The following is a 109,955-nucleotide window of genomic DNA, read 5'->3' on the forward strand; positions in this document are numbered from 1 at the left end:
GTCATCACGCCGCTCTACAACCGGTCCTACTGGTCGCTCCTCGACCAGGCCCTCCAGGGAGCGATGAAGGGCGACGGCACCATGCTGATGACGCTCGCCGACGCCTACGCGTCGCGGGGATCGAGCGGCTACACCGACAACTCCATGGAGGCCAACTGGGCGATCAACTGCCTGGACGACCCGTGGTCCGCGACACCCGCCGAGGTGGAGAAGGACCTGCCGGAGTTCGAGAAGGCGTCGCCCACGTTCGGCGACGCGATGGCGTGGATGATGATCGGATGCTCGGGGGAGACCCAGCGTGCGACCGAGCCGTCCCAGAAGGCGCCGGCCGTCGGCGCCAAGGGCGCCGACCCGATCGTCGTCGTCGGCACGACGCGGGACCCGGCGACGCCGTACGCCTGGGCCAAGTCCCTCGCCTCCGAGCTCGACTCCAGCGTCCTCGTCAGCCGGGACGGCGACGGCCACACCGGCTACAACTCCGGCAACTCCTGCGTCGACGACGCGGTCGAGGGCTACCTCGTCGACGGGAAGGTGCCGAAGGACGGGCTCAGCTGCTGACCCGTCCCCCGCGGGCCGACCGGCTCGACGACGGCGCGGATCCGCGCGGTCGCGAGGTCGATCATCAGCCGCGCCGCGGGCGACAGGGTGGCGTCGGCCCGGTGGACGATGGCGTAGGTGTCGTACGTCCGCGGCCGCAGTGACACCCAGCCTGCCTTCGGGGCGAGCCGCGGCAGCAGCTGCTCGGCGGCACCCTTGGGGATCACCGAGTCGGCGTACCCCATCCCCACCAGCTCCACCGCGGTCTCGATGTCCTCGACCTCGATCCGGGTCGGTGGGTTGCGGCCGGTCTCGTGGAGCAGCGCGCGCAAGGTGACCCGGGTGGAGTCGTCGGCGCGCCACGTCGTGTCGGGCATGACGAGGGAGGCCAGGGAGAGCCGGTGTGGGGTCACCGGCGTCGCGAGGTGGGCGGGGTCCGCGCTGATGTAGACCAGCTCGTCACGGGCGACCGGCGTGATCGTCATCCCCTCGCCGGTCAGGTTGGCGACGGAGAGGATCGCAGCCTCGAGCCGCCCGCGGCGCAGGTCCTCCTGGACCTCGGTGGAGTTCTGGCCGATGAGCTCGACGCGTACGCCGGGGTAGCGGTCGAGCACGTCGGCGACCAGCCCGGCCCCGCCGTACAGCCTCGCGATGCCGAAGAGCCCGAACCGGATCGTCCCGGTCTCGAACTGCTTGACCGCCTGGACCGCCTTGCGGGCCTCCTCGGCCGCGGCGATGGTCCGCTCGGCGTGGGGGCGGAGCTCGTCTGCGACGGAGGTCGGTACGACGCCGCGGCCGACCCGCTGGAAGAGCTGGACGCCCAGCGTCCGCTCGAGTCCTCGGACCTGCTCGGAGATGGAGGGCTGGGCATACCCGAGCGCCTCGGCCGCCGCGGTGAGCGACCGGTGCTCGTAGACCGCGAGGAAGACCCTCAGCTGGTGCAGCGAGAGCATAGGGACATCCTATGCCGACTACAGGAAAGATCGCCTACCTCTATGGGCATAGCCGCTCGACGATTGTCCTTGAGCAGAGTGAAGTCCCATCAACCGAGGAAAGTCGAGGAAGGTCAGCGTGTTCCAGCACCACTGCACCGTCTGCGGCCGCACCGAGCCGATCTTCCCGTCCATGGTCCACTCGCTGACCAGCACCGAGCGCGGTATCGAGGTCCGCTTCGAGTGCTGGTGCGGGGCGGAGCAGGCGATGCTCAGCGGCCGCCGGGCCCAGCGCGGGTCCAGCCAGAGGAAGACCGGCCAGAGGAAGTCCAGCCCCTCTGTCACGGCGGTGGCGGCATGAGCGCCGGGGTCCGTCGGCTGCGCAAGCTGCTGAGCCTGGACCGGCCGGCAGCCGGGCGGGTCGGGCACGACATGCACCCGGTGCACGTCGTGGACGACTCGGAGGCGCGGTTTCGCCTCATGACGGCCGCGTCGGTACACTCTCCCGGGCTGTCCAGCACGGGGTCGAAGACCAGGTACTGACAGCAGCGCCGCCTTAGCTCAGTCGGTAGAGCGGCTCACTCGTAATGAGCAGGTCGTCGGTTCGATTCCGACAGGCGGCTCCGGCAGGAGCAGCGAAAAGGGTCTCTGACCTGGGGAAACTCAGGTCAGAGACCCTTTCTGATTCGCGGGCGAGCACGGCCGTGGTACCGAATGCGTACCGAATGGCGCAGCCGAACCGCACCGAGCGAGCCGAGTGACCGGTGATTTGCGGTTACGCTCGCCATCTAAGCGCTGACGATGACGCTGCCGACGAGGTGGAGACGTCTCCGAACGCCGAGGCGCAGTCTGATGCGTCGGAGACGGGCTCCTCGGGGTCGCCTTAGCGATCCGGCAGATTCGCAGGCGACCCGGCACGCCCGCGGAGCGAGTCGGGTCAGTGCTGCCGGATCAAAGTGCTCCGGAGCCCGACGAACGCGTTCGCGAGGACGCCTCCGACCGCTGCGCCGAAACCGAGGGCCGGGATCCAAACGATGCCGAACTGAGCGGTGAGGCCCAGGATCGCGCAGATCCAGGTGGTGATCGCGAGGAGGCCGAGAAGGAGGCGGGTCATGGCTGGCTTCTTTCTGGGAGGGGAGCGGGTTGCTCACCACTGCCGGTCGTTCGTTGTCCCTGTCCAGCCTCTGCCCGGCCGGGCCTTGGTGAGGGGTCAGGCGGCGTTGCCGTCGTCGTAGTAGCGGCTGGCCGCCTCCGCCATGTCGCGCCAGGTGACGCCGGTGACCGGGGCGGGGCGCGAGATGAACTGGGCGTGTGGCAGCCAGCAGGTCTTGCTGGCGATCTCGACCGCGGCCTTGTGAGCGACGACGAGGAGCCTGTCGCCCTCGTCAAGCGACGCGGCGTAGGCACGACGCCGGAGCGTCGCCCAGCGGAGCGAGTCGATGATGATGTCGGCGAGGCCCTTCTGGTGCCCGCGGGTGTAGACACCGCGCTCGCGGCGGATGTGCTGCATGGCGGCGACCGGGCTCGCCTTCGACGACGAGACGGCAGCGAGCAAGAAGGCGGCACGGGGGTCGAGATTGTCCTCGAACGCCGCGAGCGGGTTGTCGCGGGACGGGTCGGCGTGCACGGCCGGGAGCAGGTCGGCGGCATCGAGCAGCGTGCCGAACCGGCGCCCGTCCGGGTGCGTGGCGCCCTCGGGATGGGCGGCGATCTCGGAGCGCGAGTTCAGTCGTACGCTCATCGGCCCGTCCGGGGTGGAAAGCCGGGCGCGCAGGTGCCTCCATGGGTCGTCCTGAGGCAGGCCGCGCACGAGCATCAGCAGGACCGCCGCGGCCCACACCTTGGGCCAGTCGTCGTCGTCCACCAGGAGGGTCGCGAAGTTTTCCTCAATGCTGGCTGCCGTCCTGGTCGGCAGGAACGGCGTCGTTAGCCGGAGGACGAGCCGGTCGGTGACTGCCCGCCGCTCGCCCGGTGTGACGATCCGCTCCAGGTACGCGGTCATGCCGCCACCCTCTTCGCCCGCGCCGCCTTCGAAAGGCAGGCCGCGTAGAAGGGGCTGCGGTGACAGCGCCACGCCTCCACCGGGTCGGCCAGGGCCTCGGGGGTCAGGGCGACGCCCTCCTGGACGAGCAGGATGAGCCCGACGAGCGCCTGGCGCTGGCCCTCCTGGGGCGCGTGCTCGACGACGGTCTCGATGGTCTCCTCGTCGACGCCGCGCTGGGTGAGGTTCCAGCGGAGCGCGTTGATGATCGTGGGGTCGGGGTTGATGGGAGTGCTCATGGTGTGCTCCTCGGTCGGGATCGGGTGTGCTGCTACGGGTGGGGTCAGCGGTCGCGCCAGGACGAATCGGGGCGGGCGACGAGCGGGTTCAAATGGTCGGTGAGCCAGCCCGCCCATGCGCCCTCTGGGTCGGCGACCGCGCGGGCTACAGCCCGGGTCTCTGACGGCTCGATCCGGGCGTATTCGATCAGGCGGCGTACTCCTCGCGCAGTGGGCCCGACACGATATCGGCGAGGACGGTCGAGATGACCTCGGCGGACTCGGTCAGCGAGGCAGGGGCGGCCGGGTCGTCGTCGCCCCAGTAGGTCGCGAGATCGGCCATCCTCTGGAAGCCGAGCGTCCGGGTGACCTCGGCGGGCGTCCAGTCGGCGCTGATTCGGGCGAGGCGGCTGATCTCGGCCTCCGCGTTGCGGATTAGCCACCGACGGGCGGCGAGGTGGGTAGTGCGGGGATGGGTGCTCAGGATCGTCACTGGGGTCTCCATGGCTCAGGGTGTGCAGGGGGTGCTCAAACGGGGTGTGTCCTACAATCGTAGGACACAATGCAGGCCGCCTTCAAGGGCAGCGAAGGTCACCGCGACGGCAGACCAGTCCAGCCGGGGTGCCACTTGACGAAGTCGTGGTGCCACTCGGGGTACTCCGTTAGCCGGTACTCGACCTGGTGCCTGTTGAACTGCCGCTCTGCGTACGCCTTCGCGGCGTCGACCGCGGCCGCGCCGCCATCGCTCAGGTCGAACTCGGTTGTCGTCGCGAAGTCGTCGGGGTCGAAGTCCTCCGCGACCGCGCACCGGACGGCCCGCTTAGTCCCCCGCTCGCGGGTGAGCAGCAGCCATATGCCAGTGACCCGGTCGCCCTCGTCATTGGTGAAGAGCGGCAGGCGCTTTGTCTCGACGGCCATCGCGGGCTCGGGGGTGTCGTCTCGGTACATGTCACTGCTCTCTCTGGTCGCGCTGCCCGCAGTCGCAGACAGCGAGTTCGGGGCGGGGTCGGGGCTCACACACGCGGCCGCAGACCGTGCACCGCCATGCCCACTCCCACCGTTCGGGGTCGGGGCAGAGGCAGCCGCCCGGGAAGGTCTCGCAGGCCTCGGGGCCGCAGTGCGCCCACGCGACGTTTGCGCGTCGCGCTCGGGGCGTGCACTGGGGGCAGCGGTGCCGAAAGCCGGTGCAGGTGGTAGTGGCGGTCATGTCTTCTCCTATGCCGGGCGTGGCGCTGTCGGCCGCACGTCTCAGGCGACGATGCGCACGCGGTCGATGCCCTCGGGCATCCGACCCGACGCGAGCGCCTTGGCGAGCGCGTAGACCTCGCCGTAGGACAGGTGACCGTCGCGGTCGCCCTCGTGGGTGACCTCGCCGAACCAGGTCAGGACCGTGATCTCGGTCCAGTCCTCGCCGGTGGCGAGGTCGTGGCGGTGGACGCCCTCTACGACGCTGTCAACGCCGCTGATGACGACGTCATCGACGGTGTGGGTCCGCATGGTCATGGCTCTGGCTCTTTCTCGGGATGGGGTGCTGCTGGAGTCCGGAGCGGCTGCTCCTGCCCAGCGCACGGCCCGTTGTCCCTGTCCAGCCTCTGCCGCGAGAGAGCGACGAGACGGACCCTCAAAGCACGCAAGAGCACCTAGCCGCCGCCATCACGACGCGCGGCCAGGGGCTAGGTGAGGTGTCTGGGTGACCGGTCGGGTCAGTCCGCGGTGGCACGCTCCGCGGCACGGTCCTCGGCGAGCGTCCGGACGTGTCCGGCGTAGGCGAGCAGCGCCTCGTCGGCGTCCAGGAAGTACAGCCCGGCGTAGGTCGGCTTGCCCCCGAGCCCGCCTGCGATGACGCGGTACAGGTCGCCGCGCGGGGTCGCGTTGCGCCACAGGGTGAGCCAGATGCCGCCGACGATCTGGTGGTTCATGATGATCTCGCGGTCGCGGATCAGGGCCGGGCTGTCGAGCGCAGCCATGAGGAGATCTCCGCCCTCCTGGGCGCTGATCTGGGACGGCGAGACGCGGGGGCGGCCGTCGACCTTGGCGATGGCGCGGTGCTCGTCCGGGGTCAGGACGATGGTGCTGGGGGTGGCGGTGTTCTCAGGCATAGGTCACTTCTCCAAGGGTGTAGTTGCTCCAGAAGTTGATCTCCTCTTGGGTCGGGGTCTGGCCCGCGTTGATGGCAGCGGTAATCGCGTCGAAGGCGGCCTGTCCCTGTCCAGGGTCGCTCAGGGCCTCGCTCGCCGGGATGCCGCCCAGCAGGTGCGAGCCGCCCCGCGAGACCGTCTCGGAGTCGCGGACCTTGCCGTGCGTACCGGTGGTGCCGGTGCCGCCGTAGCCGGTGTTCGAGCCGCTGACCTCGCCGGGGTCATACCCGGCCACCGTCGGGGCCTCCCGGACAGCGCGCTCCTCGTCGGCGATCCGCAGGTGGGTGTCGAGCCGGTCTGCGACGGTCTGGTCGGCCGCCTCCAGCGCTTCGATCCGGTCCATGATGTCGGTCGCCGCGTCGGCGTTCTCGTGGGTGCCGCCGTACAGCGTCGGTGCAGCCAGCGCGGCGGGCGGGTTCTTCCTACCGGGACCGAGGCCGCCCCGGTAGGAGCCGTGCTCGGGTCCGCCCGGGAACGTCGCCACGACGAGACGCTTGTTCGGCTTGCCGTGGATCGTCACCTCGGTCTCCGCCATCTTGACGAAGCCGAGGTCCTTCACGACGCCGCGGGAGGTGATCGTGCTGCTCGGCTTCCCGCCGAAGGCCGCGGCATAGTGCTGCTCGGCGCTGTACGGGTCGGAGGGTCGGGGAAGCACCCGCCGGTACTTGGCCACGAAAGCCTCGGTGGACAGGCCCGCGGCGGCCGCGGACCGTTCGATCGTCTGTGCTGCCTGAATCCCGGCGAGCGTCTTGGCGCTGGGCAGCGACCCGGCGAGCGGGTTGCGCTCGGCCCACAAGGCGTCCTTCGCCGCCTGGTCGAGCCGCTGCCCCGGGGCGACACCCTCGCGGGTGCGCATCGAATCGGCGGACTCGAACAACTTGCCGTACCGCTGGCGGCTCTTCCGGGACGCGTCCACGGTCGTGCTCAGGAAGCCCTCGGGGCGGACTGCCCGCCGCTCGTAGTCCGGGTCGTCGATGTGGCGGGGGTGGCCGTCCTCGTTCACGAACCACGCTTCGACCTCGCGCACCGGGCCGCCGATCGAGTTCGACGCGGTGAGCCTCTCCAGGATTGGCTCCCCGTGCTCATCGAGCACCTTCTGGCCGTTGGCGTCGCGCTTGAAGCCGAGCCAGTGCATCTCGATGATCTTGCCGGACGCGTCGCGGACCTCTTCAAGGGCCTCCCGCTCCGCCCGCGCCACACAGGCCGGGCAGCGGCGGCCGCTGGCGTCCTTCAGGGTCGTGGTGCCTCCGCGGCTTCCTGCGCCGTGCTTGCTCGCATCGCACATATCGTTCTCCCTCTCTCGTCCCCGTCCAGCCGACGGGTACAAGGAAGGTGTGCGGGGATTCGGGCAGTGCGACGCCTGAGGCTCAATTCGTGCCGAGAATCTCGTCGATCTCCGCGATACGAGCGGCGAGACGCTCCCGCTCGGCCCGCAGCGCGTCCATGTCGACCCGCTCCTCGACGATCTCGATGTCCCAGCCCCCGTAGGTGACGCCCTCGACGGCAGACCGGGGCACATCCCGCACCTCCAGGACCACGCCGCCGACCTCGCCGATGCGCGGGTAGGCCACCGACCCGGTGCCAGCGTCACGTCCGCCGCGCAGGAAAGCGCCCGCGATGCGGATGACGCCCTCGCCGAGGCGCACCGATTGGTCGCGACCCGGGCGCCGCATGATCTCGCGGCCGAAAAGCCACATGTCGTCGGCCTCGTCGCACCCCTGCTCGGCGGTGAGCCGGACGCTCACGAGGTCGGATTCGGTGCCGTCGGTGCCGTAGATCTCGCGGGCGAGGTCGCGGACCCGCTCTTCGTCGCGGGCGTCGAAACGCCACGTCTTCTTCTCGCCGTCGAAGCGGCCGCCGAGACGCTTGGCCTCTGCGGGCAGTGCCGGGTGGTACGGGCTGGCGAGGACGACGCGGCCGCCCTCGGCGTAGACGCGGATGTCAGTCATGGCGGATGCCTCCGTCGACGAAGCGCGGGACGCGCACGCTCCCGGCGCCCGGGTGGACGCGCCGCGTGCCAGCGACCAGGAGCGCGACTGGCAGTGGTCGCGGCCAGCCCAAGCCGATCTCGATCCGGCGGAGCGCGTGCAGATCCGCCCCGGAGGCGGCGATGACCTCGCCGATCGCCTGGCTGACGACGGCGGCGTTGGTGGCCGAGAAGCCCATCCGATCGAGCCAGAGGGCGGCGGCGAGGATGCCCGCGCGCACGAGGTCGCGGTGCTCGCCGGTGAGGGTCTCGACGGCGCGCCGGTCGGCGACATCGAATGCGAAATGGCCCTCGGCGGCGTCGAAATGCTCAGCGCTCATGCGGGGCAGGAGCGCGACATCGACCTCGCGCCGCTCATAGAGGCGGGCGAGGGTGGGCAGAGTGGTACTGGTCATTGGGACCTCCTGGGTAGGGCGTACGGGGACGCAAGACACGCCCGGCGGACCGGGTCGTGTGCGTCCCCGCCATTGCGGGGGTAGGTCGAGCGGCTAGCGCTCGGTGTTGGCTCGACGAAAGCGAGCCGAGCCCCGCTTTCGCGGGGAGATCCATCGGCGGCAAGCGTAGTGGCGGCCACCGACAGTTTGTCGTCAGGCGGGGTCGGAGTCCGCGCCGTGACGCCGAATCGGGGTGCCGTCGGCGAGGTGCGTGATGCCCGCATCCCGGAGGGCCTGCGCGGCCCACGCGTCGGTGTCGCCGTTGTCCTTGATGGCACGCAGGTAGGCGTCAGCGATCTCAATTTCGCGGCCATACTGGCGCTCGAAGGCTGCTCGCCGCTTCTGCTCTGTGGCGTCACGGCGGACCTTCCGCTTCTCGCGGAGCCGCGCGGTCGCCTTCCGGTCGCGGACCAGCCACGCGGGCGGGCTCGCCTCTAGCGACTGGATGAACGCCTTGTCCTTCTTCTTCGGCAGGTCGCCCCGCTCGATCGCTGCTCGGAGCATCGTGCGGCGGATCCCGAGAATCTCCCAGTACGGCCTATTGCAACGGCGGCTCATCGTGCTTCTCGCTATCTCTTCGTGGTCGAGACCCGGCTGGACGTAGGCGGTTGGCCCGCGGCCAGCCGGGCGGGAGTCAGGTCAGGCAGTCATCCGGGCGGTGGCGTACGCGCCGATCTCCCACGGCCTGACACCGTTCGAGCGGAATGCGAGGGCAAGTTCGGCATTGGCCACGACCTGCTCGATGGCGTCGTCCATCTCCCAGATGTCGGGGTCGAACTGGAAGGCCGCGAGGGCGAGCCAGTGGATGTCGTCGAGGCTCTCCTCGAACGCGACCCGGGACGCCTCGGACTGCTGGTGGGGCAAGGTGCGCAGGTTGTCGAGCACGGCCTGGGTGATGGTGTTGAACGTGATCTCCATGGGTGGTCTTTCTCTCGCGGGCGGTTTGTGAAGGTGGTCCGGGGCGTCTTGCCCTCGCCCCTCTCGGCAGAGCCTTGTCCCTGTCCAGGATCCCTATGCCGTGCACGGACGGCCCGGCGGCGCGGCACAGGCGAGGTGGCTCCGGTCGGGGGCTGCCGCAGAGGCCAAGGTCATCGACAGTCAATGGTCAGAGTCCGCGCGAGGGATCCCACACGTCGCGCTCCACGGAGTCGCGGAACGCGCTCTCCGCCTCGCTGCGGGACGCGAAGAACATCTGCCCCATCACGTAGTGGTCGAGCACCCACACGTCCTCGTCGAGCGAGCGGCCTTTGGCATCGGTGGCACCCGCGGGAATGCGCGCCAGCCGGATGTAGTCGTCCTCGCCGTCGTCCCGGAGGTGCTCGTCGAGGTATTCGGGGAGGCCGGGGGCAAGGCCTTCGAGCATGTCGAACCAGAGGCCCCAGACGAAGTCGTACTGCTCGTTACTCATCGCGTCTCGCAATCTGCTCGTGGTGGAAGAGGAGGTCAGGCGACGCGACGGACGTGCAGGACCCTTCCGTCCCGGGCCGAGACCGCCGCGAACCACTGGCCGACGGCCAGCCCGTCCCCATGGACCTGGCCGACGGCCAGGTCCATGGGGACGGGATTGAGGCCTTCGGCGAAGCGCACGGCGCTCAGGCTGCACGCGACCTCGCGCTTCGCGATCGTCCGCCACTCCCCGCCCATCACCTTCGCCTCGAAGCGGGTCCCTTCGGCGAGGATGGCTCGCCGAAGGGCCGCAATCCGGCGACGCCGATCCGCGGCCCGCCCCTTGTCGCGCCGTCGTCGGTCGGCTGCGTCGGCCCTCTCCTCCGCGCGGACGCCGCGGAGGTACGTGGCGCGCTCGCGCAGCGTTCGGACCGTGAGCGGATCACTGTGCAGCGATCGGCGCACGGTCCGTCCGCCGTCGAAGTGCACCTCGGCGCCCTTGTCGGAGGTGATGAGCACCCAGGCGGTGCCGCGCAAGCGGATGCGCTCCGACCGCGGCAGGCCGCGCGAGTTCCACCTCGTCTCCGTCACCCATGTCACGACGTGAACGTGCGGCAGGAGAATCCACCTGGATGCGGGCACGTCAGCGGGCTCCTGGTCGAGCCGCTTCCGCGCGGACTCGAAAGCCTCCTCGGAGGTGCGGCCCACGGCGAGAGCGTCACGGTCCCGGGCGCCCTTGCGCCGCCAGGCCGGATGCTTCATCGCGGCTTGGAGAAGGTCGCGGTCCTTGACGCGGAGGGCCCATTCGGCCAGCGGCCGGGGCGACCGCACTGCATCGAGGCGCTCGCGCGCGACGGCGGTGAGCAGCGCGGTGCCCTCGTCGTCGGAGAGGGTGACGATGCCCGGTTGCGGCTTCTCGGCCGCGCAGGCGAGGGTCACGTGGGCCGGTACGCCTTCGGGCCATGCCTGCGGGGCGACAGCGATGATGAGGTCTGCCAGTGTCTGGCGGCTGGCGCGCGTTGCGGCGACGAGAGTCTGAACGGCGCGAGTGGTGTCCGCGGCGCGCGAGCGGCGCGGCCTGGGTGAGCCCGGCTCGACGCCGATGGCTGCGAGAGAGATCGTCATCTCTGGTGCCCTCCTGGGGCTCGGTGCCCCGCGGTCCGGGGCGATTCGGAATGGTGTCGGGGGCGTCTGCCCTCGCTCCTCGGCAGGGGCCTTGTCCCTGTCCAGCCCTCCCTATGCCGCATGCAGCCAGCATGGCGGCACACGGCGCAGGGAGGGGGTGAGTCAGAGGCCGCGGTCACCGACGGTGAGGCGGCGGCACGCGGTTCGGGAGGCGTGGAAGATGCCGTCCTCGCCGTACTCCGGCTCGTAAATCTCGGCGACGTACTCGGCGAGGGTCTCGATCTCGGCCTGCGTGGCGGGGCCGCCGAGAATGGCCAGGGCGTGCCACGGCCGCGTCACCCAGCCGTCACCGTCATTGAGATCGAGGCGGACCGGCCAGATCCCGCCGTAGGCCTCCGCGTCCACGGCAGTCAGGCGAACGGCGTAGCCGGGCAGGTGGAAGGTGGTCGAGGCAGGGGTTGCAGTGCTCATGATGGGGCCCTCCTAGGGCGGGGTTTCACGGTGTGGGTGTGCGGGGTGTGGCCTGCGTGCCCGGCTCGGGCGTGAGGCCGTCGGCGCCTACGCGCGGCCGGGCGGGGTGCTCAGTCGACGGTCGGGAACGCGGGCTGGTGGCGGTTCTGCTCGACCACCTTCACGCCGGGCCACTCGTCCGGGGCGGTCACCGGGGCGTGGACGCGGCCGTCGGCGGGCGCGTGCGTCAGGGTGCGGGTCTCGGCGTCCCAGACGTGGGAGCCGCGGACGACACCAGACGGCGTGGTCGCACCGGCGCGCTCCATCCGGACCAGGTACACGTCGCCCTGGCGAACGTGCTCGCGGCGGGTGACCTCGGCCGGGGTGAGGGCGCGCAGCGCGTCCGCGACGGTGCGCGTCGTGCCCGGCACGGCGGCGGCGAAGAGGCCGTTGTCGTCCCACCCGCAGAGGTAGGCGATCTCCACGAAGCGGCCGGGCGCCTTCCGCCAGGTCTGGTGCCACTGGCCCGCGCCCAGGAGGACGAGGCCGCCGTCGCGGTCACGGATCGAGAGCGGGGTCTCGGTCCAGCCGGATCCGGCCCAGCGGATCGTGTGGAGGACGGGGGCGCCGCCGCGGCGCTCGATCTCGGCGGAGAAGTCGCGCAGGACGCGGGCGGTGCTCCAGGCGGCGATGCGGGGCTTGGCGATCGTGGAGGTGGTCATTTTCGGCTCCTGATGGGAGTGAGTCGGAGGTGGTCGGGGGCGTGTGCCCTCGCCAGTGGTGGCCGGCTGTTGTCCCTGTCCAGCCTCTGCGAGGGGTTAGAGGCAGCCCGCGTCGGCGCCGACCCGCTCCAGCCCGGCGAGGTCGCCCGCGCCGTAGTTGGACCCGATCGCGCTGGTCGCGACGGCGCTCATGATCTGGGTGCCGAACGTCGACGGGTGGTCCAGGCCGACGGCGTGACCCGTCTCATGCATGAGGGTCTGGAGGAGACGACCGTGGTAATTCCACGCAGTGTCGATGAGGACCGTGGCGGAGAGGATCTGGTGACCGACGACTGCGCGTGGACCGCCCAGACCGATCGCGCGACGGTCACCGGGTCGGCCGGAGTTCATGTGCAGGGCCGGGTAGCGGGCGCCGGACGCGAACGCGATCAGGAGGCCGTGCGCCGGGATCTTGCCGCGCAGGTGCGGGATCGCCGCGGTGCGCCCCTTGATGACGAAGCGGAGCCCGGAGGCGCGCGCAATGCGGCCGAGCGTCTCCTTGACGAGCCCAAGCCGCTGCGGCACGCCACCGAGATTCACCCACACGGGGATGGCCCCGGCGCACGGGTTCCAGCGGTAGCCGAGCAACTTGAACGCCTTGCTGGAGCCCTGCGGGCGGTAGTACGGCGCGACTCGGACACGGCCGACCGGCTTCGACGAGGAGGCGAACCGGCTGCTCGTCGGAGCGACCACGCGCAGGGCGCGGACACCGAAATACCCGGTCAGGTGCTTCGGCAGGGGGGTCGAGATCCGGCCGGTGCGGGCCGAGTGGATACGGCCGACCGTGCGCCAGCGGCCGTTGAGGGTGTGCTGCTGGATGAGGAGGACCCGCGAGCCGCCGGACACGTGTCCCCGGAGGGCGACCCGCTTGCCGATCTTGACGGCGTGCGTCGAGACCGACACCCGCAGGCTGGTCTTGACCTTCCGCGGCGCGGGCTTGGTGACCGTCAACGTGAACGGTGCGCTCGTCTCCTGGCCGTCGTAGACGACGCGGAAGGTCTCAGCGCCGAGGGTGTCGGTCGGCAGGGCGACGGTGCCGGAGGTCGCGAACGTCGCCTTCACCGTGGCGACCGTGTCCCACCCGTCGTCCGACTCCCGCTCCAGCACGTAGTCCTCGTCGCCCTGGTACTGCTCCGCCGGGATGATGACCGCGGAGGTCCGCGTGCCGACGACGACTGAACTCGACGGCCAGTTGACGTCGAACCAGGTGGTGGCGGCGTGCGCGGGCGCGGGCAGCGCGAGGACGCTCGCGACGACGGCGAACAGCAGGCCGAGCGCCACCGTGACGCGGCGCGCGGTGGGGGCGGTGATGGTCATGAGGTGGTCCTCCTGGGACGAGGGTCTGGGCACGCCCAGTACGTGGCTGGCTCGTCCCCGTTCCCCTCAGCGCCCGACCACGCCGTCACGGCAGCCCGGGGCAGTCCCCGCCCAGCATCATCAGCACGATGGCGCCGTCCTGGTTGCCGTCGGAGTCAGGGTCCGTCCACACGGCGACCGCGATCCGGGTCGCCGCGACCTCGTCGTCGAAGAGGGCGCCCCGGGCCGTGGCGTTGCCCTCGAACGCAGCAAGGGCGCGCTTCGCGCCCATCTGCGCGTTCGCGGTCCTGTTGCCGCTCTGCGGCGTCGTCCACCCGTCCAGCACGGTCGTGCCTACGCCGATCATGCTGCACTGCCCGGCGCTCGGCAGGTCGCTCGGACCGGGGTGCGGGAACACGCCGTCGAGGACGAATGTGCGGGCGGCCGGGTCGGCGAGCCCGTCGATCTCCGTGGACCAGGTGACCGGTGCGAGACCGGCGGCCTTGCGCTGGGCGTTGAGCGACGAGACGAAACCGCGCTCGACGAGCGACTCCTCCGAGACGACGAAGGAGTTCAGGGCCCGTGCTCTCGCCGTCAGCGAGGACCTCTTGGCGGTGACGAGCCGGAGCGCCTTCGCGTGGACGGGCGTGCGAGCGGCCTTGCGGGCCTTCCTGACCGCCTGTGCCTTGGCGATCCGGATCGAGTTGGCCCAGTGCGGCCGCGCGATGGTGACCTTGGTGTGCCTGGTGACCGACGCCCGGACGGTGCCGGGGTAGCGGGTCGGGTGCGGCACGCCGTGGTCGTCGCAGGACGTGACCGTGATGGCCTGGTGGCCGGTGGAGGTCCCGCGGGCGGTCACCCAGACGGTCGCCTTGTAGCGGTAGGCCCGCGGCAGGTGGACGATGCGCTTCGCGGACCTGACGACGTGCACATTGGCGGCCGTGGCGGTCATCTTGCCGTACGACACACTCGGCTCGCAGGACGATGCCGTACTGGCTTGCGCGGCGGCTGGCGCGGTCAGAGTGAGCCCCGCCAGGAGGGCGGCTGCCGCGGTGGCAGTGAGGGTGGCTCGGATCATCGGATTCTCGGTTTCTCGGTCTGTATCTCGGTTTCTCGGTTTCGCCGTCTCCCCCTATAGGTGTGCGGCACGGCCTCGCTTTCTCCCCGGTCAGGCCATCTCGGCCTGACCGGCCCCGCGCAGCGCGGCTGCGTGGTTGGCCCAGGCGGACGCCACGACCGCGGCGTCCGATTCCTCCCAGCGCGCGGCAGAGGAGACTCTGCGCGGGCTCCCGTGGGCCTTGTGGACCCACGGGAGCCACTAGCTGCCAAGCGAGTCGGCGTCGGGTGGCCGCGCAGCGCGTCGGCGAGAGCCGCGGTCGCCTGGTCGAATGACATGGCTGGCTCGTAGAGCAGGCCGCTGAGATGCTTGACCTCATCGGCCAGGATCCGCCGACAGCGCAGGCAGTGCTCGGCGAGCCGGAGCACCTGGTGGCAGCCGCACGGCCGGGTCAGCCGCGCCTGGGTCATCAAGCACTCCCAAAGGGCGGCCATCTCGCCGACCTCGGCAAGTCTCACGGTCTCAGTCGTCTCTTCGATGGGACTCCTCATCTCGTGGTGCTCTATGCCGCCGCCGCGCGCGTCGGCCGTCGTACGGGTGTGCGGGGTTGCCATCGCATGCTGACGACGCCTGCCACTCGGTCTCGTCAGACGGGGACCAGGTCGCCGAAGAACGCCTCGAAGAAGCCGCCGTCCGTCTTCACCCGGTAGCGGCCCGGGGAGGCATTCGCGTCGACGAGCCCGCTGCGCCCGGTCCGGGTCCGGACCGCCTGCCCGCTGGTCACGCCACCGGCTCGAAGCCAGGCCCGGCGGTGAGCGGTCGCCGACTTCGGGAACGTCTTCCTGGCGGCGCTCCTCCGCCGCCGGGTCGCGGGCGGCTTACGGCTCGCCGTCCCGGCTGGGAAGAGCGTGCCCCAGATCAGCGACAGCCCGGACAGGTCGGAGGCGACGCCAGCGGCGAAGCGCGCGCCGCTCACACCGAGATCCCGGAACGACTCCCTGAACGTCTCCTTGGCGATGGAGACGACGCTCGGCTTTTTGCCCATCACGGCCGTCGAGTTTTGACGGGTCCCCACTTGACCTCGTCCTTTCGTACCGGTCGGGCAGCCGCAAAGCGCGCCTCGATCTCCGCCCACCTGGCTTCCTCCTGCTCGGCGAGCACCCGGGCCCGGTCCTTCGCGACGTTGGCCCGGCGGGTCCGCTCCCGGTCCCACGCCTCGTCCACCTGTGCGTCGAACTCCCGTCGCCGGGCGAACTCCATCTCCATCGCTTCCTCCCGCTGCTCGGGATCCTCGATGGCGTCGATCACCGCATCCATCTCGCGGGCGCGACCCACCTCGTCCTCCTGAGCGAGCCGGATCATCTCCTCGAACTCGAACTGTCTGCGCCCCTCCCGCAGGTCGCGGCGGAACCGGTCGGCGAGTAGCGGATGCGTCTTCGCGAACTCCTCGTCGATCTCGGCCTTCCGGAGCGCCTCGGCCTCGATGCGCAGCGCCGTCGCGTCCAACTGGGCCGCAACGAGCGCCTCGCGGGCGTCGTAGGCGGCGTCCGCGGAATGCTCTGCAACCTTCGCCAGGTGGTCGTCTTCCGGGTCGGGATTGGCGGCCGCGACCTGGGCGGCCCCGTCGGCCTTCTCCTGGACCTTGGCCGCACGCTTCTCGACCTTCGCGACGTGCGCCTCCGCAACGGCCAGCGTCTCCTTGTCAGGCCAGATATCGCTGCATGACCGGTAGAAGCCGTGCAGGTCTGCGGCGTACGCGACACAAGTCGCGGCGCCCTCGATGGCGGCGCGGGCAAGCGGGGTGTGGATGGGGCAGCGGCGGCCGCCCTCGCTGAGCGCTCGGCACACGGGGATCACCTCGGATCGGCTGGTGGGCCCCGCGAGATTGCGGGTCCCCTTGAGACTCAGGTGTGCGGCACCCCCGGTTCCGCCACGCTTGGGCGGCACGATTTCGAGACGAGCGCAGAGGCCCGCCAACCGAGGCGGAGTGACGGGCCCGTGCGCCGGTTGGTCAAGGGCGCTTCTCAGCCGCCCGCATTAGCGGGAGCCCGACGACCAAGACGAGGACGGCGGAGCCGGGGAGGGCTTGGACGGCGTTCATCCAGTAAGAGCCGGTGGCGTCGTCTAGGGGCAGGAGGAGCGCGAGGGCGAGAGTGAGGGCACCGAGGATGGCGAAGTAGGCGCCGTAGGTGAGGCGAGAAATGAGGGTGATCATGAGTTGCGCCCCTCCTGGAGGCGGTGCCCGTGCGGGCGGTTGGCGTGTTGCTGACACCTATGCGCGCAGGGCGTTGTCCCTGTCCCCGAACGCTCGTTGGGGTACCTGTTTCCTGAAAGCGCCACGCGCCGCCAGCGCGGTACCTATCCTGTTTCTGGACCACCTCTCGGAGGCATCATGAACCGGATCGCAGCAGCCGCGATCACTCTCACTCTCAGCGTCGGCGCTGTCGGCGCGGTTGACCTCTCACTCGCTGGCCCCTCCGGCGCCGTCCAGGCGAAGAAGAAGGTCCCGTGCGTCACGCACAAGGAGTTCAAGCGGATCAAGAAGGGCATGAGGCGCAAGCGCGTCGAGCGGATCTTTGGCGACCACAAGTCGTGGCAGATCTGGGGCGGCGGTGGCGGCTATGACCTGTCGTACCAGTCCTGCGACATGGGTCATGCAGCGATCATCGAGTACGCCGTGATCTGGAAGGGCAAGAAGGTCGTCGGCGCGAAGTTCGACGGCTTCAAACGCTGGACCCTCGCGGGGTAGACGTCACCCTCAGGCGAACGCCCGCTCAGCCGCCCGAGCCTCCGCCTCACGTTTGTCGCGGCTGGCGGTCGAGTGTGGCGCACCGGTGTTCTCAATGAGCATCTTCTCGGTGAGCGCCCCGTGCTCCGCAAGCAGCGCATCTGCGATAGCGGCACGCTCACTCTTGGACATGCGCTTCCGCTGACCCGTGGCGTGGAGTGAGCGCTCACCACTGAGCGCGCTCGTGGGATCCCTGATCTGCTCACGCACCTGAGCGACGTGCTCGGGCTTGCTCACGCCAACTTGGGCGGACCGCTGCCTACGCTCGCTGCCCACGCGCTCAGTCACCTGGGTGGACGGCTGCTCACTGTCAGTGGGCGACTCAGTGCTCACGCCCAGAGGCGCTGCGCTCACCTTCTCAGTGGGCGTGGGAAGGCCCTGCTCACCCACCCGGCAGGTGTGTGGTGAGTGGGCGTAGGAAGGCCCTGCTCACCCACCCGGCAGGTGTGTGGTCCCAGTTCTGCTCACGCTCAGGCTGGACGCTCACAGCGTGCGCGTCACGCCTGCGGGCAGGCAGCACCTCTTCGATCAGCCCGAGCAAGATTATGGGCGGGCAAGCAGCCAAGAAGATGGCGAACGGGTCCCCCGTATGCCACGCGTGGCGGGCGTTCACCACCAGCGAGAGGATCAAGAGCCCGGCGAGCATTGAGAGTGCGAGCGGGGCACTGTGCCCGTCTCTGCGACGGGTCCAGCCCACGACAGCCGAGACAACGGCACCGCCCTCGATGATCACTGGCAAGAGCCACGCCTCCGATGAGTTAGCGACCGCGCCGGACGTGATGGCGACGGAGTGGGTCGTGATGGCAGACATCGCGCCCGCGCAGGCAACGACCGCGAGGGTGAAGCCACCGGCGAGACGGGCAGGCCAACACGAGGGCCGGTTTGTGGGGTCCCTATGGGTGCTCATGCTGCCTCCCTGGCGCTCATCGCCTTCTCGACGATCTTCCGCGACACGGTCCTTGCCTGAGGCCTGGCGTACCCTGAGTCGACCATGCGGGCGGCCAGCCAGCGCACTACGTCCGCGTCCTTGCCCGCGGGGATGACGTCAGGCCCAAGCCCCTCACTGATGCGCAGCCCCCATGCCGTGCGCACGGAGCGCTCAGTGTCCGGCGACGGCACGGGGTGCCTGGCCAGGAGGGGCGCGAGAGCGGCGGCAGACCAGCGCGGCTTAGTGGCCTGCCTGTGCTGCACCTCAGCCCGACGGCGGTCACGAGACGCCAAGCGCTCAGCGACATCCGCGTCACGAAGGGCACGCGCCTGAGCCATCTCCACGTCAGCCCCCGTTGACGCGGCGAAGTCATCCAGAGCGGCAGTCATGGGGTCCTCGTTTGAGCCCGCGATGATGCTCAGCCACCTACGCATCAGCGACCTCGCGGAGTTCGGCGACACGCCCATCATGTGGAGCACAGCACCCACCTCTGCGAGCCACAACTGCACGACGGCGGGCATGCTCCTCCCACGCCCGACTTCAGCCAGGACTTCCGGGGAGACACCCACGGGATGCGGAGCGACCTCCGCCGCGATAGCGGTAAGCCACATACGGTGGCCAAGCGAGGCGTCCACGGGCTTGCTTTCCTTGACGAGGTGACCGTAGCCGAAGGCGGCGTGGTCAGCCGAGAAGAAGACCTCCACGAAGCCATTGCTGGGATCCCCTTGCGCGAGGGCGTCCACGAACGACGAGTAGTTGAGCGCCCACAGCAGTGCCTTCTGGTCATCACTCAGATGACGCAGACGCCAGCGACTCGGAGCGCCACGACGCGAGGGAGGCGAGGTCACCCAGCCCGCCCTCTTGCACGTGGCGAGAAGGCCCCGGGCGCCGCCCTTTGACGTGCCAAGCGAGTAGGCCATCTCCGGCTCAGAGAAGGCGATTGAGTCGAACCCGTCCTGCCAAGCACGTGAGAGGAACTCCCCACCGAGAACCGCGAGACAGCGACGCGCGTTCGCCTCCGACACAGGAGTGACGCGACGGTGCCCGGGGACCGGGAGAAGCAGATGACCGACGAGCATCTCGGCAGCATCCCGCCGCATGTCCGCGCGCCCCGCTGGGGAGGAAGACCGGGCGTGGTGTGCGTCGGCGTCGGCGATCACGTCGCCGAGGGTGCTGGGACGCGAGGCGAGGGCTGCGACGTTCGGCAGACCGGAGTGAAGCAAGAGCCATGTGCGCAGTTCGGCGGATTGGATGCCGACGGAACGGGCTCGGTACGTGATCGCACGGAGCGCGACGTAGGGCGGGGCGGAGCGGTTCGTCTTCGCGATGGGTCGAAGCGTCGCGTTGAGGTGAGCCATTCGGGAGGCGGCGAGCGGTCGAAGAGCCATCATTTTGTACTCCTATAGGGCTCCGACCTTAAGGAGGAGCCCTAGTAGTAGGTGCATAGAGAGCCGGATGCTCTGCGAGACCAGGTGTGCGGGGCCGATCCGAAACGTCTTCGACACCGCAAACAGGCAAGCGTCAGACGAGTTCGGAGCGACGACGGGCAGCGTGACGACACGCTGCGGCAGCAGAGCGACGACGCTGCGAGAGACGGCACGACCGTGACGGTGACTGGCCACGGCCGCTACGCGCTAAGCGCTTCGCGGATCGTGGCGAAGACGCAGGGTCGTGATGCAGCGGAGCGTGCACCGAGCCGAGCGAGGGCCAGTAGACCGACGGACGCTGAGAAGTCAGACCGCAGGACCGTGCGACACAGACCGTGTCTGAACGACTGCTCCTTGATCACTCTTAGATCCCTCTTCGACATCAACTCGGTCTCTCCTCGTCAGAGACCCTCACTACGTTCGGATCTCATCCCCTTGACCTTCGGCCCACTTGTCTTCCCGGCCGGAGGCCGGTTCCGGCTCGCCCATCGGGCTCTCCGGCCGCCGCGAAAGTCACCCGGTTCCACTGACCTAGACCGGGGTGATCTGTCGGCCGATTCGCCTGCGGTCGATGCGGCTCCGATGCGATCCTCCTGGCTCGTGACCCAAGCCAATCTCGGATCTCCAACCGCTACTCAGCCCTCCGATACGACGGCCATGCCGTTCGCCGTTCGGCCCGCTCCCACGATTTCGGTTCTGCCGACTTCGTACCAGCAGCACGAGGCCCTCAGATCCGGTTGGCGGGATGCCGACTACCGGTCCGTTGCCGTGAACGCCGCCTCGGCGGAGATCGCCGCCGATGAGGCGAAGAGTGACTGGTCGCTCGTGGCGGGGCTCATTGGACTCGTCAGCGGGATTGGCGCCGTGCTTGCGAAACTGCTCGACGGAGGTTGGCCCGTACTTCTTCTTGCGGGCGTCGGCGTGCTGTGCGCTGCACTCGTCATCTACCGACTCAGGACCGTCATGAGGACGCAGCAATGGCACCGCGAGGCCAAAGCGTGGCTCGTCGCGCGTACCGCCAGCGAGCCGCACCCTCAGCCCTGATGGCACAACGGGTCTACGTGGTAGCCGGAGGGGGCGAGGACCGGGTCGAGCGGAAGACCGCAGCGTCGGCAGAAAGACTCGGGCTCGTCGAGCACGAGGTAGGTGCGCTCTCGCTGCGGCGCTTGCTTCTCGGCCCGCTTCCTCGCGATGTGAGCGAGGCGCTTGGCGCGGGTCGCTTCGGTCTTCACGGCCGTCGGACGATGCTGTGCGCGACGCCCATCCGCCTCGGCTCTTCTTGCGTGGAGCCGCGCCGCCTGTTCGGCTTTCTCCTTCTGGATCTCCGCCGATCGGGCACGGGAGCGCTCCGCCTCGGCGATGGCTAGATCACGGGCTGCGAGGAAGCCAGGCGGGTAGAGGCCGGTTTGGCGCAGATCGAGGTCGTCGAGGGTCCCGAGCGTGTAGTGCGGCATGCCCGGATCGCGAACTGGCTGATCGAGAGCGCCCATGTCGAAGGCCCATGCGACCCGGTCCTCGGTGGGGTTGATCCAGAGCACAGGAGCGGGCACTCGGGCGAGTTCCAGGCCGATGGCGCGCCACCTGAGTTCAAGGGGTGAGTGGGCGCCTGTGTGACCCCAGAGCCAGACCACCTCGACACCGAGGGAGTGGTAGGACTCGGTGCGCTCGCGCCACGCTTCAATGCTCAGCGACGCGTACTGCACCTCGATGACGAGACGGTTCCCAGTGTGCGAAGTCAGCAGCACATCGGCGACTCGCTCACCGGCCCCGAGGAGGACTTCCTCCTGGACTTGAGCGACCGCCGGGTGCGCGAACGCCCATCTTGCGACCATGGCCTTGGCCTGCCGGTGAAACAGACCCTCGGGCGCATGCTGGGTCTCCGGACGTACGAGGTGGCGGTATCCGTCGCGGGCACCGGTGGCCGATCGGGAGACCGTCGTGATGTCCGGCGAGGTGCAGTTCGGCTCAGGACATCTGAGGTGCTGGCGGGCGTACGCCCGCTGCTGGTTGGCCGTGCCTTGTTCGAGGTAGACGAGCCCTGCGCCGTCACGCCGGGAGGCGAAAAGGAACCGGTCCGATCTCTCGCGGAAACGATCGAGTGCGAGGCCTTCGACGTCGTCGGCGACGCCCTGGGCGCGCATGACGTCACTTGCTCTTCGACTTGGTTGCTCGGACGTCCAGCCGGCCGCGAGCGTCCTCCGGAAGGTCCGTGTACATCAAGGGCTGGGTGAAACTAGGGACCTCGAAGCGGTACCCCTCCTCCTCGGTGACGGGCGGATTGAGGAACCGGTCGAGCCGTTTGAGGTCGACGGGATGGATCTGGATCCCGTCCGCCCCGGCATAGCGCATCCGGGCAACGCCCCAGAGGTTCCGCAACTGGTCGGCGATGAGGTAGACCAATCCGAAGTCCCGGTCGGCCTTGATCCACGAAGTCGTTTCCACCCACCGCCACCGATCGGTCTTACGAGTCTCTAGGTATGTGAGTGACGGCCCCTTGATGTCGAAGAGTGGCTTTCCCGGATCGCCGAACGCGATACCGGCTTGGCCTGTCACGGCACTTAGGCCGTGTTTCGCCGAGTTGTACAGCGCGGCTTCGTCCTGGACCCGTATCGCGCAGGTGATCACGAGCCTCCGAAGGCCGATGATTCCCTGGCGCCAGACCTCTTCGTCGCAGGCCAGAGGACGACGGTTCCAGGCGGACGCTCCATAGAAGATCGACGCTAGGCGATCCAGCAGCGCCTCGTCCTTCGAGTGGTTCCGAAGTTCGGTGACCCTCTTGGCAAACTCACCTGGCGCACGAAGCCCGGCCACGACGAGCCAAGGGCACGGCGGTTGCTCTTCGAGCGCAAAGAACAGCCGGAGGAGCGTCTCGGCGGCGTGATGGAACAGAACGATCGCTTCGAGAGCGGTGAACTCCTTCATCTCCTCCTCGTCCACCTCGAATGGCTCTTCGGAACAGATCCGCGTCGTCCCGATCACGACACCGTCCTCAATTGCCTGAGCGAGTTCCGGTGCAGTGGACGCAGCCAGGAAAGCGGCACGTAGTCGGTGCTGGAGAAAGACGTGTGGACCGCCCGTCTCACTGAAGAACCGACGGTTGAGTTCGGGGATCTCGTTGGCCGCTAGGTTTAGGTCTGGCGACGGCGGCTTCTTCTGCTTCGAGCGGTTCCTCGCTCTACTCCTGCTCCCCATGCACGAAGCATCGCAAGCGCCGCCGACAGTTCCTGGCGCTTCGCTCTGTCCGGCCTAGACCCCCGTCGTCGGTTCCTCACTCGGCCACGGCCGCGCTTCGGACCACGCATCCATCGCCGCTTCGACGTCCTCGACCGGTGTACCGAGCGGCGCCCAGACCCCACGCCCCTGCATCACGATCGGAACCTCGACCACAACGTCCGCGGTGTGCGCGTCTTGGCCCAGGAGGACCAGACCCCTCTTCTCGGCGAGACGGACGATGTTGAGCGTCGCGACGGCCAGCATCGCGATCCGGATGAAGATCGGGACCGCAGCGATGTACCGGTGAGCGATCGACGAAAGGTCGTCATCCTGCGGAGGGTCCGCATGCACGAGGTCGCCGTATAGCCACGAGTGGGCGGAGTCCACGTCGAGGACGGCCTCTCCAAGGTCCTCCCCTACCTTCCCAATGCGGGTGTAGAAGCCGAGCAGTTCCTTACGCTGCGTGACGCGGCTCCAGTCCGCTCGACAGGATTTGATGATGCCTGCGATCTCCTCGTCGGCACGAGCGAAGGCGTTCAGAGCGTTAAGAACCTTGCTGTAGTGCACCGGGTCGCCGTTGAGGATGAAGGGGCGGCACCTCGTGGCGAGCGACTCAAAGAGTTCCTCGGGCGGCAGGTCCCACGTGAAGGTCGCCAGCGGCTCTCCCGCAGTTGCCGCAACGTCGATGGATGCTCCGGCCCACTTCATCACTTTCGCTGGCTCTCGCATCAATGAGTGCGCCTCAACGCGGCGCGCTCGGTAGACGTACGCCTCCAACGTCGCCCGCGCGCGCCGAATGTGCGCCGGTTCCGTCTCGTCAGTGCTTGCCACGAGCGACGACCTTGCCACGAGTCGCGCTCTCCAACGGGCCGTTTCAGGGGGATGGCCACCTTCTGCCTCGGCGGTCTCTGCATTCCCGCAAGCGTCGGCGGGCCGCCCCGTCCACCCAGGGAGGTGGAACGGGGACGACGAAGACGTCGCCCGTCCAAGAAGCCCCACCACCCCATGGAGACACCCGATGAGCACGATGACCCTCTGCGCGCACTCGCGCAGCCGCCGCGAAGCCCGCCTCCGCTGGCTGGTCCTCGCGATCCTCCTGCCTACTCTCGCCCTTCTAGCGCTGCATATCGGCCAGGTGCGCGAGAAGGTCGATGCGGTCCGGGCCTCTGCTGGCGCCGCGCTCGACTCGGTCTCCCGGGACGGTCGCATCGGTCAGGACGCAGCGAGCATCGCCGTCGACCTGGGCCGGGCGCTGAAGAGCGCCATCGACCACGACTTCAGCGGCCAGGCGCCGACTTCACTGACGCTCACCGAGGTGTCCGGCTGCCGCGTCGAGGTCGTTGAGGCTGCCTTCACCGCGCCGTGCGACGCAACCGTGTTCTACGTCGCGAGCGGCGAGTCGTTCGCGCTCCGCGTCGTGGACCGCCACGGCACGTCCTCGACCTTCAACCCGGCGGGACTGCCCGACGACGCCCTCGTCGAGCAGTACGTCCGCTGACGAGCGCGTCGTCGGTTCCCCGCACACCCGAAGGGCGAGAAGGACCCTGCGAGCGGGGAGAGATCTCCGCCCTGCCGCACACCCTTCTCCTGAACTTCCCTCCCGAAAGGACCCCGAGATGAGCCGAATCGAAACCTCCGTGCTGGCGCTCCTGGAGCGCCTCCTGACGCTGACGATCGTCCCCCCGGTCGCGAAGGCCGCCATCTTCGCCGTCCCGTGCTCGATCGTCGCTCGGGTGAAGGGCATCGGCTGGGCCGGTGCCCTTCTGGTCCCGGCGCTCGTCGTCCTCGGCATCCTCGCGATCCTCCTCATCCTCCTGGGATGGCTCGCGCGTCGCGAAGAGGCTCGTGGTGACGAGGCTGCCCCCGAAACACCCGGGCCGAGTACCCAGCCCGCGACCCTGCTCCAGGAGGACGACGGCGTGGCCGACCCCCTCGCGCACCTGCGGCAGGCACGCCGCCCTGGCTGACGTCGCCGCGGAGACGCCCCGCACACCCACACCCCGACCGCACCCCGCACGAATCGAGAACCGCCATGGCTTCCTCCTCCCTCACCAAGGCCGAGATCGACGCGATCCGCGACATGCGCCCCGCCTGGAGCATCCCCGTCGCGGCCCTCCTGCTGGCCGTGTTCGCGCTCCTGGCGGCCGCCGACAGCGGCCTCCGCTTCACCGCTCCGGTGTCGCTCCTCTTGGCCGTCTGGCTCACATGGGCGGTCAACGAGCGGGCGGCCGCGAACGCCTACCTCGCGACCACGGCACGGCGCCTCCACCCGAAGGCAGTCGGCTGGGCGTCGGCACTCTCCGCTCTCGGTCGGGCGAAGGTCGTCTTCTGGATCGCGGTCGTCATCCCTCTTCTCGCCGCGATCTTCCCCGGCGGCTTCCTCGGTACCGCGACCTTCGTCGCCGACCTGGCAGTGGTCGTCGTGGGCCTCCTCGGCGGCCACTTCTTCCGCAAGGCGGAAGTCGACCAGCACCTCTTCTCGCTCCGCCTGCGCGCCAAGTTCGCGACCTTGCCCGGCGGGACCACCTCGAACCTCGACGAGGCCTGGTTCTCGCGCCTCTCCGACGGCGGCTACATGCTTCACAGCGCCCCCGCCGCCATGAGCGCCGCGATCGAGAAGGACCGCGCCGGGTTCTCCGCCGCCGTCCGCTACGCGTTCCCCGGCATGACGCTCGGGGATGACTCCATGGGCGAGGTCGTCTGCGTCGTCCCGGAGACGCTGGAGGCCCGCGAGGCCCGCGAGTTCGCGGAGCGGTTCGGCGTGCAGGCGCCGACGGCGCATACCGCCGCTGCGCCCACGGCGCCGAGTCCCGAGCCCGCCCAGTCCCACTTCGACTGGTCTGACGAGGAGGTCTGACATGGCTGTTCTCTCCTGGCGCCGCGACGCCGACGACCCTGACACTGTCACGACCGCCGAGATCACCCGGCTCTACACCGCCGATGAACGGGCGGCCGCGCGCCGGGCGCACGCCGCATGGAAGGCGGGAGACGAGGTCCGCAAGGACCACCTCCTCGCCGAGGCCCGCCTCGGCTGGCGCGACGTCGCACTAATCTGCGAGCGGGTCCGGCCGGTCTGGACCACCGAGCAGCGTGACGTGGCGCGAGCAATCTGGTCGGTCCTCGGCGATCCCTCGCGCTCCGGCGAGATCCTCGACCGGCTGGAGGCCGCGGGCCTCGACGCCGACGACATCGCGCTGATGGACCGGCTCGGGATGGCCCGCGTGTGGACGACTCCGCCCTCCGTGGCCCAGACCCAACCGGTCACCGCGGCGCGCATCACTGCCCCAGCAATCGGCCAGGAGGAGCAGTGGTACGCCGCCCACGGTGGCGGACATGCGGGTCCGTCCGCCACGCTGTCGAGCCAGGCCCGCCCCGCCCCGAAGCGCCCCGCCCCGAAGCGTCCCGCGTCCCCCGCGTCCGCGGAGGACCTGCCGCCGCACATCCGCGCGATCACGTTGCCGGACGGCACCGACACGACCGACGCCGCGACGCAGATCAAATGGCAGGCCAGGATCCACGATCGTCTCGGCCCGACGTGGTGGGCGATGTGGCAGCGCTTCCCGGACGTGGAAGATGGCGTCCCGCCGGTCATCCACGTCGTCAATGCGCGCCCCAACGAGGTTGTGCTGCCCTTCAAGGACGGCAAGGCGCCAGACCCCGGTGTGCTCGCTCGTCAAGCAGAAGCCGACGGCCTCGGCGTTCTCATCGAGTTCGACAGGGATGGCCAGCGGGCGTTGTTCGCCGACATCTCCGCCGAGACCAAGGCCCTGCGCAACCGTCTCGCCACCTCACCGAAGGTCGCCAAGGCGCCGTGGGACCTGGAGATCGTGTGCCGCCACGTGATCGACGAGAAGACGCAGATGCGCCGCCTCGACCAGGTGATCGTTCTTCGCGCACTTGTGACCGAGATGGAGACCGATAAGCGCCTGGCGCTGTTCCGAAGCCTCATCAACCTGCTGCCCGGCGGCTCGACCGGCTGGGAAGTGCTCGACGACCCCGTGACTGGCATGGTCCGGTTCCGCTATGGCCAGCCGCGCACGCTGCCGAAGCGAGTCTCTGCACGCGACCTGCTCCCAACGGGCCTGATCCCCTCGGACTGGCGGAACATTCCACTCGGCCTGGACGATCGCGGAAACCCGGTGGGGATCGACCTGAAGTTGGGCCCGCACACCGCCGTCGTCGGCCCAACCAACACGGGCAAGTCTGTGCTGATGCGCCAGCACGCTCTCTCCGCGCTCGCTCGCGGACACCAGATCATCATCTGCGACGCGTCCTCGAAGAAGGGGGTGGACTTCGCGAAGTTCCGGCCGTACGCACTGACGACAGCACGGACCCTGGCCGAACTCGCGGCGACTCTCGAAGCCGTCTACCGCGAGGGCATGCGCCGCGCCGACATCCTCGAACGCGCCGAGACCACCGGGTGGCAGGACCTCCCGGCCGATGTCCGGGCACGCGAGCGCATTGGTCCGATCACGGTCTTGTGGGACGAGATCATGGCTGCCATCACCGAAGAACCGGTCCCGTCTGGTCTCGACCCGAAGCATCCCGCGGTCGTAGAGGCGAAGCAGAACAACGGCTACCGGGCGCTGATCACGTCATACCTCGCGAAGATCACCTTCCAGTTGCGGTGGACTGGCATCTTCCTTGTGCTCGGCTTCCAGGCTTTCGACGCGAACCTCTTCAAGGGGTTCTCGGGCGTCCGGAACAACTTGACCTCAACGGTGCTGCTCACGAAGCCCGGCAGCGTGCCGAAGCCCGAGCGGCTCACTATGGTCTTCCCCGGAGATCAGACGTCAGTCGCCCTCGAAACCATCTCGGAACTCGATGATGGCCAGTCGATGGGTCTTGCGGTCACCGCCGCCGAAGGTGGCACCGTGGCTGGGTTCCGCGTGGCCTTCTGCGAGGTCGATGAGATCCCCGAGATGCTCACCAACCTGGGCGTCAGGAAGCCCGAGCCGTGGGTCATCGACGTTCCGGAGCCCGAACCCGTTGAGGGCACGCCCATCAGCGGGAGTGGTCCAGTCTCGTTCACGAAGCCCACCGCACCCGCTCCGTCGCCGTTCCCTGCCGACGAACCGGAGAAGCCCACAGTCACGGAACTCGGCGAGTTGGAGTTCTCCCTCGACGATCTTGTCGAGACGGCCGACGAGGAGCCGCAGCCTGAACCCGGGACCGAGCCGGATCTCGTGTGGCCGAACGAGACGCCCGCGGAGCCTGAGGCTCCGGCCCAGGAGGACGACGCGTTCGACGGCTTCACCGACGACGATTTCGCGCCGCGTCCCGTGGTCGCTCCGGTGGTCTCCGACGACGACGAGTTCGGGCCATCGCCCACTCCGAGGTTGCCCGCTCACGACGATCCATTCGGCTTCGGGGACTGACCGACGTGCTGCGCACGATGACGACCGTCTCGACGCTGTACGTCGGCACGCCAAGAGACGCGGAGACCCTCCTGGAACGCCGCGTCCGGGAGGCCGAGCGTGCGGGTGCCGGGGTGATCCGCATCGACGCCGATGAGCCCCCCGTCGCGACGACGGTGCGCCTCGTCGGTCTGACGACGACGCTGCCTCACCGCTCCTCCTGGAGGACCCACCTCCTCGTGGCCGTAGTTGGTGCGGACCAACTGAGCGGGTCGCAGCAGCGTGCCCTCGCCCGGATCGCCGAGGTCGGCGAGGAGCGCGGCGTCACCGTCGTGGCGACCGCTGAGGCACCTGTCCTGGCGTTGGCGACCCTCCTGGAGGTGCCCGCAAGGCCGCGCCACCTGCGCCTCGTCAAGCCGGAGGGCTGACCTCGCAGCGCTGCGTGTGGACCCCGCGCACCCTCCTGGCGACCAAAACCACACCACCCCGCCCGCCTCGGGCGCCGACCTTCGGAGGTCACCGTGAACGACCAGAACCTCACTTCTCACCGTCGCCCGACCGTCTCGGGAGTCCTCTTCGTCATCGCCGGGCTGCTCGCCCTCGCCGCGCTCATTGTCACGCTCGGCGACCGCCCGGCAGACGCCGACTCCGGCATCTCCGCATCCCAGGCCCGCCACATGGCCAAGGCGATCGAGACCAATCCCGCCCAGTTGGAGGCCTACAGCCGCTCGTGGGCCCGCGAGATCGCCCGCGAGATCAGCGACCAACACGCCAAGACCGGCGTCTGGCCTGCCATCACCACCGGCCAGTGGGACGCCGACATCCCGGGCACCACTTACGGACTGGAGCCTTACCTCCGACTCGCCGATCTCGTGCGGACCCGCGACGGCTTCTGCTTCGTCGTCGAGGAGCGCGGCTCCGACGACGAGGTGGGCGCATGGGCCGCATACGACTCGACCGCGAAGGAGCCCGTCGTCGCGTCGGGGACCTACACCAACGGGCTGCCGTCCGCCGGTTGGTGCCCTAACCGCCTCGCCAGCAAGTAGACGCGGTTTCGCTCCTCCAGAAACCAAGCCCCGCCGGACCACCGCCCCGGCGGGGCTTGGTGCATCTCCGACATGCTTGCTGGAGGCTCTGATCAGTTAGTCCACGAGGAGGTCCGCGATGTATCGCAGAGAGGTCTTTGCGGCCCTCGATGCACTCACCGGTCGCATCGACACCGGCGAGCGCATCGTCATCGTGACGACGTGGCGGGCTGGGGTCTGGATTGCCCGGGTCTGGGACCTGAACGATGGCGTTGACGTGTTCTTGTCCGCGGAGAGCGACGGCGACCGATGCCGAGTCCTCGTCGATGTGGTCGACCCCACGATCGAGCCGCGTACGGTCCGGGACCATCTGGACTACCTGCGCCAGGCGGCTGATGACCTGGGTGTGGGCGAGGATCCGACGCGCAGCGCCTGACGCATTGACGCCCGGTGTGTCCTACGCGTGTGGTACAATAACACCCCGCCACCGCCGACCTGAGAGCCGCCGCCATGACCGACGAGACGCCCCGCACCGAGCCCGACGCCAAGCCCGAGCGGTCCCGCGCCACGCGTTACTCAGACGCCTACCGGGAGGCGCACCCGGGCGAGGTCGTGAAGCGGTTCCGGCTGTCCCGGGAGGACCGGGAGACGCTGCGCGACGAGGCGCACCGCCGCGACCCGCGGGCGCGTGTTGGCGATGTCGTCACCGAGGTGCTGCGCGCATTCGTGGACGGCGAGTTCGAGATCCCGCCGCCGTACCGCGCCGAGGACCCCTACTCGGTGAGGCAGATCGACGCAGAGGTCGCCGAGGTCGCCGAGGAGGCAGTCAAGAAGCAGGGCGGCACGCTCACCGATGTAATCCGGATCGGCCTGGCTCGGATCCGCGCCCAGCGCGAGGGACAGGGCGACCGCTGAGCCGCCGTCTACGGGCGACATCTACTCGCGGCACGCGGCCTTGTCGTGCGGATCGTCGAAGGTCTTCAGGACCAGCGCCTGCTTCGCCGAGATGTGGTGGGTCCGGCCGAGGACCTTGAAGACGACGATCGGCCAGCCTGGGAACGTGGTCCTGCCCGCGCCGTTACAGCCGGACTGTCGCCAGGCGATAGCCAGGTCGACATGTCGCGACGAGTGTGCCGGGACCGTCATCTCGACCGCCCAGGTCGCGTCGACCTCTCCACCGGGGAAGTTCGTGCCGCCCACGACGCCGTCGTGGATCTTCGCAGCCTGGGTCGAGAGGCCCTTGATCTCGGCGCCGCCGATCGTGCCCATGAAGCCGCCCACGACGCCGAGCGTGTGGATGTCGTGACCGCTGCGGTTCCGTACGGTCACGACCAGGCCGCAGCGCCAGCCCGGCCTGGACCGGATGACGGGGTGTCCGAAGTAACTGTTGTCGAGGGCGTCCTTGGTGCAGTTCACCAGCCGCCACCGGGTCGAGACCTGCTCGGCCGCATGCCGGGCCATGAGGATCCACGAGGTCACCCCGGCGGCTGCGAGCACAGCCACGACGACGAAAGCGGCGACGGTGATAACCCAGGGACGCCGCCAGCGCGCCCGCTGGGTCGATGGCTCGGTCACCTGCGGGGTCGTCTGTGGGGTCCCGCCCTGGCTCCCCGGCTGGCTCACGCCATGAATGATGTCAGAGCGTGGGCCAGCGGTTCGTGCATTCGGTCCTCCGAGGTTCTCCGGCGGCATTGCCGTTCAGGTTGAGGCCCGGCGGTGACGGATCGTCCTCTACCACGGCCGTGCTGGCGGTGATGCGACAGCGCAGCGAATCGAGATGTGACGCAAATACGTCGCAGCAAAGCGCAGCGTCCCGCGGATCGCCCGCCCACCTTCCCGTCGAAGTCGGTCGAAGCCGGTCGAACCCCGGTTCACGGCCCACGGCATAGAGCCGACAGCGACAACCCCCGATCAGGAGATACCGATGCCCAGAATCTGCACCCTGCCCGACCTCGAAGTGTGGCTTGACGGCCGCGACGAGGTTCCGCTCCGCGAAGCCGCCGGACCCATCCTCGGCATCACGCCGAGCGCCGCCCTCAAGCGCTTGGAGCGCGGACGGCTCGCCCTGTCTGTGCTCCCGCGGATCGGCGAGCGGGACGGCGTCCTGCCCGGCTCGCCGCTCATGGTCAGCGGCAACGAGATCCGGCGATACCTCATCGCCCGAGCAAGCGCGAGCGACTGGATCGGACCGGACGTCCGGATCCAGCCCGGCGGGTCTATCACCGTCACCATCCACGCCGACGAGCACGGCCTGCTGACCCTGACCGCCGCCTGACACAGAAAGGGCGAACGCCGTCTCACTCCGGCAAGAGCGCGAGACGACGTTCGATGGAAATCACCATGAATGCTAACCGTAGCCGCCAGTACGTCGCCACCGTCCACGACCTTGCGTCGATGTTCCCCAAGCACCTGGCTGCCAGTGTGGTCTGCTCGACGCTCCGGACCGCAACGCTGCCGCCGCCAGGGCACCCCCTCAGCCTCGACCAGATGCGTCGGCTCGGGGCCGCCCATCTGCGCGCCACGGTGCTCTTCGAGCACACCTCGGGACTCCGCGAGCACGAGATCGCGCGTCTTGCCGTCGCGCCGGGGATCCTCGACCTCAACTACGACGGCGCCGAGATCCTGGGCCTCGTCACGGACGGGCTCTGGATGGTGGCCGATACGCCCGATCTGGAGATCGACGAGGAGTACGGCGAGGTCCGAGTGCCCGACGAGGGGCGGTGGCAGTTGATGGCTTACCGGATCTGCATCCGTCCGACTGTGGTCGCCTACCTCTGCGTGCAGGAGGGCTGACCAATGACCGAGGAAATGATGGTTTTCGACGAGGACATCTTCGCCGTCCTGCGGCCCGAGGAAGGTGAGGAGCCGCGGCCCGCTCTCACCCTTGTGACCGACGACCCTGACGATGAGCCCCCGGTGGACGACCTGGAGGACTTCGAGGACCTCGACGGGCCGCACGCGTTCATCAAGGAGGCGCGTCGCACGGCCGACGATCCGATCGCGGATCTTGCGAGCGTCACGCAGCGGGCCGTCGATGTCTCTCCCGCCGCCTACAAGAGCACCTTCGAGGCCGCCGGACTGAAGCCGCTCGCCGAGTGGGCTGTCTCCTATCTCGCGAAGCGACTGGTCGCTCCCGAGGTCGCAGTCCGTCGTGGTTACGCAAGCGGGACCGGGCTGCTGCCAGCGCTCCCACCTCACCTAGGGCACTGGACTGAGCCCCAGCAGAGGTGGGCCACCACCGGCACGCTGAAGGGAAGGGAGTGGCTTCTCATCCCGTGGCGCGACGCCAGCGGCAATCAGGTTGGCGCCCAGATCCGCTGGAAGGAGGAACGCGAGGAGGTCAAGGAGGTGGACAAGAACGGCAACCCCACCGCGTGGAACCACCACAAGTTTGACTTCCCGTCGGACCGCGACAAGTCCGTGCTCGACCGGTTGGTCGACTCGCTCCACGCGCAGGACCACTCAAAGGTCCCGGCAATCATCGAGAGCCCGGTTCGGGCCGACTCGCTCGCGAGCCTGACGGACGCGCTCGACTTGGCCGCTGTCGGCGGAATCACCATGGCGTACGAGGGCAAGTCCAATGCCAATAACCCGAGCGACTTCCTGCCCCGCCTGAGCCCCGACGTGGACGACGCACTCGGTGGCATTGCTGACAGGCACCTCCTCTGGATCCCGGACAGCGACCACGAGGACAACCCGCCCAGTAACGACGCGACGCAGAAGACCATCGAGTCTGGCCTCGAATACGGCGCGCTCTCGGTACGGGTCGTGCACGTGCCCCGCACGATCAAGCACCCGCGCAGCGGCCGGGTCGAGGACCTGGGAGCAGGCGCCGGTCTCGATGACTATGCCGCCACGGCTGCCGCGTTCTTCCCGGGCAAGCAGTGGCTGGGTGAATTGCTCGCATCGGCCATGGATGGGATCGCGTACATCGAGCGCTGGACGTCGCACCCGAACGACGACGCAGGACGCGGTGCACGAGTCGCGATCGAGGCGGCCCGTCAGGGACTGGTCTTTCTCGACGTCGGCAAGAGCGGCCAGTGGTGGCGACACAATGGGCGCCACTTCCAGATGGACCCCGGCGAGAATGTCGGTCTCTCCATCGCGGAGACCTGCGCTGGCCGCATCCTGGGCACGAACAAGTCCGACACCAAGCAGTTGCGGACCACCGCCCGCGGCGCCGCGGCGCTCCGCAACGCAGTGTCCCTCGCCAAGCGCGACGCGCGCCTGCACCGCGTTCCCGACCAGTGGGAGCCTCGCGTTTGGAAGCACTTCTTTCCGTGCGCGGACGGGCTCATCGACCTAGAGACCGGTGACGTTGCCCCGCACACGCCTGAGGCAATGAACCTCCACTGCTCGGATGTTCACTACCTGCCCGGTGCGACCCATCCGGACTGGACGGCGTTCCTGCGTGACTTCTACACGGTCGAGCGGCGCCTGCCCAACGGCGAGCGCGTCTGGGCATACGACGCGGCTTTCGAGCGGATGGCTCAGGAGGCATGGGGCACGATCTTGATGTCGTGCAACCACGACACGGCGATCCTCGCCTATGGCGCCGGTGGCGTCGGCATCTCGACCGCCGCCGACCTCATCACGAGCGTCCTGCCCGACGGGTACAAGGGCGCACTCAACAAGCGCGCCATCCTCGACGGCAAGGACGGCGGGAACCAGTTCTCCTTCGCTTCGATCCGCTACCGCCGGGTGAACATCATCGGCGAGACGAACGAGGGAGAGCGCCTCGACGAGGGCAAATTCAAGATCCTCGCTCAGGACGGCGAGCCCATCGAGATCGAGCGCAAGGGCGTCGACCCGGAGACGATCCGCGTTACCGGCACTCCGTACCTCGGCACCAACTACCTGCCCCTCGTTGGGGCTCTGGCGGCCGAGAACGACGCGCTACGGCGGCGCGTCGTCTTCTGCCGCCATACGCGCAAGGTCGACCGCACGGCCGAGGGGCCACGTCTGGAGCGCCTCCAGAGCGATCCCCGAGCCAAGGAGGCGATCCTCGCCTGGCTCGTCGAGGGTGCGATGCGCCTCATCGCCAACGGCGGCGAGGTCACGCGTACCGAGAAGTCCATGAAGGACCTGGAGGCGTGGCTCAACTCTGGCGATCGCGTTGGGCAGTTCCTCCGCGACACGACCATTCGGGTTTTGCCTGGGATGGAGGGCTACGGCGACCCGGACACCATCATCACGCGCGAGGAGATGTGGGGCCTCTACGAGGAGTGGTGCAATGACCAGCACATCCCCGAGGGTCGCCGTATCCAGTCCAAGATCGCCCTCAACGCCAAGATCGACGTCCGAAGCGAGTTCGGCGACAGCGACAACCAGCGCGATCGCGCTGGCAGACGAGGCTGGCGGAACTGGCGTCGTAATCCGAAGGTCCAGCCAGACTTCTGAGATCTGCCCAAACGGGGCCCCAGACACGGTGTCTGGGGCCCCGTTCTGCCTTGAGGTCCGGTCGATCTGACAGTGAGGCTGTCGGATCTGCCAGGGCTTCTGACAGTCTTCGCCCCTCGTCTTCGCAGGTCAGGGCAGGTTTCTGACAGTTCTGACAGGGATTCGGGGTCGTATACTTGTTCAGAATTGGGGTCCACGGAGGACGGTGGCGAAACGTTCTGAGCGGACTTGGTGCCTAAATGCCTGGCAGATCTGTCAGACGGGCACCTCCCTCAGATCTCTGGGTCCCGGCTCGCCGTGTCCGCAAGGTAGTGGAGACCGCGCGCAAAGCCTTCGACCTCCGACTCGTTGACCACATAGACGCGCTTGGCTCGACCCTCCATCCAGCCCCATACGCCAAGCGACTTCACCTCTTCGAGGTGGATCTCCCCGTCTCGCCCGAGTTCGCAGGAGACCAGCGGCGCAGCAGTGACGATCAGTGGCACCAGCACGAGCCCTGTCGGGTCCGAATGATGCTGCTTGACGTGTTCCTTCTTTCGTGCGAGCACTGCGCTCATCACCTGGCGGACCGCGTCGTTGGCGGGGTTCCGCGAGTCTTTCGCGTGCGCCGCCGCGATGTGCGTGGCAACCCGGTAGTCGTTGAACGGGGGCTCGCTAATCCACAAGGCGGCGAGCCGCTTCGGGAAGTTGCTCAGTCCGGAGAACGCGTACGCGACCCAGGAGTCGATTACCAGGTTCCGCTCTGCCCGACGGTCAAAGAAGCCCACCCACGGGTGGTCGGTGCTGCTCTTGCACTCGACGATGCACGCCAACTCTGCCCGCCGGTGGGTACCTTCCCACTGGTATCGAGCCAGAACGTCGCCCTCACGGTCCAGTCCTGTCACGGGGTCCGCGTATGTGAATGACGTGACCACCGCCGATGCGCCTTCGTGACGGAACGTCCGAGCGACACGGAGTTCAAGCGCCCGCCCGCTCGACTCGATCCACTTATGAACGCCATCGAGAAGTCCGTCGGTCATGACGGCATGCTGCTAGGAGGTGATTGTGCGACGAAGCCGCCACGCGGACGGCTTCTTCAGAACTCCTCGTCAATGCCCGGCCACCCGATCAACGGGCCTCGTTCTTCGGCTGGTTCGGCCGCTGCGGCAACGGCGGGTCGCGACGTGATCCTGATCGATGTCGACCACCAACCGGGGACGCCAGGACGCCGTGCCGACTCCCGCCCCGGTCGCCGTCATAGGCGCTGTCTCGGGTGCGCATTCTCACGCGCAGCGATGTACGAGCCGGGACCAGTAGGGCCTCCCGTCGAGCACGATCATCCCCTGCGACCAGATGCAGGCCCCCTTGGGCGCGGCGACCGCTCCCGCGTACTCCGAGTAAACCCCGTCGTCGTACGCGGTGTAGTAGTTCCCGGCCTCCTTGGTCATGGCGGCCTCCAACCGGTGCTTGCCCTTCATCCCGTCGACCGTGTAGGCGCAGATCCGGCCGTCGGTCCGGTACACAAGGACGTGCGGGCCCTTCGGCTTCTTAAAGAACTGGTAGTTCCAAACCCGCTTGCCGGACTGGCAATGCGCTCTGGTCCACAGCGCGTACTTCTTCGGGATCTTCTTCTCCGCGGCCTGAGCGCTGTCCGGCGTGACGACCATGACCGCCAACGCTGCACAAACAGCAATCATCGCGATCAGCACCTTGCGCATTGTGTCCCCCGGGAGTGTGACGAAGACGCTCGCAGGCCTATCGCCTTGGCGTGACCAGAAGTTACCAATCGCTCGGCTTGGCCGGAGCACTTTTCGGCTCCGATGGTCGGCGGCTGCGCCAGGGAGGCTAGTCGGTCGCGCGCACGTAGTGTCGAAGCGACAGAAGCCCGGTCACAAGGGGGACCGCGATGAGCGCCCGCGTGACGTACATCCAATCCTCACGCTCGGGCGCGGTCCCCGCCCTCAGCACGCCCGCAAGTGGACTTACGGCTTGAATGACGATCTCCTGGGGCAGGTGACCCCAGACCGCCGGGGTGAAGAGGACAGCGGCGATTGCGACGACGACCGACAGCGCGACCCACGTCAGCAAGGCCGGACCGGGCCGTTCGCCATAGCCGAGAAGGCGGTAGGCCCACAGGGCTACGGATTCCACCCGCCCACGCGTAGTGACATGACGAAGTCGCTGCGCGCACCAGCCGACCTTGGTCCGCGCTGAACCGGAGGCCCCTTTCTCGTGCGCGAGGCGACGAAGTTCGCGCATGAGTTCGGCGTCGTGCTCTCGGCGCCTGCGCTCGTCGGACGAGGCCGCGTTGGCTGCTTCGCGGAGGCCATGCTTGCCGAGGGCTCGGAACTCCCAGCCGGGCAGCGCTGTCGTCGCGGGTTCGAGATGGTGGGCGGTCGCGAGGTAGTTGAGAAGTCGGCGACCAGTGAGCCCCGGTGGGACGGTGAATCCACTAATGAACGCGTCTCGACAGAGGTCATCGTTGGCGGGTCGGTTTCCGGGTCCCGTCGGGCCGCGAATGTCCGCAATCTGATAGCCCTTCGGTTCGCCAGCCTCAATGTGAGCGCCTTGAACTGATTCGATCACGATTTCGCCGCTGACGTCTGTGAGGATGGCTCCGGCTCGGGCGGTAACTATCGGCCACTGTTCTTCAGACGGTGTGAATCGCAATCCCGCGCCCACGAATCCTCTACCGAACTGGACCCGGCTGGCCGCCACGAACTCGACGTCGTTCGCGACCCGGGACAGGGCGAACCGTATGCGCGTCTCGGCTTCGATGCGGAGTTGGTCTACTGATTCGACCTGGACCTCGCTGTCCTGCGGCGAGGTGTTGCCAGGAGCCGCACCTCGCACGAGGGCCAGAGAACTCCGCGGCGTCGCCCCTTCGAGCCTCGTTGTGCTCAACCGGTGGCCGCCATGAGCGGTCATGGTGAAGGTCCGCTCGTCATGGACGGTGAGGTGCTTGATTCGCACGACCCCGGAAGGCTGGTTGGGCAATCCAGCATCGCCGATTAGGTGGATGGTGCCATAGTCACCTGCGCCGAGCGTGCCGCCGTGAAGTTCGACTCGCGTCTTGGGCCCGACGCTCCAAGGCTGATGGTCACCCTTAAGGAGGACCAGCGTCGCCTCGCAGGCTTCGTCGGTCGTAATCGCGCCCGATCGACCCTGCTCGACGGTCTGCTTGACCGTTCCGCGGACGGTGTCGCTGAGGTGGACGCCCGAGTCGTTGGTGCCGCGTGCCTGATCCATCCTGAGGAGGTCGAGGGCCGCTGTCGGCTTCAGATCGCTCAGGACCCACTTCTCCGACGCCTGAACGACTACGGCTATCTCCGTCTTGGCGGGGACGTCCTTGAACGAGAACGGGATCGGGCCGCTGTTTGAATGATGCTGGGCAATGAGCGCGAGCCGCTTGCCCCGCGGCGCGCTCACATCTTCCAGCCACTGGGCGAGACGGGCGTACGGGGAGCCCTGCCGGAGGAGTCGTTCCATCCACTGTGGATCACCCACGGAAGCGCCCTCTGCACACCCGACGGACGCTAGCGCCTCGCGGCGTCCAGCGCCGCAGATTAGCTCTATGCCGACGGTCCGCGTCGTCGTCAAGCGGTCTTGCTGCGGGTGCACACCTCGGCTCCCTAGAGTGATCCTTTGCCGAGGGACACCACGGTGATCTCGGCACCGACGGGCAGGAGTGACAGTGGCCGACGAGGGCAACATCCTCGACAACGCGATCGCGCAGATCGAGGACGAGGCGCTGCGTGCACGCATCGCGCGCGAGGTCGAACTGCTCCGCGGATCCCGACGCTTCGGTCTGGTCTTCGACCGCCATCTGCCCGAGTCGGTCCGGTTGCTCGATCACCCGATCCGCAAGGGCGTCCAGGTGGGTCTGCGCGACGAGTCGACCGATGCAACATGGCGGGTCGTCGGCTTCACCGACACGACTCGTTCTGTGGCGATTCTCGACGGTGACGGGGGAGAGATCCCGGTGAAGGATCTCGTCGTCGTGCGAGGCTTCGGTGAGCCCGTCTTCCCTGGCCTCCGTCCCGTCGAGCGGCTCCCGTTTGGCGAAACTGACGCGCCCTGGCACACCGTGATCAACGGGGAAAACTTCCACGCTCTCCAAGCGCTTCGCTCGACTCACCGTCGCAAGGTCGACTTGATCTACATCGACCCGCCGTACAACACCGGCAACGAGGGCTGGATTTACAACGACAGGTACGTCGACGCCGCGGATCGCGCGAAGTCGTCGAAGTGGCTCTCCTACATGGAGCGACGCCTCCTCCTGGCCCGCGACCTGCTGAAGGACACCGGCGTCATCATCTGCGCGATCGGTGACGATGAGCATCACCGGCTTCGCATGCTGATGGACCAAGTGTTCGGCGACCAGAACTTCCTCTCCAACGTCGTGTGGCAGGGCAATGGCAAGAACGACGCGAGGTTCACCGGGGGCGGGGTTGATTACATGGTCGTGTACGCCCGGAGCCTCGAAGCGTTGGTAGTTGCCGACGTAAGGTGGCGGGAACCCAAGCCCGGTCTCGATCGCGCCCTTGCGGCAGCATCGGAGGCTTGGAGCGAATCGTCGGGCGACTGTGAGGTCGCCACCCGCCTATACCGTTCTTTGCTGCGGTCCATGCGGGGAGAACTCGAGCCTGCGGTCTTTCGATACGACCAAATCGACTCCGACGGTCAGCCGTATCAATCCACATCACTTGTGAGCCCTACCCCGAGGCCGAATCTGCGATTTCCGTTGATCCATCCGATTAGCCAGAGAAGCGTCGACGTGCCAGCCAATGGCTGGCGGTATTCACAAGAGACGATGTCGCAACTGGTGGCCGAGGGGCGTGTTCTCTTCGGGCCTGACGAAACTACCCGGCCACGGTACAAGCGGTATCTTGCCGATCAGATCGAACGCGTTGCGCTGCCGACGTTCACCGCGTCGCGGCTCGCGGGTACTAAGCGAGTAGAGATCATCCTTGGGGATCGACGGTTTCCGAATCCGAAGGATGTGGAGATCCTCATGCGGTGGATCCGTCTCGTGGCCTCGAAGGACGCTGTTGTCCTCGACTTCTTCGGCGGCTCGGGCACGACGACTGAGGCCGTTCTTCGGCTCAACGTCGAGGACGGTGGCACCCGGCAATCGATCCTCGTGACGAACAACGAGGTCGGCGCGAGACAGGCGAAGGTGCTCCGCAAGGCGGGACACCATCCCGGCGACGAAGAGTGGGAGGCACTCGGTGTCTTCCGGTACGTGTGCCAACCGCGCGTCCACACCGTCGTGACCGGCAAACGTCCCGACGGGAGCGTCTACTCCGATGGGCTGCCCGCGAACGTCGAGATGTTCGATCTGACCTACCTCGACCCGAGCACCGTTCGTCGCGGCCGCGAGTTCGAGGCGATCGCGCCGTTGCTGTGGCTGGAGGCGGGCGCAACCGGGGAGCGCATCGAGACCGAGCCGGAGGACGGCTGGGCACTGACTAGCCAGTACGGGGTGCTCTTCGACATCGACGCGCTCGCACCATTCGCCGAGTCGGTTACCGAGCAGACGACGAAGACCGGTGTTCCGCCACGTCTTGTCTTCATCGTCACCGACTCGCTCAGCGAGTACCAGGTCGCAGTGTCCCGCCTGCCGGTCGGCATCGAGACAGTGCGGCTGTTCGAGGACTACCTCAGCAACTACACGGTCAACACCGAGGGTGGTGTGAGCCGATGAAGTTCACGCTGGAGGACTATCAAGCCAAGGCTGTCGACGACGTGCTGTCGGCGTGGAGCAAGGCGCGATCTGGCTATCTCGGCGACGGCGAGAAGACGGCGATCGGGCTCACCGCGCCCACCGGCGCTGGGAAGACCGTCATCGCGACCGGTGTGCTGGAGGGCCTCTATTTCGGGACCGAGACTCGCGAACCGAACCCCGATCTGACCGTCGTGTGGGTGACGGACGACCGCGCCCTGAACGCCCAGACCATCGGGAAGATCGTGGAGGCCTCGGGCGGTCGGATCGACGAGAACCGGATCCGATTCCTCGCCGACACCGATGAGCCGACGCTCGAAGCCGGGTTCATCTATTTCGTCCACATTCAGGCGATGCAGAAGAACTCGACGCTGCATTCCGTGCGCCCCGACGGGACCCGTTCTGACCGGCGGACGTACGGCGCCTGGGAGATGATCGCCAACACCGCGACCAAGCGCGGCGCGGACTTCCTGGTGGTGTGGGACGAGGCGCACCGGGGCTCGTCGAGCACCGAGACGGACCGGAAGACCATTGCCGGGACGATCGCGAACGGTGGCCGGACGAACGTCGGCACTGACCAACCCGCAGCCCCGATCGTGCTCGGCATCTCCGCGACGCCGGAGAAGTTCAACTCCTACATGGGCCAGTCCGGCCGGACGATGCGTCACGTCGATGTGCCGCCCGGCGAGGTGAGGCAGTCCGGCCTGCTGAAGGACCGGATCCTGATCCGGAACATCGGCGAGGACCAGCGCGCCGACAACACAATGCTCGCGCTCGCCGTCGACGACCTGAAGGCGTCCGACGAGGCGTGGCGGGCACACCACGAAGCGACGGGAGACCGGCTCGTCGAGCCCCTCGTGGTTGTGCAGGTGGAGCCGAAGGTGACCGAGAAGAGGCTCGGTGAAATCCTCGACGTCCTCGCATCGCGGTGGCCGGACTTGTCCGACATGGCCGTGGCGCACGCTTTCGGCGATCCCCATGGGCCACTCCATGTGGGTGACCGGGTGGTGCGCTACCTGCCGCCGGAGGCGATCCAGCACGACGACCGGGCACGGGTCGTCCTCTTCAAGAGTGCACTGACGACGGGCTGGGACTGCCCGCGAGCCGAGGTGATGGTCTCGTTCCAGGGGAAGGACTCCTACACCGAGATCGCCCAGTTGATCGGCCGACTCGTGCGCACTCCGCTCGCGCAGCGCGTCGACGACGGCGCGGACAGGCTCAACGAGGTCGTCGCCTATCTTCCCGGCTTCAAGACGCAGCACGTCATGACGGTCGTCAACAGCCTGACCGAGGACGAGTCGGTCGAGGTCGAGGTCCTAGTGTCGCCCGAGATCTGCGCGCGCTCGAAGGACGTTCCCGGTGACCTCTTCACCCTCCTGGACACCATCCCGTCCTACATGCGGCCGCGCGCCACGTTCTCGACGAGGACAGCGCAACTGCTGCGGCTCGCGGCGGCGCTCAACGAACACGGCCTGGTCGCCAACGCCAGCAAGAAGGCGCGCCAGTGGCTTGTCGGCCAGATGCGCGCCGAGGACGAGCAGCGCGAGGACGAGATCAACAGCCGCGTCGCCGACAACCTCGAACTCATCGTCAACACGACGACGGTCGGTATGGCGGACGACATGACCGCCCAGCAGGCGACATCGGTGGCCAACACCGTCGAGCGGGACCTCGACTCTTACTACGCGAGGGCGCAGCGGCTTCTGCCCGAGGGCACGGCCGCCTGGTACTACAACGACCTCTGCGACCGCGGGCACGACGAGATCGACGCGGCAGTCCGCGTCGCCGCCATGGCGTTGCTCGGCTTCAAAGACGTGATCGAGGGCGCTGCGGCGGCGCTCATCAAGACTTGGCGTGACGCCCACCAGGCGACCGTCGCTACGAAGCCGCGGTCAGTCCGTGACCTCATCGAGCCGCTTTGGTACCTCGGCACGTCACCGATGCACCCGACGACAGTCGAGGCGAGGGACACGTACCCGGCGGCCGCCGAGAAGGTCGTGCACGACGAGGTGGTCGAGATCCCGACCTTCGGCAAGCACCTGTACGTGATCCCGGAGGGACGCAGGAACACTGGGCGGTTTCCGGTCGACACGTCGCGGTCCTCCTGGGAGGGCGCCGTGCTGGAGCGGGAACTCGAAGCCGAGACGCTGGTCGGCTGGTACCGGAATCCTTCGAGCGGCCGTCACGCGCTGGCCGTGCCGTACGTCTTCGGTGAGAAGCACCTGCTGATGCACCCCGATTTCCTGTTCTGGCATGACGACGACGGTGCGCTCGTCATGGACATCGTCGACCCGCACCGCCACGACCTCGCCGACGCGGCCCCCAAGTGGTCGGCGCTCGCTCGGTATGCCCAGGAGCACTCTGCCCGCGTCCGGCGCTGCGTGGCCGTCATCCGCGACCAGCAAGGCGACCTTCGGGCGCTCGATCTGACGACGGAAGGGATCGCCGAGACGATCGCCCCGGCCACTAACAAGGACCTCCTGGACGCCGTCTTCGCCTCCCACGGTATGGCGTACTGACACGAAGACGGGTCCTGACGCGCCCCGCGATAGCGGACCGGGGCGCTCGTTGAATTGGGCGGCCTAGGCGCCCCGAAGAGTCAGGCGACCTCGTCGCCTGACTCCGTCACGACTTCCCCCGGCGCGGGCGGCCGGAATCTCATCTGGAGCGCTTGCAAGCGATCCTTCGGCACGGAGGCCCAAGACAACCGCACAACGATCATCAGGAAGCCCTCGACTGCCGCGAGCGCCATCACCACCTGCTCCCGCTCCTCCGGCGTCCCGTCATCTGCATGCTTCAGTTGCTGGAGCCGCGCACGCGCAGCCACGAGACTGGAGGCCGCCAATTCGTTGAGCGCGTTTCGCTGCTCGATCTTGGTGCGCCCGTAGGCCAGACAGAGCGCCTGGGCTCGCTTCGTTGGCCTCACGATGCCGTCTCGTCGGGAGAACACGAGGTCCTTCTTGCTCTCGAAGTTCTCGTCGAGCCACGCCAGCACTTCATCGTCGGAGAACGCATCGCGGAGCAAGCGATCGATGAACTCGATCAGTGAGGAACTCGCCTGGGAGACCGCATCGGATGAGAACGCGAGCGCGTCACGAGCGCCCTGCATCTTACGACGGAACGTGTCCTTCAAGTCGTTAAGGATCTCGCTGGTCTGACCCGCGATCACGTCGCGGATCTCGTCAGTCATCGCTCTAAGCGCATCTGCGGTTAGCGGCTCGCGCTCCTCGGGCCGGGCCCGGATCAGTTCGCCGGGCGCAGCCCAGCCAACCGCCTTCTCGATCAGCCTGTCGCCCTCGACGATCAAGTCCAGGAACCCCCCATCCCAGCCACCGCCGAAGATCTCCGTCATCGCGCCTTGGCCGAGAGGCTCGCAGATGTCTTCGAGCGCGAGAGCGAAGGGGAGCGTCCACCGTGACACTCGACGGGCTCCGACGAGCACAACTTCAAGATCCTTCTTCAGCGCCTGCTCCAGGCGGTGGTACCTCGCTGCGCCGAGCAGACGACTGGTGAAACCGCGCGGGTCCTTGCCGTCGAACATCCGTATCGCCCGAGGGATCTCTTGGCTGAGGTAGGTCTCCAGCGGTTCGGCCGCGAGACCACCGGGCACCATCGCGAGGTACTTCGTGAGGGGTTCGCCCTCGAAGACCTTCTCCGCGCGGTCGTTCATGTTGGCAGGACCGGTGTCGTCGGTGAGCCCGTCGACGACGGTGACGAGTGCGTCGATGACGGCGATCAGGTGGTCCGGCACCCGCAGTGTCCGGCGGAGGTTCCTCGGCAGCGCATACAACTCCGCCGCGAGCCGAGACGTTCCGTAGGGCGGGTCGACGAGCACGAACTCTGCGGGCGCGGGATCGTGACTTGGTGGATTGTCCGGGTCGGGCATCTTCTGCCTCCAAGGGTCGGCAACTGGTGCGTCGACCCTGACCCGGAGGAGTCCGATGTGACCGATTCGATTCAGAGATCGGCCGAATCGTGGCTACACTGCGTGGTGTCTAAGCATGCAGAGGGCCCCGGCGGACTTGCTCCGGCCGGGGCCTTCGCTTTGTCTCAGTCAGGATACCGCCGGAGAGCGACAACATCGGTGTGCTCACGCCGTCGTCCGTCACGGCGGCTTGCGTTTCCTGACTGACAGGCCGCCGCGATCGCCCCGACGAGCGAGAGTCTGGCGACGTTCTCCAGAGGCACCGAACTCGGTGTGAGCGATCCACCGACGGTGCTCGCCGAGCACTCCCCGCGCAGCCGCACACCCTCCGGGCGACGTGAGACGCCGACGAGGAAGAAGGCAAACCGTGTGCCGAAACAAGCATCAGGGCGGGCGCCGCTGTGTGGCGAGTAGTCCCCTCTATCGGCGTACGCGTGCCGCCGCGGTCCGGGCGGGCGCGACGCCCGAGGAGGCCCGGGCCCAAGCACTGGCGGCCGTTGAGTCTCGTGACGCCGCCGAGGCGCGCGACGCGGCGCGTGTGCTCGCATCCCAGGAGGGTGACGTGGCGGCCGAGGCGGAGGCGTGGCTGGCCGAGGTCACCGACGCGGGGGAGCGGACCGTACTCGCTCTGGCGGGCTACCGACGGGCCGGGGGCACCGGCTACCGGGCGCTGAGCGACCTCGACTGGGCGGCCCTCGAAGCGGTCGCGTCCCAGGAGGGTCTTGGTGCCCGGCCGGTCCCGACGGCCGTTGCGGGGACTCTCCGCGCCGTCGCGGTAGCGCCCGTGGCCACGCTGTCGCTGCCGCGGTTCCACGAGGACGAGGTGGCCGCTGCGGAGCCGGATGCGGTGACGCTGCTCGACTCGCTGCTCGCCGTCGGTACCCATCTGCCGGTCTGGGACCCGGCCCGGGGCCTGAGTATCCACTGGGCCGATGGGGACACGACGGACGACGGCGAGGTCATGACCGAGCGCTCCCTGCATCGCGCTACGTTCCGGGATCTGCTCGCCGACTGGCTGAGCGGCGTCTTCGCCGCGCTCGTTGCTCGTTTCGCGCGCTGGCGTCGGGCTGCCTGACTCCCGCCTCTCTTGGTGTGATCCAGATCACAAATCGCTCCGTCCGTTGCCGCACACCCCTCTCACGACCGCCGGTCCTGGCGGCACCGACTCGCCCCGCTCCGGGGCCGTGACGAGAGGGGCTCCCATGAGCCAGTTCACCCAGAAGGTCGCCGCCTGGCGCGACCGCTTCATCCAGGAGGTCGATGGCGAACAGGGATCGTTGATCCTGGACGTGCTCATCGGCATGGCGATCTTCGCGTTGGTCGCCCTCATCGCCGTCTCCGCGGTCGACTCCTACCGGCAGCACGCCTACCTGACCTCGGTCACCTCCGACGCCCAGTCGATCGGTCTCGCTGTGGAGGCTAAGGCCACTGACAGCACGTACCCGGCCTCGCTCGACGACGCCGCGGTCGAGTCCCTCGGCCAGCACCTGACCAAGGACGACACCGTCTCCGCCTACTCCACCGACGGCGTGACCGGCTTCTGCCTCGTCATCACCCACGACGACGACGCCTACGCCATTTACGACTCCACCCAGGGCGGCATCACCACCAAGCAGGAGGGCTCCGGCCTCGGACTCTCCTGCACCGTCGGCGGCTGACCGACACCCGGACCGGCGATCTCTCCTGGTCGCCTCAACCGAGAGCCCGGCCGGGACTCTTCTCTTCACACCGGCCGGGCTCTCCCTCATTCCTAGGGCGCTGAGTGGGCGCCTTCCGAGCCCCGGTTCGAGCGACACCGCAACGCTCGGGCCGGGGCTTCGTCTCACATTACGAGACGATCTGTCGTCGCTCCGGATCGACGCCGTCCACCTACCTCTCGCACACCAACCCCTGCGAGCACAGGAGCCTCGATGAGCCCCTTCATCAGCATCCGCAACCCCCGCCGCGACGAGCGCGGCTCGATGGTCATCAACCAACTCATAGGCATGGTGGTCGGGACCATCATCATCGGCGGCTTCCTCACCTTCTACCTGAACGCGTCCGCGTCCGGGAACGACATCAACGCCCGCAACTTCTCGTCGTCGCAGACCCTCCTGGTGGTGGACCAGGTGGCCTCCGATGCCTCGAAGGCCACCGACGGCATCACCGACTCATCGACCACGGCCCGACCGTCTCGCCGAGCGAGGCGATCCTCTACGACACCGCTGGCGGCGGCGCGTGGATCCGCTGGGCGGTTTCCGCCGACGGCGACCTGACCCGGCAGGTGTCTTCGGGCGAGGTGGCCCCGTCCTCCTGGGATGGGATCCCCTCGGTCACGAAGGCGACCGGCGTAATCGTCGATGAGGCCCGGCCGGTGTTCACGCTGACCTACCCAGGCGACCGCGCGGTCCTCCGCACCGATGTCGCGAGCGCTGCTTCGGGCATCGAGCAGACCTCCACTCAGATCCTCAACGGCTGAGCCCAATCACTCTGTGGACCCGCCGCGCACCTACCTCTCAAAGAGCACCTCACCCCTGGAGGGTCACGATGATCCGATCCACCACCCGCACCCGGCGCATCCTCGCCGCTTCCGCGCTGACCGCCTGCGTCGGCTCCGGTCTCGCCCTCGCGCCGACTCCCGCCCACGCCCTTGTGGCACTAGAGGGGCAGTTCGACGAGGCCACCTTCACGATGACCGAGCCGGTTAACCGGCCCGTCTCCAAGACGATCAACGTGCTGGACAACGACGTGGTGGACCCGTCGCTCACGGCCACGGTCACCTCGCTCAGCAACACCACGAGCAGCAACGCCGACACAGACGGCCCCTACGCCCTGACCTGGGATCCTGACGGCGATGTGACCGTCACCTGGACGCCCGACCACACGGAGCGCGAGGACCTCGACGTCACCTTCAACTACACCGTCACCGACAGCGCCGGTCAGTACTCCCTCGTCAACGGCAACGACATCACGATGTCGGTGACCGACCCCGACTACTGGCATTCGGACGGGACCGCGCTCACCACGGCCGACGACACCTTCGGCACCGCGGAGAACCCGGTCTATCTGAACCGCGAGGAAGACGACTACGCGGTGGTCTCCGACTACAACAACCGCCTCGACGGCTGGCAGGGCGTCACCGGCCGCGACGACGACGCGGTGAGCGCCGTGTACGGCGCAACGGCGATCGCGTCGAACGACACGTGGCCGCTCTTGGTCAACGACTACACCGACGGCACCAAGACGGACACCGCGTTCGACATCGTGAGTCAGCCGTCCTCCGGGACCGTGGTGAAGAGCGGCGAGTCGAGCAAGCAGGGTGTGGGTGCTCTGATGTTCGTCCCGGCCGCGCAGCCTGCGACCGACTACCACCTCGGCTACACCGACACCAACTACACACCGGCGAAGTCCGTCTGGGTGACCGACCCGCAGACGGTCTCCTTCACCTACAGGCTCTGCCGCTCGACCAGCCCGCAGAGGTGCTCCGCCCCGGCGACGGTCACGATCACGTACGCCCTGGAGGGGCTCCCCGACCCGGTGTCGAAGGCCCACACCTACGCCTTCTACGAGGGCGGCCCGACTTCCACCTCCGCGACGATCTCCGACCTCGCGACCAAGGCCGGGTACACCGCCGACGACCTAACCGGTCTCACCCCGTGGGTGACCACCGACAGCGAGGACGGCGACTCGGATCCCGTCGAGATGGCGATGAGCGACACGCTCACCATCACGGCGCCGGTCGATTCGTCGCTGACCTACCCGTCGTACTCGTCCAGTGAGCCCTACTCGGTCGAGTTCAAGAACGCCGACGGCGCCGTCGTGGCGACGCTCGGCGTCTACGCTCACTACTCCGCAGCACCCGCAGCGCCGACCACGAGCCGGAGCGACGGCTGGGTCAACGTCAACGACGCGAACCAGGTCGCGGTCTCGATCGACGACGAGATCGCCGACGATAACTACGGGGGCGGCGAGTGGGTTGGCGCAGTGCTGGACGCGAGCCAGATGTCCTACGGGCGCGCCGTCATCGTCAAGACGCCGACACGAGGGCACCTCACCAAGGGCTACTCCACCAACCGCCTGGGCGTAGGTGACTGGCTCATCGACGACGGCGACCTCAACGTCGTCTATCAGGACGACTCCGGCGAGCGCGGCGAGGACTCCTTCGTCGTGGACATCTGCGCGGCGTACCCGGTCGACATCTGCACCCGCAAGACCGTCTACGTCCACACGACCCCCGAGGTGGACGCTCGTCCCGACACCAAGACGCTGCGCTCCGGCACCGCCTCAGTCGTGAAGGTGCTCTCGAACGACGTCTACACCGACATCAACCTGGACGTGCCGCGGACTCCCGCGCCGGAGAAGGCGAGCGTCACGCTCGGCAAGGTTCCCGCGGGCCTGCACGCCTCCGTGACCCGCAACCGGGCTGTCCGGGTTTCCGGCAAGCCGGGCACCTACAGGGTCGGGTACACCCTCCGCGACTGGACGGGTACGTCGAAGTCGACCATCACCGTCAAGGTCCGGTCGAACGCCGCCCCGGTCACCGGCCCGACCGCCCGTGACGATCACGCGGCGGGTCGCACCGGCAAGCCGATCAAGGTCAGCGTCCTGAAGAACGACCACTACACCGGCAAGGCCAAGGTCACCCTCCTGGGTGCCACGAAGGGGGTCCGGGCGCGAGTCGTCGGCGGCAAGGTGCTCGTCACGGTCCCTCACCGTCTCGGCGGTGACGCCGACGAGGTGGTCCGCTACAGGCTCACTGACGCGACCGGCAAGTCTGACACCGCTCGCGTGACGGTCTTGACGCTCGCCTACTCGGTGACGGGGGGCGCGCTGAAGCCGACTCTGCCGAAGACCGCCAAGACGGTAGGCGCTCCCGCAGCCACGCAGGCCGACCACTCCGACCTCGGATGGGTCGCGGCCGCCGGTGGCGGTGTGCTCGCTCTCGGCGGTGTCCTCCTGGTCCGCCGTCGCCGGAGGGCCCTGTGAGGCGGCGGCTCGTCCTCCTGCTCGGAGTCCTGGCTCTGTCCCTGGTCGCGGCGTGCGGTGCATCCCCCAGCGCCCGCCCGGTCGGGGGCGGCCCCGCCGCCTCCTCCGCGCCCAGCGCTGCGCCCACGACGACCGACGACACTCTTGTTCCGGACACCGCGTCGGACGCCACGACTGCGAGCCGTTCCGCGGCGGTGCAGGCTCTGGCCGACGCACCCGTCGGGACCGCGGTGAGCGAGTCCGAATGGGTCAAGGCCGTCGGGCTCCCGGCTGCACCGCAGATGCCTTCGTACCGGGTCCAGAAGCGCCGCAACGCGCACCGGCTGAGTCTCACTGTCCCCGCGCTCCACTCCTCGCTGGCCGTCGTTCCGGTCGGAACGAAGCACGGCGTGCTCCAAATCAAGGGCGGCATCAGCCGGGCTTCCTGGGATCGCTCTACGAAGCCGATCGGATCGAAACACGGCGTCAGCGTTGCTTATCTGCACCGCGACCTGGGTGTCGGCAAGCGCGGCGTCAGGTCGCCGCTCTGGGGGCTACCCAGCACCAAGCCCGGCACCCTCATCAGGGCGATCGACGCTCACGGTCACGCTCACACCTACCGGGTCACTCGGCAGCGGAGCACGCCGAAGAACTTGCTGCCGCTCGACCTGCTGCGGAAGACCGGGAAGCCGACCATCGCGATCGTGACCTGCGGGGTACGAATGGTCAAAGCCGCTGACGGTGCGTACCACTGGACGGGCAGATCCATCACGTACGCCGTGATGGTGCGGTAGTCCGACACGACTACGAAGGCCTCCCCGGGTAAAGTTTGGGGTAGTGCTCCTGCCGGGCCCCTCTTTACGTCCACCGCCGACTAATTGGGAAATCCCAATTCGGGGCTATCAATCGCTATTCGCTCCGACCCTCGGCGTCCTGCCGCAGCAGGATCGCGCGCACCTCGGCGTCGTGCTTGGTGAAGTAGGTGACGGCCTGCTCGACGGTCTCGAACCGGAGCCCGAGCGGGTCGGCCACGCGAGCGAGGACGATCAGGCATCGATAGGTTTCTCGGCGTGGAGACAGAGAAGCGCGGGCGGGTGATCCTCCTCAACGGCGCATCGAGTTCAGGAAAGGGCAGCATCGGTCGCGCGCTTCAGCGAGTCTTGCCCGATCCGTGGTTCCACTTCCCTGTCGATGCCCTCGGAGCGATGCGCTCCACTGAACACTCCCGCGTCCTCGACGAGGCCGAGGTCAGAGCGATGTTGCGTCGCACGCGCATGGGCTATCACCGAGCGGTCGCGGCGCTGGTGTCCGTCGGCAACGACGTAATCATGGACTACCCACTCAGTGAACCCTGGCGCTTAGACGATCTGCTCGACGTGCTCGACGGATACGACGTGACGGTCATCGACGTTCGGTGTAGCCCGGAGGAACTGGATCGACGGGAGACAGCCCGAGGCGACCGTCCCGTCGGCCTGGCTCGCTCTCAGAGCGTGTTCCGACACGGGGACCGAGACATCACCGTCGACACGACGAGCGCGAGCCCCAAAGATTGCGCCGCGAGCATCGTCGCGCAGTTACCGGCACTCGGCCCGGACAAGGCATTCGACCGACTTCGCCGACACAAGGCGAATGGCTGACCCACGACACCTAGGTGGCCAGACTCGGACTGTCGGAGGGGTCGCGGTTCAAAGCCGCCGCTGCGGACCCCTGCTGCCATTTGCGGGCTGCCGCGTCCAGCGCCACGCGAGGCCGTAAATCGGACCGGAGACCGGATTCCGGAAGGTGGCGCTGACGCTGTTGCCGATGATCTTCACGCGACGACCGCCAGAAGGTGTCTTGGGAATAGCGGACTCATCGGGTAGCGGGCCGTAGCGCCAAGCCTCGCTCGGCTGCGGGCTCCCGTGGAATCCGAGATGAATGCTGACCTCGCGGGCGGGGACGGTCACTCCAAAGCAGACCTCAGTCTGGGGCTCCGGGTCCACCTCGATCCACGTCCGGAGTGCGAACTCGTGGCTCTGACCGGCGCGTAGTGTCCTTCCGAAGTCGATCCGCCTCCAGTGGGTTGCCCCGCCGTCCGCGGTTGCCCCCTTGGTGGTCGTCAGGCTGCCGCCCCATAGCACCTGCTGGTCGAGTCCGAAGTCATCGGACTCGGTGTTTCTCAGGCTGAGCCCGAATGTGCTTGCACCGTCGCGAAGCGCCCGGACGCGGCGGATCTCGATGATCTCGTTGGGGCTGCGGGACTCCTCGAACAGGTAGACGTACGCGACTCGTTCGAGGCTGAACGGCCCGCCGAGGAACCCGTCGACAGGGGTCTCCACCGCTGACGCTCCGGCCGCGAAGGGCTGCCTAGAGGACTCGAAGGAGTCGCGGAGTGACTCCACCCATTCTGGGTGAGCAGCACGCAGTGCCGCCCAGAGCCGATCGCTTGGCCGCTCCCGACCAGCCTCGACGTTCGCCAGTGTTGACCGCGCGACTCCGAGATCTCCGGCGAGCGCGGCCTGCGTCAGTTTCGCTTTCAGTCGCAGCGCTTGGAGAGACGGACCAAACGCGGCTGCGGGACCGTTCCCTTGATTCGCCATGGCCAAAGAATGCCGAGCGTCGCGGAGGCTCGCGGCACACTTCGGCGATGTTTGTCGCGCGCGGTCCAAACATCCTGGGATTCGTGCCCCACCTGGGCCTCGGTTGGATCACACTCTGCTTGGCGCAGGACACGGCGCCAGAACGAAGGCATTGTCAGTTTCGGGGGATGAACATGGGGACCACGAACCGCAACGTTGGATTGCGCCTCGCGCGCACGCCGATAACCGTTGCCGCGATAGTCGCGGCTCTTGTGCTTGCCGTGCTGGCGCCGCTTGCAGTGGGCAGCGCGTCGCCAGCGTCGGCTGCCAGCACGTCGAGTATCGGATCGATTGCGGCGGCGAACGTCGGCAACGGCCCGTGCTCGAAGAACTCGGCTGGCGGTACCGGCTACTACACCAGTTGCAACGGTGAGAGTTGGTGCTCCGACTTCGCCAAATGGGTTTGGGCGCAGGCTGGGTTCCCCGTGGCCGGGATCACGGCGTCGTCGGGAACGTTCATCACCGCGGCCAGCCAGAACGGGAGCACCATCCACACGAGTTCGACTTACGCGCCTAAGGTCGGCGACGCGATCGTGTTCAACTACAACTCGTCGACAGGGTGGGCCGACCACGTGGGTCTCGTGGCCGCGGTCAACTCCGATGGGTCGATCGACGCGATCCACGGCAACATCAACGGCGTCGTCTACCGGATCAACAGCGTTCCCGCGTCGCAGGCGCGAGTGGGTGCGGCGATGACGGCCGGTGGTCTGGTGGTCGGCAACGGCGCCACCCCTCACGTTTCGGCGTTCGTCAGTCCCAAGGGCTCCTCGGCAACTGTCACCGACGGCTCCTTCGTGTCGTACGGCGGCGATGTCTACCGGATCGCTGGCGGAGCCCCGATCTATGTCTCGTCGTGGAAGGTCTTCGGTGGCAGCAAGCCGACCACGGCGCTCACCGCCTCGCAATGGAAGTCGCTGCGGTCCACCCCGAAGAACGGGACCTTCATCACCGGCAAGCCCAGCAACCGGGTCTACGTCATGGCCGGTGGAGCGCCCGAGTACGTCTCGAATTGGAAGAACGTGGGCGGCCAGAAACCCACGATCGCCGTCGACGACTCCGCGATCTCTCACGCCAGCGGCAGCGGCAAGTACTCGCACCTACGGACCACTCCCACCAACGGCACCTACATCACCGCCGGAGGACGCTCCTACGTCATCGCAGGCGGCGCCCCGCTCTACATCTGGAACTGGGCGAACGTGGGCGGCCAGAAGAGCACTGTCCGCATCGACCAGTGGGCGGTCCAGCACGCGGGTGGCACCGGCCTGGCGAAGCACCTGCGGTCCCTGCCATACGACGGGACCTTCATCTCCGGGTACAAATCGGGTCGGGTCTACAGGATCGTGAATGGTGGGCACCCGTACTACGTGTCGTCGTGGAAGCCATACTCCGGCCCGCTGCCCACCGTCCAGGTCGATGACACCGCGATCACCGGCTGCTACCGCATGAACTGCTCACCCTTCGGCCACGTCGACGGTGTCACCGGCGGGAAGGGCACGATCAGGGTGAGGGGCTGGGCGATGGACCCGAACACGACTTCGCCGGTGAAGATCCTGTACTACTTCGACGGCAAGAAGGTGCGCACTGTCACCGCGTCCAAGACCCGCACCGATGTCGACAGGGCGTATCACCGCGGCGCGCGGTTCGGGTTCGACAACACCACCGCCGCGAAGGCCGGGAAGCACAAGGTCTGCACGCACGCCGTGAACGTCGGGGTCGGGTCGAACGTCCTCCTCAACTGCACCTACGTGACCGTGAAGTAGTGCTGGACTTGGGGCGGGGCCTTGTGGGGGAGGCCCCGCTCCGTCGGCCGGTCAGTGTGGGAGCGATTCGCTGCCACTGGATAAAGGGGGAACGACATGGACTTTGAAGACGCCGTGCGGCGACTGGAGAGACGCACGGACGCCGAAGGCCGCGCGGCCGAAAATGACCGCCAGGCGCATAGCCGTGTCCGGCAGGAGTCCGCGCGACTGCTGCGCGAAGCCGCCAAGTTCCTTGCCTCGGAGCACGTGCCAATGGTCACGACCTTTGGCAAGCATGGGTCGTTCCAGGCATACGTCCCGCAGAGCCTGGCAACATTCAACTACGGCCTCGGACGACAAGACGTGCATGGCTGGGCACTCCCGGTCTACCCGAGGAACCGCGAACCCCTGCCGAGTGACCTCCTGACCCCCGACGGGGATCTGCTCTTCATGCACTTCGTCCAGCGCAGCGAGCGTATCGCTAGACGCGGTCTCCGAAAGCGGTCGGCACGGCAAGACCCTGTCCACTGCGCGTGTCGCCCTGTCGCGATCGTTGCCTGCCCGAGGTGTCCCGATCGTCACGCGCAACTACCCGAGTTCGATTCGGATACCAGGGCGCCGCTGCATGGTCAGCCGTTTCACGAATGGTTGGAAGAGGCCGTGGCTCTTGCTGTCGTCTTGGCTCGCAAGGCGTGATCTGGCCAGAGCGCTTCGGCCGACCGGTGGCGTCCGCCGCGCCCGCGGAGTAGAGGGGCGTGCGGTCGGTCCTGGTCTGATTCTCCCGGGCGGCGGAATCGCGAGCGAGTCGATTCGCGCCGGTCACTCCGGCTCTTCTGCCTGCTCGTAGGCGGAGAAGATCGCCTCGGTCGGCGAGTAGAGCACGCTCTGCCGGGCCCGGGTGTAGACGCCGGTGGTCGCCGGGGACGCGTGCCCGAGCATGTGCTGCACGGTGTCCAGCGGCGCACCCTTGTCGAGTGCCGTCGTCGCGGCGGTGTGGCGCAGCAGGTGGGGGAAGAGATCGCGGTCGAGACCGGCCCGGCGGCCCAGACGCCGCAGGTAGTCGTGCGCCTCGGTCCGCGTCCAGCGCTTGCCGGTCCGGGTGAGGAAGAGCGGCTCGTGGTCCTCCTGGAGCCGGTCGGCCATGTACTCGGTGAGCAGATGCCAGCCCCCGGCCGGGATGGCGACCTCGCGGATCTTGTCGCGCTTCCCGACGACGCGCAGCACCCGGCGCCCGTGCGACTCGCTCAGAGCCGATGTGTCGGCGCCGGTCGCCTCGGAGACCCTCAGGCCGCATCCGGCGAGGAGCGCGACGAAGGCGGCGCCGCGGCCGCCGTCGCGGCGGGCGTCGATCTTGGCGGTCTCGATCAGCCGGTGCACCTCGCGCGGCGCGAGGCCGAGCCGTCGGGTGGCCGATTCCTGCTGCCTGAGTCCGGTGCCTTTGGCGAGCGTCGGGTTCGCGTCGGTGAGGCCGTTCTCCCGGCCCCACGCATAGAGTCCGTTCACCGCGGCGACGCGCTGGTTGATGGTGGACGCCGACAGGCCAGCGTCCTTTAGGTGCGCGATCCAGCGGCGCATGTGCTCCGGCCTCGCCTCACCCGCTTCGACGCCGAGCGCGAGCAGCCAGGCCTCCCACGACGCGAGACCGCGACGATAGGCGGCGACGGTGCTGTCGTTGCGTCCCGCCAGGTAGGCCTCGGCGGTCCGGGAGAGCGGGAAGCCGCGGGGCGGGGACACGATCGCCGCGGCACGCACGTCCGGGAGCGCCATCGGGACGGTCGCGGGCAGGTGCTCAGCGGTCATCGGAGCCTCCAAAAGTTGCCTACAAAATCGGCATTACGTCCCATGTGACGAATTGAGTCCTGTCGGTGTTGCTCCCGGGCGCGTGCACTCAACCACCGGCGGTCGAGGGTCACCGATACTCGGGGTCGAACGCCTCATCGACCTACTCATCCTCATCGCGTCGGCAACCGCACGACCATCCGCAGGCGCGGAAGCCGGAGACGCCGCGCTCGGTGAGGGTACCGATGAACTCGTGCAGGAGGGTCGCGGCGAGAGAGAGGTTGGGGCTGCCGCTGGGCTTGCCCCAAGCGCGGTTGGCCTTGGCGACCAGCACGCCGTACTTGTCGCGCAGCGTGGCGCTGACGCTGCCATCGTCGTGCGCGGTCACGGTGAGGGTGGCGCCGTCGACGACGGCGCGGGCGTTGAAGGCGTTCTGGGGCATGGTGACTCCCGGGGGCTCGGTGCGTGTGCTCGGTGTCGGCGGGGCGCCGACACTCCTCTGGGTGTGCGGGGCCGGGCGAGGGCGCTGCGGCCCCGTGCTGGCATCTTCCTGACAGCCGCTACCGGTGGCTGGTTCATGCCAAGGCGCGTCGCGTGGAGTTGTCGGCGATGTCTGCGATTCTGATTCCGCCGCGCACCTGGGAGGTAGAAGCCCACCTCGCCGGGCCGGTGCGTAGAGAAACCCCTGCGCGTGAATCCCCGACGAAGGTCGGCCCATGACTCACGCCCAGGAGGGGCCTGATGAATCTCGCTCGCACCCGCCAGACCAGACGCCACAGGGTGTGCGTATGACGACGATCGCCTTTGCCGGGGACTGGCACGGCAACCAGCCGTTCGCGCGCGAGCGGATTCTCAACGTCGCGGACCGCGGCGTCTCGACCGTCCTGCACGTCGGAGACTTCGGCATCTGGCCAGGCCGGACCGGGAAGCGGTTCCTTATGGGCGTCGAGTCGTCGTGCGCCCGATACGGCGTCCACATCCTCGTGACTCCGGGCAATCACGAAGATCACGGGCGCCTGGAGCAGCGATGGGACAACCAGCGTGCGCAGAGCGACGGCGCGCCGCTTCAACCCATCGCTCTGACCGAACACATCACGGTACTGCCGCGCGGCTACCGCTGGCAGATCGACGGCCGCTCGTTCGTGTCCCTTGGCGGCGCGCCGTCGGTGGACAAGCATCTCCGAAGCCAGGGCACTGACTGGTGGGTGGAGGAGCAGATCACCGAGGACGATGTGGAGCGGGTCGCGGCGGGCGGCTACGCGGACGTGATGGTCACCCACGACAGCCCCGACGTGCCGTACGCGGTCCCGCAGGTCGCGCAGATCATCGCGACGAACCCGCAGGGCTGGCCGGACGACTCCTTGCGCTATGCGGCCGTCGGCCGAGCCCGGATGCACCAGGCATTTGAGGCGGTGGCGCCTCGGCTGTTCGTGCACGGCCACTATCACGTGCGCGGCGAGGCGACCGTCCGCGTCCCCGACGCCGACCACGACACCCACGTCTGGGCGCTCGCCTCCGATCAGGAGCGGGTCGGCAATTTGCGCTACCTCGACCTGGCCACGCTCGACGAGCCCGATTGGGCCAGCCGATGAGCACGCCCGGCGAGATCTTCAGGCACCCGACGCCTGACCGTGATGAGGCGCCCCTCGTCACCGTCGGAGAGGACGGTTATTTCACGCTGCCGGGTGCGTGGGGCCAGCCGGGCCGCGTCTACGAGATGGCCGAGCAGTCCGACGGCTCAATCCTCCTAGAACCGGTCGAGGAGGCTCGCGGGCTCGTGCTGCGCGCGCTCCGCGACACCTTCGTCGACATGTTCGGCGGCACCGATCCGACTGCCGCGGACCATTTCGATCTGGATCTGGCCGCCGAGACGTTGCGGATCTTCGCCGCGCACCTCCGTGCGTCCGGAGCGGAGCGCGTCGAGATCGTGCTGCGCCGGTCGGTCACGGAGACGGTGCTGGTCGACCAGGAGGGGCGCGATGACTGAGCCGCCCGCGGTCCTCGTAGACATGGACGGCGTGATCAGCGTGCTGCCCGAATACGACCCGCTCGACCTCGCTCTCGGAACGCTGCGGCCTGAGGAAGACATCACCTGGCCTCGGGACGTCATTGAGCACGAGGTGACCGATCATCGAGGCCGTGAGCGCACGTTGCGGATCAGGCCGGAGACTCCCGCCTTGGTGGCCCGCCTCGCCGAGATCGGCCCGATCGTGTGGTGCTCGTCTTTGGCGAACGCGGCGGAGGTCGTCGCTCCGCTCGTGGGGCTCCCGACCGGTCTCCCGCAGGTCGGGCTGCCGGAGCGGGTCCACGGTGATCCGCCTCGCGAGCACTCCATCAAGGCGGCGTTCGTGCGCCGCTGGGCGGCCGAGCATGACGTGTCGCGAATCGCCTGGCTCGACGACCACACAGGGCCTGGTGATGAGCGATACCTGCGCCATCCGCGATTCGTGCCGCAGAGGCCGCCCGGCAGGGACATGATCGAGCGCGAGGCCGCAGACGGCTCGTGGCGTGACGACTGGCGAGCGATGATCTCGCATACGCCGCGCCTCGACGACGCACTGTGCATTTGGGTCGACGGCACTGTCGGGATCACCGCCGAGCACGTAGCCCGGGTCGAGGCGTGGTCGGTCAGGAAACGCATCCGATGAGCGACTTCCATTTCCATGCGCTCCCTCGGGACCACGACGGACAGGTCTGGCGGGTCCGGACCGAGCACGGGACCGCCGCCTTCTTTGATTGGACGGGGCCGGCGAGCCTCTGCCGCAGGGAGCCGATGCGTCGCGCCTCGGGCCGGATCAACACGCTCGGCGAGCCGCCGCTTTGGTCGGTCTTGGGCTACGGGCCGTGGGCGATCGTGGACGGCCGGACCGTCGACGAACCGCCGTCGCTCGGGGTGGCGATGATCTACGGCCGTACGCCGCGCGAGGCGATCCGATCCTCACGCGTGGTCGACATCCGGCCCGCTGGCCCCGACGCGCCGCCGTGCGACCTGCCCACGATCGAGGACCGTGGCGAGTACGACCCAGCGGACCCGATGTCTGGCTGGCTGGTCTGGGGCGGCGCAGAACTCCGTGGTCTGCGGGCGAACGGGCCGACCCGCCAGGCCGCGATCATCAGGTTCGCTGCGGATCTCGACGCGTACCTGGACGGGCTGGCCCGCGGCTACCCGGACAGCCGGGTCCGGCGCTGGTGGGCGTCACGAGCCGGACGTGACGGGTCCGTCGCGGAGTACCTGGTGGCTCTCGGCGAGGTCGAGACGAATGACTGACGACCGCGTGGACGCCGACGCACTGGCCGAAGCCGTCACCCTGTCACTACTCGACAGTGGGGTGGTGTCGGAGGACGATCCGTGGCTGACCGTCCGCTACGTGGCGTCGCTCTTCGGGGTAGGCCCGGCCGGAATCCGGGCCCTCATACGCGTCGCGCGGGAGATCGGTCGTACGCCCGCACAGGTGATTGAGGACTTCGCAAAGGCGGCTGACGCAGGCGACCTCCCGCCCGGCATGCTCGACCTGCGCATCTTCGAGCAGGACGAGGTGTGGGTCGATCGGTGGCGCACCGTGCGCCAGATCCGCGACCTCGCTGACGCGCACCTGCTGGGGCTGATCGACGACTTCTTGCCGCGGTCTGCGCCGGGCTTTCACGGCGGCTGCGTCATCGCCGGACTCGCCGACATCGAGATGGATCCGGACGAGTGGCTGCGGGGGACACGGCTCTATCGAGCGCTGAGGTCCGAGGCCGAGCGGCGATGCCTGGGTGGATAGGGAGCCATTCCGCTGACGAGACGGTCTCGGCCGAGGCATCATTGTGCTCGCCCCGCAGGTGACCCGAGACCGCCTGCGGGGCCTCTCTTTGCCCCGGCGCGGTCGCATGAGCGTCCCCACGGCGATTCGGGGATGCGGCCGTGCCGGGCGCCCGGTCGGGCACAATCGCGGCGTGAGCGCACAACCCCGGGGTCTGATCGACAAGCGCGCCGCCGCCCAGATCCTCGGCGCCTCTCTCGATTCTGTGGACCGGTGGTCGAGCGAGGGCCTGTTGAAGCGCATTGCGAGTGGGCGCGGCTACCTGCTGTACGAGGACGAGGTTCGGCGGTTCGCAGCCGAGCGGCACCGGTGGGTTTCCCGGGTGACCGCGGCCGAGATCGTCGATTGCCCCGTGCATGTGATCGAGGAGGCGGTCCGGGCGGGTCTGATCGAGACACGACCCGACGCGCATCGCCGCCAGCCGGGCCTGAGCCGCGTGTCGGTTGAGAAGTTCGCGAAAGAGTGGCCGAAAGAGCGGAGCAGGCGCCAGCGTCGAGCAGCAGGCGAAGCGGTTGCTCGTGAGCGGGAGCGCGAGGAGCGGGCGTTGCGCCGACTGCCGCCACAGGACGGCAACGACGACTGGCTAGGCGTGACCGAGGCGGCGAGGGTGCTGGGGATTTCGCGCAGCGGCGTCATCAGGCAGATCCACGACGAGCGCCTGCCCGCCACACGGGTCGGCGACCGGTTCTGGCTCCGGCGCAGCCACATCGAGAATGTCGCGCGGGCAAGGCGGGCGTCGAGAGCGAAGCCGGTGGTCTAAACGGCTCGGCGGGCTCGTGGTTTGACGACTGGGTGACCCGGGTAGGGTGCCGCCACTTGACCGACTCGCTGGCATTGGATCTCGGGGGAGCCAATGGTCTCGGACTCAGGCGGAGCCCACGGTAAACCGCTCGCGGTTGCCTACGACAGCCTCATCGCTGCCGCAGGCGGCATCGATGAGATCGTCTCGATGCTGGCAGACCAGCGCCTCACCTCGATCACCTCGTGTGCTGACCTCGGCAACCCGACGATGGCCGAGGCCCTCACCGAGTTCGGGACCGCCTGGACCACGGGTCTCGTCGTGCTCACCGAGGTCCAGGAAGGGACCGCGCAGGGCCTTCGGAAAGCGGTGAGCGACTACCTGCACACCGACGTCGACGCCGCTGCTGGGCTGCGTGCCGCGATCAAGGGCCTGGAGCCGTTGTGACCGGCCTGTGGGATATCACCGGCCCCGGCGACGCGCGAGCGGACCTGGAGGCTGGCCTGTCGCCGGAGGCGATGATCCCCGGGAACGTCGGCGCGATTCGGGACGCCGCCCGTGAAGCGGGAGCCGTCGCCGCGGTCCTGATCGACGTCGCCAAGGCCATCTCGTACATCGAGGTCGACTGGACCGGCGAGGCCGCGACACGGTTCCAGAACCTGATCGACTACCAGCCCAGCGAGTTCAAGACCGCCGCCAGCCACTTCGACGACGCCGAGCAGGCGCTCCACGACTACGCCAACGCGATCGTCGACGCCCGCGGGCAGGCCGCCGCAGCGAAGCGGCAATACGAGCAAGGCAAGGCAGCCAAGAAGGCTGCTCAGCAGGCGGCCACCACCGGCGCCCTCACCGCCCCGGGCCCCGGTCCGGACGACTTCGGCATCCTCGGGGCGGTCAACACCCTCGTCGAGGCCCGGCACAGTGTCGAGACCGCCGCGTCCAAGAGCGCTAGCACACTTCACACCGCGGCCCAGGCCGCACCGAGGGCACCCTCGCCGACCCCGCCGGACGGGAACCCGTGGTGGAAGGACGGCATCCACTTCGTCACCCACGGCTGGCAGGTCCCCTCCGGCTGGAAGTCGGATGACGGCCTGAAGGGCCTCGGCGCGGGGCTGCTCCAGTCCGGGTTCGACGTCGGCAACAGCCTCAACCCACTCGGCGGGCTCGGGTCTGCCACCGACGCGCTCACCGACTACCGGACCTCCCCGGTCGACGAGTCCGGCCGCTACCAGGCGGGCTACTGGGCGTTCGTCGTCGGCACCGCCGCGATCGGTGGCGGCGCCGGAGCGGAACGCGGCGGCACGACTGCGCTGAGCCGCCTGATCTCGAAGGTCTTCAAACGTCCTGCCCCGGTCGACGCCGTCGAGACCCTCGCCTCACGCGCCCGCGGGTGGCGCGTGGGGGACCCGATCGACAACCTGACCGCCGCGGGCAACGAGCCGTCGTGGTCAGCGGTCCGTAGTCGGTACTGGAAGAACGTCGCAGACGCGGCGGAACCAGGCGAGTACCGCCCCTCCGATCTGAAACTGATGGCTGACGGAAGGCCGCCGCGGCACCCGCAGATCGATGTCGGTATGGAACTCGATCACATCGTGCCGCGGCACCAGGGCGGCGGACACGCACCCGCTAACCTCAGGGAGGTCTGGCCATGGGAGCACGCCGCCCTGGACCCGCACCGCTACTACACCGGCCCCGTCCCCGATGGATTCGACCCCCAAGAACTCCTCAAGATGTGGAGCGAGCGATGAGCCGCGAGCCTAACCGGACCCTGCCTGGGCGGACCGTCAACACCGAGATCGCCGGGCCGAACGGCGAGCAAGCCCTCATGATCGAGGCGTTGCCCATCTCGACCGGCGACAAGGTCAGGGTCGTCTTCGAGTCGGCCGCCGAACGGTGGCGCCACGGGATCTTCATCGCCACCGAGGGCGAACTGCGCACCGAGGACGCCATCTCTCGCGCCTACACGATCTGGGCGGACAACGCGCCACCCGAGACCATTCTTGAAGTCATGGAGACGGACGGCAGGCTCGTCTTCTACAACATCTGGTTCAGCGGCCGACACGCAGGCTTCGAGAGCCAGCGATACACCTCCGGGATGCTGCGCGAAGACCTCGACGACGGCTGGATCCGCTACCGCTGCCTCGACTTCGGCGGCGAGCCGTACGCTTTCGACAGCATCGTGTTCCGCCTCAGAATTGAGAGCCCGTAAGTCGTTCGGCGAACCGCTGACGGGACCACCGCGGCGGGCGCACGATGGTCCTGACAGCCCGTGGGTGCCCGAGACGCCTGCGGGCTGTCGCCTGCGACAGCGCATCGCAGCCGCGGGCTGCTTCGGCACGGCTCTCAATCGTAGCCAAGAGTGGCCGGGCTTGAGCGGACGCGAGAAGCGCAAAATGGGCAGGCCGCCCGCGACCCAAGAGTCGCGAGCGGCCGTGTGAGAAGCCGACGGTCAGCGCCTGCTCTCGCCGCGCTTGGCACCCTCCTCCTGCGCGATCTTGATGACCTCCAGGGGCACCCGGAACCCGACGGCGCGCTGGTAGCCCGACGCGCCGGGAGCGTAGACCGTCTCCAGGAGGTCGGCAGCGTCGTCCGGAAGAAGACCTTCGTCGACGAGTTCCTGCTGGACGCGGTTGACCGGTCGAGTGAAGCCCCTCAGCGAGCGTCCTTGCGGGTAGGAGCCGATCTCGTACACAGCCTCGCGGCTGACGAACGGATTGCCAGTCTTCACCGTCTCGAAGATCGCGCCCACCTGGACCTGGTGCTTGCTGAGGAGGCGCTTGATCGCCTCGTAGTACGCCTCGGCTGTCCATCCGGTCGTGTCGATGTCTCCCGAGTCGGGCAGCGGCGTGACGTAGGACTTGGTGGCGATCTCGGTGACGGCGGCCCGGAGGGCGACGACCTGCTCGTCGGTCCAGCCGGTGATGTCGGTGGTGAGGGACATCGCGGTTGCGTTGCTCATTGAATAGCCTTTCGGTGTTGGCCCCGGCGCGGCTCTCCCACCAAGGTTCGTCGCGCCGGGGCTGCGCTTGATGACGAGTGGAACTCTATCGCATAGAGATGACTTTATGCAACATACTGGCATCTCTACACTCTCTCTTTCCTACTGCTCCTGCCTTCGGGTGGCGGCTGCGGCGTCGACCTGCCGGTCGGTCGCAAGACCGCAAAGGATCTGCGAAGGTGTGCGAGCGCGGGCAATCGAACTGACGCGCCGCTGACCGGCGAGGCGTCGGCATAGAGCCTGCCGTGACCAACCACCAGCACCCCAACCAGTCGAATCCCGTCCTCCTGACCCCCGCCGCCGCGGCGGAGATGATGGGCCTCACCACGAAGACGCTCGCCAACTGGCGGACTCGAAGCGGCGTCATTTACACGGGCCCGCCGTTCCTCCGCGTCGGCCAAGGCCGCGGCCGTATCCGGTATCCCCTTGCGGGAGTCCGGGAGTGGCTCGCCCAGCAGGAGCGGGCCGCGAGCAGAAAGGTCGCCTGATGCCAGCACCCATTCCCCCCGGCGAACGCGGGGTCATCAACGCGAAGGAGAAGGGCCGGGGACGATGGTTCGTCGGCTTCCGGTACCGCGACTTCGACGGCGGCGAGCACCGGCAGAAGGACATGGGGCCGTACGGCTCGAAGCGTGACGCAGAGAACGCGGCTTACGAGAGGTGGGACGCGATACGCGCGGAGATGGAGAAGGCGGACAAGGCCGCCCGGCCGGGCTTCACGCTCGACGAGATCGCTGAATCGTGGCTGGAGTGGCTGCCCACCCGCAACACGAAGCCCGGCACGGTCCGCTCGTACCGGAAGACGTGGAGGTCCACCCTGTCTCCGGCCTGCGGCTCGATGAACGTCAACGACCTCACGCGGGCGACGGCGGTCAAGATCCTGGAGAACCTCTGCCGCCGTGCCCCCGGCCGCCGCGACGAGGACGGGACTTGGGTCCCCGGCGAGTATCTGGTCGACGAGAACGGGCAGCGCATCCCCGTGACCGGGACCCAACCGCGCGCCGTCCTCATGCAGGTCCTCAACTACGCCGCCGACAAGGGCCTCCGTGAGGACGGAGCGAACGTCCTCTTCGGCACGACGGCCCCGCCGAAGAAGAAGTACGAACCGCGCGCCATCACCGACCGCGAGTTCGAGACGCTCTACGACTTGCTCGTCGCTGACGCCACGGGTCACCAGCGGACGAACTGGGACCTCCACGACTTCGCGCTGGTCGGCCACTTCACGGGCTGCCGAACCGGCGAGATCCTGGGACTCACCTGGGACCGCCTCCACCTGGATGCGGACATGCCATGGATGCTCGTCGACCGCCAGTTGCCGGAGGAGTGGGCGGCCTGGGTCGACGCCCCGGAAGAGGTGCTCGCGCCGACCAAGGCCGACGACAAAGCGAAGTACCGACTGCACCCCGAACTCGCGACGGTCCTGACGAGGCGCAAGGAGCGGTCCCAGTGGACCCGTCCCGGAGACCCGGTGTTCGCAGTCCCGGAGACCCGCCCGGGGACCGGTCGGACCGGCCGACCCACCTGGCTCCGGCACAGCAATGTCCGCACCAAGTTGCGCCGCGTCGTCGAGGGCACCGCGGTCGCGTGGATTCACCCGCACTCTTTCAAACACACCCTCGCCACCCTTGCCGCCGAGCAGCACGACATCGAGACGGCTGCATGGATGAGCCGCCACCACGACGGCGGCAGGGTCGCGAAGTCGAACTACGTCGAGCGGAGGACGGTGCGCCTCATCGACCCGCGACACCTGTTCGACCCGCAGCAGGAGGACGCCACCGTGACGCCGCTCGACCAGAAGCGGCGGCACGAAGGCTGATCCGGTGTTCCGTTGCCTCAACAGGGACCCTCGCCCATTCGGCCGGGGGGTCCCTTGCTGTTCAGCCCGTCTCGGTACCTACCGTCTCGGTACCTAATGCGTACCGAATGCGCAGGCTCACGCGGGAACTCCCGGGAACTCCGGGTATCTCACGGAACGGGTATCGACAGGTCAGAGTGCGATTTTGGCTTGCCACCTTTTGCGCTGGTTTGCGCCGCTGGCACGCTCAGCGTCGCCAACCGTGAAGAGCAGGTCGTCGGTTCGATTCCGACAGGCGGCTCCGGCAGGAGAGACCGAGAAGGGGCCCGACCAGTGGATGCTGGTCGGGCCCCTTTCTCGTGGCTCAGCGCTGGGCGAGGCCCTGGCGGGCTACGGCGACGGAGGCGGCTCGCGGGTCCGCCGGCCGGATCAGCGAGCCGCGCCAGGCGAGCGTGCTGCCGACCCCGGTCGCGGCGGCGCGGACGGCGTCGACGTGGGGCTCCGGCTTGAACCGGCCGACCGGGCCGGTGACGCTGATGGCCGCGAGCACCGCGGTGTCGTCGGTCCCGAGCACGGGTGCCGCGACGCACAGCAGCCCGGCGGTCGACTCCTCGCGCTCGAACGCGACACCCTTCTCGAGCACGCCGTCGAGCTGCCGGCGCAGCCGGCCCGGCGCCACGATCGTGTGCGGGGTACGCCGCTCGAGCGGCCCGGCCAGCACCTCCTGCTGCAGCTCCGGGCCGGCGTACGCCAGCAGCACCTTGCCGATGGCGGTGCAGTGCAGCGGCATCCGTCCGCCGGTGCGGGAGGGGGACGCCGCCTGGCGGTGGCCGCCGATCTTGGCCACGTAGACGACCTCGTCGCCGTCGCGGACGCCGAGGTGGACGGTCTCGTGGGTGCGCTCGTAGAGGTCCTGGAGGAACGGCATCGCGACCTCGAGCAGGCTCCGCTCGACCGAGGCCCGCAGGCCGAGCTCGAAGAGGCCGCCCGAGAGCCGGTAGCCGGTCGCGGTCTTGTCCAGCAGCCGGTGGCCGACGAGGTCGCCGGCGACCCGGTGGACCGTCCCCTTCGGCAGGCCGGTGCGGCGCACCAGCTCGGCCAGCGGAAGGACGGTGTCGTTGGGGGTGAACGAGCGCAGGATCGCGAGCGCCTTGCCCAGCACGGTGTCCAGCTCGTCCACTCCAACAGCGTACCGGTGAGTGGAACGCGGGACTTCGTTGCGGGCACCTCGACCGGCGATCCTTGACGCCATGAGCGACACCTCCCTCGAGAACGAGACCGGCGTCGGTGCTGACGCCATCGACGCGGCGGCCGACCGGCTCCGCACCGCGGCGGCGACCGGCGTGACCACGGCGCCGGTCCGTGACCTGATCGGGCGCGACGACGTCGCGGCGGCGTACGCGGTCCAGCAGAGGCTCACCGCCGAGCGCGTCGCCTCCGGCGCCACCGTCGTGGGCCGCAAGATCGGTCTCACCTCCGAGGCCGTGCAGCAGCAGCTCGGCGTCGACCGCCCCGACTTCGGGATCCTCTTCGACGACATGGCCTACGCCGACGACGCGACCGTCGAGTTCGCCAGCGTGCTGCAGCCCAAGGTCGAGGCGGAGATCGCCTTCGTCCTCAAGGACGACCTCGTCGAAGGCGACCTCGACGCCGACCAGGTGCGGGCCGCGATCGACTACGCCGTGCCGGCGCTGGAGATCTGCGGCAGCCGGGTCGCGAACTGGGACATCAGCTTCGGCGACACCGTCGCCGACAACGCCTCGGCCGGCGCCTACGTGCTCGGCACCGAGCACCGGACCCTCGACGAGTTCGACCCGGTGGCCGCCGAGATGCACATGACCGTCACCGGCCCCGAGGGCACCCAGGACTCCACGGGCACCGGCGCCGCCTGCCTCGGTGACCCGGTCCAGGCCGTCGTCTGGCTCGCCCGCCAGGCCCGCGAGCTCGGCGACCCGCTCCGCAAGGGGCAGGTCATCCTCTCCGGCGCGCTCGGCCCGATGCGCCCCGTCGCGCCCGGCGCCGACGTGCACGCCACCGTCTCCGGACTGGGCAGCGTCTCGGTCCACTTCTCCTGAAGCGAAGGAACAACCCATGACCAAGACCAAGGTCGCCATCATCGGGTCGGGCAACATCGGCACCGACCTGATGATCAAGATCATGCGCAACGCCCAGCACCTGGAGATGGCGTCGATGGTCGGCATCGACCCGAGCTCCGACGGCCTCGCCCGGGCCGAGAAGCTCGGCTTCGAGGCCGTCTCCACCGGCGTCGACGGGCTGCTCGAGTCGCCGTACATCGACGAGATCGGCATCGTGTTCGACGCCACCTCGGCCGGCGCCCACAAGTGCAACAACGACAAGCTGGCGCCCCTCGGCATCCGGATGATCGACCTGACGCCGGCGGCGATCGGGCCGTATGTCATCCCGGCGGTGAACCTCGAGGAGCACCTCGACGCGCCGAACGTCAACATGGTCACCTGCGGGGGCCAGGCCACCATCCCGATCGTGGCCGCGATCAGCCGCGTCGTCCCGGTCGTCTACGGCGAGATCGTCGCCTCGATCGCGTCCAAGAGCGCGGGCCCGGGCACGCGGGCCAACATCGACGAGTTCACCGAGACGACCTCGGCGGCCATCGAGAAGGTCGGCGGCGCCCACCGCGGCAAGGCGATCATCATCCTCAACCCGGCCGAGCCTCCGCTGATGATGCGCGACACCGTCTTCACGCTCGTCGCCCTGCCGAAGGGGGACGAGGAAACTGCCAAGCAGCAGATCAAGGACTCGGTGGAGAAGATGGCGGCCGAGGTGGCGGCGTACGTCCCCGGCTACCAGATGGTCCAGGACGTCCAGATCACCGAGATCCCCGCCGACCAGCCGGTGCAGACGCTCCTCGTCGACGGCGAGGAGGTCACGCCGACCCACCAGGTCTCGGTCTTCCTCAAGGTCGAGGGCGCCGGCATGTACCTCCCGGCGTACGCCGGCAACCTCGACATCATGACCTCGGCCGCGGTCCAGATGGCCGAGAAGATCGCCGCCAACGGCAACCCCCGTCCGGCCAAGGAGGCCGTCAAGTGAGTACCCCCGTCTTCGTCCAGGACGTCACCCTGCGCGACGGCATGCACGCCGTCCGCCACCGGATCACGCCCGAGGACGTCAAGCGCATCGTCATCGCGCTCGACGAGGCCGGCGTCGACGCCATCGAGGTCGCCCACGGCGACGGCCTGGCCGGCGGCTCGGTCAACTACGGGCCCGGCTCCAACACCGACTGGGAGTGGATCGAGGCCGCCGCCTCGGTGCTGAAGAACGCCCGGCTCACGACCCTCCTCCTGCCCGGCGTCGGCACGATCCACGAGCTGAAGCAGGCCTACGACCTCGGCGTACGGTCGGTCCGGGTCGCCACGCACTGCACCGAGGCCGACATCGCCGCCCAGCACATCGCCGCCGCGCGCGAGATGGGCATGGACGTCTCCGGCTTCCTCATGCTCTCCCACATGGCGCCGCCCGAGGAGCTCGCAGCCCAGGCCGCGAAGATGGAGTCGTACGGCGCCCACTGCGTCTACGTCACCGACTCCGGCGGCCGGTTGACGATGAACGACGTCGCCGCCCGCGTGCGGGCCTACCGCGACGTGCTCGACCCGCAGACCGAGATCGGCATCCACGCCCACGAGAACCTCTCGCTGTCGGTGGCCAACTCGGTGGTAGCGGTCGAGAACGGCGTCTACCGCGTCGACGCGTCCCTCGCCGGCCACGGCGCCGGGGCGGGCAACTGCCCCATCGAGGCCTTCATCGCGGTCGCGAACCTCTCCGACCTCAAGCACGGCTGCGACCTGTTCAAGCTGCAGGACGCCGCCGACGACATCGTCCGGCCGCTCCAGGACCGCCCGGTCCGGGTCGACCGCGAGACGCTGACGCTCGGCTACGCCGGGGTCTACTCCAGCTTCCTGCGGCACGCCGAGAACGCCTCGAAGAGGTACGGCGTCGACGTCCGCGACATCCTCATGGAGTGCGGCGAGCGCCGGCTCGTCGGCGGCCAGGAGGACATGATCGTCGACATCGCCCTGAACCTCGCCGCCCGGCGTGACGCGGAGCCGGCCTGACCCTGCCCGCCCGGGGCATGCCCTAGGCTGTCGGTGCCAGTCGTGCTCCACGCAGTGGGGTCAGGGAACCCGGTGAGAGTCCGGGACTGACGCGCAGCGGTGAGGGTGACGGGCGGAGCACGTCGTACGCCGTACGACAGCCACTGGGGCCGCGGCCCCGGGAAGGCGCTCCGTGCCGGTCGATCCCGAGTCCGAAGACCTGCTGGCCCTAGCGGCGACCGCCGCCAGGTCACCCGCGGGCCCCGCGTACGGGTCCCTGACCGAAGCAGGTGTCAGCAGTGCTCCGCACCCGACGCGACCGCTGCCCGGGCGCGCTCCGCCCGTGGCCCGCCGAGGACGGGCTCCTCGTCAGGCTGAGGCTGATCGGCGGCCGGCTGCCGGCGGAGTCGCTGCGGAGACTGGTCGACGTCGCGGAGGAGTACGGCGACGGCCGGGTGCGCCTCACCGGACGGGCCAACCTGCAGCTGCGCGGCCTGCCGGCCCGCGGTGGCGCACTGACGCCGGAGGTCCTCGCGGCGGTCGAGGCCACCGGCCTGCTGCCGTCGCGGACCCACGAGCTGATCCGCAACGTGATGGTCTCGCCGCAGACCGGGCTGGCCGGCGGGCGGGTCGATCTGCGGCCGGTCGCCGCCGACCTCGACCGGCGGCTGTGCGCCTCGCCGCGGCTCGCGCAGCTGCCGGGGCGGTTCCTGTTCGTGCTCGACGATGGGCGCGGCGACCTGCGCGACCGGCCGTGCGACCTCGGGCTCGTCGCCCTCGACGCCACCCGTGCTCAGCTGCGGGTCGGCGAGCGGTGGGGGCCGGTCGTCGCGCTGGCCGACGCGGCGGGGGCGGTCGCCCGGCTCGCGGGCACCTTCGTCGACCGGCGCGGCTGCGGGCCGACCGCCGCCTGGCACGTCGCCGAGCTGCGCCACCCGCTCGCGCCCGAGGAGCAGCCCGACGGACGCCTACCCGCACCCGCCCCGCCGCCGGCGTACGGCGTCGTGCCGGGCGGCCGCCACATCGCGGTGCCCGACGGGCTCGACCGGCGCACGGCCGAGGCGGTCGCCGCGGAGGCGGACGAGCTGGTCGTCACGCCGTGGCGCGGCGTGCTGGTGCCGGAGGTGGGCCGATGAGCCCGCGGAGGCCCGCGCGCCGCTACGAGTACGTCGCCGACGGCCCGGCGATCTACCTCGACTCGTTCGCGACCATCCGCCGCGAGGCCGACCTGAGCGACGTGCCGGCCGACGCCGAGCGGCTCGCGGTGCGCATGATCCACGGCAGCGGCCAGGTCGACCTGGCGCGTGACCTCGTCGTCCACCCGCGGCTGGTCGCCGCCGGCCGGGCGGCGCTCGAGGCGGGGGCGCCGATCCTGTGCGACGCGACGATGGTCGGAACCGGGGTCACCCGGAGCAGGCTCCCGCGCGACAACGAGGTGCTCTGCCTGCTGAACGACGAGCGGGTGCCCGGCCTCGCGCGGGAGTGGGGGACGACCCGCACCGCGGCCGCGGTGTCGCTGTGGGAGCCGCACCTCGACGGCGCCGTGGTCGCGATCGGCAACGCCCCGACCGCGCTCTTCCACCTGCTCGAGATGCTCCTCGACGGCGCGCCGCGGCCGGCCGCGATCGTCGGCTGCCCGGTCGGCTTCGTCGGCGCCGCCGAGTCGAAGCAGGCGCTCGTCGAACTCGCCGCCCACCACGGACTCGACATCCCGTACGTCACCGTCCGCGGCCGTCGCGGTGGCTCCGCGATGACGTCCTCGGCCCTGAACGCCCTCGCGAAGGAGGAGGAATGAGCAGACCACCGGCAGGCCGCTTCGTCGGCGTCGGCGTCGGCCCCGGAGACCCCGAGCTGATGACGCTCAAGGCCGCCCGGCTGATCGCCGAGGCGGACGTGATCGCCTACCACGCCGGCGTCGGGAAGGAGTCCAACGCCCGCCGGGTCGCCGCCGCGCTGCTCCCCGAGGGGGTCGTCGAGGAGCAGCTGACCTACCCGGTCACGACCGGGTCGACCGACCATCCGGGTGGGTACGCCGGCGCGCTGGCCGACTTCTACGAGGAGTCGGCCGCGCGGCTGGCGGCCCACCTCGACGCCGGCCGCGACGTGGTGCTGCTGGCCGAGGGCGACCCGCTCTTCTACGGGTCGTTCATGTACATGCACGACCGGCTCGCCGGCCGCTACGAGACCGCGATCGTCCCCGGCGTCCCCGCCTTCGCCGCGGCGACCGCGGTGGCCGCGAGCCCGCTCGCGCGGCAGACCGACGTCCTGACCGTGCTGCCCGGGACGCTGCCGGAGCCCGAGCTGGCCCGCCGGCTCGCCGACACCGACGCGGCGGTCATCATGAAGCTCGGTCGCACGTTCCCCGCCGTACGACGGGCCCTGGCGGCGGCCGGGCGCCTCGAGGAGGCGGTGTACGTCGAGCGGGCGTCGATGCCCGAGGAGCGCTGGCTGCCCGTGGCCGACGTGGACCCCGACGAGGTCCCGTACTTCTCCCTCGTCGTCGTCACCGGCGACAGTCGCAACGGGCGCCGGTCGCGGTCCCGCGAGAAGGCGCCGCGCACCGAGCCCGTCGAGGAGGCTCGACAGGCTCGACGTCCGGCGGCGGAGCTGCTGGTCGTCGGCCTCGGGCCGGGGCCGGACGGCTGGCTGACCGCCGAGGCGACCGCGGCGCTGGCCGAGGTCGAGCACGTGGTGGGCTACGGGCCGTACGTCGCGCGGGTCCCGCAGCGGCCCGGCCTGACCCGACACGCGTCGGGCAACACGATGGAGCTCGACCGGGCCCGGTTCGCGCTCGACCTCGCCCGACGGGGCGAGCGGGTCGCGGTCGTGTCCGGCGGCGACGCGGGGGTGTTCGGGATGGCCGCGGCGGTCTTCGAGGCGGCCGAGGACCCGGCGTACGCCGGCGTCGCGGTCCGGGTGCTGCCGGGGGTCAGCGCGGTCCAGGCGGTCGCCGCGCGGGCGGGCGCGCCGATCGGCGCCGACTTCGCGGTGGTGAGCCTGTCCGACCGGCTCAAGCCCTGGGCGGTCGTCGAGCGGCGGCTGCGGGCGGTGGCCGAGGCGGACCTCGTGCTGGGGATCTACAACCCTTCCTCGCGGTCCCGCACCGGGCAGCTCGGCCGGGCGCAGCGGGTCCTGCTCGAGCACCGCAAGCCGGACACCGTCGTCGTGGTCGGCCGCGACGTCGGCCGCGCGGGGGAGTCGCTGACGGTGACGACGCTGGCCGAGCTGGACCCGGCGACGGTCGACATGCGCTGCCTCGTCCTGGTCGGTGCCGAGGGGACCCGAGAAGGTGCCGCGGGGGTCTGGACGCCGCGGTGGGTGCAGCCGTGACCGTGCACTTCGTCGGCGCCGGCCCCGGTGCGGCCGACCTGCTCACCGTCCGGGCGACGCGGCTGCTCGCGGAGGCGGACGTCGTGCTCTACCCGGGCACCTACCTCGACCCCGCCGTGCTCGGCCACTGCAGCCCGTCGGCGGAGCTGGTCGACAGCCAGCGGCTGGACCTCGACGAGATCACCGAGCGGCTCGTCGCCGCCCACAGCGCCGGCCACGACGTCGTACGCCTGACCTCGGGGGACCCGTCGCTCTACTCCGCCCTCGCGGAGCAGACCCGGCGGCTCGACGGCGCCGGCGTGCCGTGGGACGTGACCCCCGGCGTGCCGGCGTACGCCGCCGCGGCCGCCCTCGTCGGCCGCGAGCTGACCGTGCCGCTGGTCACCCAGTCGGTCGTCCTCACCCGCACCCGGGCGCGGTCGACGCCGATGCCCGAGGGCGAGTCGCTGAAGTCGTACGCCGCCACCGGCGCCACCCTCGTGCTCCACCTCGCGATCACCCGGACCCGCGAGCTGATGGCGGGCCTCGAGCCGGCCTACGGCGCCGACTGCCCGGTCTTGGTCGTCCACCGCGCGAGCCAGCCGGCGGAGCTGGTGCTCCGCGGCACGGTCGGGACGATCGCCGACGCGGTTGAGGAGGCCGGGCTCCGGCAGGCCGCGGTCATCCTGGTCGGCCGCGCGCTCGAGCCGCGCGCCGGCGGCGAGTCCTACCTCTACGACCCCGCGCGGGTGCGCTGATGGAGCTGTACGACGCGATGAACCGGCGCCGCGACACCCGCCGCGAGTTCACCGGCCCGCCGGCCGACCCGGCCGCACTCGAGCGCGTGCTCGCGGCCGCGCACACCGCGCCGAGCGTCGGGATGAGCCAGCCGTGGGACTTCGTGCTCGTGCGTGACCCCGGCACGCTCGAGGCGTTCCGCGACCATGTCCGCACCGAGCGCGACGTCTTCGCGGCGACGCTGTCCGGCGAGCGGGCCGACACGTTCGCGCGGATCCGGGTCGAGGGCATCTGCGAGGCCGGGCTGGGGATCGTCGTCGGCTACGACCCGCGGCGCGGCGGGCCGGACGTGCTCGGCCGGCACGCCATCGCCGACGCCGGGCTCTACTCGGTCGTGTGCGCGGTCCAGAACCTCTGGCTCGCGGCCACCGCCGAAGGGCTCGGCGTCGGCTGGGTGAGCTTCTACCGGGAGGAGTTCCTCGCCCGGCTGGTCGGGCTGCCGGCGTACGTCCGGCCGGTGGCGTGGCTCTGCGTCGGCGAGGTCGAGGGGCTCCCCGACGTCCCCGACCTCGAGCGGCTCGGCTGGCGGCACCGCTCGCCGCTGGCGGGCGTGCTGCACCAGGAGAGGTACGGGCTCAGGCCTTCGTCCATGCCCACTGGGTGACCGTCCGTGCCGGTGACCAGCCGGTGAAGGAGCCGAGCGGGGCGGCGGCCTCGACGCCGATCCGGGTGAGCTCGCCGCCGTAGGTCCGGTAGGCGTCGGCGAGGAGCTGCTCGGTGTCGAGGGTGACGCCGTGGACGACCAGCCGGCCGCCCGGCGCGAGCGCGTCCCGGCACGCATCGAGCAGGCCCGGCGCCGTGGCGCCGCCGCCCACGAAGACCGCGTCGGGCTCCGGGAGCCCGGCGAGCGCCCCGGGCGCACGGCCGGTGACGACCTGCAGGGTGGGTACGCCGAGCCGGGCGGCGTTGCGGGCGACGCGCTCGGCCCGGCCGGGATCGGCCTCGATGGCGGTGGCCGTGCAGGTCGCGTGGGTGCGCAGCCACTCGATCCCGACCGAGCCGGCGCCCGCGCCCACGTCCCACAGATGCGCGCCGGGCGTCGGCGCGAGCCGGGACAGCGCGGAGGCGCGCAGGTCGCGCTTGGTGAGCTGGCCGTCGTGCTCGTACGCCTCGTCCGGGAGGCCCGCGACCCAGCCGCCGACGTGCGGGCCGGTGCACTCGATGGCCACGATGTTGAGCCGCGCGACGGTCGGGGCCGCGCAGGTCCAGGACGACGCCGGCGCGGTGCGCCGGCTCGGACGGTCGCTGCCGAGGTCGCCGAGGACGGTCACAGCGGAGGCGGCGTACCCGGCGTCCAGGAGCAGCTCCGCGACCAGTGCGGGTGTGTGCTCGTCGGCGGACAGCACGAGGATCCGCCGGCCGGGCGCGAGCTCACGGAGTACGAGCGCCACGTCGCGGCCGACCACGCTCACGACCGCGCAGGACTCGGCCGGCCACCCCATCCACGCCCGGGCGAGGGCGACCGAGGAGACCGCCGGCTCGATCCGGACCGACTCCGGCCCGAGCAGGTCGAGCAGGGTGGAGCCGATCCCGGAGACGAGGGGGTCCCCGGACGCCAGGACGACCACCGGCCCCTCGCCGAGGGAGGCGAGCAGCGCCGGCAGCCGCTCGCGCAGCGGCGAGGGCCAGGATTCGCGGCGCTGGCCGGGCACGTCGGGCAGCATCGCGAGGTGCCGTCGCCCGCCGAGGACGACGGACGCGTCGCGTACGACCTCCCGCAGACGCTCCGGAAGCCCGGGCCAGCCGTCCGCCCCGATGCCCACCACGGTGATCACGCGGCCAGACGCTATCGTGGCCGCCAACAGGCACGAGGTGCCCCAACGGCCCAGCCATCGGAGACGGTGGGGACGGCCGGCGGGGAGAATCTGGGAAGCCGGTGAGACTCCGGCACAGGCCCGCTGCGGTGAACCGAGCCTCCACGCGAGGACTCGGCAAGTCCGAAGACCGGCCTCGCGCCCGACCACGTACTGGCGACGCGAGCGGGAGCCTCACATGCCATCGCACTACCCCTTCTCCGCGGTCCTCGGCGGAGAGGCCGACGCCCTCGACGACATGGGCCTCGCCCTGGTCCTGACCACGATCTCTCCGGAGATCGGTGGCGTCCTGGTCCGCGGGGAGAAGGGGACCGCGAAGTCGACGATGGTGCGGGCCCTGGCCGCCGTGCTGCCGCCCATCGAGGTGTACGCCGGCGACCGATTCTCCGTCGACCCGGCCGACCCGGGCGAGCGCTCGCCCGACGTACCCGTGCCGGCCGAGACCGACGTCGAGAGCCGTCCCGTCCGCCTCGTCGAGCTCCCCGTCGGAGCCACGGAGGACCGGGTCCTGGGGTCGCTGCACCTCGAGCGGGCGCTGTCGCAGGGCGCCGTGGAGTACGAGCCCGGGCTGCTGGCCCGCGCCCATCGCGGCATCCTGTACGTCGACGAGGTCAACCTGCTCCACGACCACCTCGTCGACCTCCTGCTCGACGCCGCCGCGATGGGCAGCGCCACCGTGGAGCGCGACGGTGTCTCCGTCGAGCACGCCGCGCAGTTCGTCCTCATCGGCACCATGAACCCCGAGGAGGGGGAGCTGCGTCCTCAGCTCCTCGACCGGTTCGGGCTCACCGTCGAGGTCGCCGCGCCGCGCGACCCCGGGCTGCGTGCGGAGGTGGTTCGCCGGCGGATGGCGTACGACGCCGGCCCCGCCGCGTTCGCCGAGCGCTACCGCGCCGCGGAGTCGGCCCTCACCGCCCGGATCCTCGAGGCCCAGGACCGGGTCGGGAAGGTCGCGCTGCCCGAGGCTGCCCTGCTCAAGATCGCCGAGGTCTGTGCGGCCTTCGAGGTCGACGGCCTGCGCGCCGACATCGTCACCGCTCGCACCGCCGTCGCCCACGCCGCGTGGGAGTGTCGCGACGAGGTCACCCGCGCGGACATTCGACGCGCGGCGCTGCTCGCGCTGCCGCACCGCCGCCGGCGCAACCCCTTCGACGCCCCCGGTCTCGACGAGGAGCTGCTCGACCGGGTGCTCGGCGACGACGAGCCGCCGCCGGAGCGGCCCGCGCCACGCGAACCGCCGGAGCCGGGACCGGACGGCGGTGGACCCGCAACCGGATCCGGACAGGATCAGGGTGCCGAGGCACCGCCGGACGCGAACGGCGGTGCGCCTGCACCCGGATCGGAGCCCGACTCGGTTGCCGAGCCACCGCCGCAGGGGCCGCACTCCGGCGAGGCCGGGTCCTCGACCGTGGCCGCCACCGCGCCGTACCGGCCCAGGCTCCTCAGCGTCCACGGGCTCGGCACGGGCGAGGCCGGGCGCCGCAGCCGGGCGCTCGCGAGCACCGGCCGCCGGGTGGGAGCGCGACGGCCGCAGGGGTCGACGGGGTCCCTCCACCTCGTCGAGACCCTGCTCGCGGCCGCGCCGCAGCAGGCCGGGCGTGGGCGTATGAGCGGCCCCGTCCGGCTCCGGGGCGAGGACCTCCGTACGGCGGTCCGGGAGGGCCGGGAGGCCAACCTCGTGCTGTTCTGCGTGGACGCCTCGGGGTCGATGGCCGCGCGCAAGCGGATGGCCCAGGTCAAGACCGCCGTCCTCTCGCTGCTGCTCGACGCCTACCGCCGCCGCGACAAGGTCGGCCTGATCACCTTCCGCGGCCGGTCCGCGGAGCTGACCCTTCCTCCGACGCACTCGGTCGACATCGCCGCCGCCCGGCTCGACGAGCTTCCCGCTGGGGGGCGTACGCCGCTGGCGGAGGGACTCCTCGAGGCGGCCCGGGTGCTCCGGCGCGAGCGGGTCCGCGACCCGCGCCTGCGGCCGCTGCTGGTCGTCGTCACCGACGGACGGGCGACCGGCGGACCGGCGACCGGCGGACCGGCGGCCGGCGGACCGGCGGCCGGCGGACCGGCGGCCGGTGCCCCCGGCGCCGTCGACCCGGTGGCGCGGTCACTGCAGGCGGCCGACCACCTCGCCGGCCTCGGCGTGACGACCGTGGTCGTCGACGGTGAGAGCGGACCGATGCGGCTCGGGCTCGCCGTCCGGCTCGCCGAGCGGCTCCGTGCCGACCACGTCCCCGTCGCCGAGGTCAGCGCCGAGGCGCTGTCCGGGGCGGTCCGCGACCGCAGCGGGCGTACGGCGGGGGTCGCCTGATGCCCCAGGGTCGGCCCCTCGTCATACCCGACGACGGCCTCACCACCCGTCAGCGCCGCAACCGGCCGCTGGTGATGGTCCACACCGGCGACGGCAAGGGAAAGTCGACCGCGGCGTTCGGACTGGCACTGCGCGGCTGGAACCAGGGCTGGCGGATCGGCGTGTTCCAGTTCGTGAAGTCCGCCAAGTGGCGCATCGGCGAGCAGACGGTGCTCGAGCGCCTCGGCCGCCTCCACGAGGAGACCGGCGAGGGCGGCCCGGTGGAGTGGCACAAGATGGGCTCGGGCTGGTCATGGCGCCGCAAGGGCGGCGGCGAGGCCGACCACGCGGCCGCCGCGGCCGAGGGCTGGGCCGAGATCAAGCGCCGGCTCGCCGCGCAGTCCCACGACCTGCTCGTCCTCGACGAGTTCACCTACCCGATCGGCTGGGGCTGGGTCGACGCCGACGACGTCGTCGAGGCCCTCCGCGACCGCCCGGGCCACCAGCACGTCGTCATCACCGGCCGTCGAGCCGACCCCAGGCTCCTCGAGGCGGCCGACCTGGTCACCGAGATGACCAAGGTCAAGCACCCGATGGACGTCGGTCAGAAGGGCCAGAAGGGCATCGAGTGGTGACGCTGCCCCGCCTCGTCGTCGCCGCACCCTCCACCGGTCAGGGGAAGACGACGATCGCGACCGGCCTGATGGCGGCGCTGCGAGCGGCGGGACGGGATGTGAGCGGCCACAAGGTCGGGCCGGACTACATCGATCCCGGCTACCACGCCCTCGCCACGGGCCGGCCCGGCCGCAACCTCGATCCCCACCTCGTCGGCGAAGGACGCGTGGCGCCCCTTCTCCTGCACGGCGCCGTAGGTGCCGACGTAGCGGTGATCGAGGGCGTCATGGGCCTGTACGACGGCCGCCTCGGCACCGACGGTTTCGCGTCCACCGCCCACGTCGCCAGCCTCACCCGGACGCCCGTCCTCCTCGTCCTCGACGTCGCCGGGCTCTCCCGCTCGGCCGCCGCGATCGCCGCGGGGATGGCGGCGTACGACCCCACCGTCGAGATCGCCGGGGTGGTCCTCAACCGGGCCGGCTCGGACCGCAACACCACCGAGATCGAGCGGTCGCTGGAGCGCACCGGCCTGCCCGTCCTCGGTGTGCTCCCGTCCGACGACCGTCTCGCGGCACCGTCACGTCACCTCGGGCTCGTGCCCGCCGCCGAGCGGGACGGCTCGGTCCGGATGATCGAGCACCTCGGGGAGCAGGTGGCGCGCCACCTCGACCTCGACGCGATCCTCGACGTCGCGCGGAGCGCGCCCGAGGTGGCAGCCGAGCCGTGGGACCCGGTCGACGAGGTGGACGCACGCGCGTCGGGGCGGCCGGTCGTGGCGATGGCGGGCGGACGCGCGTTCACCTTCCGGTACGCCGAGACCGGGGAGCTGCTGACGGCCGCCGGCTGCGACGTGACGACCTTCGACCCGCTGACCGATCCGGGCCTGCCCCCGGGCACCGCGGGGATCTACCTCGGCGGCGGCTTCCCGGAGATGTACGCCGCCGAGCTGGCCGCCAACGAGAGCCTGCTGCGCGAGCTGCGGACCGCCGTCGCGGACGGTGTCCCGACGGTGGCCGAGTGCGCCGGCCTGCTCTACCTCGCGGAGTCGCTCGACGGCGTACCCATGGCCGGGGCCATCCCGACCTCCGCCGCCATGTCCGAGCGGCTGATCCTGCGCTACCCGGTCGCCACCGCCGCCTCGGACTCGCTGCTCACCCGGGCGGGCGAGCGGGTCACGGGCCACGAGTTCCACCGCACCCGGACCACCCCCGAGGCCGGCCGCGGCGGCTGGCGCCCGGCCTGGGAGGTCGAGGGGGACACCGTCGGCTTCGCCGGCGACACCCTCCACGCCTCCTACCTCCACGTCCACTGGGCCGGGCACCCGCGGCTGGCGCAGCGGTTCGCGCAGGCGCTGGGTGCAGGAAGCCCCGAGGAGTCCGTGCCGCCCGCCGAGCCGCTGCGGCACCACGGCGACACCGAGGCACGGCCGGGGCTGCTGGACTTCGCGGTCAACGTGTACGCCGGCCCGCGGCCGCCCTGGCTGGACCGGGCGCTCCACGAGAGCATCGCGTCGGCGGCCTCCTATCCGGATGCCACCGCCGCCCGGGCAGCGCTCGCCCGCCGCCACGGCCGCGCGGCGGAGGAGGTGCTCCCGACCGCGGGCGCCGCAGAGGCGTTCTCGCTGCTCGCCCAGGCCCGGCCCTGGGGCCGCCCGGCCGTGGTCCACCCCCAGTTCACCGAGCCGCACGCCGCCCTCGAGGCCGCCGGCCACACCGTCACCACGGTCGTGTGCCGCGCCGACGACGACTTCGCGCTCGACCCGGGCGACGTGCCCGACGACGCCGACCTCGTCGTCGTCGGCAACCCGACCAACCCGACCGGCGTACTCCACCCCCGCACGGCGCTGCGCGCACTGGCCCGCCCGGGTCGCGTGCTCGCCGTCGACGAGGCGTTCCTCGACGCTGTGCCCGGGGAGCCCGAGTCGCTGCTCGACGGCCCGCTCGACGGCGTCGTCGTGATCCGCAGCCTCACCAAGCAGTGGTCGATCCCGGGGATCAGGGCCGGGTACGCCGTCGGCGATCCCGCGATCGTCGCCGAGCTCGCCAGGCTCCAGCCGCCTTGGTCGGTCTCGGCGCCCGCGCTGGCCGCGATGCTCGTCTGCAGCACCGACGAGGCGGCTGCCGAGTCCGCGGCGCGCGCCGCGACGCTGGCGAGCTGGCGGGAGGTCCTCGAGTCAGGCCTGCGCGAGCGCGGGATCCCCCTCGTGCCCGGGGCCGCGCCGTACGTCCTCGCCCGGCCGGGCGCCGGCGTCCACGCCGCCCTCCGCGACCGGGGCGTCGCCGTACGCCGCGCCGACACCTTCCCCGGCCTCGACGGCTCCTGGGTGCGGGTCGCCGTACGCCCGCCGGAGGTCACCGCCCGGCTTCTCGCCGCGCTCGACGCCGTCCTCCAGCCGGCCGGCGGATGAGGGCGGGCGGATGAGGGCCCGCGCCTGGGGGCTGCTCCTCGGGTACGCCGCCGACCTGCTCCTCGGCGACCCGCGACGGCTCCACCCGGTGGCCGGCTTCGGCACCGCCGCCGCTGCCCTGGAGCGGCGGATGTACGCCGACAGCCGCGCCCGCGGGGCGGCGTACGCCGGCCTCCTCGTCGGCGGCGCCACAGGACTGGGACTGACCGCAGCCCGGCTCGTACGCCGCAGCCCGGCCGCGGAGGCCGCCCTGACCGCAGCCGCCACCTGGGCGGTGCTCGGCGGACGCACGCTGGCCCGCGAGGCCGACGCGGTCCACGCGCTGCTGGAGGCCGGCGACCTCCCCGCGGCCCGCCGCAGGCTCGGCCACCTGGCCGGCCGCGACGCATCCGCGCTCGACGCCGACGGGATCGCTCGGGCGGTCGTGGAGTCGGTGGCCGAGAACACCTCCGACGCCGTGGTCGCTCCGCTCCTCTGGGGCGCGGTGGCCGGGGTGCCCGGCCTCGTCGGCTACCGCGCCGCCAACACCCTCGACGCGATGGTCGGCCACCGCAGCCCGCGCCACGAGCGGTTCGGCTGGGCGAGCGCCCGGCTGGACGACGTGCTCAACCTCCCCGCCGCGCGCCTGACCGGCCTCCTCACTCTCGCCGCCGCGCCGACACACGCGGGCACCGCCAGGCGCGCCTGGCGCCGCGACGCGGCCGCACACCCGAGTCCCAACGCCGGCGTCGTCGAGGCCGCGTTCGCCGGATCGCTCGGTGTCCGGCTCGGCGGGACCAACATCTACGGCGAGCGGGTCGAGCACCGCGGCACCCTCGGCGACGGGCGTACGCCGACGCTGCGTGACATCCCCCGGGCGGTGCGGCTCGCCGGGCTGGTGGACGGGCTGGCCGCGGCCCTCGCCGTGCTAGCGTCGGCGCGATCAATCACGGGAGTCGACGGAAGCCGGTGAGAATCCGGCGCGGTCGCGCCACTGTGACCAGACCCCGAGCCAGGGCGTCTGGAAGTCAGACCCTCCTCTCCACGTGACCCCATCGAACGGGACGCGCAATCCCGGAGGAGGCCTCGCCGCCGTGGCGACATCACCCACCCCGTCCGACCACACCACGAACCGGGGCGGGATGCTCGCCCGGGTGCTCACGACCTGGACCCGGCGCGACTGGCTCGAGGCCTGGGCGCTCCTCGGCGTCGTGGCGCTCATGCACGTCGTCGGCTTCGGCGTCCTGCTCGGCCTCGTCGGCCCGCGCCACTACAGCCTCGGCAGCCAGGTCTTCGGCGTCGGGCTCGGCATCACGGCCTACACCTACGGCCTCCGCCACGCCTTCGACGCCGACCACATCGCCGCCATCGACAACACCACCCGCAAGCTGCGCGCCGACGGCACCCGGCCCAAGTCCGTCGGGTTCTGGTTCGCGATGGGCCACTCCACGATCGTGTTCGTCCTGGCGGCCCTGGTCGCCGCCGGCGCCCAGGTCGTCCACACGCTCGCCGACGGCGACTCCGGTGCCCACCGCACGCTGGGGACGGTCAGCACGCTGAGCTCCGGCTGCTTCCTCTACCTCATCGGCGTGCTCAACCTGGTCGCGCTGGTCGGCATCTGGCGGGTCTTCGCCGGCCTGCGCCGTGGCGTGTTCAGCGAGGACGAGCTCGAGCAGCAGCTCGCCCGCCGCGGCCTGCTCGCCCGGCTCCTCGGTGCGCTGACGCGGACCGTCACCCGGCCGGTGCAGGTCTACCCGGTCGGCGTCCTCTTCGGGATCGGCTTCGACACCGCGACCGAGGTCGCGCTGCTGGTCCTGGCCGGCAGCGGCGCCGCGGCCGGCGTCCCGTGGTGGGCGATCCTCGTGCTCCCGTTGCTCTTCGCGAGTGGGATGAGCCTGCTCGACTGCCTCGACGGGCTCTTCATGAGCCTGGCGTACGACTGGGCCTTCCTCGAGCCCGTCCGCAAGGTCTACTACAACCTCGCGGTCACCGGGCTCTCCGTCGCCGTGGCGCTCCTCATCGGCACCATCGAGCTGGTCACCGTCCTCCACGACGACCTCGGCTGGGCCAACGGCGTCACCGACCGGATCAGCGGCATCGACCTCAACAACGTCGGGTTCGTGGTCGTTGGCCTGTTCGTCGTGGTCTGGGCCGTCGCTATCGCCTACTGGAACCTTGCGAGGGTCCAGGAGCGCTGGGGCGCGGCCGAGTAGGCGCTGCGGGCACGCGACGTCAGTTCAGCGCCCACCTCGTCGGCGCGGTCGTCTCCAGGACGGCCGGCGACCCGGGCAGCCCGACGACGGCCGGCCCGGCCAGGTCGAGCGACACGGTGAGCAGAGTCTCCCAGCGCTCCGTGGGGCCGGCGGTCGCCGACGGCACGGCGCAGATCGGCGCACCGGCGCCGGCGTCGCCGCAGGCGGCCCGGGCGAGGGGCCGTGCACCCTGCTCGCCGGCCGCCCGGAGCGCCGGTCGCTGCGCACGCAGGTGCTCGAGCCGGGCGTACGTCGTCGAGCCGGCGTCGCAGGCCTCGCCGGTGGCCAGCACCGGGTCGAGGAAGTGGTTGGTGTGGAGCAGCACACCGTCCTCGGGGCGTACGACGCCGACGCCGGCCGGCGAGAGCTCCAGCGCGGCCGCCTGACCGTCGACGGTGGCGACGGTCAGGACGGTCGACGCGCTGACGGTCGCCGAGCGGGCGACCTCGATCGCCTCGTCCAGGGTGGTCGCAGTGTCGAGGACGCGCCGGGCGACGGCGTGCACCGGGACGCCGTCGGCGCCGGTCGCGTCGGACTCGTGACGGAGGATGTTGAAGTGGCAGCCCACTCCCGCGGCGTTGACCCCGATCTTGCCGGGCATGCCGGGCTCGGTGAACGTCGCGAAGCCCAGCCCGTCCGGGCCGGTGCCACGCAGGATCCACCCGACCGGGGCCACGTCCGCGACCCAGTCCCAGGTCTGGAGGGTGCGCGGCGGACCGTCCGGCGGCAGCACGACGACCGCCGAGCACTCGGGCGCCTCCCGCGGCAGCGTCGCGAGGATCTCGGTCCGCGCGTAGAGCAGCGCGAGCTCGGCCGGGTCGACGCCGGCGCCCTTCGCCGTACCCTCCGCCTCCGCCGCCAGGTCCGGCGCCCACGCCGCGAGGGCCTCGGCCGACGCCCGGGCGACCCGCCGCGCGGTCGCCTCCGGCACTCCGGCGAGCGCGTAGTGGGCCAGATAGCGGCCGACCCCGTCGCGGACGTCCTCGCGGCCGGCGCGGCCCAGGGCGGCGCCCCGCTCGAGGGGTACGCCGTCGGGCAGGCGGTGCTCGACGATCCTCATCCGGTCTCCTCTCCCGCGCGGCGCTCGCCGGACCATCAGAGCACACCGGGCAGCGCCGCGGGGAGCGCCCGCACCCAGTCCGCCGCCGCGGCCACGTCGTGGACGGTCCGCACCCCGGCCGGGCCCGGCGGCCGGCGTACGACCACGACCGGGACCCCCAGCTGGGCGGCGGCGTCCAGCTTCGGCCGGGTGTAGTCGCCGCCGGAGTCCTTGGTGACGAGTACGTCGGCGCGGTGGCCGCGCATCAGCGAGAGCTCGCCCGCGAGGTGGTAGGGGCCGCGGCTGGTGACGATGCGCCAGTCGGGAGGCACGGCGAGATCGGGCAGGTCGACGACCCGGGCGAGGACCGAGCGCCGGCCGAGGACGGGCACGAACCGGGCCAGCTCCTGCCGCCCGACCGTCACGAACGGCCGCCGCCCTAGGCCGTCCGCCACCGCGGCCGCCTCCTTGTGGGTGTCGACGCGGTGCCAGCCCGGCTCGTCGGGCCACCCCGGCCGCTCGAGGCGTAGCAGCGGGACCTCCGGCTCCATCGCGCACGCCGCGGCGGCGTTGGCGCTCATCCCGACGGAGAAGGGGTGGGTGGCGTCGACCACGGCGTCGTACGCCGCGAGGGCGTTGCGCAGCCCCAGCACGCCGCCGAAGCCGCCGGTCCGCACGCGCCCGACGGGGAGGCGCGGCCGGGCGACCCGCCCGGCCAGCGACGTGGTGACGTCGACGCGGTCGGCGACCAGTCGGGCGGCGAGCTCGCGGGCCTCGCTCGTCCCGCCGAGGAGCAGCACTCTCACGGGGTCCATCCTCCGCCACCGGCCGGTGGCAGGACCGGCAGCCCGGCCGGTGCGCCGTCGCGGGCGAGGGCGAGCAGCGCGTCGACGTCGAGGTGCTCCTCGACCAGGTCGCCGAGGAGGTCGAGACGCCGCTCGCGGGCGGCCGGGAACGAGACCCGCGAGACGACGCCGAGCGCCTCGCGGAGGTACTCCGATCGGTGCGCGTCGTCCTCCAGCAGCCCGTGCACCATGGTCCCGGTGACCGCCCCGCGGCGGGTCTCGCCGCGGACCCGCCCGTGGTGGATCTCGTAGCCGGCCGGCTCGTGCAGCCGCAGGGTCTTCTCCGCGGCGAACGTCGTCGCCAGGTCCAGCAGGCCGAGCCCCTCAACCCGCGTCCCGGGGGCCCCCTCGACCCCCTCGGGGTCGGCGATCTCGCGGCCGAGCATCTGGCAGCCGCCGCAGATCCCGAGCACCGCGCCGCCGCGCGCGGCGTGGTCGTGGATCGCGGCGTCCAGACCGCGTGAGCGCAGCCAGGCCAGGTCGGCGACGGTGGCCCGGGTGCCCGGCAGGACGACCAGGTCGGCATCGCCCAGGTCGCCGGGCCGGGACGCGAAGACGACGTCGAGATCGGGCTCGAGCCCGAGCGCGTCGACGTCGGTGAAGTTGCTGATCCGCGGCAGCCGCACGACGGCGACCCGGGCGGCCGCCTCCCCGCGCGAGCGGCGCCCGTCGAGGTCGAGCGCGTCCTCGGAGTCGAGCCACAGACCGGGGTGCCACGGGAGCACGCCGTACACCGGGCGGCCGGTCAGCCGCTCCAGGCTTCGCAGGCCCGGAGCGAGCAGCCCCGCGTCGCCGCGGAACCGGTTGACCACGAACCCCGCCACCAGCGCCTGGTCGGCGGGCTCGAGCAGGGCCACCGTGCCGTACATCGCCGCGAACACCCCGCCCCGGTCGATGTCGCCGACCACGACGGTCGGCAGGCCCGCGTGCCGGGCGAGGCCGAGGTTGACGTAGTCGCCCGCGCGCAGGTTGATCTCCGCCGGGCTGCCCGCGCCCTCGGCCACCACGACCTCGAAGCGCCCCGCGAGGTCGTCGTACGCCGCATGCGCCGCCGCCGCCAGCGGCCGCCGCCCGGCCGCCCAGTCGCCCGCCGACACCTCGCCGCCGGGCTGCCCCATCAGGACCACGTGGCTGCGTCGGTCGGAGCCGGGTTTGAGGAGGACCGGGTTCATCGCCGGCTCGGGACGTACGCCCGCCGCGAGCGCCTGCACCCACTGCGCCCGGCCGATCTCGGCGTAGCCGGTGGTTGAGGAGGTCGCGCCAGCACTCGTCGAGCCGGTGGTTGAGGAGGTTGCGCCAGCACTCGTCGAGCCGGTGGTTGAGGAGGTTGCGCTAGCACTCGTCGAGCCGGTGGTTGAGGAGGTTGCGCTAGCACTCGTCGAGCCGGTGGTTGAGGAGGTTGCGCTAGCAACCGTCTCGAAACCACCGGCGCAGACCATCGAGTTGTTGGACATGTTCTGGGCCTTGTAGGGCGCCACCCGCACCCCGCGCCGCGCGAAGGCCCGGCACAGCCCGGTCGTCACCACGCTCTTGCCGGCGTCGGAGGTGGTGCCGGCGACCAGCAGCCCGCTCACTGCGGGGCCCTGAGCAGATAGACGTCGAGCACCCAGCCGGCCGCCGCACGCACCCGCTCCCGGGCGGCCTCGATCTCGCCGAGCACGTCGCCGACCCGCCCGGCCACGAGCGCCTCGCCGGTGGTGCCCAGGTTGGCGCCCCACCAGACCGACCAATCCTCGAGCCCGGCGAGATCGAGGGTGCGGTTGAGCATGACGACGACGTTGCGCTGACCCGCGTCGATCGCCTCGCGCAGCCGCCGCCCGGTGGTGACGTGCACCGGCTGACCGACGTCGTGGAGCACGATCCGGTGGCGCGCGGCCAACAGCTGCGCGGCGGCGACGCCGGGCAGGACGTCGTACGCCACCTCGACCCGGCCGCGCTCGGCGACCGCCTCGACGATCCGGATCGTGGAGTCGTAGAGCGACGGGTCGCCCCAGACCAGGAACGCCGCGGTGCCGCCGCGCTCCGCCAGCACGCGCTCGTACGCCGCGACGCGGGCCTCGTGCCACTCCGACACCGCCCGCTCGTAGCGCGGGACGTCCGAGGTGCCGGTCCGGTCCCGCTCCGGATCGGCCACCGCGACGACCGGCGGGTCGCCGTGGAGCCGGCAGATCTCGCGGCGTACGGCGAGCAGGTGGTCGTCCTCGCCCTTCTCAGCGGCCACGACGTAGTCGGCCGACCGCAGCGCCTCCGCGACCTCCGCCGTGACGTGCTGCGGACCCATCCCGACCCCGAGGATCCGGACCCTCACGACCCCGTCGCTCACGACCCGGCCCCCTCCTCCAGGTCGCCCTCCACCTCGAGGTAGACCTGCTGCAGCGCGGCGAGCAGGTCCGGGTCCGGCTCGGCCCACAGGCCGCGCTCGGCCGCCTCGTGGAGCCGCTCGACGATGCCGCGCAGCGCCCACGGGTTCGACTGCCGCAGGAAGGCCTGGTTGGTCTCGTCGAGGACGTACTCGGTCGCCAGCCGGTCGTACATCCAGTCGTGCACCACCCCCGCGGTGGCGTCGAAGCCGAAGAGGTAGTCGACCGTCGCGGCCAGCTCGAAGGCGCCCTTGTAGCCGTGCCGCTGCATCGCCGCGATCCAGCGCGGGTTGACGACCCGGGCCCGGAAGACGCGGGCGGTCTCCTCCGAGAGGGTCCGGGTGCGGACGGCATCGGGGGAGGTGGAGTCGCCGACGTACGCCTTCGGGTCGGCGCCGGTCAGTGCGCGGACGGTGGCGACCATGCCGCCGTGGTACTGGAAGTAGTCGTCGGAGTCGGCGATGTCGTGCTCGGCGGAGTCGACGTTCTTCGCGGCGACCCTGATCCGCCGGTAGTTGGTGCGCATGTCGTCGGCGGCCGGGGCGCCGTCGAGGTCGCGGCCGTAGGCGAAGCCGCCCCACGCGGTGTAGACCTCGGCGAGGTCGTCGTCGTCGCGCCAGGAGCCGGACTCGATCGCCGGTAGGATGCCGGCGCCGTACGACCCGGGCTTGGAGCCGAAGATCCGGGTCGTCGCCCGTCGCTCGTCGCCGTGCGCCGCGAGGTCGGCGCGGGCGTGCGCTCGGACGAAGTTGGACTCCTCCGGCTCGTCGAGGCCGGCCACGAGGCCTACCGCGTCGTCGAGCATGGCCACCACGTGGGGGAAGGCGTCGCGGAAGAACCCGGAGATGCGGACGGTCACGTCGATGCGTGGTCTGCCGAGCTCCTCCAGGGAGATCACCCGGAGGCGGGAGACGCGGCGGGACTGCTCGTCCCACTCCGGGCGTACGCCGAGCAGGGCGAGCACCTCGGCGATGTCGTCCCCGGAGGTGCGCATCGCGGAGGTGCCCCACACCGAGAGGCCGACGGAGGCGGGGTAGTCGCCGGTCTCCTCGAGGTAGCGCTGGAGCAGGGAGTCGGCCATCGCCTGGCCGGTGTGCCACGCCAGCCGCGACGGCACCGCGCGCGGGTCGACGGTGTAGAAGTTGCGACCGGTCGGCAGCACGTTGACCAGCCCGCGCAGCGGCGAGCCCGAAGGACCGGCGGCCACGAAGCCGCCCTCGAGGGCGTGCAGCACGGCAGCGATCTCGTCGGTGGTGCGCGCGAGCCGCGGGACGACCTGCTCCGCCGCGAAGGAGAGCGCCCGCTGCACCTCGGGGTCGTCGTGGAGGCGCTCGGCGGCGGCCGGGTCCCAGCCGGCGGCCTCCATCGCCTCGACGAGCTGCCGGGCGCGTGCCTCGAATCCGTCGACCTCCGCCGTGGAGGCGGCGTCGACGTCCTTGAGCCCGAGCGCGGCCCGCATGCCGGGGACGGCGTTGCCGACCCCGCCCCACACCTGCGGCGCGCGCAGGATCGCGAGCACCAGGTTGACCCGGGCCTCGCCGACCGGTGCAGCGCCGAGGACGTGCAGGCCGTCGCGGATCTGGGCGTCCTTGATCTCGCAGAGCCAGCCGTCGACGTGGAGCAGGAAGTCGTCGAACTCCTCGTCCCCGGGCCGGTCGTCGAGGCCGAGGTCGCGGTGCATCTGGGCGGCCTGCATCAGCTGCCAGATCTCGCCGCGGACGGCGGGCAGCTTGCCCGGGTCCATCGCCGCGATGTTCGCGTGCTCGTCGAGGAGCTGCTCGAGGCGAGCGATCTCGCCGTACGTCTCCGCGCGCGCCATCGGCGGCACCAGGTGGTCGACGATCGTCGCGTGCGCCCGGCGCTTGGCCTGCGCGCCCTCGCCGGGGTCGTTGACGAGGAAGGGGTAGATCAGGGGGAGGCTGCCGATCGCGGCGTCCGGGCCGCAGGAGGCCGAGAGCGCGGCGTTCTTGCCCGGGAGCCACTCCATCGAGCCGTGCTTGCCCAGGTGGACGACGGCGTGCGCGCCGAAGCCGTGGTGCTCCCGGGGCGCCTCGAGCCACCGGTAGGCGCCGAGATAGTGGTGGGACGGCGGCAGGTCCGGGTCGTGGTAGATCGCGACGGGGTTCTCCCCGAAGCCCCGCGGCGGCTGGATCAGGATCACCACGTTGCCGGCCTGCAGGGTCGCGAGCACCAGCTCGCGCTCGTCGTTCACGAACAGGGAACCCGGCGACTCGCCCCACGTCTCGGTCATCGCATCTCTCAGATCCGCCGGCAGGTCGGCGGTCCAGGCGTCGTAGTCAGCCTTCGAGATCCGGACGTGGGCGTCGGTGAGCTGCGCGGACGTCAGCCACTCCTCGTCCTGACCGCCGGCGGCGATCAGCGCATGGATCAGGGCGTCGCCGGCCTCCGTGTCGTCGTCCATGTCGAGCACTCCGAAGCCGTCCCCGACGTCGTACCCCTCCTCCCGCAGCCGCCGCAGCAGCCGGACGGCGGACACCGGGGTGTCGAGTCCGACGGCGTTGCCGATGCGGGCGTGCTTGGTGGGGTACGCCGAGAGCACCAGCGCGAGCCGCTTCTCGGCGTTCGGGAGCCGCCGGAGCCGGGCGTGGTTGGCCGCGATGCGGGCGACGCGGCCGGTCCGCTCGGGGTCGACGACGTAGTGCGGGAGCCCCTGCTCGTCGAGCTCCTTGAACGAGAACGGCACGGTGATGATCCGCCCGTCGAACTCGGGGATCGCGATCTGCGAGGCCGAGTCCAGCGGGGTCACTCCGTCGTCGGAGGCCTCCCACTCGGCGCGCGAGGAGGTGAGGCACAGGCCCTGCAGGACGGGGATGTCGAGGGCCGCCATCCGCTCCACGTCCCAGGCCTCGTCCTCGCCGCCCGCGGACGCGGGGACCGAGCCGCCCGCCGCCAGCACCGTGACCACGAGCGCGTCGAGGCTCCCGAGCGCGGCGTACAGCTCGTCGGGCGCGGAGCGCAGCGAGCCGGCGAAGATCGGGACGCCCTCCGCCTCGCCGGTCGCGTCGATCGCGTCGGCCAGCGCGTGCGCGAAGCCGCTGTTCCCGCTGGCCTCGTGGGCGCGGTAGTAGAGCACCCCCACCCGTGCGGTGGTTGAGGAGCTTGCGCTAGCAAGCGTCTCGAAACCACTGGGACCACCGGCCCGCACCGCGTACCCCCACACCGGGATCTCGACCGGCGGCTCGAACCCCTCGCCGGTGAGCAGCACGGTGTCGGAGAGGAACGCGTGCAGGTGCGCGAGGTTGGTCGGCCCGCCCTCGGCGAGGTAGCGGTGCGCCTGCGCGACGATCCCCGGCGGGACGGTGGAGCGCTCCATCAGCTCCGCGCTCGGCTGCTGCTCGCCGCCGAGGACGACCAGCGGCGTACCGCTCTCACGGACCGACGCGAGTCCGGCCCACAGGTCGTCGGGCGAGCCCAGCAGCCGCACGACCACCAGGTCGGCGCCGGCGGTCAGCGCGGCGAGCTCGGCATCGGTGGAGCGGCCGGGGTTGGCCCAGGCGTACGCCGCGCCGCTGGCGCGGGCGGAGAGCAGGTCGGTGTCGGACGTGGACAGCAGTGCGATCCGCATGGCGCGGCTCCTCCTCCGGGGTTCTCGCCCCGTCGAGCGGTCGGACGCACCCGTCACCAGTGTCTGGCTGGTCCCTCGCGGGACGTCACAGTGGCGGAACCGCCCCGGAGTCTCACCGGGTTCCTGGGCCGCGGGCGATAACGCGCACCCTACGGGAGGCGCGGCTCGGCCAGGATGGTTGCCCATGGAGCTGACCGAGACGTTCGAGTGGCGCGGCCGCACCGTCCGCTGGCGCAGGGAGGGCGCCGGGCCGCCGGTGGTGTTCTGTCATGGCACTCCGTGGTCGTCGGTGCTGTGGAGCCCGCTGGCCTCCGCCCTGGTGGGCGAGTTCACGGCGTACCTCTGGGACATGCCGGGGTACGGCGCCTCCTCGAAGTCGCCCGACCACGCCGTCTCGCTCGACGTCCAGGGCGAGCTGCTCGTCGCCCTGCTCGACCACTGGGGCCTCGAGGGCCCGCACGTCGTCGCCCACGACATCGGCGGGGCCGTGGCGCTGCGGGCGCACCTGCTGCACGGCGCGGAGTACGCCTCGCTGGCCCTGGTCGACGTGGTCGCCCTGCGGCCGTGGGGCTCGGACTTCTTCCGCCTCGTCCAGCAGCACGCCGACGTCTTCGAGCGGCTCCCCGGGGCGGTGCACGAGGGCGTCGTCAGGGCGTACGTCGCCGGGGCCAGCGCCCAGGGGCTGGCCGAGCGTGACCTCGATGTCCTCGTCGCCCCCTGGCTGGGGGAGGAGGGGCAGCCGGCGTTCTACCGCCAGATCGCCCAGGCCGACGAGGCCCACACCGACGAGGTCGAGCCGCTCTACCCGAGCGTCCGGGCCCCGGTGCACGTCGTCTGGGGAGAGGCGGACGGGTGGATCCCGGTGGACCGCGCCCACCGGCTGGCGTCAATGGTCCCGGGGGCCGGGCTGACCGTGGTCGAGGGTGCCGGCCACCTGATCCACCTCGACCGGCCGGAGGCGCTCGCGGTCGCGGTCAGCGGCTGGCTGCGCTCACACTGAGCTCGCACTGAGCTCTCGCAGGAGTCGAGCGGTCTCCGCGTCGGCCGGGTAGAACGTCTCGATCGAGAGCTCCTGCACCGTCACGTCGGCCGCCGTCTCGACCACGGCGGCGATCGAGACGAGCGACAGCTCGCCCCCCGGGTGGCGCAGCCGCAGCGGCAGGACCACGCTGGTCATCGGGTCGGCCGTCGGGGCCTCCTCCGTCCCGCCGGGGTAGGCCGCGAGCTCGGCGTACAGCTCCTCGAGGCGCACGTCGCCGGTGTGGTCGGCCCGCCTGCGCACCTGTCCCAGCAGGTGCGTCCGCCACTGCGCGAGGTTGCCGATCCGCGGCGCGAGACCGTCGGGGTGGAGCGAGGCGCGCAGGACGTTGACCGGCGGCTCGAGCAGCTCCGGCGCGCAGCCCGCCATCAGCCCCACGGCGGCGGCGTTGGCGTCGAGCAGCTCCCAGTAGCGGTTGATCACCAGCGCGGGATGCGGCTCGTGACCGGCCAGGATCGCGCGCAGCGCCTCCCGGACCGAGGCCAGCTCGGGTGCGTCGAGGGAGTGCTCGGGGTAGGCCGGTGCGTAGCCGCCCGCGAGCAGCAGCTGGTTGCGCTCGCGCAGCGGCACGTCCAGGTGCTCGCTCAGCTTCAGGATCATCTCGGGCGTCGGCCGGGAGCGGCCGGTCTCGACGAAGCTGAGGTGCCGGGTCGAGATCTCCGCCTCGACCGAGAGGTCGAGCTGGCTGAGCCGGCGGCGCTCCCGCCAGGCGCGCAGCAGCTGGCCGACCGGACGGTCGGGCAGGCGGTCGGGCACACGGGCGAGCGTCGACGTCACCCGACCGACGCTAACCGCGTGGTGCCGTCGGGCGCGACGACGTTTCCCGCTCGGCCCGGTCCGCGACCCACCCCTCGACCGCCGCGGTCGTGCGCGCGCGGTCACCCGTCGCGAGCAGGTCTAGCAGCGACCCGCGGAGCAGCCCGAGTGCCGCCGTACGCTCTGCCCCGCCGCGCGTCGTACGCCGCTCCGCCGCCGGCTGCGAGCCCGCCAGCAGGGCCAGCCAGTCCTCGACGGTCTCGCGCGCGAAGCCCGCCCACGGCCCACCGGGGTCCATGAGCGAGCGGGCGTACGCCTCCACCCAGAGCGTGACCAGTGGCCGGTGGGCCTCGTCGGAGAGCCAGGACCAGACCGTCGCCGTCGTCGCGGCCAGCCCGGCGTGCTGCTCCTCGCGGGCCCGGTCGAGGAGCGCGATCTCGTCCCGCCGCGCCCGCGCCAGCAGGGCCCGGACGAGCCCCTCCTTGCTGCCGAAGAGGAACAGCAGCACCCGCGGGCTCGACCCGATCGCGCTCGCGAGCGGCCGCAGCGACAGGTCGCCCAGGCCGTGCTCGAGCACGTAGGCGTACGCCGCCTCGAGGAGCTCGGTCTCCCGGGCCGACGGCCCCGGACGCTGTTCCGCGTTCCGCGCCGGCTTCTGCGTTGACCCCGTCGTCGCCATGCGCCTAGCGTAGAACCACTGAAACAGTTGTGTCAGTAGCCTGGCGCAACGGCGGCGACGGAGGCGCGAGATGGTGACGAGCACGTCGGGACTCGAGCGGGAGCAGGTGCTGGTCAGGCCGGCGGACCGGCCGGGGGACCTGGGCTGGATGGTGATGGCCAACGCGGAGGTGTACGCCGAGCAGTTCGGCTGGGACGGCGACTACGAGGCGCTGGTCGCGCAGATCGTGGCGGCGTACGCCGCCGACCGTGACCCGGCGCGCGAGGCAGGCTGGGTCGCGGAGCTCGACGGCGAGCGGGTCGGCTGCGTCCTCTGTGTGGCCGGCGACGAGCCCGGCACGGCGAAGCTGCGGATCCTGCTCGTCACCCCGGCCGCCCGCGGCGACGGCGTCGGCACCCGGCTGGTCGAGGAGTGCCTCGCCTTCGCCCGCCGGGTCGGCTACGCGCGGATGGTGCTGTGGACCAACGACGTCCTCGTCTCCGCGCGCCGGATCTACCAGGCCGCCGGCTTCACCCTCGTCGGCGAGGAGCCGCACCACAGCTTCGGCCACGACCTCGTCGGCCAGACCTGGGCGCTCGACCTGTGAGTCAGGGTTCCGCGAGGGCGACCCGGCGCGGCCGTCCGTGCTCGGACGGCTGACGACGTCGGCGACGCCGGGTAGCGTGCCCGCATGGAGCGCCGCCCGCACGAGAACGTCGCCACGGTCCTGGTGGACCCGCGCGTGCTCGCGGAGCTCGAGCTCGAGCTGATGTCGCTCGACCTCGTGCTGTGGCCGGTCCGGACGGCTCCGATCTGCGTCGACGGGCCGCGCACGGCGTTCCAGGTCCGCCGCCGGCTCCTGATGATGCACCGCGGCGAGTGGGACTGCGCCGCCGAGTGGGTACCTGTGTGGATCGGCTTCGGCAGCAGCTGGCGGCGCGGTGAGGAGCCGTTGCCCTGGTCGGCGCACGCGACGCTGTGGAGCGTGCTGGAGTCGTACGCCGACGACGTGCGCTACCACAAGCGGCTCGGCGGCGTGCCGCGGATGCCGATGCCCCGCGAGGCCTAGCCCGACGGAGGCGCCGGAGCCCTCCGGACAGCGAGGACCCCGCAGGCGTCTCGGGTCACCCACGGGGTCGAGGCACGATGATGCGGCCTTTTACCTTGCCTGTCCCGTTGTTGCACGCGGCTGACCGATCTGGTCTGGACCACATCGGACGCCATTCACCCCCAGGGGTGGCGCCCACCCCTCGAACGCCTCACCCCTGCAGGCGGTTTCCGGCCCCGAAGGTTCCCACGGGGCCTCTCGGAGGGGGAGGTTCGAGACATGAACACCGCGACTTTCCAGCAGGATCTGCCGCGTGACATCCGGCGCAGGGAGACCACCCGTCTCTTTGCCGAGGCAGCCCGTACGTCGGGCATCGAGCGTGACCGCCTCGTCGAGGAGATCATCCTCGTCAACACGTCGGTGGCACGCACCATCGCCAAGCGCTACGCCAACCGCGGCGTGGCCATCGAGGACCTCGAGTCCGTCGCGTACCTCGCGCTGGTACGCGCTGCCCAGAAGTTCGACGGCGACAAGGGCGAGGACTTCCTCGTGTACGCCGTCCCCACGATCCGGGGTGAGATCAAGCGTCACTTCCGCGATCACGGCTGGGTCGTCCGCCCGCCACGTCGCGTCCAGGAGCTCCAGGCCGACGTCGTCCGTGTGAAGGAGGCGGTCGACGGCGAGCCCGACTCCGCCGAGATCGCCGCCCGGCTCGGTGTCGGGGAGGCCGACGTCGACGAGGCGCTCGCGGCGAAGGGCTGCTTCGCGCCGGCGTCGCTCGACGCGCCCGCCCGCACCGGCGACGCTGCGTCGGCGCCGCTCGGCGATCTGCTGCCCGCCGAGGACCAGGAGCTCGACCGTGCCGAGACCAGGACCGTCCTCCAGGCCGCGCTGTCCACGCTGACCAAGCGCGAGCAGACGGTCGTACGCCTGAGGTACGTCGACGACCTCACGCAGGCCGAGATCGGTGAGCACATCGGGGTCACCCAGATGCAGGTCTCCCGCATTCTCAAGCAGGTGCTCGCCAAGCTCCGCACGGCGCTGGCGGAGGCGGACGTGGTCGCCGCCTGATCCCCCTCGAAGGTGACGGCCCGGTCCGGGTGGTGGGGAGCCCGGCCCCTCGAGGAGGAGGGGCCGGGCTCCCGTCTGTCCGGGCGCGCGGCTCGCCGCGCTGAGTCCTAAGGCCTGGGACCAACGTCCTGCGTTGCCGTAGTGCGGAATGACCCGTTCCACCTGGTGTGTGCGAACGACCCCTGGTCTGGCACAGTGTCCTCATGGATGCCCGCCATGGCTGACCAGCCGATCCGCCTCGCCATCGTCAGCCGCCAGGAGGTCGTCGCCCGCGGGCTCACGGCGATGCTGGCTGACTGCCCTGACAGGGTCATCGTCACCGTGTTGCCCAGCGTTCGCAGCAGGGCCCACGGGGTCGACGTCGTGCTGTACGACAGCATCGGCCTCCACAACAACGACGGTGCCGACCTCGAGCACCTGATCCGCAACACCGACGCGAAGGTGCTCGTCTACAGCCGCGACATGCGGCCGGACCTGCGCGCCCGTGCGCTCGCGATGGGTGCCGACGCCTGGGTGTCGATGTCCGCGCGCTCGGCCGACCTGGTCGAGGCGATCGAGCTGACCGCCGCCGGCAAGCCGCTGCCCGACCAGGAGGAGAGGGTCGGCCAGGAGGTCGGCCTCTCGCCGCGCGAGGTGGAGATCCTGGCCCTCATCACCCAGGGGCTGCCCAACCACGACATAGCCGCCAGGCTCTACCTGACCATCAACACCCTGAAGAGCCACATCCGCAGCACCTACCGGAAGATCGGAGCGACGTCGCGGTCGCAGGCGGTCGCGTGGGCGATGCAGCACGGCTTCGCGCCGCCGGACGACGACGTCCCGGGCTCGAGCTTCCCGCTCTGACCGACCGGCCGACGTCTGCCCGGATCGGACCGGTACGGACATTTCGCGCAGAGCGACGAATGCGCCTTCCCGGCCGCTGGGTACTCCCCGCCCGTGCGACCGGTTCGGGTGACCGAGCAGGCCCACGCGGTCCGGACACCCGCGACCCGGTCGCTGCCGCCGCCCGGATGTCGAAAGATTCCGGGCGGCGGTCCCGCCACGCCGCGTCGCCCTGATGTCGCGAAACTCAGGTAGTTCACTACACTTAGGCTCGTGACCACGACGCCGCGCACGACCGACCCGCTCTGTACGACCTCCGCGCCCGCCGGCCGGCGCCGGCGGATCGCGATCATCGGCGGGGGCGCGAGCGGCACGCTCACCGCCCTGAACCTGCTGCGCAGCGGGCCCGAGACCGCCGAGGTCACCGTCTTCGAGCCGTCCGGCCGGCTGGGCCGTGGCGTCGCGTACTCCACCACCGACGCGCGCCACCTGCTCAACGTGCGTGCGCACGACATGTCAGCCCTGCGCGACGTCCCCGACGACCTGCTGGACTGGGCCGCCGAGACCGGCCGCCCGGTCGCCCCCTCCGACTTCGTGCCGCGGCGCGACTACGCCGTCTACCTGCAGGACCGGGTCGCCGCGGCCGGCGCCCGGCACCCCGGCCGGCTACGGGTCGTCGCCAGTGCGGTGACCGACGTCGAGCCCGTCGACGGCCGGTTCCTGGTCGCGACGGCCGGCGGCGTCGAGGAGGAGTACGACGTGGTCGTGCTGGCGTACGGCAACCCCGCTCCCCGCCCGCTGAGCGTCGACGGCGCGGAGCTGCCGGAGGCGCCCTGGCACCTCGCGAACCCGTGGGACGTCGCCCGGATCGCCGCGCTGCCGGACGACGCGACCGTCGTCCTGGTCGGCACGGGCCTGACCGCGATCGACACCGCGATCACCCTCCTGGGCGACGCGCCCGGACGGCGGGTCGTGATGGTGAGCCGCCACGGTCTGCTTCCCGAGCCGCACTCCGACGCGCCGCAGCCGCAGCTGAGCCTGACGATCCCCGAGGGGCCGCTCACCGCCGACGGGCTCGCCCGGTTCTTCGAGGACGAGGTGGCCGACGCGCGGGCGCGCGGCATCGACTGGAGGGCCGTCGTCAACGCGCTGCGGGCCCCCACGCAGTCGCTGTGGCAGCGCCTGCCGGAGAGCGAGCGGATCGCCTTCCTGGCCCGCTACGCCCGCCACTGGGAGGTGCGCCGCCACCGGATGGCACCGCAGATCGCCGCCCTGATCGACGGCTACCGCCGCGAGGGCCGGCTGGCGGTGTGTGCCGGCGGCCTCGTCTCGGTCGACACGGACGGCGCACGCCCGGTCGTCGAGCTCGCGGACGCCAAGGTCGCCGCCGACGCGGTCGTCAACTGCACCGGCCCGCTGCTGGACGTGACCCGCACCGGCAACCCGCTCCTGCGTGCGCTGCGCCGCCGTGGCATCATCGCGCCCGACCCGCTCCGCCTCGGCGTGCTGAGCACGCCCGAGGGCGAGGTGCTCGACGCCGCGGGGCGGCACGTCCCGGGCCTGTTCACCGTCGGCCCGCCGCGCAAGGGCGTCCTCTTCGAGACCACCGCGATCCCGGAGATCCGCGTCCAGGCCGCAGAGGTCGCCGGCCGCCTCGTCGCCGCGCGCTGACCCGAAGCGCGCGGCGTGTAGGGCTCAGAGGCTCGCGGTGTCCGGGCCCACGATCTGCAGCGCCTTGGCGGTGCGCACGAGCGTGGCGGTCGCCAGCTCGGGGTTCTCCGAGAGCGGCGCGCCGGCGCTGGGGATCATCGTGGTGAGCTGAGGCAGCCAGGTGTCCCACCTGTCGGGGAAGCACTTCTTCATGATCTCGATCATGATCGGCGCGGCCGTCGAGGCGCCCGGCGAGGCGCCGAGGAGACCCGCGATCGAGCCGTCCTTGGCCGTGATGACCTCGGTGCCGAACTGGAGCACCCCGTCGGGGCGGATCACCTGGACCCGCTGGCCGGCCACGATCTTCTCCCAGTCGCCCGGCTCGGCGGCGGGGTAGAAGTCCTGGAGGTCCTTGAACTTCGTGGACGGCCGCGCGATCAGCTGCTGGATCAGGTAGATGGTGAGCGCGACGTTCTTGAGCCCGGCCTTGATCATCGGCAGCAGGTTGTGCAGCCGGATCGAGCGGAAGAGGTCGAGGAGCGAGCCCTTCTTGAGGAACTTCGGGCTCCAGCCGGCGTACGGGCCGAACATCAGGTGCGTGCTCCCGTCGACCACGCGGGTGTCGAGGTGCGGCACCGACATCGGCGGTGCGCCGACGGCGGCCTTGCCGTAGACCTTGGCCTGGTGCTGCTGCACCAGCTCGGGCTTCGACGTACGCAGGAACTCCCCGCTCACCGGGAAGCCGGCGAACCCCTTGATCTCGCGGATCCCGGACTTCTGCAGCAGGGGGAGGGCCCAGCCGCCGGCACCGACGAACACGAAGCGCGCGGTGTAGTGGAACTCCTCGCCGGCGTCGCGCCTGCCCATCACGTGCCACCGGCCGTCCATCGTCTTGTGGAGGTCCGTGACCTGGGTGCCGAACTCGATCTCGGCGCCCTTGTCGACGAGGGTGTCGGTGAGGATGCGGGTGAGGGCGCCGAAGTTCACGTCGGTGCCCTCCGGGGAGTACGTCGCGGCGATCGGCTCGCTGCCCGTACGGCCCTCGAGCAGCAGCGGCGCCCAGCCCTTGATCACCTCGGGGTCGTCGCTGAACTCGAGGCCGGAGAAGAGCGGGTGGTCCTTCAGCGCCTCGTAGCGACGGCGGAGGTAGTCGACGTTGTCGGCACCCCAGACGAAGCTCATGTGGGGCGTGGTGTGGATGAACGCGGACGGGTCCGGGATGCGGCCGTTCTCGACGAGGAAGGCCCACAGCTGCCGGGAGACCTGGAACTGCTCGTTGACGTTGACCGCCTTCGAGATGTCGATCGAGCCGTCCGGCCTCTCCGGCGTGTAGTTGAGCTCGCAGAGCGCGGAGTGGCCGGTGCCGGCGTTGTTCCACGGGCCGGAGGACTCCTCGGCGAGCCGGTCGAGGCGCTCGAGGACCGTGATCTTCCAGTTCGGCTCGAGCTCCTGCAGGAGGACGCCGAGCGTGGCGCTCATGATCCCGCCACCGATCAGAACGACGTCATAGAAGGGGTCGAGAGGTTCGTCCACTTGTCCTTTTTCTCGCACCTGGGCCGTCAACGGAAATCGGGGTCCGTCAGGGCGCCCGATTTGTGGGCTAGATCACCCTAGCCGACCCCGCACGACGGCCGCCTCGCGGCCCTGTGATCCAGGGCACATCTCTGGTAGAGAATGCGCATGGAGTCGTACGCCGCCGCCGAAGCGAAGCCCGAGGCATTCGAGCAGGGGGAGACCACCCCGCCGCTGCTCGAGGAGACCATCGGGGCAGCGTTCGAGCGGACGGTCGCGACGCATCCCGACCGCGAGGCGATGGTCGAGGTGGCGAGCGGCCGGCGCTGGACCTGGACGGAACTCGACCGTGACATCGACGCGGTCGCGCGCGGCCTGCTCGCGATGGGCGTCGACAAGGGCGACCGGATCGGCATCTGGGCGCCGAACTGCGCCGAGTGGACGATCGCCCAGGTCGCGACCGCGAAGATCGGCGCGATCCTCGTCAACGTCAACCCGTCCTACCGCACTCACGAGTTCTCCTACGCCGTCAACCAGTCGGGCATGCGGCTCCTGCTGTCGGCGACCTCGTTCAAGACCAGCGACTACGCCGGCATGATCGAGCAGACCCGTGCGGAGACGCCGACCCTGGAGCGGGTGGTGTTTCTCGACGGCCCGGACTGGAAGCAGCTGATCGCGGCGGGGGAGGAGGTGCCGGCCTCCGCGGTCCGCGACCGGATGGCGGCGCTCGACCCCTACGACCCGATCAACATCCAGTACACCTCCGGCACGACCGGCTTCCCCAAGGGTGCGACCCTGAGCCACCGCAACATCCTCAACAACGGCTACTTCGTCACCGAGACGATCAAGCTCACCGAGGAGGACCGGCTCTGCATCCCGGTGCCCTTCTACCACTGCTTCGGCATGGTGATGGCCAACCTCGGCTGCATGACCCACGGCGCCACGATGGTGATCCCGGGTCCGGCCTTCGACCCGGTCGTCACGCTGCAGGCCGTCCAGGACGAGCGCTGCACGGTGCTCTACGGCGTGCCCACGATGTTCATCGCGATGCAGAACGCCCTGCTGAATTCCGGGGGTGACTTCAAGGCGTACGACGTCACCTCGCTGCGCTCGGGCATCATGGCCGGCTCGGTCTGCCCGGTCGAGGTGATGAAGCGGTGCATCAACGACATGCACATGACCGAGGTCTCGATCGCCTACGGCATGACCGAGACCAGCCCGGTGTCCTGCCAGACCCGCGTCGACGACGACCTCGACCGGCGTACGGCGACCATCGGCCGGGCCGCTCCCCACGTCGAGATCAAGATCGTCGACCCCGACGGCAGGACCGTGGAGCGGGGCGAGCCGGGGGAGTTCTGCACCCGCGGCTACTCGGTGATGCTCGGCTACTGGGACGACCCGGAGAAGACCGCCGAGGCGATCGACGACGAGGGCTGGATGCACACCGGCGACCTCGCCACGATGCGCGAGGACGGCTACTGCCTGATCGTCGGCCGGATCAAGGACATGGTCATCCGCGGCGGGGAGAACATCTACCCGCGCGAGATCGAGGAGTTCCTCTACACCCACCCCGACATCGAGGACGTCCAGGTGGTGGGGGTCCCCGACGAGAAGTACGGCGAGGAGCTGTGCGCCTGGGTGCGGCTGCGCGCCGGCGCCGCGGCGCTCGACGCCGAGGCGGTGCGGACCTTCGCCACCGGGAGGCTCGCCCACTACAAGATCCCTCGCTACGTCCTCGTCGTCGACGAATTCCCCATGACCGTCACCGGCAAGATCCGCAAGGCGGAGATGCGGGAGAGGTCGGCGGCCGCGCTCGGGCTCTGACCGGCTCTGACCGGTTCCGCGCGGCGCTCAGCCCGCCCGCGGCGGCAGCTGCGCCCGGCTCACCTGCTCGCCCAGCACGGCGTGCAGGAACCCGACGAGCCAGCGCTGCGCCGGGCTGCGGGAGGACTCGTGGCGGGCGTAGACGGCGACCTCGATCGGCTCGATCGCGAACGGCAGCTCGACCATCCGCACGCGGTGCGACGCGGTGAAGACCTCGCCGACGTACTCCGGCACGATCGCCACCAGGTCGGTCGCCTCGAGCAGGTAGGGGAGCACGGAGAACCGGGTCACCTCGAGCGCCACCCGGTCGAGCAGCCCGTGGGTGGCGAGGCTCGCGCGCGGGCCGCTGTGGCCGCTCGAGCCGAAGACCGTGGCGTGGTGCTCCGCGGCGAGCTCCTCGAACGTCACCGCGTCACCGTCGAGGCGCGGGTGGGCGGTCGCGACCATGCCGACGTACCGCTCCCGGAAGAGCGGGATCCGGACCGTACGATGCGTGGTCAGCACCGGAGTCGCGACGAACGCGTCGATCTCGCCCCGGCCGAGCTGGCGCTCGGCGTCGTCGACGTCGAGGGGCCGGACGGTGAACGACACCCGTGGCGCGCGCTCGCGGGCGGCGGCGACGAGGCGGGGCAGCAGCGTCACCTCGCCGAGGTCGGAGAGCGCGAGGGTGAACCGGACGGCGTCGTACGCCGGGTCGAACTCGTCGGACTGGCGCAGCGCGCCGTCGATCTCGGCGAGCGCGCGGTGGAGCGGCTCGTAGAGCCGCTGGGCGACCGAGGTGGGCACGAGACCGCGGCCGGTACGCCGGAAGAGCTCGTCGTCGAAGCGTCGGCGCAGCTTGCCGAGGCTGTAGCTGACGGTCGGCTGGGTGACGTGCAGCGTCTCGGCGGTGACGGTGACGCTCCCGGTCTCGTAGAGCAGGCAGAAGACGCGGGCGAGGTTGAGGTCGAACTCGCGCATAGACGCAATCTATGACGGTGCCTGGCGACATCTATTGGCCTTCGGTTCGGTTGGTTACCTAGCGTGACGGCCGTCACGAACCGAAGGGATCGCCGTGCCCACCGTCCGCCGTCTCGTCCACGAGTTCCTGGAGCGCCAGGGGCTCACCACCATCTTCGGGAACCCCGGCTCCAACGAGCTGCCGTTCCTCGCCGAGCTGCCGTCCGGCTTCCGCTACGTGCTCGGGCTGCACGAGGGCGCGGTCGTCGGGATGGCCGACGGCTACGCGCAGGCGACCGGACGGCCGGTCCTCGTGAACCTGCACGCCGCGTCCGGCTCGGGCAACGGGATGGGCGCGCTCACCAACGCCGTGCCGGCGCGCACTCCGCTCGTCCTCGTGGCGGGCCAGCAGGTCCGCCCGGCGATCGGGCTCGAGGCGAACCTCGCCGTCCCCGACCCGGTCGCCCTGATGAAGCCGCTCGTCGGGTGGGCGGGCGAGCCCGCCTGCGCGGGCGACGTCCCCCGCGCCCTGGCGCAGGCGGTCTTCGAGGCGGGGCTGCAGCGCCGGCCGACGTACCTCTCGGTGCCGTACGACGACTGGTCGGTCGAGGCCGACGACAACGCCGGCGCGGTGCTGGACCGCACCGTCCAGCGGGCGGCGGTGCCCGACGCCGAGCAGGCCCGCTGGCTGGTCGAGCAGGTCACCACCGCGCGCAACCCCGCGCTCGTGCTGGGCGGCGACATCGACGCCGGGGGTCACTTCGACGCCGTCGTGGGTCTCGCGGAGCGGCTCGGCGCGGCGGTCTGGGCGGCACCGTCGCTGTTCCGGCTGCCGTTCCCCAACCGGCACCCGCTCTTCCGCGGGGTCCTGCCCGCCGGCATCGCGCCGGTCTCCGAGGCGTTCGAGGGGCACGACCTCGTGCTCGTCCTCGGGGCGCCGGTCTTCCGCTACCACGAGTACCTCCCGGGCCGGCTCCTCCCCGACGGCACCCGGCTGATCCAGGTCACCGAGGACGCCGCGGCCGCGGCCCGCGCGCCGATGGGCGAGGCGGTCGTCGCCGACCCCGGTCCGGTCGTCGACCTGCTGCTCAAGGCGATCGACGGGTCCGGCGGCGACACCGGCGCCTTCACGACCCCGCCGGAGCCGCGGACCGGGGACGGCGGGCGCCTCCACCCCGAGCAGGTCTTCGCCGCGCTGCGCGACACCCAGCCTGCGGACACGGCGTACGTCGTCGAGTCGACCTCCACGAACTCCTCGTGGTGGCGGCAGATCGACCTGCGCCGGCCGGGCTCCTACTACTTCCCCGCGGGCGGCGGGCTCGGCTTCGGCCTGCCGGCGGCGGTCGGCGTCGGTCTCGGGCAGCCCGACCGCCCGGTCGTCGGCGTCATCGGCGACGGCTCGGCCAACTACGGCATCACCGCGCTGTGGACGGCCGCCCAGCTGGGCGTGCCGGTGACCGTCGTACTCCTCCGGAACGGGACGTACGGCGCACTGCGCTGGTTCAGCGAGCTGCTCGGCGTCCCGGACGTGCCGGGCCTCGACGTCCCCGGCATCGACTTCACCAGGATCGCCGAGGGGTACGGCGTGGCCGCGCAGCACGTCTCCGGCGACGACGAGCTCCGCGCCGTGCTCGCCGAGCCGGCGCGGGCGCCCCGCCTCGTCCAGGTCGACACGACACCGACCGCTCCGAACGCCTGAGCGTGACCCCCATCCTCCGGAGGAGACCCATGCCATCCGCCACCAGACGGCCCGCCGCCCAGGACGCGGCCGCAGCCTCGCGCAGCGACCACCACGGTGCATGGACGGTCGTCCTGTGCTGGATCACCGTCATGCTCGAGGGGTACGACCTCGTCGTCCTCGGCGCGATCATCCCGACGCTGCTCGACACCAAGCACCTCGGCTTCACGCCGGGTGACGCGACGACCGTCGCCACGCTCTCGCTGGTCGGCGTGGCGATCGGCGCCGTCTGCGTCGGTCCGCTCTCCGACCTGATCGGCCGCCGCAGGTCGCTGATCGGCTCGGTGCTTCTCTTCTCCGTGTTCACGCTCCTCGTGCCGCTGGCCGGCTCGGTCGCGATGTTCGCCGCGCTGCGACTCATCGCCGGCATCGGGCTCGGGGCGTGCATGCCCGTGTCGCTGACGATGATGGCCGAGCACCTGCCCGAGGCGCAGCGCGCCCGGGCGAGCACGCTCACCATGACCGGCTACCACACCGGCGCCGTCATCACCTCGCTGCTCGCCCTCGAGGTCACCCACAACTGGAAGGTGCTCTTCTACGTCCTCGGCGCCGTCGGCCTCGTGGTCGCCGCGATCCAGTGGCTCAAGCTCCCGGAGTCGGAGGCGTACCTCGCCGGCCAGCGCAGCGGCGACCGCCAGCGGGTCCCGTTCACCGAGCTGCTGAAGCCGGCGCTCCTGCGCGCCGGGATCGGCGTGTGGGTGGCGTCCTTCATGGGGCTGCTGCTCGTCTACGGGCTCAACACCTGGCTGCCGCAGCTCATGCACGCCGCCGGGTACGCCGTGCCCGCGGCCGTCACCCAGCTCCTGGTCCTCAACATCGGCGGCGTCGTCGGACTGGTCCTGGGCGGGTACGTCGCCGACCGGCGGGGGATCAAGTGGACCGCGCTGCTCTGGTTCGGCGTCGCCGCGGTGATGCTCGCGCTGCTGTCGATCAAGATGGAGAGCGACGTCGTCCTCGGCGTGGTCGTCTTCCTCACCGGCGTGTTCGTCTTCTCCGCCCAGGTGCTCGTCTACGCCTACATCACCCACTTCTACCCGGCCGCCGTCCGCGGCACGGCGCTCGGCTCCGCGTCCGGCATCGGCCGGATCGGGTCGATCGTCGGGCCGTCGATCACCGGTGCGCTCGTGGCGGCCGGCTGGGGCCACCCGTGGGGCTTCTACTTCTTCGCGGCGGTCGCCGTGCTCGCGGTCCTCGCCGTGCTCACCCTGCCGCTGCGGGACACCTCGGTCCTCAGTCGTCAGCCGTGACCGGCTCGACGGCAGGCGGCGAGGCGGGGGCCGCCTGCTTCACGGCGCTGCCGTACAGGTAGAAGTACGCCCCCGCGACGAAGACGCCGGCTCCGACGATGTTGCCGAGGTAGGCCATCACGAGGTTCATCACGGTGTCGCCCAGGCTGAGGCCGCCGGCGTCCACCATCATCGCGGCCGGTAGGAAGAACATGTTGGCCACGACGTGGTCGAAGCCCAGGGCGACGAAGGCGGTGATCGGGAAGATGATCGCGAGGATCTTCCCGTCGATCGTGGTGGCCGCCAGGGCGATGAAGACCGCCAGGCAGACCAGCCAGTTGCAGCCGATCGCGCGGACGAACTGCTCCCAGTGGGTCTCCGTGATCGCCTTGCCGCTGGCGATCGCGCCCAGCCGCGTGTAGTTGATCGAGTCCTTCGCGAAGAGGCCGGTCTGGTCGGCGAACAGCCACGCCACGAGGAGCGAGCCGACGAGGTTGCCGATGGTCACCCAGAGCCAGTTCAGCAGGAGCTGGACCGGGGTGACCCGGCGGGCGAAGACCGCGAACGGCACCAGCATCATGTTGCCGGTCAGCAGGTCGGCGCCCGCGACCACGACGAGGATCAGGCCGAGGCTGAAGGTCAGCCCGGTGATGAGGGTGATGACGCCGCCCCACGTCTTCGGGTCGAGACCCGCCGACGTGACCGTGGCGATCAGGGCGCCGAACGCGATGTAGGCGCCGGCCAGGACGCCCGCCACGAGCGCCTTCGGCACGGTCGCCCGCGCCTTCGTCTCGCCGGCGGCGATCGCCAGCGCGGTGACTTCCTGTGGGGTGTTGAACGCCATGATGGCCTCCGCTCACCGAGTCGGCCGCTGCGGCGCGGCGTGTGTCGACTCATTGCCTACCACTGCACACGCGCGTAGGTAAGCGATTCGTCCCTGACACGCCGTACGCGCTTACCCTGCTCCCCGTGCCCCGCCTCTCCGACTCCCACCGGGCCTGGATCGACGAAGCCGTCCGCAAGGTCGAGGCCGACTCGCAGCGCTCGGCCGACACCCACCTCCACGTCGTACCCCTCCCGGCGCCGGGCTCGGCCACCGGTGGCGGCGTGGACCTGTACCTCAAGGACGAGTCGGTCCACCCGACCGGCTCGCTGAAGCACCGGCTCGCCCGCTCGCTGTTCCTCTACTCGCTCGTCAACGGCTGGCTCCACGAGGGCTCGACCGTCGTCGAGGCGTCGTCGGGGTCGACCGCGGTCTCCGAGGCGTACTTCGCTCGCCTCATCGGCCTGCCGTTCGTCGCCGTGATGACGACGTCGACCAGCCGGGAGAAGGTCGAGCTGATCGAGTGGTACGACGGCCGGTGCCACTTCGTCGACACCGCCGGCGAGGTGTACGACGCCGCACGCGCGCTCGCGGAGGAGACCGGCGGGCACTACATGGACCAGTTCACCTATGCCGAGCGGGCGACCGACTGGCGGGGCAACAACAACATCGCCGAGTCGATCTTCGGCCAGCTCGCGCAGGAGCGACACCCGGTCCCGTCCTGGATCGTCGTCTCGGCCGGCACCGGCGGCACCGCCGCCACGATCGGCCGCTTCCTCCACTACCGCCGCCACCCCACGAAGCTGCTCGTCGCCGACCCTGAGGGCTCGGTGTTCTACGACGGCTGGGCGCTCGGCGACGCGACCGTGACGGGTCCGGGGTCGCGGATCGAGGGGATCGGCCGGCCGCGGTTCGAGCCGTCGTTCATCCCCGGGGTCGTCGACGACATGGTGCAGGTGCCCGACGCCGCCTCCATCGCCACGATGCGCTGGATCTCCGAGCGGCTCGGCCGTCCTGCCGGACCGTCGACCGGCACGAACGTGTGGGCGGCGCTCGGCGTCATCGGGCGGATGGTCGCCGCCGGCGAGGAGGGCGGTGTCGTGACGCTGCTCTGCGACTCCGGCGAGCGCTACCGCTCGACCTACTACGACGACGCCTGGGTCTCCTCGCTGGGCATCGACCTGGCGCCGTACGCCGCCGCGCTGGCCGACTACGAGCGGACCGGCGTCCTCGTCGACCCCCGGGCCTGAGTCCTCGACCGTCCGAGCGGGCGCAGCACGACGGTCAGCAGCGCCCACACCGCCGCGACGATCGCGACCTCCGCGGCGACGTACCCCGGCCACGGCCCGAGCAGGTCGAGGAACGAGCCGGTGTCCGGCTTGTGCATGAGGTAGCCGTAGTTGGTGTCGGCCACGAGGTTGAAGCAGTACGCGAGCACCGCCCACACGAGGGTCGTGGCGACCGTCGTGGCGTAGTCGCGCCAGCGCGGCACCTTGCCGAGGCCGAGGACGAGGTAGACGGTGCCCCACACGACCATCAGGTGCAGCGCCCAGTAGCCGAAGTACCAGATCTCCGGGAAGTCCTCGACCGACGGCGTGAAGATCCCCTGCGGGGTGAGGACCAGTCCCCAGTAGCAGGTCAGCGCCGCCGGGTAGGGCCGGTGGGTCCAGAGCGCGAACGCCGTCGCGACCCAGGTCAGGTCGCACAGGTGGAACGGCAGTGTCGACTGCAGGTCGAACCGCGTCGCGAAGTCCCAGATCTGCAGCGGCACCATCACGGCGGGGAGCGCCAGCGCCAGCCCGCGGCTGAACGCGGTCGGCCCGGGCATCGTCCGGTGCCGCCGGCCCAGCGCGACCACGACGCACAGACCGACCGCGAAGAGTGCGAGCGGCACCAGATGGGTAACCCCGTAGGGCGTCACGTCCCCAGCATGACCGGACCTGCAGAAGTGGTCGGAGAAATTCTTCGCGCTTTCGCGTCATGGGTCTGCCGGAGGGCCGTTTCACGGGTGCGGAGGTCGTCCACCGGTGGGGGGTGGACGACCTTCGTCCTTCCGGCGGGCTCAGAGGTCGTCAGTTCGGTGGGCCCGCCGGAAGGACACCGGGAGGACGCCGGCGACCGCCGTCGCACCGATCTCGTCGTCGGTGCGGACGGTCGGGTCGAGGCCGGCTGCTGTCATCAGCCCGGCGAGGACCGCGGCCTGGTCGCGTCCGCACTCCGAGAGGAGTACGCCGCCGGGTCGGAGCCACGAGGCGGCGCCCTCGACGACGCGGCGCTGCACGTCGAGCCCGTCGCCTCCGCCGTCGAGGGCGACCCGGTGCTCGTGGTCGCGCGCCTCCGGCGGCATGAGCGCGACCGCGTCGGTCGGCACGTAGGGCGCGTTCGCGAGCAGGACGTCGACCCGGCCGCGGAGCCCGCCGGGCAGCGGGGCATAGAGGTCGCCGAGCAGCACCCGCTCGGTCGGCAGGTTCTGCCGGGCACACTCGACCGCCGCCGGGTCGATGTCGACGGCCCACACCTCGGCCTCCGGCACCCGAGCCGCCACCGCCGCACCCAGCGCGCCGGTCCCGCAGCCGAGGTCGACCACGACCCGCGGGCGGACCTCCACCGCGAGCCGCACGAGGAGCGCCGAGCGCTGCCGCGGCACGAAGACGCCCTCCGCGACGCGGACCCGGACCCCGGCGAGCTCCGCCCAGCCGAGCACCAGCTCCAGCGGCTCCCCGGCCACCCGGCGTACGGCCATCGCCTCGAGATCCTCCGCGGAGCGGGCCTCGGCCTGCAGCAGCCCCGCCTCGTCCTCGGCGAAGACGCACCCGGCGGCGCGCAGCCGCGCCACCAGTTCGGGATCCGGATCGGCCATCGGCTTAGATGCTGACATGTCCGCCCTGACCCCGATCGCCTGGATCGTGGCCGGGTACGCCGTCCTGGTGACCGCGGCGGCAGCCCTCGGGGCGGCGCTGCGGGCACCGCGGCCGCGCTGGCTCGACCAGCTGGCGTGGATGCTCGAGCTGCTCGCGGCGGTGCTGGCCGTCGGAGCGCTCGGCTCGCTCGCCCGTGGGCACCGGCCGGAGTCGCTGTCGACGCACCTGGGGTACGTCGCGGCAGTGGTCGTGATCATGCCCGTGGCGCTGCTGTCCGTGCGCGAGGACCGCGGTCCGTGGTCCTCGGGGGTGGTCGCCGTCGCGGCGCTGGCGACCGGGGTGGTCGCCGTACGAATCTTGATGACGAGATGATGAGACAGTGACGCAGGTGTCCGAGCCCCCCACCACCACGCCGACGACGGCGCCGCCCAAGGTCCGGTCAGGGCCCCACCTGGTGCTGCTGGCGCTCTACGCGCTCTTCATCCTCGCCTCCGGCAGCCGCGCGGTCGTCCAGATCGCGACGAAGTTCGACGAGGCCCCGGTCGCCTACGTCCTCTCCGCCGTCGCCGCGTGCACGTACGTCGCCGGGTGGTTCGCGATCCGCCGGGCCGCCCACGGTCGGCCCGGCTTCGCGCGGGTCATGCTCTGGGTCGAGCTCGGCGGCGTGGTCGTCGTCGGGACGCTGTCGCTCGTCGTGCGCGACTGGTTCCCGGACGCGTCGGTGTGGTCGGACTACGGCGAGGGCTACGGCTGGGTGCCGGCGATCCTCCCGGTCCTCGGGCTCATCTGGGTCCACCGCTCGCCGGCGGCCGCCCCGCGGGGGGCGGCCCATGAGTGAGAGCACCCCGACGGCGTACGCCGTCTCGCCGGACTCGGGCGAGCACTGGTCGGCGCCGGGCGCCTGGACCGTCGACGACGGCGTCCACCGGATCCCGCTCCCGCTGCCGACCGACGGGCTCAGGGCGGTCAACGTCTACGTGCTCGAGGGGCCGGACGGGCTGACGCTCGTGGACGGCGGCTGGGCGATCACCGAGGGTCGCGCGGCCCTGGACGCGGGGCTTACGGCGTTGGGCTTCGGCTTCGGCGACATCCGCCGCTTCCTCGTCACCCACGTCCACCGCGACCACTACACGCTCGCGAGCGTGCTCGGCGAGGAGTACGCCGCCCGCGTCGTGCTCGGGGTCGGCGACAAGCCGACGCTCGACCTGATCCACTCCGACGCCGACGGCCGCCCCGACCGCTCCACCGACCGGCTGCTCTTCGAGGCCGGTGCCCAGGAGCTCGCCGAGCGCTGGGCGGCGCTCCAGCACCCGCCGCAGGACCGGAGCCAGTGGCGCTACCCCGACATGTGGCTCGACGGCGACCGGCCGCTCGAGGTCGCCGGCCGCACCCTCGACGCGGTCCACACCCCCGGCCACACGCAGGGCCACTTCGTCTTCGCCGACCGGCCCGCCGGGCTGCTCTTCGCTGGTGACCACGTGCTGCCCACGATCACCCCGTCGATCGGCTTCGAGCCGGTGCCGGTGCTCTCGCCGCTCGGCGACTTCATGGCGTCGCTGACCAAGGTGAGGGGACTGCCGGACCTGCGGCTGCTGCCGGCCCATGGCCCGATCGCACCCTCCTCCCACGCCCGGATCGACCAGCTCCTCGCCCACCACGAGCATCGGCTCGGGCTCTGCCTCGACGCGCTCGCCCCCGGGCCACGGACCTCCCTCCAGGTGGCCGCCGAACTGCCGTGGACCCGCCACGAGCACGCCTTCGCGACGCTCGACCTGTTCAACTCCGTCCTGGCCTGCCTCGAGACCAAGGCCCACCTCGAGCTGCTCGCGGCCCGCGGCGACGTCACCCGGGTCGAGACCGAGGCCGGCGTGCTCTTCAGTCGCGCCTGAGCCGCATCGGGGTGTGCGGGATGCCGTCCTCGACGAAGTCCTCGCCGTCCCGGGCGAAGCCGAACGTCGCATACCACCCCGCCAGCGGCGCCTGGGCGTCGAGTACGACGTCGCGGCCCGAGCACTCCTCGAGCGCCCGCCGCACCACCTGGTCGGCGAGCCCCTGCCCGCGCGCGTCCCGGCGCAGGACGACGCGG

General features: G+C 70.5%; 115 protein-coding genes, 1 tRNA gene, 1 pseudogene and 3 riboswitches (2 of these 120 cut by a window edge). Of the genes and pseudogenes, 63 read left to right on the plus strand and 54 right to left on the minus strand.

Annotation, left to right across the window (positions count from 1 at the left end; genetic code table 11):
• Nucleotides 1–558, plus strand: partial view of an alpha/beta hydrolase gene (locus ABLE53_RS19465; protein WP_348860798.1) — the 3' portion only. It extends 1,062 nt beyond the left edge of the window; only the last 558 of its 1,620 coding nucleotides appear in the window; its start codon lies beyond the left edge, outside the window; it ends in the stop codon at nt 556–558.
• Here ABLE53_RS19465 and ABLE53_RS19470 read toward each other — a convergent pair.
• A complete protein-coding gene (locus tag ABLE53_RS19470; RefSeq protein ID WP_348860799.1) occupies nt 513–1,490 on the minus strand; it encodes a LysR family transcriptional regulator in 978 nt (325 codons plus the stop codon). The two genes, ABLE53_RS19465 and ABLE53_RS19470, sit on opposite strands and share 46 nt — an antisense overlap.
• Before the next feature lie 118 nt (nt 1,491–1,608).
• Between ABLE53_RS19470 and ABLE53_RS19475 the strand changes: the two genes are divergently transcribed.
• Both ABLE53_RS19475 and ABLE53_RS19480 read left to right on the plus strand, forming a co-directional pair.
• Nucleotides 1,609–1,830 (plus strand): hypothetical protein, encoded by a 222-nt coding sequence (locus ABLE53_RS19475; RefSeq protein WP_348860800.1) that lies wholly within the window; start codon nt 1,609–1,611, stop codon nt 1,828–1,830.
• A 189-nt stretch (nt 1,831–2,019) separates the two neighbouring features.
• Nucleotides 2,020–2,092: transfer RNA gene (locus ABLE53_RS19480), tRNA-Thr, on the plus strand.
• 314 nt (nt 2,093–2,406) lie between these two features.
• Here ABLE53_RS19480 and ABLE53_RS19485 read toward each other — a convergent pair.
• From ABLE53_RS19485 to ABLE53_RS19585, 21 genes are all read right to left on the minus strand, one after another.
• Nucleotides 2,407–2,583: a hypothetical protein gene (locus ABLE53_RS19485; RefSeq protein ID WP_348860801.1), complete on the minus strand. Its 177-nt coding sequence runs from the start codon at nt 2,581–2,583 to the stop codon at nt 2,407–2,409.
• Nucleotides 2,584–2,679: 96 nt separating this feature from the next.
• Nucleotides 2,680–3,471, minus strand: coding sequence for a hypothetical protein (locus ABLE53_RS19490; protein WP_348860802.1), 792 nt, complete (start codon nt 3,469–3,471; stop codon nt 2,680–2,682).
• Nucleotides 3,468–3,749 (minus strand): hypothetical protein, encoded by a 282-nt coding sequence (locus tag ABLE53_RS19495; RefSeq protein ID WP_348860803.1) that lies wholly within the window; start codon nt 3,747–3,749, stop codon nt 3,468–3,470. The genes ABLE53_RS19490 and ABLE53_RS19495 overlap by 4 nt, the downstream gene beginning before the upstream one ends.
• Before the next feature lie 187 nt (nt 3,750–3,936).
• On the minus strand, nt 3,937–4,221 hold the full coding sequence (locus ABLE53_RS19500) for a hypothetical protein (RefSeq protein WP_348860804.1): 285 nt from the start codon (nt 4,219–4,221) through the stop codon (nt 3,937–3,939).
• Nucleotides 4,222–4,319: 98 nt separating this feature from the next.
• On the minus strand, nt 4,320–4,676 hold the full coding sequence (locus ABLE53_RS19505; protein ID WP_348860805.1) for a hypothetical protein: 357 nt from the start codon (nt 4,674–4,676) through the stop codon (nt 4,320–4,322).
• Nucleotides 4,677–4,976: 300 nt separating this feature from the next.
• On the minus strand, nt 4,977–5,231 hold the full coding sequence (locus ABLE53_RS19510) for a hypothetical protein (protein ID WP_348860806.1): 255 nt from the start codon (nt 5,229–5,231) through the stop codon (nt 4,977–4,979).
• Between the two features lie 200 nt (nt 5,232–5,431).
• On the minus strand, nt 5,432–5,827 hold the full coding sequence (locus tag ABLE53_RS19515) for a hypothetical protein (RefSeq protein ID WP_348860807.1): 396 nt from the start codon (nt 5,825–5,827) through the stop codon (nt 5,432–5,434).
• Nucleotides 5,820–7,151: a hypothetical protein gene (locus tag ABLE53_RS19520; RefSeq protein ID WP_348860808.1), complete on the minus strand. Its 1,332-nt coding sequence runs from the start codon at nt 7,149–7,151 to the stop codon at nt 5,820–5,822. The genes ABLE53_RS19515 and ABLE53_RS19520 overlap by 8 nt, the downstream gene beginning before the upstream one ends.
• Nucleotides 7,152–7,233: 82 nt before the next feature.
• Entirely contained in the window at nt 7,234–7,815 is a 582-nt protein-coding gene (locus tag ABLE53_RS19525; protein WP_348860809.1) for a hypothetical protein, read from the minus strand.
• Nucleotides 7,808–8,248 (minus strand): hypothetical protein, encoded by a 441-nt coding sequence (locus ABLE53_RS19530; RefSeq protein ID WP_348860810.1) that lies wholly within the window; start codon nt 8,246–8,248, stop codon nt 7,808–7,810. The genes ABLE53_RS19525 and ABLE53_RS19530 overlap by 8 nt, the downstream gene beginning before the upstream one ends.
• A 192-nt stretch (nt 8,249–8,440) precedes the next feature.
• A complete protein-coding gene (locus ABLE53_RS19535; RefSeq protein ID WP_348860811.1) occupies nt 8,441–8,845 on the minus strand; it encodes a hypothetical protein in 405 nt (134 codons plus the stop codon).
• A gap of 81 nt (nt 8,846–8,926) precedes the next feature.
• Entirely contained in the window at nt 8,927–9,205 is a 279-nt protein-coding gene (locus ABLE53_RS19540) for a hypothetical protein (RefSeq protein WP_348860812.1), read from the minus strand.
• Nucleotides 9,206–9,392: 187 nt separating this feature from the next.
• On the minus strand, nt 9,393–9,695 hold the full coding sequence (locus tag ABLE53_RS19545; RefSeq protein WP_348860813.1) for a hypothetical protein: 303 nt from the start codon (nt 9,693–9,695) through the stop codon (nt 9,393–9,395).
• A gap of 35 nt (nt 9,696–9,730) precedes the next feature.
• A complete protein-coding gene (locus tag ABLE53_RS19550) occupies nt 9,731–10,798 on the minus strand; it encodes a hypothetical protein (protein ID WP_348860814.1) in 1,068 nt (355 codons plus the stop codon).
• 162 nt (nt 10,799–10,960) lie between these two features.
• Nucleotides 10,961–11,269, minus strand: a complete 309-nt coding sequence (locus tag ABLE53_RS19555) for a hypothetical protein (protein WP_348860815.1) — start codon at nt 11,267–11,269, stop codon at nt 10,961–10,963.
• Between the two features lie 110 nt (nt 11,270–11,379).
• On the minus strand, nt 11,380–11,970 hold the full coding sequence (locus ABLE53_RS19560; protein ID WP_348860816.1) for a hypothetical protein: 591 nt from the start codon (nt 11,968–11,970) through the stop codon (nt 11,380–11,382).
• A gap of 96 nt (nt 11,971–12,066) precedes the next feature.
• Nucleotides 12,067–13,326 carry a hypothetical protein gene (locus tag ABLE53_RS19565; protein WP_348860817.1) on the minus strand — a complete coding sequence of 420 codons (1,260 nt, stop codon included), beginning with the start codon at nt 13,324–13,326 and terminating at the stop codon, nt 12,067–12,069.
• An 85-nt stretch (nt 13,327–13,411) separates the two neighbouring features.
• Entirely contained in the window at nt 13,412–14,257 is an 846-nt protein-coding gene (locus tag ABLE53_RS19570) for a hypothetical protein (RefSeq protein WP_348860818.1), read from the minus strand.
• 751 nt (nt 14,258–15,008) lie between these two features.
• Nucleotides 15,009–15,410, minus strand: a complete 402-nt coding sequence (locus ABLE53_RS19575) for a hypothetical protein (protein ID WP_348860819.1) — start codon at nt 15,408–15,410, stop codon at nt 15,009–15,011.
• Complete coding sequence (locus tag ABLE53_RS19580) at nt 15,407–16,339, minus strand: hypothetical protein (protein ID WP_348860820.1); 933 nt, start codon at nt 16,337–16,339, stop codon at nt 15,407–15,409. The genes ABLE53_RS19575 and ABLE53_RS19580 overlap by 4 nt, the downstream gene beginning before the upstream one ends.
• A gap of 34 nt (nt 16,340–16,373) precedes the next feature.
• A complete protein-coding gene (locus ABLE53_RS19585; protein WP_348860821.1) occupies nt 16,374–16,577 on the minus strand; it encodes a hypothetical protein in 204 nt (67 codons plus the stop codon).
• A 177-nt stretch (nt 16,578–16,754) separates the two neighbouring features.
• Here ABLE53_RS19585 and ABLE53_RS19590 point away from each other — a divergent pair, with 177 nt between their 5' ends.
• Nucleotides 16,755–17,111 (plus strand): hypothetical protein, encoded by a 357-nt coding sequence (locus ABLE53_RS19590; protein WP_348860822.1) that lies wholly within the window; start codon nt 16,755–16,757, stop codon nt 17,109–17,111.
• Nucleotides 17,112–17,120: 9 nt separating this feature from the next.
• On the opposite strand, the gene ABLE53_RS19595 is transcribed toward ABLE53_RS19590, so the two are convergent.
• From ABLE53_RS19595 to ABLE53_RS19600, 3 genes are all read right to left on the minus strand, one after another.
• A complete protein-coding gene (locus ABLE53_RS19595; protein ID WP_348860823.1) occupies nt 17,121–17,387 on the minus strand; it encodes a hypothetical protein in 267 nt (88 codons plus the stop codon).
• Nucleotides 17,388–17,532: 145 nt separating this feature from the next.
• Entirely contained in the window at nt 17,533–18,057 is a 525-nt protein-coding gene (locus ABLE53_RS24855; protein ID WP_425474895.1) for a DUF2637 domain-containing protein, read from the minus strand.
• Nucleotides 18,054–19,238, minus strand: a complete 1,185-nt coding sequence (locus tag ABLE53_RS19600; RefSeq protein WP_348860824.1) for a hypothetical protein — start codon at nt 19,236–19,238, stop codon at nt 18,054–18,056. The genes ABLE53_RS24855 and ABLE53_RS19600 overlap by 4 nt, the downstream gene beginning before the upstream one ends.
• An 867-nt stretch (nt 19,239–20,105) precedes the next feature.
• Between ABLE53_RS19600 and ABLE53_RS19605 the strand changes: the two genes are divergently transcribed.
• A complete protein-coding gene (locus ABLE53_RS19605; protein ID WP_348860825.1) occupies nt 20,106–20,549 on the plus strand; it encodes a hypothetical protein in 444 nt (147 codons plus the stop codon).
• Here the strand turns inward: ABLE53_RS19605 and ABLE53_RS19610 are convergent.
• Genes ABLE53_RS19610 through ABLE53_RS19620 form a run of 3 tightly spaced genes read right to left on the minus strand, consistent with a single transcriptional unit; the run spans nt 20,540 to nt 23,549 of the window.
• Nucleotides 20,540–21,646, minus strand: coding sequence for a competence protein CoiA family protein (locus tag ABLE53_RS19610; protein WP_348860826.1), 1,107 nt, complete (start codon nt 21,644–21,646; stop codon nt 20,540–20,542). The genes ABLE53_RS19605 and ABLE53_RS19610 overlap by 10 nt on opposite strands.
• A gap of 4 nt (nt 21,647–21,650) precedes the next feature.
• Nucleotides 21,651–22,697 (minus strand): hypothetical protein, encoded by a 1,047-nt coding sequence (locus tag ABLE53_RS19615; RefSeq protein ID WP_348860827.1) that lies wholly within the window; start codon nt 22,695–22,697, stop codon nt 21,651–21,653.
• A 54-nt stretch (nt 22,698–22,751) separates the two neighbouring features.
• Nucleotides 22,752–23,549 (minus strand): hypothetical protein, encoded by a 798-nt coding sequence (locus ABLE53_RS19620; RefSeq protein ID WP_348860828.1) that lies wholly within the window; start codon nt 23,547–23,549, stop codon nt 22,752–22,754.
• 187 nt (nt 23,550–23,736) lie between these two features.
• On the opposite strand from ABLE53_RS19620, the gene ABLE53_RS19625 reads away from it, so the two are divergent.
• The 8 genes from ABLE53_RS19625 to ABLE53_RS19660 all read left to right on the plus strand — a co-directional run bounded on the left by ABLE53_RS19625 (nt 23,737) and on the right by ABLE53_RS19660 (nt 30,015).
• The gene (locus ABLE53_RS19625) at nt 23,737–24,216 is read left to right on the plus strand and encodes a hypothetical protein (RefSeq protein WP_348860829.1); all 480 of its coding nucleotides are present in this window, start codon (nt 23,737–23,739) and stop codon (nt 24,214–24,216) included.
• 118 nt (nt 24,217–24,334) lie between these two features.
• Nucleotides 24,335–24,685: a hypothetical protein gene (locus ABLE53_RS19630; protein ID WP_348860830.1), complete on the plus strand. Its 351-nt coding sequence runs from the start codon at nt 24,335–24,337 to the stop codon at nt 24,683–24,685.
• 65 nt (nt 24,686–24,750) lie between these two features.
• Nucleotides 24,751–25,575 carry a hypothetical protein gene (locus tag ABLE53_RS19635; protein ID WP_348860831.1) on the plus strand — a complete coding sequence of 275 codons (825 nt, stop codon included), beginning with the start codon at nt 24,751–24,753 and terminating at the stop codon, nt 25,573–25,575.
• A gap of 1 nt (nt 25,576) precedes the next feature.
• Nucleotides 25,577–28,096 carry a hypothetical protein gene (locus tag ABLE53_RS19640; protein WP_348860832.1) on the plus strand — a complete coding sequence of 840 codons (2,520 nt, stop codon included), beginning with the start codon at nt 25,577–25,579 and terminating at the stop codon, nt 28,094–28,096.
• Between the two features lie 17 nt (nt 28,097–28,113).
• Nucleotides 28,114–28,503: a hypothetical protein gene (locus ABLE53_RS19645; protein ID WP_348860833.1), complete on the plus strand. Its 390-nt coding sequence runs from the start codon at nt 28,114–28,116 to the stop codon at nt 28,501–28,503.
• A gap of 93 nt (nt 28,504–28,596) precedes the next feature.
• Nucleotides 28,597–29,121 (plus strand): hypothetical protein, encoded by a 525-nt coding sequence (locus ABLE53_RS19650; protein WP_348860834.1) that lies wholly within the window; start codon nt 28,597–28,599, stop codon nt 29,119–29,121.
• Nucleotides 29,122–29,239: 118 nt separating this feature from the next.
• Nucleotides 29,240–29,536 (plus strand): hypothetical protein, encoded by a 297-nt coding sequence (locus tag ABLE53_RS19655; protein ID WP_348860835.1) that lies wholly within the window; start codon nt 29,240–29,242, stop codon nt 29,534–29,536.
• A 74-nt stretch (nt 29,537–29,610) separates the two neighbouring features.
• Nucleotides 29,611–30,015 (plus strand): hypothetical protein, encoded by a 405-nt coding sequence (locus ABLE53_RS19660; protein ID WP_348860836.1) that lies wholly within the window; start codon nt 29,611–29,613, stop codon nt 30,013–30,015.
• A gap of 21 nt (nt 30,016–30,036) precedes the next feature.
• Here the strand turns inward: ABLE53_RS19660 and ABLE53_RS19665 are convergent, their stop codons facing one another.
• Nucleotides 30,037–30,723: a hypothetical protein gene (locus tag ABLE53_RS19665; RefSeq protein ID WP_348860837.1), complete on the minus strand. Its 687-nt coding sequence runs from the start codon at nt 30,721–30,723 to the stop codon at nt 30,037–30,039.
• A 301-nt stretch (nt 30,724–31,024) separates the two neighbouring features.
• Between ABLE53_RS19665 and ABLE53_RS19670 the strand changes: the two genes are divergently transcribed.
• The 3 genes from ABLE53_RS19670 (at nt 31,025) to ABLE53_RS19680 (ending at nt 34,500) form a co-directional block, all read left to right on the plus strand.
• Nucleotides 31,025–31,375, plus strand: coding sequence for a hypothetical protein (locus ABLE53_RS19670; protein WP_348860838.1), 351 nt, complete (start codon nt 31,025–31,027; stop codon nt 31,373–31,375).
• A gap of 65 nt (nt 31,376–31,440) precedes the next feature.
• Complete coding sequence (locus tag ABLE53_RS19675) at nt 31,441–31,893, plus strand: hypothetical protein (RefSeq protein ID WP_348860839.1); 453 nt, start codon at nt 31,441–31,443, stop codon at nt 31,891–31,893.
• Nucleotides 31,894–31,896: 3 nt separating this feature from the next.
• Nucleotides 31,897–34,500, plus strand: coding sequence for a DUF5906 domain-containing protein (locus tag ABLE53_RS19680; protein ID WP_348860840.1), 2,604 nt, complete (start codon nt 31,897–31,899; stop codon nt 34,498–34,500).
• A 272-nt stretch (nt 34,501–34,772) separates the two neighbouring features.
• Here the strand turns inward: ABLE53_RS19680 and ABLE53_RS19685 are convergent, their stop codons facing one another.
• From ABLE53_RS19685 to ABLE53_RS19695, 3 genes are all read right to left on the minus strand, one after another.
• Nucleotides 34,773–35,519 carry a hypothetical protein gene (locus ABLE53_RS19685; protein WP_348860841.1) on the minus strand — a complete coding sequence of 249 codons (747 nt, stop codon included), beginning with the start codon at nt 35,517–35,519 and terminating at the stop codon, nt 34,773–34,775.
• A gap of 243 nt (nt 35,520–35,762) precedes the next feature.
• Nucleotides 35,763–36,197, minus strand: coding sequence for a hypothetical protein (locus ABLE53_RS19690; RefSeq protein ID WP_348860842.1), 435 nt, complete (start codon nt 36,195–36,197; stop codon nt 35,763–35,765).
• 127 nt (nt 36,198–36,324) lie between these two features.
• On the minus strand, nt 36,325–37,986 hold the full coding sequence (locus tag ABLE53_RS19695; protein WP_348860843.1) for a hypothetical protein: 1,662 nt from the start codon (nt 37,984–37,986) through the stop codon (nt 36,325–36,327).
• Nucleotides 37,987–38,173: 187 nt separating this feature from the next.
• Here ABLE53_RS19695 and ABLE53_RS19700 point away from each other — a divergent pair, with 187 nt between their 5' ends.
• Nucleotides 38,174–40,186, plus strand: a complete 2,013-nt coding sequence (locus tag ABLE53_RS19700) for a site-specific DNA-methyltransferase (protein WP_348860844.1) — start codon at nt 38,174–38,176, stop codon at nt 40,184–40,186.
• Nucleotides 40,183–42,723 (plus strand): DEAD/DEAH box helicase, encoded by a 2,541-nt coding sequence (locus ABLE53_RS19705; RefSeq protein WP_348860845.1) that lies wholly within the window; start codon nt 40,183–40,185, stop codon nt 42,721–42,723. The genes ABLE53_RS19700 and ABLE53_RS19705 overlap by 4 nt, the downstream gene beginning before the upstream one ends.
• A gap of 80 nt (nt 42,724–42,803) precedes the next feature.
• Here ABLE53_RS19705 and ABLE53_RS19710 read toward each other — a convergent pair whose 3' ends face one another.
• Nucleotides 42,804–44,090 carry a hypothetical protein gene (locus ABLE53_RS19710; RefSeq protein ID WP_348860846.1) on the minus strand — a complete coding sequence of 429 codons (1,287 nt, stop codon included), beginning with the start codon at nt 44,088–44,090 and terminating at the stop codon, nt 42,804–42,806.
• Between the two features lie 442 nt (nt 44,091–44,532).
• Between ABLE53_RS19710 and ABLE53_RS19715 the strand changes: the two genes are divergently transcribed.
• From ABLE53_RS19715 to ABLE53_RS19735, 5 genes are all read left to right on the plus strand, one after another.
• Nucleotides 44,533–45,204 (plus strand): hypothetical protein, encoded by a 672-nt coding sequence (locus tag ABLE53_RS19715; RefSeq protein WP_348860847.1) that lies wholly within the window; start codon nt 44,533–44,535, stop codon nt 45,202–45,204.
• Between the two features lie 127 nt (nt 45,205–45,331).
• The gene (locus ABLE53_RS19720; protein WP_348860848.1) at nt 45,332–45,787 is read left to right on the plus strand and encodes a hypothetical protein; all 456 of its coding nucleotides are present in this window, start codon (nt 45,332–45,334) and stop codon (nt 45,785–45,787) included.
• Nucleotides 45,788–46,039: 252 nt separating this feature from the next.
• Nucleotides 46,040–46,384, plus strand: a complete 345-nt coding sequence (locus ABLE53_RS19725) for a hypothetical protein (protein WP_348860849.1) — start codon at nt 46,040–46,042, stop codon at nt 46,382–46,384.
• 271 nt (nt 46,385–46,655) lie between these two features.
• Nucleotides 46,656–49,094: a hypothetical protein gene (locus ABLE53_RS19730; protein ID WP_348860850.1), complete on the plus strand. Its 2,439-nt coding sequence runs from the start codon at nt 46,656–46,658 to the stop codon at nt 49,092–49,094.
• 230 nt (nt 49,095–49,324) lie between these two features.
• Nucleotides 49,325–49,867 carry a class F sortase gene (locus ABLE53_RS19735; RefSeq protein ID WP_348860851.1) on the plus strand — a complete coding sequence of 181 codons (543 nt, stop codon included), beginning with the start codon at nt 49,325–49,327 and terminating at the stop codon, nt 49,865–49,867.
• Nucleotides 49,868–49,982: 115 nt separating this feature from the next.
• On the opposite strand, the gene ABLE53_RS19740 is transcribed toward ABLE53_RS19735, so the two are convergent.
• Complete coding sequence (locus ABLE53_RS19740; protein WP_348860852.1) at nt 49,983–50,105, minus strand: hypothetical protein; 123 nt, start codon at nt 50,103–50,105, stop codon at nt 49,983–49,985.
• 38 nt (nt 50,106–50,143) lie between these two features.
• Here ABLE53_RS19740 and ABLE53_RS19745 point away from each other — a divergent pair, with 38 nt between their 5' ends.
• Entirely contained in the window at nt 50,144–50,710 is a 567-nt protein-coding gene (locus tag ABLE53_RS19745; protein ID WP_348860853.1) for a chloramphenicol phosphotransferase CPT family protein, read from the plus strand.
• A gap of 48 nt (nt 50,711–50,758) precedes the next feature.
• On the opposite strand, the gene ABLE53_RS19750 is transcribed toward ABLE53_RS19745, so the two are convergent.
• Together ABLE53_RS19750 and ABLE53_RS24860 are read right to left on the minus strand one after the other, a co-directional pair.
• Nucleotides 50,759–51,454, minus strand: a complete 696-nt coding sequence (locus ABLE53_RS19750; RefSeq protein ID WP_348860854.1) for a hypothetical protein — start codon at nt 51,452–51,454, stop codon at nt 50,759–50,761.
• Between the two features lie 33 nt (nt 51,455–51,487).
• A pseudogene (locus tag ABLE53_RS24860) lies at nt 51,488–51,652 on the minus strand (helix-turn-helix transcriptional regulator); the annotation flags it as partial.
• 47 nt (nt 51,653–51,699) lie between these two features.
• On the opposite strand from ABLE53_RS24860, the gene ABLE53_RS19755 reads away from it, so the two are divergent.
• The gene (locus tag ABLE53_RS19755; protein WP_348860855.1) at nt 51,700–53,451 is read left to right on the plus strand and encodes a CHAP domain-containing protein; all 1,752 of its coding nucleotides are present in this window, start codon (nt 51,700–51,702) and stop codon (nt 53,449–53,451) included.
• 96 nt (nt 53,452–53,547) lie between these two features.
• The gene (locus ABLE53_RS19760; RefSeq protein WP_348860856.1) at nt 53,548–54,126 is read left to right on the plus strand and encodes a hypothetical protein; all 579 of its coding nucleotides are present in this window, start codon (nt 53,548–53,550) and stop codon (nt 54,124–54,126) included.
• 123 nt (nt 54,127–54,249) lie between these two features.
• Here ABLE53_RS19760 and ABLE53_RS19765 read toward each other — a convergent pair whose 3' ends face one another.
• Entirely contained in the window at nt 54,250–55,230 is a 981-nt protein-coding gene (locus tag ABLE53_RS19765; protein WP_348860857.1) for a tyrosine-type recombinase/integrase, read from the minus strand.
• Between the two features lie 142 nt (nt 55,231–55,372).
• On the minus strand, nt 55,373–55,651 hold the full coding sequence (locus tag ABLE53_RS19770; RefSeq protein ID WP_348860858.1) for a hypothetical protein: 279 nt from the start codon (nt 55,649–55,651) through the stop codon (nt 55,373–55,375).
• 346 nt (nt 55,652–55,997) lie between these two features.
• On the opposite strand from ABLE53_RS19770, the gene ABLE53_RS19775 reads away from it, so the two are divergent.
• The 9 genes from ABLE53_RS19775 (at nt 55,998) to ABLE53_RS19815 (ending at nt 61,960) form a co-directional block, all read left to right on the plus strand.
• Nucleotides 55,998–56,801 (plus strand): metallophosphoesterase family protein, encoded by an 804-nt coding sequence (locus ABLE53_RS19775; RefSeq protein ID WP_348860859.1) that lies wholly within the window; start codon nt 55,998–56,000, stop codon nt 56,799–56,801.
• Nucleotides 56,798–57,196: a type 1 periplasmic-binding domain-containing protein gene (locus ABLE53_RS19780; RefSeq protein ID WP_348860860.1), complete on the plus strand. Its 399-nt coding sequence runs from the start codon at nt 56,798–56,800 to the stop codon at nt 57,194–57,196. The genes ABLE53_RS19775 and ABLE53_RS19780 overlap by 4 nt, the downstream gene beginning before the upstream one ends.
• Nucleotides 57,189–57,857, plus strand: coding sequence for a hypothetical protein (locus ABLE53_RS19785; RefSeq protein WP_348860861.1), 669 nt, complete (start codon nt 57,189–57,191; stop codon nt 57,855–57,857). Before ABLE53_RS19780 ends, ABLE53_RS19785 begins: the two co-directional genes overlap by 8 nt.
• On the plus strand, nt 57,854–58,477 hold the full coding sequence (locus ABLE53_RS19790; protein WP_348860862.1) for a hypothetical protein: 624 nt from the start codon (nt 57,854–57,856) through the stop codon (nt 58,475–58,477). Before ABLE53_RS19785 ends, ABLE53_RS19790 begins: the two co-directional genes overlap by 4 nt.
• Nucleotides 58,470–58,973, plus strand: coding sequence for a hypothetical protein (locus ABLE53_RS19795; RefSeq protein ID WP_348860863.1), 504 nt, complete (start codon nt 58,470–58,472; stop codon nt 58,971–58,973). The genes ABLE53_RS19790 and ABLE53_RS19795 overlap by 8 nt, the downstream gene beginning before the upstream one ends.
• A gap of 172 nt (nt 58,974–59,145) precedes the next feature.
• Nucleotides 59,146–59,772, plus strand: coding sequence for an excisionase family DNA-binding protein (locus ABLE53_RS19800; RefSeq protein WP_348860864.1), 627 nt, complete (start codon nt 59,146–59,148; stop codon nt 59,770–59,772).
• 189 nt (nt 59,773–59,961) lie between these two features.
• Nucleotides 59,962–60,198 (plus strand): hypothetical protein, encoded by a 237-nt coding sequence (locus ABLE53_RS19805; RefSeq protein ID WP_348860865.1) that lies wholly within the window; start codon nt 59,962–59,964, stop codon nt 60,196–60,198.
• Complete coding sequence (locus ABLE53_RS19810) at nt 60,195–61,499, plus strand: HNH endonuclease signature motif containing protein (RefSeq protein ID WP_348860866.1); 1,305 nt, start codon at nt 60,195–60,197, stop codon at nt 61,497–61,499. The genes ABLE53_RS19805 and ABLE53_RS19810 overlap by 4 nt, the downstream gene beginning before the upstream one ends.
• A complete protein-coding gene (locus ABLE53_RS19815; protein WP_348860867.1) occupies nt 61,496–61,960 on the plus strand; it encodes a hypothetical protein in 465 nt (154 codons plus the stop codon). Before ABLE53_RS19810 ends, ABLE53_RS19815 begins: the two co-directional genes overlap by 4 nt.
• A gap of 240 nt (nt 61,961–62,200) precedes the next feature.
• On the opposite strand, the gene ABLE53_RS19820 is transcribed toward ABLE53_RS19815, so the two are convergent.
• Nucleotides 62,201–62,710: a hypothetical protein gene (locus ABLE53_RS19820; protein ID WP_348860868.1), complete on the minus strand. Its 510-nt coding sequence runs from the start codon at nt 62,708–62,710 to the stop codon at nt 62,201–62,203.
• Nucleotides 62,711–62,994: 284 nt separating this feature from the next.
• Here ABLE53_RS19820 and ABLE53_RS19825 point away from each other — a divergent pair, with 284 nt between their 5' ends.
• Nucleotides 62,995–63,237, plus strand: a complete 243-nt coding sequence (locus ABLE53_RS19825; protein WP_348860869.1) for a helix-turn-helix domain-containing protein — start codon at nt 62,995–62,997, stop codon at nt 63,235–63,237.
• Entirely contained in the window at nt 63,237–64,565 is a 1,329-nt protein-coding gene (locus ABLE53_RS19830) for a site-specific integrase (RefSeq protein WP_348860870.1), read from the plus strand. The genes ABLE53_RS19825 and ABLE53_RS19830 overlap by 1 nt, the downstream gene beginning before the upstream one ends.
• A gap of 343 nt (nt 64,566–64,908) precedes the next feature.
• Here ABLE53_RS19830 and ABLE53_RS19835 read toward each other — a convergent pair whose 3' ends face one another.
• Nucleotides 64,909–65,724: an IclR family transcriptional regulator gene (locus tag ABLE53_RS19835; RefSeq protein ID WP_348860871.1), complete on the minus strand. Its 816-nt coding sequence runs from the start codon at nt 65,722–65,724 to the stop codon at nt 64,909–64,911.
• Between the two features lie 70 nt (nt 65,725–65,794).
• Here ABLE53_RS19835 and ABLE53_RS19840 point away from each other — a divergent pair, with 70 nt between their 5' ends.
• The 8 genes from ABLE53_RS19840 to bluB all read left to right on the plus strand — a co-directional run bounded on the left by ABLE53_RS19840 (nt 65,795) and on the right by bluB (nt 73,325).
• Nucleotides 65,795–66,619, plus strand: a complete 825-nt coding sequence (locus ABLE53_RS19840) for a 2-keto-4-pentenoate hydratase (protein ID WP_348860872.1) — start codon at nt 65,795–65,797, stop codon at nt 66,617–66,619.
• Nucleotides 66,620–66,635: 16 nt separating this feature from the next.
• Nucleotides 66,636–67,613, plus strand: coding sequence for an acetaldehyde dehydrogenase (acetylating) (locus ABLE53_RS19845; RefSeq protein ID WP_348860873.1), 978 nt, complete (start codon nt 66,636–66,638; stop codon nt 67,611–67,613).
• Complete coding sequence (dmpG, locus tag ABLE53_RS19850; protein WP_348860874.1) at nt 67,610–68,635, plus strand: 4-hydroxy-2-oxovalerate aldolase; 1,026 nt, start codon at nt 67,610–67,612, stop codon at nt 68,633–68,635. Before ABLE53_RS19845 ends, dmpG begins: the two co-directional genes overlap by 4 nt.
• 20 nt (nt 68,636–68,655) lie before the next feature.
• Nucleotides 68,656–68,856, plus strand: a riboswitch (cobalamin riboswitch).
• Between the two features lie 57 nt (nt 68,857–68,913).
• Complete coding sequence (locus ABLE53_RS19855; protein ID WP_348860875.1) at nt 68,914–69,750, plus strand: nitrite reductase; 837 nt, start codon at nt 68,914–68,916, stop codon at nt 69,748–69,750.
• Nucleotides 69,747–70,409 (plus strand): precorrin-8X methylmutase, encoded by a 663-nt coding sequence (locus tag ABLE53_RS19860; RefSeq protein ID WP_348860876.1) that lies wholly within the window; start codon nt 69,747–69,749, stop codon nt 70,407–70,409. Before ABLE53_RS19855 ends, ABLE53_RS19860 begins: the two co-directional genes overlap by 4 nt.
• Nucleotides 70,406–71,944: a precorrin-2 C(20)-methyltransferase gene (locus ABLE53_RS19865; RefSeq protein ID WP_348860877.1), complete on the plus strand. Its 1,539-nt coding sequence runs from the start codon at nt 70,406–70,408 to the stop codon at nt 71,942–71,944. The genes ABLE53_RS19860 and ABLE53_RS19865 overlap by 4 nt, the downstream gene beginning before the upstream one ends.
• A complete protein-coding gene (gene cobM, locus ABLE53_RS19870; protein ID WP_348860878.1) occupies nt 71,941–72,681 on the plus strand; it encodes a precorrin-4 C(11)-methyltransferase in 741 nt (246 codons plus the stop codon). The genes ABLE53_RS19865 and cobM overlap by 4 nt, the downstream gene beginning before the upstream one ends.
• On the plus strand, nt 72,681–73,325 hold the full coding sequence (gene bluB, locus ABLE53_RS19875; protein WP_348860879.1) for a 5,6-dimethylbenzimidazole synthase: 645 nt from the start codon (nt 72,681–72,683) through the stop codon (nt 73,323–73,325). Before cobM ends, bluB begins: the two co-directional genes overlap by 1 nt.
• Here bluB and cbiE read toward each other — a convergent pair.
• Nucleotides 73,297–74,496: a precorrin-6y C5,15-methyltransferase (decarboxylating) subunit CbiE gene (cbiE, locus tag ABLE53_RS19880; RefSeq protein ID WP_348860880.1), complete on the minus strand. Its 1,200-nt coding sequence runs from the start codon at nt 74,494–74,496 to the stop codon at nt 73,297–73,299. The genes bluB and cbiE overlap by 29 nt on opposite strands.
• 56 nt (nt 74,497–74,552) lie before the next feature.
• A riboswitch (cobalamin riboswitch) is annotated at nt 74,553–74,687 on the plus strand.
• 26 nt (nt 74,688–74,713) lie between these two features.
• Here cbiE and ABLE53_RS19885 point away from each other — a divergent pair.
• The 5 genes from ABLE53_RS19885 to nicT all read left to right on the plus strand — a co-directional run bounded on the left by ABLE53_RS19885 (nt 74,714) and on the right by nicT (nt 82,033).
• Entirely contained in the window at nt 74,714–76,840 is a 2,127-nt protein-coding gene (locus ABLE53_RS19885; RefSeq protein WP_348860881.1) for a VWA domain-containing protein, read from the plus strand.
• Nucleotides 76,840–77,454 carry a cob(I)yrinic acid a,c-diamide adenosyltransferase gene (gene cobO, locus ABLE53_RS19890; RefSeq protein WP_348860882.1) on the plus strand — a complete coding sequence of 205 codons (615 nt, stop codon included), beginning with the start codon at nt 76,840–76,842 and terminating at the stop codon, nt 77,452–77,454. The genes ABLE53_RS19885 and cobO overlap by 1 nt, the downstream gene beginning before the upstream one ends.
• Entirely contained in the window at nt 77,451–79,841 is a 2,391-nt protein-coding gene (gene cobBC, locus ABLE53_RS19895; protein ID WP_348860883.1) for a bifunctional hydrogenobyrinic acid a,c-diamide synthase/histidinol phosphate aminotransferase CobBC, read from the plus strand. Before cobO ends, cobBC begins: the two co-directional genes overlap by 4 nt.
• Nucleotides 79,842–79,851: 10 nt before the next feature.
• Nucleotides 79,852–80,793 (plus strand): cobalamin biosynthesis protein, encoded by a 942-nt coding sequence (locus ABLE53_RS19900; protein ID WP_348860884.1) that lies wholly within the window; start codon nt 79,852–79,854, stop codon nt 80,791–80,793.
• 121 nt (nt 80,794–80,914) lie between these two features.
• Entirely contained in the window at nt 80,915–82,033 is a 1,119-nt protein-coding gene (gene nicT, locus ABLE53_RS19905; RefSeq protein ID WP_348860885.1) for a Nickel transporter NicT, read from the plus strand.
• A 19-nt stretch (nt 82,034–82,052) separates the two neighbouring features.
• On the opposite strand, the gene ABLE53_RS19910 is transcribed toward nicT, so the two are convergent.
• From ABLE53_RS19910 to cobN, 5 genes are read right to left on the minus strand one after another with little or no spacing between them, the layout of a single operon-like run.
• A complete protein-coding gene (locus tag ABLE53_RS19910) occupies nt 82,053–83,132 on the minus strand; it encodes a C45 family autoproteolytic acyltransferase/hydrolase (protein WP_348860886.1) in 1,080 nt (359 codons plus the stop codon).
• A 35-nt stretch (nt 83,133–83,167) separates the two neighbouring features.
• Complete coding sequence (locus tag ABLE53_RS19915) at nt 83,168–83,926, minus strand: cobalt-precorrin-6A reductase (protein ID WP_425474896.1); 759 nt, start codon at nt 83,924–83,926, stop codon at nt 83,168–83,170.
• Entirely contained in the window at nt 83,914–85,530 is a 1,617-nt protein-coding gene (locus ABLE53_RS19920; protein WP_348860888.1) for a cobyric acid synthase, read from the minus strand. Before ABLE53_RS19920 ends, ABLE53_RS19915 begins: the two co-directional genes overlap by 13 nt.
• A complete protein-coding gene (gene cobF / locus ABLE53_RS19925) occupies nt 85,527–86,279 on the minus strand; it encodes a precorrin-6A synthase (deacetylating) (protein ID WP_348860889.1) in 753 nt (250 codons plus the stop codon). Before cobF ends, ABLE53_RS19920 begins: the two co-directional genes overlap by 4 nt.
• Entirely contained in the window at nt 86,276–89,902 is a 3,627-nt protein-coding gene (cobN, locus tag ABLE53_RS19930) for a cobaltochelatase subunit CobN (RefSeq protein ID WP_348860890.1), read from the minus strand. The genes cobF and cobN overlap by 4 nt, the downstream gene beginning before the upstream one ends.
• A gap of 37 nt (nt 89,903–89,939) precedes the next feature.
• A riboswitch (cobalamin riboswitch) is annotated at nt 89,940–90,060 on the minus strand.
• Between the two features lie 26 nt (nt 90,061–90,086).
• On the opposite strand from cobN, the gene ABLE53_RS19935 reads away from it, so the two are divergent.
• The gene (locus ABLE53_RS19935) at nt 90,087–90,902 is read left to right on the plus strand and encodes an alpha/beta fold hydrolase (protein WP_348860891.1); all 816 of its coding nucleotides are present in this window, start codon (nt 90,087–90,089) and stop codon (nt 90,900–90,902) included.
• Here ABLE53_RS19935 and ABLE53_RS19940 read toward each other — a convergent pair.
• Together ABLE53_RS19940 and ABLE53_RS19945 are read right to left on the minus strand one after the other, a co-directional pair.
• Nucleotides 90,894–91,718: a helix-turn-helix domain-containing protein gene (locus tag ABLE53_RS19940; RefSeq protein ID WP_348860892.1), complete on the minus strand. Its 825-nt coding sequence runs from the start codon at nt 91,716–91,718 to the stop codon at nt 90,894–90,896. The genes ABLE53_RS19935 and ABLE53_RS19940 overlap by 9 nt on opposite strands.
• Nucleotides 91,719–91,728: 10 nt before the next feature.
• Complete coding sequence (locus ABLE53_RS19945) at nt 91,729–92,376, minus strand: TetR/AcrR family transcriptional regulator (protein WP_348860893.1); 648 nt, start codon at nt 92,374–92,376, stop codon at nt 91,729–91,731.
• Nucleotides 92,377–92,446: 70 nt separating this feature from the next.
• Between ABLE53_RS19945 and ABLE53_RS19950 the strand changes: the two genes are divergently transcribed.
• The 5 genes from ABLE53_RS19950 to ABLE53_RS19970 all read left to right on the plus strand — a co-directional run bounded on the left by ABLE53_RS19950 (nt 92,447) and on the right by ABLE53_RS19970 (nt 96,967).
• Nucleotides 92,447–92,962 (plus strand): GNAT family N-acetyltransferase, encoded by a 516-nt coding sequence (locus ABLE53_RS19950; RefSeq protein ID WP_348860894.1) that lies wholly within the window; start codon nt 92,447–92,449, stop codon nt 92,960–92,962.
• 84 nt (nt 92,963–93,046) lie between these two features.
• Entirely contained in the window at nt 93,047–93,424 is a 378-nt protein-coding gene (locus ABLE53_RS19955; RefSeq protein ID WP_348860895.1) for a hypothetical protein, read from the plus strand.
• A 258-nt stretch (nt 93,425–93,682) separates the two neighbouring features.
• Complete coding sequence (locus tag ABLE53_RS19960) at nt 93,683–94,474, plus strand: sigma-70 family RNA polymerase sigma factor (protein WP_348860896.1); 792 nt, start codon at nt 93,683–93,685, stop codon at nt 94,472–94,474.
• A gap of 216 nt (nt 94,475–94,690) precedes the next feature.
• The gene (locus ABLE53_RS19965; RefSeq protein WP_348860897.1) at nt 94,691–95,317 is read left to right on the plus strand and encodes a response regulator transcription factor; all 627 of its coding nucleotides are present in this window, start codon (nt 94,691–94,693) and stop codon (nt 95,315–95,317) included.
• Nucleotides 95,318–95,569: 252 nt separating this feature from the next.
• Nucleotides 95,570–96,967, plus strand: coding sequence for an FAD/NAD(P)-binding protein (locus ABLE53_RS19970; protein ID WP_348860898.1), 1,398 nt, complete (start codon nt 95,570–95,572; stop codon nt 96,965–96,967).
• 24 nt (nt 96,968–96,991) lie between these two features.
• On the opposite strand, the gene ABLE53_RS19975 is transcribed toward ABLE53_RS19970, so the two are convergent.
• Nucleotides 96,992–98,497, minus strand: coding sequence for a malate:quinone oxidoreductase (locus tag ABLE53_RS19975; RefSeq protein ID WP_348860927.1), 1,506 nt, complete (start codon nt 98,495–98,497; stop codon nt 96,992–96,994).
• Between the two features lie 129 nt (nt 98,498–98,626).
• Here ABLE53_RS19975 and ABLE53_RS19980 point away from each other — a divergent pair, with 129 nt between their 5' ends.
• Entirely contained in the window at nt 98,627–100,282 is a 1,656-nt protein-coding gene (locus ABLE53_RS19980) for an AMP-binding protein (RefSeq protein WP_348860899.1), read from the plus strand.
• A gap of 27 nt (nt 100,283–100,309) precedes the next feature.
• Here ABLE53_RS19980 and ABLE53_RS19985 read toward each other — a convergent pair whose 3' ends face one another.
• Nucleotides 100,310–101,242 (minus strand): LysR family transcriptional regulator, encoded by a 933-nt coding sequence (locus ABLE53_RS19985; protein WP_348860900.1) that lies wholly within the window; start codon nt 101,240–101,242, stop codon nt 100,310–100,312.
• A gap of 94 nt (nt 101,243–101,336) precedes the next feature.
• Between ABLE53_RS19985 and mdlC the strand changes: the two genes are divergently transcribed.
• Both mdlC and ABLE53_RS19995 read left to right on the plus strand, forming a co-directional pair.
• Entirely contained in the window at nt 101,337–102,920 is a 1,584-nt protein-coding gene (gene mdlC, locus ABLE53_RS19990) for a benzoylformate decarboxylase (protein WP_348860901.1), read from the plus strand.
• A gap of 29 nt (nt 102,921–102,949) precedes the next feature.
• Nucleotides 102,950–104,206 (plus strand): MFS transporter, encoded by a 1,257-nt coding sequence (locus ABLE53_RS19995; RefSeq protein WP_348860902.1) that lies wholly within the window; start codon nt 102,950–102,952, stop codon nt 104,204–104,206.
• On the opposite strand, the gene ABLE53_RS20000 is transcribed toward ABLE53_RS19995, so the two are convergent.
• Nucleotides 104,190–105,029 carry a formate/nitrite transporter family protein gene (locus ABLE53_RS20000; protein ID WP_348860903.1) on the minus strand — a complete coding sequence of 280 codons (840 nt, stop codon included), beginning with the start codon at nt 105,027–105,029 and terminating at the stop codon, nt 104,190–104,192. The two genes, ABLE53_RS19995 and ABLE53_RS20000, sit on opposite strands and share 17 nt — an antisense overlap.
• A gap of 125 nt (nt 105,030–105,154) precedes the next feature.
• Between ABLE53_RS20000 and ABLE53_RS20005 the strand changes: the two genes are divergently transcribed.
• Nucleotides 105,155–106,258 (plus strand): PLP-dependent cysteine synthase family protein, encoded by a 1,104-nt coding sequence (locus ABLE53_RS20005; protein ID WP_348860904.1) that lies wholly within the window; start codon nt 105,155–105,157, stop codon nt 106,256–106,258.
• Here the strand turns inward: ABLE53_RS20005 and ABLE53_RS20010 are convergent.
• Together ABLE53_RS20010 and ABLE53_RS20015 are read right to left on the minus strand one after the other, a co-directional pair.
• Nucleotides 106,219–106,929, minus strand: a complete 711-nt coding sequence (locus ABLE53_RS20010; protein WP_348860905.1) for a YwaF family protein — start codon at nt 106,927–106,929, stop codon at nt 106,219–106,221. The genes ABLE53_RS20005 and ABLE53_RS20010 overlap by 40 nt on opposite strands.
• Nucleotides 106,930–107,070: 141 nt before the next feature.
• A complete protein-coding gene (locus ABLE53_RS20015) occupies nt 107,071–107,868 on the minus strand; it encodes a putative protein N(5)-glutamine methyltransferase (protein WP_348860906.1) in 798 nt (265 codons plus the stop codon).
• A gap of 16 nt (nt 107,869–107,884) precedes the next feature.
• On the opposite strand from ABLE53_RS20015, the gene ABLE53_RS20020 reads away from it, so the two are divergent.
• Genes ABLE53_RS20020 through ABLE53_RS20030 form a run of 3 tightly spaced genes read left to right on the plus strand, consistent with a single transcriptional unit; the run spans nt 107,885 to nt 109,758 of the window.
• Complete coding sequence (locus ABLE53_RS20020) at nt 107,885–108,241, plus strand: hypothetical protein (protein ID WP_348860907.1); 357 nt, start codon at nt 107,885–107,887, stop codon at nt 108,239–108,241.
• A gap of 16 nt (nt 108,242–108,257) precedes the next feature.
• Nucleotides 108,258–108,707 carry a hypothetical protein gene (locus ABLE53_RS20025; protein ID WP_348860908.1) on the plus strand — a complete coding sequence of 150 codons (450 nt, stop codon included), beginning with the start codon at nt 108,258–108,260 and terminating at the stop codon, nt 108,705–108,707.
• On the plus strand, nt 108,700–109,758 hold the full coding sequence (locus tag ABLE53_RS20030) for an MBL fold metallo-hydrolase (RefSeq protein ID WP_348860909.1): 1,059 nt from the start codon (nt 108,700–108,702) through the stop codon (nt 109,756–109,758). Before ABLE53_RS20025 ends, ABLE53_RS20030 begins: the two co-directional genes overlap by 8 nt.
• Here the strand turns inward: ABLE53_RS20030 and ABLE53_RS20035 are convergent.
• Nucleotides 109,745–109,955 carry the 3' end of a GNAT family N-acetyltransferase gene (locus tag ABLE53_RS20035; protein WP_348860910.1) on the minus strand. The gene runs 224 nt beyond the window's last position, so only the last 211 of its 435 coding nucleotides appear in the window; its start codon lies off the right edge, out of view; its stop codon occupies nt 109,745–109,747. The genes ABLE53_RS20030 and ABLE53_RS20035 overlap by 14 nt on opposite strands.

Source organism: Nocardioides asiaticus (assembly GCF_040049175.1).
Taxonomy (GTDB): Bacteria; Actinomycetota; Actinomycetes; order Propionibacteriales; family Nocardioidaceae; genus Nocardioides; species Nocardioides cheoyonin.

Bases quoted from the DNA above. Each gene is read 5' to 3' on its own strand.
- ABLE53_RS19470 (WP_348860799.1), bottom strand. From the start codon at position 1,490: ATGCTCTCGCTGCACCAGCTGAGGGTCTTCCTCGCGGTCTACGAGCAC.
- ABLE53_RS19485 (WP_348860801.1), bottom strand. From the start codon at position 2,583: ATGACCCGCCTCCTTCTCGGCCTCCTCGCGATCACCACCTGGATCTGC.
- ABLE53_RS19490 (WP_348860802.1), bottom strand. From the start codon at position 3,471: ATGACCGCGTACCTGGAGCGGATCGTCACACCGGGCGAGCGGCGGGCA.
- ABLE53_RS19495 (WP_348860803.1), bottom strand. From the start codon at position 3,749: ATGAGCACTCCCATCAACCCCGACCCCACGATCATCAACGCGCTCCGC.
- ABLE53_RS19505 (WP_348860805.1), bottom strand. From the start codon at position 4,676: ATGTACCGAGACGACACCCCCGAGCCCGCGATGGCCGTCGAGACAAAG.
- ABLE53_RS19510 (WP_348860806.1), bottom strand. From the start codon at position 5,231: ATGACCATGCGGACCCACACCGTCGATGACGTCGTCATCAGCGGCGTT.
- ABLE53_RS19515 (WP_348860807.1), bottom strand. From the start codon at position 5,827: ATGCCTGAGAACACCGCCACCCCCAGCACCATCGTCCTGACCCCGGAC.
- ABLE53_RS19520 (WP_348860808.1), bottom strand. From the start codon at position 7,151: ATGTGCGATGCGAGCAAGCACGGCGCAGGAAGCCGCGGAGGCACCACG.
- ABLE53_RS19525 (WP_348860809.1), bottom strand. From the start codon at position 7,815: ATGACTGACATCCGCGTCTACGCCGAGGGCGGCCGCGTCGTCCTCGCC.
- ABLE53_RS19530 (WP_348860810.1), bottom strand. From the start codon at position 8,248: ATGACCAGTACCACTCTGCCCACCCTCGCCCGCCTCTATGAGCGGCGC.
- ABLE53_RS19535 (WP_348860811.1), bottom strand. From the start codon at position 8,845: ATGAGCCGCCGTTGCAATAGGCCGTACTGGGAGATTCTCGGGATCCGC.
- ABLE53_RS19540 (WP_348860812.1), bottom strand. From the start codon at position 9,205: ATGGAGATCACGTTCAACACCATCACCCAGGCCGTGCTCGACAACCTG.
- ABLE53_RS19545 (WP_348860813.1), bottom strand. From the start codon at position 9,695: ATGAGTAACGAGCAGTACGACTTCGTCTGGGGCCTCTGGTTCGACATG.
- ABLE53_RS19550 (WP_348860814.1), bottom strand. From the start codon at position 10,798: ATGACGATCTCTCTCGCAGCCATCGGCGTCGAGCCGGGCTCACCCAGG.
- ABLE53_RS19555 (WP_348860815.1), bottom strand. From the start codon at position 11,269: ATGAGCACTGCAACCCCTGCCTCGACCACCTTCCACCTGCCCGGCTAC.
- ABLE53_RS19560 (WP_348860816.1), bottom strand. From the start codon at position 11,970: ATGACCACCTCCACGATCGCCAAGCCCCGCATCGCCGCCTGGAGCACC.
- ABLE53_RS19565 (WP_348860817.1), bottom strand. From the start codon at position 13,326: ATGACCATCACCGCCCCCACCGCGCGCCGCGTCACGGTGGCGCTCGGC.
- ABLE53_RS19570 (WP_348860818.1), bottom strand. From the start codon at position 14,257: ATGACCGCCACGGCCGCCAATGTGCACGTCGTCAGGTCCGCGAAGCGC.
- ABLE53_RS19585 (WP_348860821.1), bottom strand. From the start codon at position 16,577: ATGATCACCCTCATTTCTCGCCTCACCTACGGCGCCTACTTCGCCATC.
- ABLE53_RS19590 (WP_348860822.1), top strand. From the start codon at position 16,755: ATGAACCGGATCGCAGCAGCCGCGATCACTCTCACTCTCAGCGTCGGC.
- ABLE53_RS24855 (WP_425474895.1), bottom strand. From the start codon at position 18,057: ATGAGCACCCATAGGGACCCCACAAACCGGCCCTCGTGTTGGCCTGCC.
- ABLE53_RS19610 (WP_348860826.1), bottom strand. From the start codon at position 21,646: ATGCGCGCCCAGGGCGTCGCCGACGACGTCGAAGGCCTCGCACTCGAT.
- ABLE53_RS19615 (WP_348860827.1), bottom strand. From the start codon at position 22,697: ATGGGGAGCAGGAGTAGAGCGAGGAACCGCTCGAAGCAGAAGAAGCCG.
- ABLE53_RS19625 (WP_348860829.1), top strand. From the start codon at position 23,737: ATGAGCACGATGACCCTCTGCGCGCACTCGCGCAGCCGCCGCGAAGCC.
- ABLE53_RS19630 (WP_348860830.1), top strand. From the start codon at position 24,335: ATGAGCCGAATCGAAACCTCCGTGCTGGCGCTCCTGGAGCGCCTCCTG.
- ABLE53_RS19635 (WP_348860831.1), top strand. From the start codon at position 24,751: ATGGCTTCCTCCTCCCTCACCAAGGCCGAGATCGACGCGATCCGCGAC.
- ABLE53_RS19640 (WP_348860832.1), top strand. From the start codon at position 25,577: ATGGCTGTTCTCTCCTGGCGCCGCGACGCCGACGACCCTGACACTGTC.
- ABLE53_RS19645 (WP_348860833.1), top strand. From the start codon at position 28,114: ATGACGACCGTCTCGACGCTGTACGTCGGCACGCCAAGAGACGCGGAG.
- ABLE53_RS19655 (WP_348860835.1), top strand. From the start codon at position 29,240: ATGTATCGCAGAGAGGTCTTTGCGGCCCTCGATGCACTCACCGGTCGC.
- ABLE53_RS19660 (WP_348860836.1), top strand. From the start codon at position 29,611: ATGACCGACGAGACGCCCCGCACCGAGCCCGACGCCAAGCCCGAGCGG.
- ABLE53_RS19670 (WP_348860838.1), top strand. From the start codon at position 31,025: ATGCCCAGAATCTGCACCCTGCCCGACCTCGAAGTGTGGCTTGACGGC.
- ABLE53_RS19675 (WP_348860839.1), top strand. From the start codon at position 31,441: ATGAATGCTAACCGTAGCCGCCAGTACGTCGCCACCGTCCACGACCTT.
- ABLE53_RS19680 (WP_348860840.1), top strand. From the start codon at position 31,897: ATGACCGAGGAAATGATGGTTTTCGACGAGGACATCTTCGCCGTCCTG.
- ABLE53_RS19685 (WP_348860841.1), bottom strand. From the start codon at position 35,519: ATGACCGACGGACTTCTCGATGGCGTTCATAAGTGGATCGAGTCGAGC.
- ABLE53_RS19690 (WP_348860842.1), bottom strand. From the start codon at position 36,197: ATGCGCAAGGTGCTGATCGCGATGATTGCTGTTTGTGCAGCGTTGGCG.
- ABLE53_RS19705 (WP_348860845.1), top strand. From the start codon at position 40,183: ATGAAGTTCACGCTGGAGGACTATCAAGCCAAGGCTGTCGACGACGTG.
- ABLE53_RS19710 (WP_348860846.1), bottom strand. From the start codon at position 44,090: ATGCCCGACCCGGACAATCCACCAAGTCACGATCCCGCGCCCGCAGAG.
- ABLE53_RS19720 (WP_348860848.1), top strand. From the start codon at position 45,332: ATGAGCCAGTTCACCCAGAAGGTCGCCGCCTGGCGCGACCGCTTCATC.
- ABLE53_RS19725 (WP_348860849.1), top strand. From the start codon at position 46,040: ATGAGCCCCTTCATCAGCATCCGCAACCCCCGCCGCGACGAGCGCGGC.
- ABLE53_RS19730 (WP_348860850.1), top strand. From the start codon at position 46,656: ATGATCCGATCCACCACCCGCACCCGGCGCATCCTCGCCGCTTCCGCG.
- ABLE53_RS19755 (WP_348860855.1), top strand. From the start codon at position 51,700: ATGTTTGTCGCGCGCGGTCCAAACATCCTGGGATTCGTGCCCCACCTG.
- ABLE53_RS19760 (WP_348860856.1), top strand. From the start codon at position 53,548: ATGGACTTTGAAGACGCCGTGCGGCGACTGGAGAGACGCACGGACGCC.
- ABLE53_RS19765 (WP_348860857.1), bottom strand. From the start codon at position 55,230: ATGACCGCTGAGCACCTGCCCGCGACCGTCCCGATGGCGCTCCCGGAC.
- ABLE53_RS19770 (WP_348860858.1), bottom strand. From the start codon at position 55,651: ATGCCCCAGAACGCCTTCAACGCCCGCGCCGTCGTCGACGGCGCCACC.
- ABLE53_RS19775 (WP_348860859.1), top strand. From the start codon at position 55,998: ATGACGACGATCGCCTTTGCCGGGGACTGGCACGGCAACCAGCCGTTC.
- ABLE53_RS19780 (WP_348860860.1), top strand. From the start codon at position 56,798: ATGAGCACGCCCGGCGAGATCTTCAGGCACCCGACGCCTGACCGTGAT.
- ABLE53_RS19785 (WP_348860861.1), top strand. From the start codon at position 57,189: ATGACTGAGCCGCCCGCGGTCCTCGTAGACATGGACGGCGTGATCAGC.
- ABLE53_RS19790 (WP_348860862.1), top strand. From the start codon at position 57,854: ATGAGCGACTTCCATTTCCATGCGCTCCCTCGGGACCACGACGGACAG.
- ABLE53_RS19795 (WP_348860863.1), top strand. From the start codon at position 58,470: ATGACTGACGACCGCGTGGACGCCGACGCACTGGCCGAAGCCGTCACC.
- ABLE53_RS19805 (WP_348860865.1), top strand. From the start codon at position 59,962: ATGCTGGCAGACCAGCGCCTCACCTCGATCACCTCGTGTGCTGACCTC.
- ABLE53_RS19815 (WP_348860867.1), top strand. From the start codon at position 61,496: ATGAGCCGCGAGCCTAACCGGACCCTGCCTGGGCGGACCGTCAACACC.
- ABLE53_RS19820 (WP_348860868.1), bottom strand. From the start codon at position 62,710: ATGAGCAACGCAACCGCGATGTCCCTCACCACCGACATCACCGGCTGG.
- ABLE53_RS19830 (WP_348860870.1), top strand. From the start codon at position 63,237: ATGCCAGCACCCATTCCCCCCGGCGAACGCGGGGTCATCAACGCGAAG.
- ABLE53_RS19840 (WP_348860872.1), top strand. From the start codon at position 65,795: ATGAGCGACACCTCCCTCGAGAACGAGACCGGCGTCGGTGCTGACGCC.
- ABLE53_RS19845 (WP_348860873.1), top strand. From the start codon at position 66,636: ATGACCAAGACCAAGGTCGCCATCATCGGGTCGGGCAACATCGGCACC.
- ABLE53_RS19860 (WP_348860876.1), top strand. From the start codon at position 69,747: ATGAGCCCGCGGAGGCCCGCGCGCCGCTACGAGTACGTCGCCGACGGC.
- ABLE53_RS19865 (WP_348860877.1), top strand. From the start codon at position 70,406: ATGAGCAGACCACCGGCAGGCCGCTTCGTCGGCGTCGGCGTCGGCCCC.
- bluB (WP_348860879.1), top strand. From the start codon at position 72,681: ATGGAGCTGTACGACGCGATGAACCGGCGCCGCGACACCCGCCGCGAG.
- ABLE53_RS19885 (WP_348860881.1), top strand. From the start codon at position 74,714: ATGCCATCGCACTACCCCTTCTCCGCGGTCCTCGGCGGAGAGGCCGAC.
- cobO (WP_348860882.1), top strand. From the start codon at position 76,840: ATGCCCCAGGGTCGGCCCCTCGTCATACCCGACGACGGCCTCACCACC.
- ABLE53_RS19900 (WP_348860884.1), top strand. From the start codon at position 79,852: ATGAGGGCCCGCGCCTGGGGGCTGCTCCTCGGGTACGCCGCCGACCTG.
- ABLE53_RS19910 (WP_348860886.1), bottom strand. From the start codon at position 83,132: ATGAGGATCGTCGAGCACCGCCTGCCCGACGGCGTACCCCTCGAGCGG.
- ABLE53_RS19915 (WP_425474896.1), bottom strand. From the start codon at position 83,926: ATGGACCCCGTGAGAGTGCTGCTCCTCGGCGGGACGAGCGAGGCCCGC.
- cobN (WP_348860890.1), bottom strand. From the start codon at position 89,902: ATGCGGATCGCACTGCTGTCCACGTCCGACACCGACCTGCTCTCCGCC.
- ABLE53_RS19935 (WP_348860891.1), top strand. From the start codon at position 90,087: ATGGAGCTGACCGAGACGTTCGAGTGGCGCGGCCGCACCGTCCGCTGG.
- ABLE53_RS19945 (WP_348860893.1), bottom strand. From the start codon at position 92,376: ATGGCGACGACGGGGTCAACGCAGAAGCCGGCGCGGAACGCGGAACAG.
- ABLE53_RS19950 (WP_348860894.1), top strand. From the start codon at position 92,447: ATGGTGACGAGCACGTCGGGACTCGAGCGGGAGCAGGTGCTGGTCAGG.
- ABLE53_RS19955 (WP_348860895.1), top strand. From the start codon at position 93,047: ATGGAGCGCCGCCCGCACGAGAACGTCGCCACGGTCCTGGTGGACCCG.
- ABLE53_RS19960 (WP_348860896.1), top strand. From the start codon at position 93,683: ATGAACACCGCGACTTTCCAGCAGGATCTGCCGCGTGACATCCGGCGC.
- ABLE53_RS19965 (WP_348860897.1), top strand. From the start codon at position 94,691: ATGGCTGACCAGCCGATCCGCCTCGCCATCGTCAGCCGCCAGGAGGTC.
- ABLE53_RS19980 (WP_348860899.1), top strand. From the start codon at position 98,627: ATGGAGTCGTACGCCGCCGCCGAAGCGAAGCCCGAGGCATTCGAGCAG.
- ABLE53_RS19985 (WP_348860900.1), bottom strand. From the start codon at position 101,242: ATGCGCGAGTTCGACCTCAACCTCGCCCGCGTCTTCTGCCTGCTCTAC.
- ABLE53_RS19995 (WP_348860902.1), top strand. From the start codon at position 102,950: ATGCCATCCGCCACCAGACGGCCCGCCGCCCAGGACGCGGCCGCAGCC.
- ABLE53_RS20000 (WP_348860903.1), bottom strand. From the start codon at position 105,029: ATGGCGTTCAACACCCCACAGGAAGTCACCGCGCTGGCGATCGCCGCC.
- ABLE53_RS20015 (WP_348860906.1), bottom strand. From the start codon at position 107,868: ATGGCCGATCCGGATCCCGAACTGGTGGCGCGGCTGCGCGCCGCCGGG.
- ABLE53_RS20020 (WP_348860907.1), top strand. From the start codon at position 107,885: ATGTCCGCCCTGACCCCGATCGCCTGGATCGTGGCCGGGTACGCCGTC.
- ABLE53_RS20030 (WP_348860909.1), top strand. From the start codon at position 108,700: ATGAGTGAGAGCACCCCGACGGCGTACGCCGTCTCGCCGGACTCGGGC.